This window comes from Candidatus Uabimicrobium helgolandensis (genome assembly GCF_041508025.1).
Taxonomy (GTDB): domain Bacteria; phylum Planctomycetota; class Uabimicrobiia; order Uabimicrobiales; family Uabimicrobiaceae; genus Uabimicrobium; species Uabimicrobium helgolandensis.
Map to the genome: position 1 here is coordinate 4,550,874 of NZ_CP165719.1, position 115,343 is coordinate 4,666,216.

Below are 115,343 nucleotides of genomic sequence, written 5' to 3' on the forward strand. Positions count from 1 at the left end.
TACCGTTTTTGTTACCTGGCTCATAAACAGATGTATGCACAGGTAAATTTGGCAGGCCGGAGGAAATATTTTTCCATGTGTTTCCCGCGTCTTTACTTTCATATATTTTGCAATCACCTTTGTAACCAGAGAAAGTAACGCATATATGTTTCGGATCGTTGTTTTTTATGGCAACAGAAGTAATTTGTGCAAGCGAAGTAGGTAGATCTGCTGAGATGTTAATCCATGAATTTCCGCCGTTACTACTGCGATAGATTTTTGTGGTCTTGCTTACGTAGATGTAATCAGGGTTTTGTTGACAAATAGCTATTGCTCTCGCAGTGCCATTACCAATCTGTCCGCGTGAAATATTTTTCCAACTGTCAGCACCATTTGTTGTTTTCCAGACATCGGTGTAGCCAGTAAAAAGTGTTTGCGCATTTTTAGGGTGTATAACATAAGGAGTTACCCAGGCTCCTGAGCCTGCGCCAGATGGCTTAACGCTACGAAAAGAAGATCCACCATCTACTGATTTATGCATTCCTCCGCTTTGCGTTGCTATGTAAACGCGTTGCGAGTTTGAGTGATCAATCGCGCATGTTCCACCATCTGCTCCAAAAACGTGAGTTCCTTCTGAACCAGTGATGCGGTTGCTTCCATTGTCTTGTGCACCAGCATATAGAAGATAAGGGTCTTGAGGAGTGTCTGCGATTTTGTAGATTTGCATGATTTGTAGCCCTGTAGATAGATCTTGCCAGTTTTCTCCGCGATCTGTAGAGTGATATATACCGCCATCGCTACCACAATATAAATCATTGCCATTATATTCTAGTGCATGGATATCAGCGTGTGTATAACCATAATTGCTATTGGATTCTATCCAGTAGGATGTTATGTTCCAGTTTTTCCCGCCATCATTGGAGCGCCAAGTATTTACTCCGCCAATATGAACAACGTTGGCATCTTGTGGAGAAACAGCTAGGGCTAAATCGTACCAAGATTGCGAGCTACTGTCGTTTCCTACTTCACTGTATCCTAGTAAGTTTGGAGTAGAAGAACGTTTGTTAAAGGTTTTGCCGCTATCAGTGGAGCGGTATAGGCCTAAGAAACCGCGACTACCTGCAAATAGGGCATACACTGTTTTGTTGTTTGCAGGAGATACAGCAATTGCTATACGATTAGAACCATTTGGAAAAGAAGATGTCACTTCCGACCACGTAACGCCAGCATCTTCTGAACGATATATTTTATTTGTTGTGGCAGCATAAACAATTTGTGAGGACCCTGGTTGGAATTCTAAGTCGCGAAAATTTCCTTTAGCAACTTGTTGCCAGTTTTCACCTTTGTCTTCAGTGCGAAATAGGCCAGAGCTAGTAACAGCGATAAGTAGTTTATTGTTTTGAGGATGTTGGCCGAGTTTGTAGCCACGCATATTTTGTTTCGTTCCCCACATAAGACCGGTGTTAGTCCAAGTGTTGCCGCGATCTGCTGATTTCAAAACGCCAATTGAATTTGTATTTCCACCATCGCCGTCGCCTGTAAGAACGAAAATGGAATTGTCTCCTAAAGCTATTCCTGAAATACCTGTGGTGGGAAGCTCATCTGTTAGACAAGACCATTTTCCCTCAGAATTGCGTTTCCACAAGCCAGCACTGGGAGTTCCAATATATAGTATCTGTGGATTTTTACGATCAAAAGCAATACAATTTACACGTCCTAAGCCACCGTTGTATCCAGACATTCCCAACTTATAACTCGAAGGACCAATTGCTGCCCATGATCCCGAAAATAGGTTGGTGCGTGTAGAGCTCGACTTCAAATATGAGTGATATTCATACCAAGATTTTGCGATGGTGTTAAATAAATCTCCATTGGGGTAAACTCGGTCTTCCATGAACCAAGCCCAACGTTGAAATTGCTTGTAGCCAGGTACTTTAGTTCCTGTAGATTTTGTTTTTTTGCCTGGCTCGGTGCTACGTGTTTTTTGTAAATAATTTTCCGATAGATCTTGTATTTCATAGAAATTCTTACCATCGAAATCTAGCATCCACTCAAAATGTTCTTGAGCGCCTACAATAGAAAAGGCTAACAGCAGTAGCATTAATATCATTTTCATAGTATTACTCCATATAATTAGTTCACTTGTTTCATCACTGAAAATTTATCATGGCAAAAAATATTGTTTAAGGCAACAATAAAAATCTAAATGTCGACGTGTCTTAATTGCCAATACGCATAAATTTTTGAGTGAATATAGGGCATGCCATCAATTAGATATTAATAACTATCGTAATCGTAGCTGTGACTATGACCGAATATTTTAAGTATTTATTGAAAAATAAATCGTAGTTGTTCGATTATGAGTACAGCTACGATCACAATTACGGCGAGGGTCACACGAGTCACAGTTACGAATTTTTCAGCATAGTGCTTTTATTGATGACAGTTCCTGGTTACTTTATTTTTTTCCCTGGAATATCGCGTTTATTTTGGTGAAGAACGAGGTGAGTAACTATTCCATCTTTATCTGTATGGAAACTCACCTGAGCATTTACTGCCTTGAGATAGAATTTAGATTGCGACATGGCAAATATTTTGAATTCAGGTTGATCAGTTGCCTGTACTGTAATTTGTTTGTCTTTTAGGCGGACTGTTAGTGTAAAACCTGGTACTATTTGGTATTCTCCGACATACTTATTTAGTGTGTTGAGTGATATGTCTATTTTTTGCGCTACAAAATCATTTTTTCTATCCTTTAAAGCACGGCGAGCATCTTCATTTCCAGGATGAGCTTGCAAGGATTTTACATAGTTCTTGGTAGCGAGTTCGTCGTATGCTTTTCCTAAAAGGTAGTATGCTGTAGATGAGTCTGGGTTCTCTTGCACCATAAGTTGAAATGTTTGGACTGCTTGCAGAAAATATTTATTTTTAAGTAAGTATTCTCCAAGTGTTTCTAACTCTCTTTCTCCCCAACGATAAATTTTCGGAGCTTTTACTTTTAGTTCACTATATTGTTTGGTAATATCTAGTTTTTTTTCCAAAAACTGTTTTAACAAGGTGCGCGCAATAGAAAGCCGAGGATTGTTGTACTTTTTGTTATACAAAATGTCTTCAAATGCACGGCGGATAGAGCGAAAATTTTGATTAGCATTTGTTAAAATAATTATCGTGGTTTTATCTTCTATATCACGGGAAATTCGAGTACTGAAGCCAACCCATCCTCCATTATGGCTGACGCGTTTTTTACCCGTTGGGCTATCGTCAATGCTCCACCCAAAGCCATAATTTTTAGTAGAACCGTTTTGTAGGGTAGTTTTTGTAAATGCTTCTTCTAATATTTCTTTGGAAACAAGTTTTTCGGTGTACAGAGCTTGGTCCCATTTATATAGATTATCTAAAGTAGAGTAAATACCGCCATCACCAGCAATACCATTTAGGAAGTTAAAGTCATTTTCACTGTAACTTCCATCAATATGCCAAGTAAAGCCGTAGACGCGATTTGGCATCATATCTTTACGAATGGGGCTATATACTAATGAATTTTGCATTTTCAAAGGTTTGAATATATGCTTTTGCATAAACTCATGGAATGGCATTTTTGATGCTTTAGTTACTATCGAAGCTAAAAGTGCATATCCGGTGTTGCTGTATTCCCAACGTTCGTTGGGCGTAAATTTTACACTTGGTTTATATGTTGATAGCAAAGAGATAATATCGTCATTTGTTGCTATTTTGCTTTGGTCCCAGTGTATTCTGAATAGATCCATATAGTCAGGTAATCCAGAAGTATGATTTAGAAGATGGCGTATCGTGATTTTTTTGTAAGGAATATTAGGTAGATATTTTACAACATAATTATCATATTCTAATTTTTTTTGCTGTTTTAAAATCATAATCGCCATAGCTGTAAACTGTTTTGAAACGGAGGCTAATCGAAATTGTGAATTAAGATCTAATGACTTTTTTTCTTTAAAATTAGCCATTCCCAATGCTTTACGATAAATTACTTTTCCATTATGTGCAACTAGAACGTTACCATTAAATTCATAATTTTCATAACTTTGTTGTAGCACTTCATCGAATTTTTGCGTTTTAGTTTGAGAAAACAAAGTCGTTATGCTAAGAAACAATATTAGTAAATATTTCAAGTCTTATCCTTTCCAAAAGAATTCTAAAATATACAGTTTCTGTATTTCAGAACAGATATTAATAAAGATTCTAGGAAGTTTAGTAAAAAAGAAAAAGTATGATATTACAAAATTGCTATAAATTCTATTTAATGTCAAGTTCTTTGATTTTGTTATAGAAAGAAGCACGGCCCATTTTTAGAAGTGACGCAGCTTGACTGCGGTTGCCTTTTGTTTTTTTTAATGCGTATAAAATAGCATTTTCAGTGACAATATCTACTAAGTCTTTTAGTGACTTTGCTGAGGATGAAGTATCAATTTGATTTAAAATTTCCTCTACAAAGTTTTTGGGAAGTGTTGGGCGTTCTTTTTTACTCCACAGTAAATTGTGAGTGATTGTCTTTGACGTGGCTAGTGTTACAGAGCGCTCTATGGTATTTTCAAGTTCTCGTATATTACCGATCCAATTATGTTTCTTTAATTGCTCCATGGCTTTGGGGGTGATGTTTTCAATATTTTTGTTATTTTTCTCGTTATATTTTTTAATAAAGTGAGGCACTAGTAGGGGCAAATCTTCAAGACGTTTTCTTAGAGGAGGAACAGGTAGCTCGATAACAGCCAATCTATAATATAAGTCTTCGCGAAATGTTTTTTCGTGCATTGCGCGCCTTAAATCAACGTTCGTGCTTGCTATTATTCTAAGGTTTACTTGTTTGTACTTAGTACTGCCGAGAGGTTTGTATTCTCTTTCTTGTAGAACGCGTAATAATTTTGTTTGTAATGACATAGGCATATCGCCAATTTCATCTAGTAGTAAAGTGCCGTTATTTGCGACTTCGAAAATACCTGGCTTGTAGTCTGTAGCACCGGTGAATGCGCCTTTTACATGGCCAAATAATTCGTTTTCTAATAAATGTTCACTAAAAGCTGCGCAGTTTATAGGAACGAAAGCTTGCGTGTGTCGTAGACTATTGCGATGAATCGCTCGGGCAATAAGCTCTTTGCCAGTTCCACTTTCTCCTTGGATTAAGATAGTTGTAGAAGATGGTGCAGCGCGATTTATTATATCGAACAATTTGTTCATTGCCTTGCTTTGGCCAATAATTTCTTTACAAGCAGGAATTTCAGTCGATAAACTCTTGCGATACTCAGCTTCTTTAATGGTATTTTCAATAGTATCAAGTATATAATTACGGGTAAAAGGCTTAATTATATACTCTACTGCACCAAGTTTAACAGCGCCTACTGCACTTTCTATAGATCCGTATCCTGTAATGACAATAAAAGGTATGTAATTGAGTAAATTATTTAAATATGTTAGGAGTTCGAGGCCATTGCCATCTTGTAAATTTAAATCTGCGACTACAAGGTTAATTAGTTCTTTATCTATGATTTCTACAGATTCTTTGATTGTTGAGCATACGAATACTTCATATTTTTTTTGTAAAATTCTTTGAAATAGCCGTAGCATATTTTGATCATCGTCTATGACTAGAATTTTTTTTGTCATTTGCCTATCTCGAAAATGAGTTTGCAAGTTAAAAGTTGGTTTTGAATTGTATGTGAAAATTCAACACTTTTTTGTTGCAAATATTTGTGTAAATAAGAAAAAATTTCTTTTTGAAAAGCACTATCAACACCAAGAGTTATAATTATTTCTAGTTGAGATATTTTTATTATTTGCAAAGTGGCTTTTTGGTTTTCTTTACATATATCTAGCAAATTTAAAAAAGTACAAAGGAGTATCATGCTGAGTTTGTAAGCTTCATTCTCTAGAAGAAGTACTTCATTTGGCATATCTATATGTAAGCTAATCCTTTTTTTGCGAAGACGCAAATCGATCATTTGTTTTACACTTTCGAGAACAAATGATACATTCCTGTACATTGTTTCTTGCGAACCGTCGTGAAAACTCCTGACGTGTTTAACTATCGAAATACATTTGTGTACTTCTTCTTCAATTATTTTAACATCTTCATAAAACTCTTCTTTTTTCGATATTATTTCGAGTGTACTTTCGACAAAACCTAACATTACTTGTAAGGGATTATTCATTTCATGAATTAAGTCTAAAGAAACGTTTGCAATTGCAGCCTTCTCTTGTAAATAAGTTATATGTTTTGACATGTCTTTGCGAGTTATATGTTCGTATATTCTTTTTTTATAAAGTAGTTTATTTATAATTTTTTCTGCTGTGGATAGTGCAGATAAAAACTCAATATCCTCATCAATAATAAAAGAAGCTATACCAAGGCGGTTTTGGGATTTATCAACGTTTTGGCAAAACTCTTTCTCTATAAATATAAAGATATCAGCATTTTTATTTAGAATTTTTTTCCAGCTTTTCTCTTGTGTCTTTTTTGCATTAGGAAAAATCTGTTTTATTGGTTTTAGTAAATGCTGCGCACCTGTAGAAATTAGTATTTGTATAGGGGGTGTTGACATCTATCTTCCTTATGGATGTGGCGCAAAACGTGGTCAATTATTTTAGCCGCTTCCTTAGAGCATGTGGATACTACGTGAGAGCCTACTACAAAACTATTTTGCACTTTAAAATAATTTTGTAGTAGGCTCTGAGAGCTCAATGTTGACGTGTCCTAATTCCAAAAAAAAACACGTCTAGTGGAAACCAATATTCAAACAAATATTGATTACAGACGTGTTTTGATTGGATGTATTACAATTTCAAATGTTTAAGAAAATTTTGAAATAATAAATGTTGCCGCTGCAGTCAAACAAATTAGAACTAAGCCTAGTAAATACAAAGACACTGGATTATCATCGTCTTGGTCACGAATCAACCTATTGACGTATTCGTTTAAAGGCAACTCTTGAACTACAAGTTCACCATTTTTTACATTTACATATGTCTTTGTTGCAACTTGGTCTGGGCTATTATTCTCTGCGTTTGTATAAAACGTTTCGTCGGAAATATCATAGCCTAAACTTTTTAAATGATCTAAGCGTTCTTTATAGTTTTCGACAGTCTCTTTCAAATTTCGAATAAGTGCCGTTCTATCTTGTTTTTGTTGTACAGCAGTTCCCATTAAGGGATGTTCGTCTAATTCCTCTTTAGATAAATATTTTTCTTCTGCAGTGTCAGCGCTTCGATCCGTGTTGAGAATATCAAACAGAGTGCGCGGTAACATGTGAAAATTCCAATCAGATAGTGACACTCCTTTTTTTGAACTGGCCATGTCATCATAAGTTGGAAGAAACACTTTACCTGCGAAATATTCTGCTAGTTTTTTCTTTGCTGCATCTGCTTTGCCTTGCTTAAGTAGTTTTTTGCATTCTTCGCGAAGCTGTTTGTTATACTTATACTTTTGCGCGGTGACTCCTCGATGGTAGCTATTTTTAGCATAGACATTTGCATCGTTTTGCGCCAGTAGAGGAATTGTCCACATACAAGAAATCAATAATATAGCAATGTATTTCATTGGAAATTACTAGCTAACAGCTAGCCTCCTAAATAATATGTCGGTGGAATATGGTAGAAAATAATATTGTTTGCTATATTTCCCTACTTATTAGTATTCACTATTCTATATAAAAATAATTCTACTAATAACTAAAGTCCTACATCAAATTTGTTCTACCAAATTCCAGGAAGTTTTTGTTGCTATTTTTAGGGCGTGGACACGCCCTACTACAATGAAACCACTTTATCTTCTTCTTTTTGCGCCATCGCGTTTTAATCTACGCCAAACTAACCGTTTTTTTAATTTATTTGGAGCAACTTTTTTATTACCACCATAAACCATGTATGTTGGACGTACATATTCATATGTCATGTCTGTAAACCAACCGGTTAAAGGTGTATCTACTGTTTTTATATTGTTAATCATGAGTACTCCGGTCCATAACATGGCGACTGTGCTAAGGATTAACAATGTTACAGCAAGAGGACTTAAAACTAATATAGGAGCCATAACTACTGGTGCTCCTGAAAGTTGCTCTATAGTACCAGCTTCGCGATGATGATCAACTTGTCCTGTTGGTTGGTCTTCAGCAATAAGACCATATGAATCGTCGTCTACAGGAACGGTGTCATCACCAGTTGCAGAGTCGGCAAAATCTGTTTCGAAATCAGCGCTTTCAATGATGTCAGAATCCATGTCTAAAGGTTCTGTTTGTAGCCCAGTGTCTGATTCTATAAAAGTTTCACCACTGGAATCACTACTGACATCTAAAAGTTCACCTGAAGAGTCAATAAGAACATCATCTGATGACTCAAGAACATAGGAGCCGCTATCTTCTTCAAACGTAAGCTCTTCTGTAATTGTTTCTGACGCAGATGAAGAATCATCAAAATCAGAAGAAGAAAAGTCAACTGTTGGCACTGTAGTAGAGCTAGAATCTCCACCATCTAGATCATCTATATCTAGTAAGGTTTCAGAAGTATCCTCTTCTACTAAAAGTACTTCGCTGTCTTCCGAAGAATCATCGGGCTCTCCAGATGGAAGAATAATTGTTGGTTCGGTCATTCTTCCTTTTTTGAGGCCATCAATGTCAGACTTTTTGAACTTCATTTTGTCTTCATCGCGAAAAGCTCTAATTTCACCTTCCGAAACAAGTCTTTTCAGTTCATCTTCTTCCATCTGTAGTTCTTTTAAGACTTTTTCGAAAGAGTAATATTCCATTGCCACAGGCCAAACCCTTTCTAAATGAGTAATTTGTTCTGCAAAAATGAAAATTCAACGAATTTTTTGCTTTTGCAGAGTATTTATTTTGCAAACTAAATAGTTCAGTATTCTTAAGAATTCTATTGTACCTAAATAAATACTTTTTGCAAATAACAAATTTAGAAGTCAAGTGAGGATGTTGCGGAAGTGTAAAAAAGAATTTTGAGATTTGATGAGAAAAATAGAGACAACGTCTCTATTTTTCGTACTTACGAAGATTCTATTTGTTGCCGTCTCTGTTGATTTTTTTCAATTCTCTTTCCACTTTTGCAGGAGAAAGTTGAGAGCGGTCGTTTAAACGAATGATTTTAAAATCCTGTTTTATACGACGAGCGGCTGTAAACTTTATACGGTTACCTTCTCTTTCAGGCACGTATAGAGCTAGAGATGGCGAATGGTCTGTTTCGTTAGTCTTAATTATCCACAAACCTGAGAATGCATTTGATACAGCACCAGTAACAGCGATGTAACCATTTGCAGATCCACTTGTACCACCACCACTAGCTTGCGCCATTACTGGAGTAGGTTCTGATAATATAAGAATGTTCCAACTTAGAAGACCAACAATGATACCAAAAACAAATGTAAGAACCAGTTGATTTTTTTGCGACATAGTTATGATCCTTTCTTATGAAAGTTTGGATAATTTCTTTATGCTATCGAATATATTTGAATAATATTATTTGTCAAGAATATCTAAAAAATAATTACTTGATGAGCAACGCGTTTATATTTTGCTATAACTTTTCGCAAATGTTAAAATAAAAAGTAAATTGATACATACCAAAGCATTCTGTGTGCCATTATATAACGCCCACATCGATAAAACCCCTTTTACAAAAATCTACTTCAAATTTTTTGGTCTTCTGTTTAGAGTAATTACTTTGCATATTTTGCCGCGCGGAACTATTTTTGTAGTTAATAACAATTTTAAGTTGACGATGAAATTTAATTGGTGGCATATTTTAGAGTAGCAGAAAAAATATTATCTATAGCTATATTATAGCTAATTGAGTTATAACAAAATTCTTGACTTTGGGCCTCAAAGAAAGTATAAAATCGATAATAAAGTGTGTCTGGACTTTGCAAAAAAAGCAAGGTATGCTCACACTAAGTGACCAAGAGTCACTTATCTTTTCAAAGTAAATCACCAAAGGGAATAACGTGAATAAAATACTTATTGAATTAATTGCAGATCCTCGAGATGGGCTTCAAGGATTAAACTATCCTCTTGATAACCAGAAATATGTTGAGCATCTTATACATATTGCCAATGCTGGCTTCAAGCATATTATGATTGGCAGCATGATCAATCCACATTTAGTTCCAGCAATGGCAGATTCTGAGGCTAGAGCTCTTTTGTTTTTAGAGCAAAATCCTGATCCCGAACTTAAAAGGCAGATACTTGTTTTTCGACCGTATGGCAAATATATGGATAAAGCGGTAAATTTGATTGAAAAAAAAGCAGCAAATAGTATTGCTTACACGCACTCACTCTGCGGTGAGTTTTTGTATAACAACAATGGGATAGGTAGAAAAGAATTCCCTACATATTCAGAAGAATATTGCCAAAAAATTATTGAACAATCTCGCGAAATTGTGAAACAATTTTCTGAAAAAAGTAAAGGGCTGGGAGCAAGTTTAGATATACACATATCAAAAGTAACACATCTACTATCTGATTTAGAGAAACAACCAAAACTACTTGCAGATATAAAAACAGAGTTTATTATTCTCGCTGAAATTACCAAAGATATCGACGGGCGTATCGTTTTTTCTGATACAAGTGGCGAAGCAACACCTGAAAATATAAAACCACTAATGCAAATAGCTGTTGATGCAATTATTGAGAACAATATACGCAAACCAATTGGTTTACATCTGCATACTACTCCTAAGGATAACAATGTTCTTAGTGATCTATTGTTGTCGTGTTTAGAGCCGCTAAAACAAATAGACAATAACATAAGTTTTGATATTGGTTTTGGGGGAATTGGTGGGTGTCCGTTTGATTCTAAGAATCCAAAAGCAAATCTTCAAGTAAAGAATATTCTCGAGTTAAAACAAGAACTTGAAGAGTTTGGGGTTGATGTTTCACCTCATTTGGATATGAAAAACTTAGACATGTTGGATGAGGAAATACTGGCTTTTGTAAATAAACAAACAGATAGTAAACAAAAAACTATATTCGAAAGATTCAAGAGTATTTTTGTTAGTTGATAGCCATTTCTGGCTATCAACTTGTGTGGTGGGTTACTTTAGTTACTTTGTCCATATAGCATACTTATTGCCTGATGCAAGTAGTTTCCAGTTGCCTTTTGGCGACCAGTCGCCATCACCTATCTTCATCGCCAATTTACTATCAATAATCGCAGCATAAATATTACTATTTGCTTGCTTAATCTCTACTTTACTCGCAGAGGTAATACCAAATTTCTTGCGAATACTCATAATTGTACTTATTTCTTTTCCCAATTTCCAATCAAAATAATGTACCCAATAAACACATGGTATACCAGGGTGAGTTAGAATATAGCAGTAGCCTTGCATTAATTTTTCACTTGGGAAAGGCCAATGATTTTGTCCACCACTAGGACTTGGACCTGTGTCGTGATTATCAATAAAAGTAACAGCGCGTTCTGGCCACCAACCAATGAGACCAACAGGCTTTGCATTTTTATCTTTTAAGCGCCAATACTCACCGTTGCGAACGGCTAATTGGAGAATTCCCTTTGTTGTAAAATCGAAAGCAGCTGAGGTTGCATTGCCAGCATCAATCCAGTCACAAAGTTGTTGGCGATGAGGATCGGGATTGTTTACATCAAGGTTATCCCACAATTCTCCTACGGAAAAAGATGGACTAACAGCGTCGTTGTATATTTTGTTGTATTTAGCAGAGTATCCTTTAACATAATCGTAACGAACACCATCATAACCGATAGTATTTTTAAGCCATAGCATCCAATCAATGATACTCTTTTGCACATAAACTTGGGTATGATCGACATCGCGCGCAGCGCCGTATTTTTCCCCGGTATCAAAATTTCCTTTTGCCCCTTGCCATTCATCATCGCGACAAACAGCATCTTCTCCCCAATTGGGATTTGTAAAGTCAGCCCAATTTTTTGTTCCAACACGGTGATTAATCACAATGTCAGCTATCGCTTTAATACCGAGACTGTGTAAACTTTTAATAGCACTTTGTAATTGTTCCTGATTACCATACTTTGAATTTTGTAAGTACAACTGATGAGGTAAATAACCTTCGTTGCTTGCAGCGCCGGACGAAGGGGGAAACCATACCATTGTAAAACCCGCTTGCGCAATTTCGGAAGACTTTGTTTCTATAATCTTCCACCAAGGTTTTGTTGTATGAGAAGTCCAATGAAAACCTTGTAGGATGATATCCTGGCTTTCTTTTTCCCAATTGTCCGCGGTCACAGTACTTATTAAACAAACTATGCAAATGAGTGTTAAAACTTTTTTTACCAAAATATCTTTCATGTAAAAGACCTTCCTTGAATATTGAGTGGTCTACTTTATTTACTGCATTATCATAGCATTGTAGCGATTTGTGCTTTTTAGAGCTACCACAAGTTGTTGCGGAACTAAGTCAGCATTTCCAGTAATGTATGCCATTTTTTCATCGTAATCAATAATAACTTTTTTGACCCCTGAAACTTCAGAGAGTATTCGCTTCACGCGAGTTACGCAGCTTGTTGCTCAGGTCATGCCAATGACTTTTAACATAACAACTTGTTCTTCTTGCATTGTTTGTTGTGATTGCTCTTGTGGAGAGCTATCGCTGTTTGTTTGTGTGTTTTGAACTTGTGATTCTTGGTCGCGAACATCGTTAGATGTACACCCTATGAATAATAAGCTCAAAAAGACACCACTGATAAACAATTTACTCACAGTTAGAAACTCCTAGATGAAATTATGTGTTTTACAATCTACTAACACGCCATAAAGTTACTCTGAATTACAGCTATGTGCGCTTGTTACGCATAGCTCAAAAAACAAAAGAGATGATATTAAACAAATCAAAACTAACTTTACAGAGTACTAGTAATGAAATATGTTGTTGGGTAACAACACTTTACTAATTCTAACATTTTGGTGGTCTTGACAAAAAATAAAAAATAAATATAATAGCCGTCCTCAAAACAGTACCCTAAGTTTTTAGGGGATTAGATTTCTTCAAAAGAAAGGAGAAGCGAGAAGTATTCTCCTACTGTTAAATAAGTGGCTTAGATATGTAGAGATAAATGTAGATTATTTGTTTCTACGCGCCTTACTTATTTTAAGGTATATTCTCGCAACAATGCAATGAGAAAAGATACGAGCCATTTCGAAAAAACTGATATTACTTGGATTTTATCAGAAGAAAAAAACAAAGAAATACTGAAAAAACATGGTAAAAAAGCACATGCTCAAGCTCTTAAAGGAAAACAATTATTTCTCGATAGCGATTTCAGTGGTGCTTACACAGAATTTAAGAAATTAGCGAACAGTCATGAAGAAGAAACCGTCTTTACTTTAGCTGCGACATCAAGTGCTGTTGAAAGCCAAAAAGCAAAAGAATTTAAAGATTGGAAAAAGAAATTAGCTCCTCATTACCAGTGGTATTTTGAAGGAGTAATGTCCGATCGTTCGGGAGATAGTAAGCATGCAATTGTTTGTTATGAAAAATCTTCACGAGAAAATGAAAATTTTACACCTACATTATATCGTTTAGCATATTACTGTGACTTATATGGCGATGAGAGCACAGCTATTAAATTATATGAAAAATGTTTACCTCTTCGTCCGCTCCACACAAATATCTTGATGAATTTAGGTATTTTGTATGAAGATCTTGGACAATATGATAAAGCGACTGAGTGCTATGAGAAAATACTTGATCGTTATCCTGAGAATGTACGTGCAAAATTATACCTTAAAGACGCACGTTCTTCTATGACTATGTATGTAGACGAAGAAAAAGAAAAGCTAAAAGACCAACGCAACGAAATTCTTTCTACGCCAATCACCGATTTCGAATTATCAGTACGTAGTCGCAATTGTCTAAATAAAATGAAAATCAAAAGTTTAGGTGATTTGATAAAGAAAAGTGAAGCAGAGCTTCTTTCCTACAAAAACTTTGGTGAAACATCTCTTGCCGAAATAAAAGAAATTTTAGGCAAAAAAGGTTTATCTTTGGGAATGGAATCAGATAAATTCTTAGAGCCAAAGAAAAAAGACATCAAGCCTTTTGCTCTTATCAAAGACAACAAAGATGAATCCTTGTTATCAAAATCAATTGCAACACTTGAATTGTCTGTACGCAGCCGTAAATGCTTGTCAAAAGTAGGTGTCAAGAGTATTAACGATCTCATTGGACACAGTGAACAAGAGCTATTAAGTTGCAAAAACTTCGGTCAAACTTCTATGCAAGAAATCAAGAAAAAGCTAAACGATATGGGGCTAGCCCTTAAATCGTAAAAAAACAATTGTATTATGTTTTAACTGTTAGTATGTAGATTGTAACTTATTTTACAATCTACATTTATGTCATATACAAAGTCTACCTATTTATAGTATCACCAAATTTTGTTTGAATAAAATTTTCTAAATTTGAGTAAGATTTTTCCGATTCTTTTATTATCTTGGTACTAAAAAAAACGCGATATTTTCCAAAAGTAATCCATGATTCTGATATTTGATCTGTACGCTTCATTGACTCTAACCATTCGCTATATTCTTCTGAAAGATCATTTCCTGTATCTTTTTCTAATGCTCTTCGCAATTGTTTTGTTTCTGTTAATATTATGTCGCAATCTTTGAGTATATCTTTTGAATAATAATCTATCTTTTTGGCTTCAGAAGAAGATGTCTCTTGTTTTTTCGATTTTGTTAAGTCGTCGATATATTGTTTATATTTTACAAGCCGTCTTTCTAAAATAATTAAATTGTCGACTGTTAAATCACTTTCAAACTCTTGATATGCACGACGATCAGCGGTACCGAGAGTTGCTCGATATTGTTGGAAAGTTCCCTTTATCACTCGTAGTGTATTCTTGCCAATGATAATTTTACTTTTCATTTTTTTTAATTGTTTCTGAATTTTTTTAATTTTTTTTTCTACTTTTTTTTCATAACTACTACGCTTACTACTATAAGTAGTGAGAGCTTTGTAGAATTTCTTGCCTGACTTAGGACCGGATTTTGTCATAGATTTGTAGGATTTATCTAATTGCTTTAATGCCTTTTTAAGACTTGAAGTACTTTCTATAGTACTTGATAAACTCTCATAAAAGTCTGCCTCTTCAATAAAACCCTGCTTGTCTAGATCATTTGCTCTGTCTTGATAGGCCTCTGTTAATCCTTTTTCAACTAATTTCCAGTGTTTATACCATTTTCCTGATATCACATCTTGTTGAGAAAAGGTGATAGATGTAAGTATAAAAGGAATAGTTATGAGTAGTAATTTTTTCATTTGTTCTTCCTTAAAAAGGTAGATTTATTGTTTTCACGAATGGAATTCCAATGTAAACTTTTGTGGCTTGCTGTCGCTCTAGGGTTTTCGGAGTTGTTTTTTGGCTGTCCCATTTTTCATAATATATTTGCTTCACTATTTTAAATCTGTTGTGGATGGCTGCTTTGCTATTCCAAACACCTCGTTGTAAATCTAATACTTCGCTTTTTTGTAAATTTTCATAAGTTATCCATTCGTTGTCAACTAGCATGTAACGTAGGTTTCCTGCCATTCCTTGGGTATTTGTTAAATATGCTGTAGTGTCGGTTTCTGATAAGTCACTTAACAACTCTTTTGGTTCTCCGTTTTGTAAAACAACAGTGACATTCATTTTTAAAGGCTTAGCATGTTTTAAAGGATTTCCTGTGCGAAAAAGAAAAAAATCTGTGAGGCGGCGTTTTGTAGAGTCCCAGATTAAACTTGGTCCTCCTTTTTGTTTTCTTTGTGGTAATTTTTTGAGATTCCAAGTGAAAGTCGTTGCAGTCCAACACTTTATCTCCATATTTAAAATTCCTGATCCAAGAAGGTGACATTTTTCTCGTATCTTTTGTGGTGAATCTATATTTTTATCGCGAAAAAACGAATTTTTGCCGTCAATCGGAGCCTGAATACCGCGGTATAAACCCATTAATCCATCTTGTTGAGGCACAAAACAGTACATTACTTCTGCCAATCCTCCAGGAGCTAATAATTTTTTGGTTTTGTCCGCTTTTAAGTTATAGTAGTCTAGTTTGCTTGATTTTTCCGTTCCAGCGTAGCGTAAAATAGGATGAGTATTTTCTTGTGATATTTTGCGAATAAAACGCAAACGTTGTTTACCATTGCTATCATAGTCAAGTAGTAATCCTGTTGTGGTTATCGATTTAGATAAAAACATTGCGTTTAAATCTTCGGTGATAATCTCCATGATGTTACGCGAAGCTTCTAGTATTTCTCTTCGCTTTTCCGTTGTTCTCCAAACGCTTACAGATTGCGAAAGAACTTTTACTAGCATTAATGTAAAAACAGATAACAAAGCAACTGCTATCATCAATTCTATGAGAGTAAATCCATGATTTTGTTTATTTCGCATTTGTCCACCATTTATTAGTTGAAATTTATTAGTAGTTCTTCGTAATATAGGGGCGTTAATAATAATTATGTTTGAAAAAGGATCGCCCAAAATGGAAAAGAAATATTTAGTACTTGCATATTATAAGTATGTTCAAGTAGAAAATCCACATCATGAAGTTACAATCCACAAAAATTTTTTTAAAAACAGCGATGCTTTCGGACGTATTTATATTTCAGAAGAAGGAATTAATGGCCAAGTTAGCGCAAGTGAAGAGGTTGCAAAATCTTATATCGATTGGATGGCGGGTCGCGAAATTTTTTGCGATATAGAGTTTAAAATTCACGAACATCGAGAGCATACTCTTCATAAAATGACAATAAAATACCGCAAAGAACTTGTCGCGTTAAAGCACAAAGTTGATTTAAACAGAAATGGCGAACACGTTTCTCCTCAACAGTGGCAAAAAATGCTTGAGAGTGGAGAGTTTGTTGTTTTAGATGTACGCAATGATTATGAGTGGGAAATAGGCCATTTTGAGAATTCGGAAAAACCGGACTGTCGCTACTTTCGAGATTTTCCAGACTATGCCGATGAATTCAAAAAAAAATACCCTGAAGATGCTAAAATAATGATGTGTTGCACAGGAGGTATTCGTTGCGAAACGTTCTCTGCATTACTAAAAGAACATGGTTATAAAAAAGTATATCAGTTGGATGGCGGCATTTTAAAATACGGCCTGGAGGTGGGAACAAAGCATTGGAAAGGAAAGCTTTTTGTTTTTGATCAACGCCTATCAGTGCAGGTTGATAATAAAACAGAACTTCCAGCAATTAGTAATTGTCATGTATGTGAAAAATCTTGCGATATTTACTATAATTGTGTTGATTCTAGGTGCGACCGTCTTTTCTTGTGCTGTGATGATTGCCAACGAGAGTTGAAAGGACTTTGTTCAACGGAGTGTTTGCAGAGAGCCGAAGGTACGATTTTATAAGATTTTTCTTTATCACTATGCAGATCGATTTTTTAGCTAAGTGACCTGCCAAAAGTATTTACCCATTGGCATTTTGTTCTTTAATTTTCTAGCTTTGTTGCTCCTCAGTTACGCAGCTACGGCTGTGCGCCATCGTCGCGCCTAGCTATAAAAATAAAGACCTGCATTCAACGGGTAACTACTTTTGTCAAGTCACTTAAAATGAACTTTTCTGTGAAATCCTCTCCCTTAGGAAAGCTTACTAAGCAAGCGATGTGAAGAGATCACAAAAGATGTTAGTTGATTTTAAGAAAGCGGATGAATTACTACACCCGAGCGCAATTTGGGTTCAAACCAAGTTGATTTTGGTGGCATCACTTCTCCGGCATCGGCAATTGCCATAAGCGAATTAATATCTACAGGATAGAGATAAAAACCAACGCCATCATCATTTTTCTTTACGCCTTCTTCGAGGGCTTTTGCGCCGCGAATACCCCCGACAAAATCAATTCTTTTATCCTTACGTGGATTTCCAATACCTAAGATTGGGCTTAGTACGTATTCCTGTAAGATATACACATCTAAACTTTTTACTGGATCATTTTCTTCAACTATGCTGTTTTTGCATTCTAATTGGTACCATTTTTCTCGTAAATACATACAAAATTTGTGTTTGTGTTGTGGAACAGGATTTTGCGTTTCTGATATATTAAAAATAGTTTCCAATTTGTGCATCAGTTCTTCGCTTGATAGACCGTTGAGGTCTTTGACAATGCGATTGTATGCCAATATTTGCATTTGGTTATCAGGAAAGATAACACTTAAAAAGAAATTGTATGGCTCTGTACCGAAATGAAGAGGATTTGCTTGTTGACGTTTTTCGCGTACACGTGTGGCTGCAGCGGAGCGATGATGTCCATCGGCGACGTAGAGTTTGTCTACTTCTGAAAATTGTTGGCTTATTTTTTGTATTTTAGTATTATCGTTTACTGTCCAAAACGTATGCTTTATTCCATCATCTACGGTAAAGTCGTATGTTGGTGATGTCTGGCAAATGTCGTTTACTATTTTGTCTATAGATTCACGATTATGGTATGTTAAAAAAACAGGACCGGTGTTTGCATTTAGCGAATCAATATGTCGCGTGCGATCGATTTCTTTTTCGTTACGTGTGAATTCATGCTTTTTAATGTTATCATCTACATAATCTTGAACAGATGCTCCTGCAACAATTCCCGTTTGTATGTGTTCTCCCATTTGTTGCCTGTATATGTAAAAGCAAGATTCAGGATCTTTTATTAGTATTTTCTCATTTACTAAGTCGCGTAGGTTTTTCTTCCCAGTTTCATAGACACTGTCATCGTAGATGTCAATGTTAGAATCAAGATCAACTTCTGGTTTGATAACTTTTAAGAAACTATTCTTATTGGCAGTCACAATGTCTCTTGCTTCTTCGGAAGATATTACGTCATAAGGAACACTAGAAACGTTTGCTACCATCTCTGTTTTAGGTCGCACACCTTTGAATGGAACAATATTTACCATAAAAAATTAGCCTTTCTTCTTTAGGTCACAATTTACAGAGTCAGAAAATTTGTTTAGGACTCGCTTAATTTATATGTTGGGCTCATTTTATAAAGGATGGCCTAACAATAGCAAATGAAAATTGACGAATACGCGTTGTTTATTTTTGAAAAATAGGTAAATAACGATTGGGAAGTTGTAAAATAATAACAGATAATGCTGTTGGACAACTGTAGCCTGTGGCGTCTTCCCATGCACCACTTCCTTGTTGCACGCGCACTAATTCGTTTCTTATATTGCGATACCACCTGCTCCAATATGGTTCCCCTGCAATAAACATAGCTTGTGCAGCGTAATAATGACCGTAGTAAAAAAAATAATGGTCGGAAGAAGGATGTGGTTCATATGCTGGCGGATTTCTTAAGTAATTTAGACCTTTTTTCAGTAAGTAATCTTCATAAACTCCTGCGCCATACATCGAAGTAAGTCCTGCTGCTGTTACTGCAAATGTAATACGTGATTGACGGATAGGGAGGTCTTGGTATTTAAAACCTCCTGAAAGGCTATCTGCACTTCTGCGTATGTATCTCAACGCTTTTTGTATAGTTCCTTTGGATACTTTTAATCCGACATTACGCGCGGCTCTTAGAGCTTGAACTTGGCATACTGTAACTGACATATCAGCGTCCATGGCTATAGGCATATATCTCCAACCACCTTCTGCATTCTGGCAATCGGAGATGAGGTCTATTGATTTTTGTAGTTTTGCGCCGACAATAGGATCGTTTGTCATTCCATATACCTGAGCTAAGAATAAGGTAGCAAAAGCGTGACTGTACATGCGAGTTCCGTATTTGCTAATGTACCCTGTGTGCTCGTGTACACATCCAAGAACAAAATCGAGCCCTTTGCGCACGTTTTCTCCATAACGTCCTCTTCCTGGCAAGTTACCAGCAGACATGAATGCTAAGCACGCAAGAGAAGTAACTCCCACGTGCGGTGCATCTTTGTTATCTATTCGATAATCATAGTTGAGTTTGTATCCTACATGGTTTAGCCATGCACCTGTTTTTTCATCTTGTACCTTAGCTAAGTAATTCAAACCTCTTTCTACTGCATTTACCGTTCCAGGAGTAAGCAAATTACTAGTAAAAGTTTCTGAATAACAAAACTGAGTGGCTATGAGAACAAGTACGAAATTTAGTATTTTCATTATGCTTATTTTCCTATTATTGAAATAGTATGATTTTTTAGTAACCAAATCTCATTGTTTACTATTTGTAAACTTGCGCTATTGTGACTACGATCACCTTCATTGAGTTCATATTTTTTCAATAGTTTTCCATTACTTTTATTGAAAACAACAAACCGCGACTTACAACCGTTGAAAAAACGATTGGTTAAACACAGTACATATTTTTGAGTAAGAACAATCTCGGGGATTTCAGTGCTTTCTCCGATGGGAAATTGCCACATAAAGGTATTGGTGTCAGTATTTACACTCGAAAGTGTGTAACCGGTGGTGTTATCTTCTGTAGCAAAATAAAAGTTACTAAAATCAAAAAGAGCCTTTTGTACATAGGATCTACTATTCTTTGGTTTTTTCCATTTTTCTCCACCAGAAATCAAATCTGTTAGTGCTACATGATCTTTTGTTGCCCAAAAAACATATTGGTCATTTCCTTTTACACTCGCATGTTCTATGTTATTTGCTTCAATAGCCCATGCTTTTTTTAGAGACGGAAGTATATAGCATTCTATGGATGTTTGCCGTTTTACAACTGCTAAAAAGCTATTGTTTAGAACAACAGGATAAAAAAATAAATTTTTATGAATGCGTTTATCAGAAAATACTTTTTCTCTTTTCCCTGTTTTTACATTGATAATAAACATTTTTGCTGGGCGGACAAAACTAGCGATAAAATAATCTTTTGTAACAAGTGTTTCGGGCAACCAATCGATTGTTACTGGAGAGTCTATGGTTTGCTCCCAAAGAGTATTTCCTGTACGATAATCGCGAGCAGCAATTACGCACTTCAGGCGGTCACCGCTTACTGTATAAATTGTATCGTTCGCTGTATGCAAATTGGTTAAAGGACCAACATTTGTTTGCCAGATGATTTGTCCATTTTCTGGTTTTATAACAAAAACGGTACTATCATTCCACACAACTATCTTATCTTGAACAAATTCAACACTGCGAATTGGCCAACCTAAACTAGCTTGCCAGATAATTCTATATGTACTCGCATCATAACAATGTAATCTCATGCCTTTGGGAGTGTCTAGAGATACAAAAACTAGATTTTTGTATTTATTATTTCTGTGACCTTTTGTCGGAACAAATTCATGAGATCTGTTTGTGACTTTTAAGTAGATTTCTCTTTTGACAAAGTTTGCAAAGTTGATTTGTACAGATGGCATTGGTGTTTTATTTATACCACTGTACATTGGGTTTTGTAATCGTTTTTTTACAAAGTCTTTCACTGTGGTTGATTTTCCGTCGACCACTAATGTGTTGTTTGCAAAATTTTTGTTCATATTGTGTAAAACAGAAAAAGCAGCAATAAACTGTTGTTTTTCCTCGTAGCACTGTAATAATAGGTAGTACGCTTGGGTTAATGCTTCTTTGTCTTTTCTATATTTTTTTATGTGATTGTTTAGATGGATAATGGCACGGCCAAGAAGATTTTTATTTATGAGCTCTTTGGTGATTTTAATAGAAGCTTTTGGAGCTACGAAACTGTTGGGATACTTCTTGAAAACGCTCCAGTATGTAGCATTGTTTTTTTGGTCATACAAACTACGAGCTTTAGTATCGTAAGCTAAGTATATGTTTCTTCCTTGTGCATTAATCAGTTGTTGGATTTTTGAATAACCATAGTCACTACCAAAACGGCCATCGAAATTTTCGTTAGGGTAAAGGATAATTGTTTTTTGATATTCGTGTATTGCTTGTTCATATTGTCTCAGTTGAATGTTGTACTCTGCTGTTGTTGTGATCACGTATAAGTCAATTAAGGTCTTTTTGAAATTGATAGCAAAATATTCTTTTCCATACTTGTTTTTTAATGCATTTAGTGTTGAAAATGCTTTTTCTTTTTTAGCGTTTTTTTTGTAGTGGGCAAATAATTTTAAGTATAACGGAATTGTTATATATTTATCGTCTGTGAACTGAATGATTTTGTTATAGTATTCAAACACTTGTTTGTCATTGTGTTTTTCAAAATGTTCTGCGATTTTTCTATAAACACTTAGTAGTTTGTCGTTGATTTCTTGCATCCAGTATAATTTTTGCCGTCCTTGCTCATTTCTTGCTATTTCTCGCGCTTTTAGGTAATGCTTCTCTGCTTTTATTAAAAAATCGCGCTTATTTTCGGAGTACTGTGTATATAAATTAGCAAGCTTTATATGTAGCATGGTATCTTTTGGATTTTTCTTTATTTGCTCCTCGTACATGCCAATCATTTTTTTAAAGTCAAAATATACGCAAATGCGTGTGTCTGAAACAGTTGCAACTAAACCATTTGCGGTAACTAGATGTCCAGGAGAGCTTAATCTTGGCCATGATACTTTTTTTATTTCTTGAGATTTTAAATCGACAATGTATAAGTAGAATAAACCTGGGCAATACAATTTATTACTTATAATAGAACCAAATCCTACCACTTTATCGCGTAGTATCGAAAAATATTTTTGGGTTTTTCCAGTCGTGGCATTAATAAGTGTAATATTGTTTTGTCCTCCTATGATTAAAGAGCCATCATATATTCCGAGAACGTATTTATACTGGTAACTTCGTGGTATTCGCCATACTCTTTTTCCATTCCAAGAATTAATACAGTATAGGTAATTAGAATCGATAGGAGCTGCATAAACATATTTTCCCCAGACCATAATTGGCGTTTGATGCCAACCAATATCGCGATATATTGTATGAAAGAGTGCACGAGTTGGTTTACGAACAGGTATGCGATCATAAACTTGTACCCAAGAAATTCGTCCATTTTCTGGATCTAAACACGCGATACCACCTAAATTAGTTAGATAGTATATTTTTCCATTTGAAATAGCAAGCCTTGCTCCCACGGCCTCTCGTACAGGTCTTCCAAATAAATTGAGCTCTTGGTGAGCGGAACCAATGAGTTTACTCCACAGTGTTTTCCCCGTTTCAGGATCAAGGGCCAGAATATAACTATTAAATAGCCCTTCTATTTCTGTTGCAGCAACAATTAATTTGTTTTGCCAAGCAACAGGAGGTCCCATAAAACTTATTCTACTTTCAAATTGGTCTTTTTTTGCACTTTCTTTTACAATCCACATTACACGCCCGGTTCTTGCATCTAGTTTGACAAGCCGTCTCTCTGCAAGTATTTTGCGTATTAAGTATATTTGCCAGTACTGCTTTTCTTGCTTGGTATTGCCTTCTACATTAGCATAGACAGCACCGTCGTGGTAAGATATCGAATGAATGGTTTGTTCATGCCAGTCACTGCGAATTTTTGTGATAAGTCCTTCGTATTTCCACTTTAGTTTTAAAGAAGGAAGCTCATATGCAAAAACCGATTTGCTGTTATTAACAAAAAGCATGTTGTCAGCTATAACAGGGTAGTATTGTACTGGCCCATTTTTTTGTCTGTTTTGCTCGTTAATATAATAAGAAGAGTCTTTTTCACGAGGAGCTACTTGTAACATGACGCTTTTCGGCATTTTCAAGTTTGGGAATGCCATATTTTGCTGTTGGAAATTGCGTTGTAAATTTCCGCCTAACGTTTGCCAATTACTATTTTTTACAGTTTTTGATCCACGTGTTTTTAATTTTTTATACAGTTTCCGGGTATAAGATCCAACTGTTGTTTTATTACCACCAATTACAATAGAATCATCAAAAGCATATTTCTTTACTGTGTCCATAACATTGCGAAGGCCAAGTATGTCATTTGTTGCATAATAACAGAAAGCTAGGCGAGCGAGTATTGTTGTGTTTTGTTGTGATTCTTTGGCAATATAGTGTAGGTACATAAAAATATAACGAATAGCTTCTTGGTACTTCTCTTGTAGTATATAGTTATCGCATACTTGTATAAGAGATTTTGTGCCAATACGCGTAAACAAAAAATTATCGATGATAAATTTTTTGTCTTTTGTGTCGGCAAGTGCTTCTGCTCTAGCCGAGATCATGTTGCGATATATATCTAGAGCCTCTGGAGAAAATTGTTTTATATTCTCGCGTACAATATCTTGTACATTTCGATATAACTTCTTTCCATCTTCTACAAGAATATCTTTGTTGTTTGAAGAAACTTTGTTGTGTGCGGCCATAATTTTTTGGTATAGTTCCGCCGCTTTTTCCCAGTTTTTTTCATTTTCAGAATCTTTGGCCTGATCCAGCATTTTTTGTATTTGCTCAATGTTACCGTTAGCTGGAACAAGAAATTCTTTTTGCGCTTGTAAAAAACAAGCATTTACAACTAAGAAAATAATAATATTTTTAACATTTATTATAGGCATAAAAAATTCCTATAGAAAAGAGAAAGAGTGGTCTTCATTTTCACTGTAGTATGCTGCCTCATAACAAAATTATAGTGCAACAACGCTTATTATTCAATAAATTTCCGAGGATACGTCCTTGCTATTTAAATTACCGTTTTATTTTTTACTTCCTTAGAAAACATTGCATTTTTTTGTTGTACACGTTATTATATCCTAAAATTTTTCTACGTTGACGTAGAGTATGTTCTATATTATCTACAATATTATGAGGTATTAAAAATGCAGCTGACAGCAAGTGATATTTCTATTTCTGGATATGATTTCGCGCGAAAAATGTCGGCCAAGAAATTAGACTTAAATTGCAAAGAAGATATTTCTATTTCTGGTACAGCATCGCGAAGCGGCAGCGATATTTTTGTAAAGGCTAAGTTGCGCTGTGTGCTCATGGAAGAGTGCCACCGTTGCTTAGCCATTTTTGATCTCGAAATAGACTCAAACATAGATTTATTTTTTCAGCCGCTTAAAAAAGGTGAGCAAGTTAATTTTCAAGATTTAGATGCTGATGAGTTGGGGATTTTATATTATCGCGATAATACTATAAATTTAGAAGAAGCTATTCGCGACACAATACTTATCGAAAAACCAATTAAGGTACTATGTACAGAAAATTGTAAAGGACTATGCGTTTCGTGCGGCTTTGACTTAAATGAATCAGAGTGTAGTTGTAGTAAAGACAATAAAAAAGATAATCCATTCATGGAATTTTTAAATGACAGTAAAAAAAATTCTGATCGTAAAACCTAGTGCTCTAGGTGATATTATTCATACAATACCTATCGTAAACGCAATAAAACAAAATTATGATGCAGAAATCTCATGGGTAGTTTCGCGGCCGTTTATGAATTTACTTGAACACACACCTGTTGTAGATAAAGTTTTTGTTTTTGAACGAAAAAAATGGGGAGGAATGAGGTTTTTTCGCTACTTTGGTGAAATATTAAATTTTTTGCTAAAAATCCGCGCTGAAAAGTTTGATATTGTAATTGATTTTCAAGGACTTTTACGTAGCGGAATAATTACATTGCTTTCTGGATGCAAACACCGTGTAGGCTTTAAAAGTGCTCGTGAATTTGCATATTGGGGTTATTCCCAAAAAGTAGAAACTCCTAAAAATGTAGTCCATGCGATAGATCGCTATAAACTGATAGCAAAAACTTTAGGCGTTTGCGAAATAAAAATGTCATTTCCACTAAACAGAGATTTGGCATTAGAACAAAAATGGGACAATGTGCTTCCATCGGATTACATTGTTATTGTTCCTGGAGCACGCTGGTCTTCAAAACGTTGGCCGCCTGAGAAATTTGCTGAGCTTACAAATATTATACATCGTAAGTCAGAGTTACCTGTGGTTATTGTCGGTTCGCCAAGTGAAAAAGAAATTAGTTTACAAGTTATAAACAATGTTCAAAAGACTGATAAATGTATAAACACAACAGGAGAAACCTCTTTAATTGAGCTTGCTTATATTATAAAACGCGCAAATATTGTTGTGACTAATGATTCAGGACCTATGCATTTAGCGGCAGCTTTAAACACAAAAACTATCGCTTTATTTGGTCCAACAGACCCCGAAAGAATTCGTCCATACGGTGATGAGCATGTTGTTCTTCAGGGAGAAAGTTTGTGCCAGTGTTACTATCAAAAAACTTGCTCATTTGATTTAGAGTGCTTACGTACAATATCACCACAAAAAATAATTCCTTTGCTAGGATTATAAAATGTCAACACAAGAAAGAGCTGAAATTGTCCTGAAAACTATTGGAAATAGTAAATTAGTGGGGCATCTAGGTAAAAGTAAACTTGGTTCCGTATATGTTGTTAAACATAAAAACTTAGGTCTTTGCGTATTAAAACTCTTTAAAGATGATATTTTTGTCACAAAGAAGTTTTTAAAATCATTAAAGAGAAACATTGATGTGATAAATGAAATTTCTCACCCAAGTATTGCCAGCATATATCGCCTTTCTGAAGAACCGTTTCCCTATATGTTTAGAGAGTATGCCGATGGCACATCTCTTGAACAAGCTATTAATGAAGGTTTGCCTCCTATTGAGGCTACGTCGTGGATGGAAAAGTTAACATTGGCACTGCAAGCAACATACAATTTTGGTGTATCCCACAAGAATTTAAAACCGAGCAATATTTTTCTCAATGACGATAACTTAACTATTGTTGATTTTTGTTTGCCAGCATCTTCTTCGTATTACTTGTCTCCAGAACACTGTAAGGGAAAACGTTGTGGACACAAAAGTGACATGTATAGTCTAGGAATTATGTTTTATCAAGCTCTTACTGGAAGTGTTCCTTTTCGCGGAAAATTTCGCAAAGTTAAAAAACAACATATAGAAAAAACTTGTCCTCCCATCCCTGGTATTCCCACTGAAATAGACCTTATTTTAAGTCGCACACTTGCAAAAGATAAAAATGAACGTTATGAAACATTGTTGGATCTTTTAAATGATTTGCGCAAAGCGCGAAAAATATTTACCGATAATCACGATTTAGTAAAGAAAAATATTACCTTTGCCATGCAGCAAATGACACCCGACGATGACAAAGATGACAAAGATGACAAGGACGATAATCATATATCTATTACTATTGAGAATGAAGAAGAGCAAGATGATTATCTTGAAGACGTAGAAAATTTTGATATTGGTACAAGTTCTAGAAAGTCTGTTTCTACTCTACAAGATTTTAAAATGATAGAACTTGAAGAACAAGAAGAATTCTTAGCTGGTAAAAAACCTTCTTGTGCTGATAGGGAGTTGCCTGATATTATTTGTAAAGCTCTGGAATGGATTACTGACACACGCCAAATACTTGAAAATGGCAAGTCTCTGGAAAAATTTACTTTACATTTTGATCGAAACTATTGGGATGTTGTTGAAAATTATTTGCAAAAAATTATTCGCAGAGAATGTTGGCTTATTGAAAATACTAACGATCCACAAGTTTTACAATTGGTTGTGGATCTAGAAAAAGCTAAAGTTTTTCGTTACTATAATTATTTTGATGATCAAATCAACAACGCTTTGCAAAAGCTTCCTAAATATTCAACAGTACACAAAACATTTTTTACTCAAATTACCGATTCTGTTGAGAGTAAACATAGTAAATCTCAATCTCGAACATCACTGTTTAGCATACTTGATACGATTATATCTCTCAAAGATGATGAAGAAAATAATGAAGAGGAAAGTGGCGATACTGGTGGTGGCGAAGAAGTAAAACTTGTCGAAGATGATAACTGGTTAGAGGTTGATGAAAAAGCGGGTGAGAATATTCGCAAGTTATCGCAGAAAAAGCCGCAGTTAGATGAAATATCTATCGAAACTTCTATTGAAGTAGTGGTAAATTTCAATAGCCGTTATCAAACGGCCGCTTGGCTTAAGTTGATACGCGAAAACAGTCTTGAACAAGGTAAACATTTTCAACTTAATAAAAAAATAAGTGAAAAACTTAAACGTTGCTTTGTCATTAATCTTTTGGCTTTACAAGAGTACCACAAACACCAGGAAGGAATTTCAAATGTAAAGGATTTTTTTCAGGGTGATTACCACATTGAACGACTTGACCATGGTGGAATGGCAACTGTACTCAAATTGATCACTAAAAATGAAATCACTATTATTTTTCTGAGACCTGAGAATCAATGGGCGCGAGATTACTTCGGAGAACATCTACGTATACGTAAAACTAAAGATGGCAAAGAAGGGGTTTATGCCGAAATGCCAAAAGGGCACGTGGCTGTTGTAAAAGTTGCTTTTGAAGGGCGAGAAGAGGCCCTTATTTATGAATCGAGATTACTATCCAAGTTAGCAGAAGAAAAGAATATTCGTCAATATATTATAGGGATGATTCAAGAAGGTAGTTTCTTAGCGTCTTCGGCGGCAGACTCCAACAGTAATCAAGAACGCGTAGGTTATTACTTAATGATGGAGTATGCTGCTCAAGGAAATATTGAACAATTTAGTAAACGTTTTCCTCATGGCAAATTATCCGCTGCTGTGGCTTTTAATGTTCTCTACGCTATGATACTGACTTTACAATTTTTGAAAAATCGCGGTATTATACATCGCGATATTAAGCCTCAAAATATTTTAATGTCGGAAAAAATGGTACCTAAACTTGGTGATTTTGGTCTAGCAATTACTGTTGATGAAGCTGGGTCAAAGTTAAACGAAGAACGCCGACGATTGCTAAAGCTTGTTGATAAAGAATTTTTACACATAAGTACTGAAAAAGAGCAATGCGAATCTCGTTTACAAAAAATACAAGAGAAGATAAAAAATTTATCGTATCCTGAAGACTTTAAGACTTTTGAAAATTTATCTGAGCAGATCACAGAACTTAAATCAAATTTACGCAAGCTAGTTCAGCAAGAACTGCAAAGAGCTGATAACTTAAAACAACGTTATCGCCCAATGACAGCAGAAGAAATTGCTGTAAAAGGTGAATTTGCTGGCTCAATGATTTACGCGGCCCCAGAACAGTTTTCCCCATCAAAATTACTCACTTGTAATTGTGATGTGTATCAACTTGCTGCTGTTACTTATACTATGTTGACAGGAAAACCACCTGTTCGCGGTAAAAATATTTCAGCTATTATGAGCCAAATTATCTTGTCGCAAAAGCCTAAGGTTGCTGATGAAATAAAAAATATTCCAGTAATTGATGCTGTTAGCGATTTGATTTACGATATGATGAATAACGATTCTGAAAAAAGAATTTCTATTGATGAAGTGCGTAAACAATTAGAAAAAATTATTTTAAAGCACTTTGCCGAATTACAACAACTTCCATACTATGGAACCCCAAAAGATTTATCAAAAGAAGAACAAGAAGAGTGGCAAGAAAAAGTATCTTACGCGCAAAATGCACATAAACAATCGCTCATTTATATCAAAGAATGGCAAGAAAAAATTATTGAAGATATGGTTCTCCTTGAAAAACAAAAGAATGAGACAGAAGAAATCGAAATAATACAAATTTGGTGGGATGATGATGATATCCCTAATCACTTTCGTTTTCGCTGTCCTAAATGTAGCAAAAACTTAAAATTACCAGTTACTGTGGTTGGCAAAAAAATTCGTTGTCCTCATTGCCAGTCTAAACTAATCGCAAAGCGCTTTCGTCGAGAATAGAATATGAAACAACCATCAGGCTCTAGTGCCATGTTTAATATTTTTTACTCTATGATACCTCTACTGGGGTTTTGGCTCATAGAGAAATACTATGGATTGCAAGCTGGTATTATTGCTGCTATTGTCTTGTCTTTTATAGAAGTAGCTTGGGTTTACTATCGCGAAAAACGTTTGGAACCGTTTGCGGTTTGGAGTGCCGTTTTAATTGTTTTGATGGGAGTTATCAGTTGGATTACAGAGAGCGCTACTCTCATTCTATTGAAACCGGCTATTTTTGAAGGAATTTTTGCCGTCATATTTTTATTCTCTTCCTTTATTGGAAAACCGTTTATGGAAATTATGGCGCAAAAACAACTTAAGGGACAAAATATAACTGCTTTTCATAGCATGTATTTTAAGGGATTAAATTTTCGCATAGGTGTATTTTTCCTTATACACACTATTTTGACGGTGTACGCTGCTCTCTACCTTAGTAAAGATGCCTGGTTTTTCGTAAAAGGTATACTCTTTTACATGATGTTCTTCGTATTTTTCGCTTTTGAATTTGTATATTCACGTTTGAAGGCTAAACGTTATCGTGAAAAAATGGAAGGTCAATATGCTTTTTTGCAGTATCAACAAGATATGGTAAAGCAAATACGTGAAGGAAAACATAATGAGTAATTACAGGAAACAATTACACAATACTTTGCGTTTTAGTCGATTGAGGTATATTTTCCAATGTTTTGTGAGTGATATGAGTGATGTGATTATTGCAATGGGAACTGCGACTATCATGATCTCTCTTGGGTTGTATTACGCCGATCATTTTGATATTGTGAAGCTTTCTACTCCACGGACTGCAGTAGTTTTTTTTGGATTGATGGTCGTGATTACTTCTCTAACATACGCGGTATGGCAAACTATATTTCATATGCCAACTATGCAGGAAATTGTAGACAAAATAGATAAGCAAGCGGGTATGGAGGAGCAATTACTGTACAGTTATGACTTTTTGCAAGACGATCAGGACGTAGTACTTAAATATGTGGCGCGTAAGGTTTGTTCTGAAAAAAATAAATGGCAAAAATATCCGCGAGTGGCGACGGGAAAAAATCTAATAAAGTCACTAGTACTCGTTGGAGTATGGGGTATCTTGTTCTTTACTTTATTTTCTCCTGGATTAAATTCTATTTTGTTACCAAAAATAGCGCATCATAAAAAACAGGTTGTTCAAAATGATACTGATAAAAAGAAGCAACAACCAAAGAAAAAACAACAATCAAAGAAGAAGCAGCAGCCAAAGAAGAAGCAACAAAAAAAACAGGAGCAAAAAAAACAGCAACAATCAAATAATAAAAAGCAAAGAAAACAACCATCTCCAACAAAACAACCTAATAACAAACAAGCTAAAAAACAATCTCAGAAAAAACTAAAGAATCCAAAGTCAAAAAATAAAAATAAACAACCTCAAGGAGGTAAAGGTACCGGAAACAAAAAAGACAAGAAGAAAGTAGCAAATCTTCCAAAGGCAAAGCCTAAAAAAGAAAAGGTTTCTTCTTTGTTTTCCGACGGAAAAGATGTTGATTTCCGGGCCAATGTGGGAACAGAAAAAGGTGCATCTGATATTGAAATGTTCCATCGGAATTTTAAACAACTACCTATATATTTTCAAAAACAGTTTCTATCTCCAGAAGATAAAATGGCAATCAAACGTTATTTTAACATGATTAGACCATCAAGAAACTTGAAGAACAACTAAAGGATAACTAATGTCATTTTCCTTCAAACATAAAAACGTATTTCTTAAAAAAGGTAAAGCAAAACCATTTTGGTACCAACACCCTTGGGTTTTTTCTGGAGCAGTTAAAAATGTAAAAGGAAAGCCCGAAAATGGTGATATCGTTGAAGTCTTTGATCATGAACGACGTTTTATAGCAAAAGGTTTTTTTAACGATAAATCGCAAATTATGGTTCGGCTTCTTACTTGGGACTTACACGAAAGATTAGATTATAAATTTTTTGAACGTCAAATAACAAAAGCAATTCACTTACGTGATAATGTATTGGCATTGTCTTCAAAAACAAATGCTTATCGCCTTATACATAGCGAGGCTGATGGTTTACCAGGGTTAACGGTAGATCGCTATGAAAATATTTTATGTGTGCAGCTTACATCTTTCGGTATAGATAGACGGCGCGAAATGATTTTTGAGATACTACAACGAGTTACTAAGGTACCTACCATAATAGAAAGATACAGTGCTGGTGTACGCAGACTCGAAGGTTTACCAGAATTAGATTATAGTGTGACTGGAGAAACTCCGCCTGAAAAAATAACAATTCATGAATATGGAATAAATTTTCAACTTAGTTTGTCACGAGGACAAAAAACAGGTTTTTATATAGACCAAAGAGAAAATCGAATGTTGGCATCTAAGTTTAGTTACAATAAACGCGTGTTAGATGCATGTTGTTATAGCGGAGCTTTTGGGATTTACATGTCCAAAAAAGGAAAAGCAAAAGAAGTTGTTTTTTTGGATACATCTAAATTTGCACTTGAATTAGCACAAACTAATGTTGAATTAAATAATTGTAAGAATAGCACTTTTCTTCATAGAGATGTATTTCGTGATTTAGAAAAGATGCACAAAGATGGTGAACAATTTGATGTTATTGTGCTTGACCCTCCAAAAGTAATTACATCGAAAAATAGTTTGCAAACAGGATTAATGGCTTTAAAGTCTATTAACTCTACTGCGATGAAAATGCTGACAGATCACGGTATTCTTATTACTTGTGATTGTTCAGGAATGATCTCTATGCCAAAATTTATGCAAACTATAAATGCTTCTGCTATGGAAGCTGAGTGCGAAGTAAAGATTATTGATAGTCGTTCTGCGGGAAATGATCACCCTCAAAATCCTGCCTGTCCTGAAAATACCTATTTGAAAACTCTATTTGTTTCTGTTACCAAAAAGCCTGCTAAGGATGTGGTAAAAAAGAGTCTACCTGGTAACACAAACCGCTAATTTTGTATTAGTACTAGTAACAAATATCTAATTTTAGGGCGCGCCCGCATTCAAGAAATATGGATGTGGTCACGCCCTAGTTTTTTGTTGTGATAATTCTTTATTGAGAGATATCTATGAATATAGTGCACAGACCAAGAAGATTACGCAATAACCGTGTTCTTCGGCAAATGACTTGCGAAACTCATTTGCAAGTGAGTAATTTTATTACTCCTATGTTTATCGTTGATGGTGAGAATAAGAAAAACCCAATTTGTTCTATGCCTGGTATTTATCAATTTTCTTTAGATCGTTTAAGTGAAGAAATAGAAGAAATGATGGCGTTAGGATTAGAACAAATTATTTTGTTTGGTATACCACAAGATAAAGATGAAGTAGGTTCAGACTCTATATGCGATTCAGGCATTATCCAAAGGAGTATTCGTTTTCTCAAGAAAAAGTACCCAGAACTTTATATAATAACTGACGTATGCATGTGTGAATATACCGATCACGGGCATTGTGGTATTATTGATAATCAAAGTGTAGATAATGACGCAACGCTTGAGTATTTACAAAAGCAAGTTATTAGTCATGCAAAAGCAGGTGCTGATATGGTTGCACCTTCAGGAATGATGGATTACATGGTTGGGTCTATTAGGCAAGCGCTTGATGATAATAATTTTACTTCGATTCCTATTATGAGTTACAGTGTTAAATATGCTTCTAGTTTTTACGGTCCTTTTCGCGATGCTGCGGAGTCACCACCTCAATTTGGTGACCGCAAGAGTTATCAAATGGACTATGCAAATCGCCGCGAAGCAATCAAGGAAGCGCAACTAGATATCGCTGAGGGTGCGGACATTATTATGGTAAAACCAGCGTTATCATATTTGGATATTATTCGCGAAATTAAGTCAACAACTCATATTCCTGTTGCCTGTTACAATGTGAGTGGTGAGTATAGTATGATCAAAGCTGCACATGAAAAAGGCTGGGTAGATGGTGAAGCGCTAATGATGGAAACTTTAACATCAATGAAAAGAGCAGGGGCTGATATTATATTGACTTATTTTGCCAAAGAAGCGGCAAAAATTTTGCGAGAGAAGGAATAGTTGTGTCAGATTCTATTATCTTGGAGCTTTCTGATATTACTATAGAAATACTTTACGCGGCCGATTTACCTAATGTGATAGAACTAGAACGGCAAACTGTTGGAGCACAAAGTACAGAGCAGTATCATATGCTCACAAGAGAAGAACATTATGAGCTTATAGACCAAGGAGTGTATATAGGGGCAAAATATCAGCAAAAAATAATTGCTTTTAGTAGTATGAGATTTCATGCAGCAGAAGAACTATTTTGTGGTATTCATATAAATGAACCTTTTGTAAGCTTTGTAAATACTCTTGTTCATGCTAAATTCAGGGGAAAAGGATTACAGTTTTTATTGCAAAAGCAGCGTGAGAAATTGGCACAACAAAAGGGTTATCAAATAATAATGGCCACAGTTTCTCCTGAAAATCAACATTCATTGCGAAATGTTGAGAAATTTGGATTTTCTATTGTAGAAACACGCGATTTGTCTAAGGGAAAACGTCATATTGTGTGTAAAAAATTGGAGATAGAGTTAGATGCTACATGAACTAGGTAAAAAACTGTGCACACTTGCTGAAAAATATATGCCAGAGCCTTTTACTTTGGCAACGATAGTTACTTTTTTTACCTACATTTTGGCTACCACGTTTACGCCATCATCTACAATCGATGTTATAGAGTATTGGTACAAAGACTTTTGGAGTTTTTTGCCGTTTTCCATGCAAATGTGCATTATTCTTGTAAGTGGATATGCACTTTCTACGACAAATATTGTAAAACAAATGATTTGTAGAATAGCTTGTTGGCCAAACAATACAGTACAAGCGACATTTCTTATTAGTTTTACCTCTATATTTTTTGCTCTGATAAATTGGGGGTTGGCACTGATTATAGGCGCTTTTTTAGCAAGGCAAGTTGCTATAGAAGGACGTCGCAAGAATATATCTCTTCACTATCCTCTTCTAGGTGCTGCTGGTTATATGGGATTAGCAGCTTGGCATGGTGGTTTGTCGGGTTCTGCGCCTCTTCTTATTGCTACACAGGGACATTTTTTAGAAAAAAGCGTAGGTGTTATTCCTATAAACGAAACTTTGTTTACGCCACTTAATATTGTTAGTTCTATTATTTTACTTTTAGGTGTGCCTCTCGTACTCGCAGCTCTTGCACCACGCGAAGAAAAAGATATTGTTGAGTATAGTGGAGAAATAGAAGAGCAAACAGAAGAGCAAACTGAGAGTAATTATTCTATTTGGGGAATGCTCGTTGGTATTGTCGGATGTATTTATATTACTTATCATTTATGGATACAACAAAAGAGTTTTGATCTTAATTCTTTAAATTTTATTTTTATTTTTGTGGGGATTTTTCTACATCGCAATTTAGATAATTATTTTAATGCTATTCGTAGTGGTGTGAGTGCTTGTGCTGGTATTATACTGTTGTTTCCCTTTTATGCTGGGATTAAAGGAATTATGGTTCACTCTGGACTAGTTGAGCTTATCACAAATGGGGTTGTGAGTGTTGCAAGTGCTACAACTCTTCCTATATATATCTTTATAAGTGCGGGTGTTATTAATTTTTTTGTTCCTTCAGGTGGCGGACAGTGGATTGTACAAGGGGATATAATTGTAAAAAGTTCTCAACAGTTAGGTGCTTCAATAAATAAAACTACGTTAGCTTTTTGTTATGGAGATCAGTGGACAAATCTCCTGCAACCATTTTGGGCATTAGCGTTACTTGAAATTACCGGACTTAGAGCAAAAGACATTATGGGTTACTGTTTGGCGATTATGCTTATTGGCATACCCGTATTTATCATGCTTTTGTATATGTTTCATTAAGGAGAAAAGCTTAGCAATGTCTATCGATGAGTGGCTAATCCAGCAAGTTGTTTCTTGTAATTTGATTAGTTCAGAACAGTTACAAGACGTACAAAAAATAAAAGATGAAACAAATAGTTCTTATGAACAAATTCTTATTAATAGTGGTTTTATGTTGGCGCAGCAATTACAACAAATGAAAAGTCAATATGATGTTCATATGGAAAATACTGCGAATGAACAAGCCCTTAAACAAACAATGGTAAGTAATGTACCAGTTCAAAGTAAATACCGTACGATAAGAAAGTTAGGGGAAGGAAACTTTGGAGAGGTTTTTCTGATTTACGACAACTATTGGAAGCGTAACCTCGCTTTAAAAGTTTTGAAGTCCAATTTAAATGATGAAGTTTCTATCAAGCGATTTCAGCGCGAGGCGCGTTCAATTGCAAAATTGCATTATCCAGGCGTTGTAAAAGTGTATGATATGGGAGAGCAAAATGGTAAATATTATTACACTATGGATTACATAGAGGGACAATCTTTAGATGAATATTTAAAGCAAGAAGGACGTCTTTCTTCTAAACGCGCTGCACGTATTATTCGCGACATTGCAAAAGTCGTTGAACATGCTCATGATAGAGACGTGATACATCGCGATATAAAACCAGAGAATGTAATGATTGGGAAAGATGGGAAAACATACGTTACTGATTTTGGTTTGGCAAAAGGTTTGTATAACGATAGCAAGATTTCTCAGAATGGCAATATTCTCGGAACACCTTCCTATATGTCTCCAGAACAAGCACAGGGAAAAAAAAATCAAATAGACAAACGTTCTGATATTTATGGTATTGGTGCAACTCTTTATGAACTTATGACCGGAAGAGTTCCTTTTGCAGGAAAAAATACGCCGGTTGTGTTATACAATATTGTACATAAGTATCCTCGTTCTCCGCGATCTATTCACGGCAGTATACCTGAAAACATAGAGCGCATTTGTTTGAAGTGTCTTGAAAAAGACAAGAACAAACGTTATGAAAGCATAAAGCTTTTTTTAGAAGACATTGATAAATTTTTGGAAGCCAAGACTCTAAGGATATCGAAAAGTGTAACGTCTCCGAAAAAGATGAATTACAATATACTTGCGACTGTTTGTGGAGTAATTATCGCCTTGATTTTTGCACTTACTTATAGTGACACAAGGACTTCTTCAAAACGAACACACCATTCTTCCGTAGATCAAAAAAAAGTACCTCAAAAAACATTACAACAAGTTATGTGGGAGGACTATAGGCGCGCTAAATCAAACCCTGCTTTCCAGGCAGTGGTTTTAAAAACAATTCAGCAACGTTTTCCTGAAGATTTGCTAAAGACACAAATGCTACTTAAAAAAACGAAACTTAGCAAATTTGTGAGAGAAAAATTAGTAGACGCTACATTTTTTGATGGTTATTACTACGGAGCTTTTCATACTAAAATGTTTTGGACAAAAGCAAATATGGAATGCAAAAGCATGAAGGGGAGTTTAGTTACAATTGAAAATGTAGAAACTCAAAAGTTTATGATGAGTTACATTCAACACCTTAGGCAAAATGTTTGTGATTGCTGGGGACGTTGTTGGTTAGGTTTGTATCGCAATAAAGATAGTTGGCAATGGGTTACAAAAAAGCCTTTGAAATATACACATTGGATGCAAGGTGAGCCAAATAATAGTAATGGCTTTGAGGATTATGTTGAAATATTAGGTGGTAATGTATGGAACGATAGCACTGACCAGAATCCACGCAGTTTTATTTGTCAGTGGTTTGCAATTAGAAAGAAATAACATTATGCTATCTTTGAATAAAAATAGCATCGTTGGATGTCTGTTAGGAACGGCTGTTGGTGATGCATTGGGCTTGCCGTGGGAAGGTCTCTCAGCTAATCGCCAACGCGCTTTTATTTCTAATATAAAAAAGCATCATTTTTTTTGTGGTAAGGGGATGTGCTCTGATGATACCGAGCACACTGTTCTTGTTACCCAAGCTCTTATTACTGCGCAAGATGATGTCGATATTTTTCGCCGAGATCTTGCGCGCCGTTTGCGATGGTGGTTGTTGGGATTACCTGCTGGAATTGGTTTTGCTACATTGCGTGGTATCTTAAAATTATGGATAGGCTTTTCGCCGAAAACCAGTGGTGTCTTTTCAGCAGGTAACGGCCCAGCCATGCGTAGCGCCATTCTTGGATTAGTGTATGGTGAGGATTTGCGTAAACTGCACCAGTTTGTTGCGGCATGTACACAAATGACTCACCAAGACCCTAAAGCAGAACTTGGAGCACTTGCTGTAGCAGTGGCAGCACACTTATCAGCAACAAATCAGGCTAGGCCTCAGAAATTTTTTGAAACCATTTCTTTCATTACAAAAGAACAGTATTCTGAGGAAGATTATGGTCCTTTTCTAGAATTGCTACAAATAACCTTACGTTTTTTAGAAGATAAATCTTTACAAGAATTGTTAGATCACCTTAATTTACAACAAGGGATAAGTGGTTATATCTATCACACTCTACCGATTGTTATTTTTATTTGGCTTAAATACCCTAACAACTATCGAAAAGCAGTTGTTGAAATCATTCGTTGTGGAGGAGATACAGATACAGGTGCAGCTATTGTTGGTGGAATCATTGGTTGTGCTGTTGGTAAAGAAGGTATTCCCGAAGAGTGGTATAGTTCTATTATTGAATGGCCGCGCACTACGAAATGGTTAGAGACTTTAGCACAAAACTTATGTGATTACACCCCTACTAAAGCGAATGTTTTACTATTGCTAATACGAAATATATTTTTTCTATTTATCGCTCTTGTCCACGGTTTTCGACGTATATTCCCTCCATATAAATAACGGAGCTACACATGGTTTTATTAAATGAGCGGTATCAACTCAATAAAGAACTTGGGCGAGGAGGTATGGGGGCTGTATATCAAGGAGTAGATACACATACTAATAGTTTGGTTGCGGTGAAAGAATGTATTGTCAAAGGTAATAATCCCAATATTCTCAAGAGAATTCATCGCGAATATTACTTTATGAAAAATATCAAACATCCAAACGTAATTCGCGGTTTAGATTTTTTTCAGGTCAATGATAAATACTTTATTGTAATGGAATATGTTCCAGGAATTACTTTAGAAGACTTTATTGTCAAATTTCCAAGAGTTATAGATTTTGACAAGCAGTTGCAAATTGCCCAACAGATATGTAGTGCTCTTACCGTTTTACACGATAAAGGAGTTATTCACCGTGATATTAAGCCAGAAAATATTATTTTAACAAGTAAAGATTTTGTTCCTAAACTTATTGATTTAGGAATTGCAAAATCAATGAGTAGTGAACTTTTACAAATAACAAAGACGCAAAGTCTGATCGGTACACCCCAGTACATGAGTCCTGAACAAATAGATCCTGATTTAGAGGTAGGTGAAAATAGTGATGTATTTTCTTTGGGAATTGTACTGTATCAATTTTTCTTATGGTCACCATCTTCACCGTTTGCCACAGGAAGAATGATAGCAACAATGAAAAACGTGCAAAAGCTAGAACTTCCACCGTTATTTGCCGATGTAGATGATCCTAAACTAAAGTATTTTTCGCAAGTAATACAGCTTGCGACGCATAAAGAACAAACAAAACGTTTAGACAAAATGAAAACGTTCTTGGATTTACTCTCTAGTCGTAATTTTGAATTGCGTCCTTCTCTCCCCAAAACCCAAAGGATAAGAGTTTCTACTCAAAAATACCGACGAAGTTTAGCGGAAAGATCTCAAAAAGATGCGCGGCATGTAAAGAAAAAATGGCTACTGATTGCTTGCTCAATCTTGCTGTTTTCAGTGATATTTACATTTGTTTTACGTAAATCTTTTAAGGAAGATGCTAAAGCACAAGCGAATTTCTATTTTGAGCAGGCTAATACTTTATTTGAACAGAGAAAGTTTAGCAAAGCAATAGAAATGTACTCGAAAGCGGTTTCTCTCAACCCTAGTGATGGGCTAACATATATGAATCGTGGCGTTTGCTATCGACAACAAGGTGATTATGATTTAGCACTAAAAGATTATTTACAAGCTATTTCTCTTAATTTCCAAACGAGTGCTATATTTAATAATGTTAGCGCACTCTATAATACACAAAAAAAATATGATCTCGCGTTAAAATACAGTAATTTAGCTGTATCTAAAGATCCTACAAATTTTAAAGCATACAATAATCGCGGTAGCGTATATTATTTTTTAGGAAAATATGACTTGGCTCTTTCTGACTATGACAAAGTAATTTCGTTAAAGCCAAAGCAAGCGCATATATATGTGAACAAAGGTAATATATATAATGATAAAGGAGAATATGATCTTGCATTTGTAGAATATAAAAAAGCAGTCATTATTGATCCTAAATATGCCAAGGCCCATGTTGGTATAGGAAATCTATATTTACGGAAAAGTCAGTATTTTCTCGCATTGCAAAGTTACGAAGAAGCAGAGAAGTCTGCACCATGGGAGGCTTCTATTTACGAATACCGAGGGTTATTATATTCGGAACGAAAAGAATACGGTTTAGCAATAAAAGAATATAATCGATCTCTAGAACTAGATTCCAAGAATTATGATGTCTATCTTGATAGGGCTTTAGCATATAGATACATTAAGAAATACAAACAAGCTTTACAAGATTACAATTACGTATTAAAACTAGATAAAAAAAATCGTCGAGGGTATAAGTATCGTGGGATTGTATATGTTGAGCTAAAAGATTATCGCAAGGCACTTGATGATTTTGAAAAAGCTTTGGCTTTAGGAAGCAAAGATCCCAATCTTAAAAAATGGATTGCGCAAATAAAACAGGTTTTGAAGTAGCTTCTACAAAGATTCGCTAAAAAACCATGGTATTTGTAATGAACGCGGTGCAAAAACTAAGTGAATTACACGGCGGTGTTTATGGGAAGATGATCGATTAGAACTATGAAGTAAAAGCGGTTTCATTAGTAGTATTTCTCCACGCAGCATTGTACAAACGTGTTTGTTCTTTTTTTGTACGATATTTGAAATGCCTTTGTCACTTATAATTCCTTGACTATGGGTTTGCGGAATGACTTGCAGTGGTCCATTGTCAATATTGTTGTCGTCTAAGTGAATTCGCATGACAATTAACTGTTCTAGTATTTCAGGTGGTAGATTTTTATGTGGAACATTTGTTACTATTTTGTCTGCTCCATGATGCGGCATAACAATGTCTTGATGAAAAGGTACGCGAAAATTAGCTTCAGTGATTTTATCGAATAGCAAACTATGGATTATTACACTTCCTCTACAAATATTTTTTATGATTGTATCACTTAAAATATCTTTGATTGGCGAAGAAATTTGAATTAAATTGCGTATAGCGTAGAGTTTATTCTTACGATAGCGTATGCTTTTTGGGTATGAGTGATTTGGTTTTATTTGCTCTATGCACTCCAATAGAGAATCTATTTTTGAGCTGCTAATTTTTTGTTGTGCTTTGAAAAATCCTTGGCTTTTGAGCAATTGTCCAAATCCTAAAATAACGCCCTTACCTGTATTACAGATAAGGACGATTTGTTTAGCAAAATACGTTTATTTTTACCACTCACTTACATTATTGTAGTAAATAGGTTTGTAGCTAGACATTGATGAAAAAGAACGTGTGCGTTTTGAAACTGCCCAATCGATTCCCGAAGCTTCAATTACATTCACTGTTCCACTTGGATTATTTTCAATAACGAGAACAATGTGGCTTCCACGTTTGTTTAATGCATCGCCTTTTTTCAACTTAGAAACAGAGCTTAATTGAGTTGAAACTTGTCCAATAGTGCTTGTTCCGTATTTTTTGCTTGTTCCCCACGCTCGCGAAACAAATCCAGAACAATCCACACCTACACAATAATTATCTCCCCACGAAACTGACTTGGTGTAATTACTACCAGCGTATTTTCCTTGAGAAGCTTTTTGCTTAAATACCGAAACGCTTGTGAATCCACCCCATTTATAAGGAATTTTGTAATGCGATCCTGAAGTAACCCAAGATGGAGTGCGAATTTTAGATCCATCTGGTAAAGTTTTTAGACCTGTTTTATTCTTAGAGCTACAACTCCAGTATACACCAAGAAACGCTTCTGCATTCCATATGATTTGGCTGCGAGAAATACGTCTTGTCGATTCTTCAACAACTTCATTTGAGTTTACTTCTTCTAGCTGTTGTAAGTGATCATTGTAATGGTGGGTGTAGTCGTAAGGCCAGCTATTAACTCCATCTTTTTCAGTGCTAAGTGCAACAATATCGATACCTTTTGGAGTTAGCATCATTTTGTATAATTGGCTGCCGAATTGTTTGCAATCATTGTAACTGAAATTGTTGTGAATGCTTGGTATTGTAGTTGTAGCGATTTCACTACGGTTGGTTATGTCCAAACATAATATTTTCTGAGAAACTTGTATTGGACTGTTAGAAACAAGTATTTCTAAACGAACAAATACTTTATTGTTTTTGATACCAATAGGTACAATGGATCCAAGTTCTTCTTCAGTAGGAACATCAAAAGTTATTTCCATATCGCCTTTATTGACAATAACTTTACCCATGTGGTCAGCGACTTTCTCTGTATACACATAAGTATTTTTGGCAAATTGCCAACCTTTGATTGTTGTTCCGTCTTTTGCAGGGTTGAGCGTTGAGCCATTAGCTAAGTGTAGTACCGGTAAACCATCTACTAAATGAACACCAGAAATGACATCTTTGCCAATTTTGTGAGACGACAGTTTTCGTTCATTGACAATGTGTAATTTATTATCCGTTGTGACAACAAAAACAATTTTTCCTTGAACTGCAATATCTATAGCAAAAGCTGGTATTGCAGTACTATTTAGTAGTTTTTTCTGAGAAATAGAATAGTGAAGAATGCGCTGCTCTAAACTATTTAACAAGTATAGGTTGTCTCCAGAAATATAGAAATTGTCTATGCCTGTTGCTATATCTGATCCATTATTAATCGCGATTTCTCCACGATCATAAGTTGTTGAAAATACTTTTTCTATTGAAAAATCTGCATTTAAAGCTACTAAAAATAGCATACAGAAAAGTAAATTCTTCATTCTAACCTCCGTAAAGTTAGGGACATACCCTAAAAGTGTAGAAATAACAAAACTCTTTTACTCTAAAATAATTATACCATACTGGTATTATTATTACTAGGTCTCTTCGCAGCTAAAGTTTTGTTTCTCTTACTCCACATGTATATACAGCGCTGCATTTGTTTTGTTAAGTCAGTAGTTAGGCGCTGCTCTGAGCGTATGTTCTTTTGGAATTTTCGTGGATATGGCCAGCTTCCTCAATCTCCTTTAATTCGTATTAAAGGATTTGTATACTAATTTAGCTTTTTCAGCTGGAACAAGTCGTAATAAATTCTAAATAAATAGATAATAAATCTTTGTATTCAGGTATTTTTTCAAAAGTATTCTTTTGTACAGCATTACTACAATCAAAATGTATAGTAGATCCCATTTCAAAATTAACCCCAAACATATCAAGAAAAGGCGACAGCGGATTCGTTTCTCCATTTTTGATAACAGTGTATAATTTTTTACGCCAGTTTGGATATGGTAAAAATTCAATTGGATAACTCTTTTGTTGTACGTATTGAAAAATATCTCGAACACTTACTCTGTTCGGATTTATAACGTGGAATATTTGATTGTCAGTAGATGTGTTGTATGACAGATTTGCAATTATACTACTGGCGTAGTTGATAGGAGTTAAGTCTGTTGTAAAATTGATTTGAGGTGCCGCTTTTAACTGTATGCAACCACGAAGGAAACTGTAAAATAAATCATTTTCATTACAAACACCAGTTTGGCTGTGCCCAGTAAGACGACCTGGACGATAGATATTAATGGGAAACCCACGTTTTTTTGCAACTTCGATAAGTTGTTCTGCAACCCATTTACTTTGGGCGTAACCTCTTGTTAGTTGGTGTTCATTAGGCACTGCTATTTCTTTGATTGGCGATAACGCTGCCGTTTTCCATACCGAAACGGTTGAAATATAGTGGATCGTTTTTATTTTATCCTGACATGCCATTTGTAAAATATACTTTGTTCCTTGTACATTTGCAGCTTTGAGTTCTTGGTAATCTCTTATAAAATCAACTTTCGCTCCGTTATGATAAATAACATCAATAATAGAGGATAACCTGTTAAATTCGCGTTGTGTAAGTCCTAACATTGTTTTAGATAAATCACCACAGACAATAGTAATTTTTTCGCGATAATGCGGTTTCCAAATTAGATATTTTTGTAGTGCACTTTCTACTCTACGGTAGCCTTCTTCTTTATTTTTGGCGCGTACTAAACAGTAGATTTTTGCATACCCTTTTTCTATTAAACGTTCCAGAAGAAATGTACCTAAAAATCCAGTGGCACCTGTTAATAAAATATTCTCAATTTTATCTATCTCTTTTATTGTTTTGGGTATTAAAATTTGAGAATCCAATAGGATTTCTTGGGACCAATCAATATTTCTGGATTTTGGCTTTTGGAAGATTTCTACTGTGAGTTTTGCTATAGTTGGCGCTTCATAAAGCGTTTTTAATGGTATATTTAGCGAAAATAATTCATTGATTTGTGCGACAATAATAGCTGAATTGAGAGAATGTCCGCCAATTTTAAAAAAATTGTCGGTTATTCCAACTTGCTCTAGATGTAAAATATCTTGCCATAAAGCGACTAATTTTTTTTCATTTTCATTACGTGGTGCAACATATGAAGTGGTGAACATCTTCGGGGTTGGCAAGGATTTGCGATCTATTTTATCATTTGGCGTTAAAGGAATTTTGTCTAATACGACAAAATGATTAGGAATCATATAGTATGGAAGTTGTTCTTTTAACCATGAGCGCAATTCTTCAATTTGGTTATTTTCATTTACTAAGACTACATATGCAACTAGTTGTTGTTCTTCTACTACATTTTTTACTACCACAGCTACTTCTGCAATTTTTTCATGTTTACTCAAACAATGCTCTATTTCACCTAACTCTATGCGAAATCCGTGTATTTTTACTTGGTTGTCTCTTCTTCCTATAAATTCAATGTTGCCATTCTCTATATAACGTGCCAAATCTCCGGTACGATACAATCTTTCTCCTGGAGTAAAAGGATTGGGAACAAATTTCTCCGCTGTTATTTTGGGTCGAAGGTGATAGTTTCTTGCTAGACCAACACCACCGATATACAACTCTCCAATACATCCACAAGGAATAGCTTGTAAATATTTATTCAGAATATAAATTTGTATATTTTGAATAGGTTTTCCTATTAAAACAGTTTGTGCTTCGCGATTGCATTTCCACGAAGTAACTTCGATCGCTGCTTCTGTTGGGCCATAAAGATTATATAGCTCGATATGTGGCAAGGCGACAAGAAATTGACGCTGTAAATTTAAAGAAAGAGCTTCTCCACTACAAATCACACGCTGCAAATGTTTATACTGTTTTAAAGGGATACTTTGTAAAAAAGTTTGTAACATAGAAGGAACAAAGTGTAACGTTGTGACCATATATTTTTCGATGACTTGTGATAAATATTGTGGATCTTTATGCCCTTGTGGACGCGCCAATACTAATTTTGCACCATTGAGTAAAGGCCAAAAAATTTCCCATACCGAAACATCAAATCCAATCGTTGTTTTCTGCAAAACTACACCAGTTTCATCAATAGCATATTGATTTTGCATCCATGATAGACGATTGATTAAAGCTCTATGAATATTAACAACACCTTTCGGACGCCCTGTAGAACCAGAAGTATAAATCATGTACATTGCATTGTTAGTTTTCATCGGAATGTTTAAATTTTCTTTGTTAAGAGGCTTTATTTGTCTTTCTATATCCTCCCAATATAATACCGATGAATTATTTTCCCACAAATGTTTTAAGTTAGAAGAGCTAATAATAAGGTCCACATTGGCGTCTTGTTGCAAAAATTGCAGTCGTTGTTGCGGTAATTCATTATCAAAAGGAACATAAGCACCACTTGTTTTCAAAATCGCAAAAAGAGCTACAATCATATTAAGTGAGCGCTCCAGGCATACTCCAACGAATGTTTCTGTTTTGACTCCTTTTTTTCTTAGAAGTTTTGCGACTTGATTTGCCTTTGTATTTAACTCTTGGTACGTCATTTTTGTATTTTCGAATATAAGTGCTATGTTATCAGGTGTTCTCTGTACTTGTTCTTCAAATAATTGATGTATTGTCTTGTCTCGTGGATATTCTACTTTAGTATTGTTGAACTTAATTAATAATTGATTTTTTTCCTTAGGAGATAATAAATCGATAGTTCCTATTCGTTGATTTGGATTTTCCAAAATTTCGTGTACGAATATTTGGAAATGTTGTATGAATTGAGTGATGTGTTTTTGTGAAAAAAGAGAATTGTTATATTGGATTTTGCAAGTTAAAGATTCATTGCGAAAGCGAATAGGCTCAAATAAAAATCCTAAATTCTGATTAGGTTGTGCATTTCCAACTTCTATGCTGTATGTTTTTAGATTTTCTAATGCCAAGTTATTTTTAAATAATGCTTGTCCTACTATTATATCAAAATTAATGTAATCAGAAAATCCTTCTTTTTGCATTAAATGTGCAAGGTCAATTTGTGAGATATCCTGATAAGATATATCATTTTTTCTTTGGCGTGTAACTTTTTTTACGACAGTCAAAAAAGTATCACTAGATTTTAAAATGATTCTTAGAGGAAGCATTGACACATAAAACCCATACATATCAGGATATCCTTTAGGTCTATTGTCGATAGGATAACCAATAACTAAATCTTCTATTTGCCAATACAAATTTATGATTGCGGCGAAAGCACTGGTTAAAAATAAAAATGGCGTGGTTGTATGTCTTTTACAAAATCGTTTTATTTCTTTACCGATAGTCTTCTCAAATTCGAACTTTATCTCTTTCATTTCGAATACATTTTTTTTCGCTAAACCAAAGTTATTTTTTAAAGATCTTTTGTTTAGAATTTTTTCCCAATATCGCAGAACTTCATCTTTTCTACTTTGGGGAATTTCATTGATTTTTTGTAGATAGAAGCCAACATTTTCGTTTTTTGGAAATCGTTGATGTAGATTTTGTGCTCCTTCGTTATATGCGGTTGAAATACTCTTTAAACAGAGTAAGGCAGACTTGGCATCATTGACAATGTGGTGAATTAAATGCAGAAAAAAGTATAGATTTGAATCAAATTTAATACAGTAAACTTGATACACTTTCTTGCTCAAATTTAAAGTATGTTTACTTTTTTCCTCTATCAATTTTTTTGCTTTTAATTCTAATTTACTTACCTCTAGCGATTGGTTCTGACTATAGATATCTATGTATTCGAAGTTAACTTTTTCCACCGGAGGTGTGATAACTTGAAAAATTTCTCCTTCGGCATTTTCAATAAATAGTGTTCGCAATGAATCAAAGAAATTTGCTGTACTTTTCATACTATTTTTGTATTTTTCGATATCAAGATTACCTTCTACTTTTTGTACCGAATAGTTATTATACGAATTCGAGTTAAATTTGTATTCGAACCACAGTCCCTTTTGTTGATCTGTCAGAGGAAAAATGAAAGTAGAATCAGGGAATCCCAATTTTTTTCTCAATTCATGCTGTTTTTCTATTTGCAAAATAGAGTTGATAGATTTGGAAAGTGTACCGATGGTTTGGTTTCTGGAACGGGTAATGGCAGCAACACACTCCGTGAAATAGCGAATGATATAACGTATGGTCTTTTCTTTAAATAAAGATGGATCGTAAATTAGTTGAAAATTTATCTTATTTGAAAATTTAACCCCTAAGAGAGTTAAATCAAACCAACTATCTGGTTCATTACTTTCAAATTCAGATAAATCTTCAGTGTTATTCTCTTCAATCATCAACGAAAACAAAACATCAAAAAGCGGGTTTCTATTTTGTGTACGCTCTATTTTTAATTTATTAACTAAACTAGAATAAGGATAATTTTGATGTGCAAAACAACCGAGAACTACCTCTTTGCAATCGTGTAAATATTCCCATAGCATCTTGTCTTCTCGTGGTTTTATCCTTATACATAAAATTTTTACAAATAGTCCCATTATCTGTTGTAGCTCCGTTTTATTTCTACCATTTAGAAAACTTCCTACAACGATATCTTCTTGGTTACTCAATTTGCTTAATGTGAGGGAAAAAGCTCCTAGTAGAACCATGTACATCGTTAAACCTTGTTGCTTGCAAAAATCAGCTAACTCTTTGCTATTTTCTATTTCAAATCTTACATGTTTTCCTTTATATGTTTTTATATTAGGTCTTGGATAATCCGTTGGTAGATTTAATAATTCAGGTATCTTTCGAAATTGATTAAACCAAAAGGTTTCGGAAATTTTCTGTTCTTTACTCTCAAGTAAATTCTTTTGGTAATAAACGTAATCTTTATATTGCCATTTTTGCTCAGGTAATTTACTAGTCTTGTACAAACAATCAAATTCATTTTTAAATTGATTTATAGAGAACCAATCAATGAGTACATGATGTAGATCAACTGTAATTAGGTGTCGCTTGGCAGAAAAAGTAAATAAACGAAACTCAATAGGTGGTTTCTCTAAGTCAAATTTTGGAAAATAGCAATTAAATTCATTTATAAAATCATTATAAGATTTGTTTGAATAATCTTTGTAGATTAATTTGACTTCCCATTGTTCCTCGATTTTTTGGCGTAATTTCCCTTTGTTGTTTAAGAAAAAATTAGTCCTTAATATTTCGTGTCGCTCTACTATTTTTTGTAAAATTGATGCGATATTGTTTATTTCAATTGCATCATTTATTGGAATTATTATTCTAGAATTAGAGAGGGTTCCTTCTGGGAAAATGGAAGTTAACAAATAAAGGTGATTTTGTTCTTCTGAACAAGGATAATGCTCTTTATTTCCTACTTTTTTAATTATATGATCGATGTGTTTTGCATCGTACTGGATACCAAAAACGAGTTCTTTAATTGTTTGCTTTTCAAATAATTCTTTCAGAGGTAATTCGATTTCAAATATTTCTCTTATTTTTGAAATAATTTCAACTGCAGTTAGAGAATGTCCACCAACTTCAAAAAAGTTGTCATTTATTCCAATTTTATCTATATCCAATACATCTTCCCAAATCTTTACCAGCCTTTTTTCTATTTCGTTTCGTGGTGCTATGTATTTCTTTTCAGCAGTTAAAATATCTTGAACTAATAGAGCTTTGCGGTCTATTTTTCCGTTAGGATTGAGTGGGAATTTCTCCATTATGACAAAGTGAGCAGGGATCATGTACTGAGGTAGTTTCTCCTTCATCCATAGACGTAGTGTTGAACTGGCAAAATTTTGATTTTCATCGGAAACAATGTATGCAACTAAAAATTTACTTTTAGTATCTTCTTTGGCTAAAACAACAACTTTCTTAACGATTTCGTGTTCCAATAAAACGGTTTCAATTTCTCCTAGTTCTATACGAAAACCACGAACTTTAACCTGATGATCTAAACGGCCTAAGAATTCAATATTGCCATCAGGTAACCATCTGACTAGGTCACCTGTTTTGTATATCCGTTCACCTGTTTTATAAGGATTGGTAATAAATTTTTTTGTAGTTAACTTTTTTTGATTTAAATAACCACTGACTACTCCTACTCCACCAATGTGTAATTCGCCAGGTACACCAATAGGACAAAGTTTATTTTTTTTATTGAGAACATACAACAAGACATTGTCCATCGGTTTGCCAATAGGTATAGAGTGGATTTTTTCTTCAGAGAAATTTGTAACATCGACAGGATAATAAGTAGACGTCATAGTACATTCAGTTGGTCCATAGATATTAACTAATACATCTTTTTTTGCGAAAACTTTTGCGGCAAGAGCACAAGTTGCGATTTCTAATTTTTCTCCAGACACATATATTTTTTGAATATTACTTTCTAATCCATAACGAAGAGCTGCTTTAAGAATATTGTCTAGTAGTGTCGGAACTATACTTAATATTTTTGAAATTTTATGTTGTGTTATTTTAGTAAGGATGTAGGAGCTATCTTTTGCTCTACTTGTCGGCAACAGTACTATCTTAGCTCCGACAAGAAGAGGAGTGCAAATATCTCTAATTGATGGATCAAAAGATAGAGAAGGAATCTGCAATACAGTATCTTCACTATCAACGAAGCGATGTTTTATCAGAGAGCAGAAGTAATTAACAGAGCTTTTGTGGTTGCCTATAACACCTTTGGGTTTTCCTGTTGAACCTGAAGTATAAATGACATAAGAAAAATTTTCAGGACGTACTCCAGTTGTAACATTGTTGACTTTCTCTCTATAAATTTCCTGACAATTTGTATCTATATATATACATTTTACAATATCTACAGAAAAGTGAATAGGTAAAGATTTTTCGGTTAATAATAAGGAAATATTGGTATCTTTAATCATATATGCTAAACGTTGTTGAGGGTAGTCAGGATCAAGTGGAACATAAGCACCACCAGCTTTAAGAACACCTAGTAAACCAACAATCATATGAATAGAGCGTTCTATACATATTCCCACTAATACATTCGATTCCACTCCTAGTGATATGAGATAATGTGCCAATTGATTGGCGCGCTGGTTGAGTTGGTGGTAGGTGATCTTCTCATCTTCGAAAATTATAGCAATATTGTTTGGTGTTTTTTCTACTTGTTCTTCGAATAATTGATGGATGGTTTTATGCTGTGGATACCTTACTTGGGTATTATTAAATTCCATCAATAGCTGATTACGCTGTTGTGGATTTAGTATATCGATATCATCGAGGAGTATATCTGGAGAAGAAGCGATGGCTTTTAGTATTTGATAAAAATGCGTAATCATTCTTTTTATCGTTTTTTGTTCAAAGAGATCTATATTATACTGCAAAATTCCTTGCATTCCCCCTGCTGTTTCAACCAAATTAATTGAGATATCAAACTTTGCTACTTTGTGGTCAATTTCGAAAGGTTCTACGATTAATCCTTCTATTTGTAACGTTTGCTGCGTAATATTTTCCATTGCAAACATCACTTGAAACAGAGGATTATAGCTCATATCGCGTTGTGGTTGGATTGCATTTACCAATTTTTCGAAAGGTACATCCTGATTATCATAAGCTGCTAAACAGGTTTCTTTGATTTGCAACAGCAATTGGCGAAACGTCATTTCTTGTTCTATCTGGGTACGCAAAACTAACGTATTGACAAAAAAACCTATTAAATTTTCTATTTCTAGATGATTGCGATTGGCAATAGGAGATCCGACACAGATATTTTTTTCATTTGTATAGCGATAAAGCAAAACTTTGAAACCCGCCAACAATGTCATAAAAATAGTTGTGCTACAATTTTTACTTAAATTGCGAAGAGAATCAGTCAATTCTTTATCAATGATAAAATTCTCATGAATTCCTTGATATTTCTGTATTTTAGGGCGAGGGTAATCTGTCGGCAAATTTAAAAGAGGAGGGGCATTCGCCAAGTTATGTTTCCAGTATTCTATCTGTTTATCTGCTATTTCTCCTTGGAGTTTATTTTGTTGCCAATAAGCAAAATCTGTGTATTGAATTTGTAAATCTGCTAGAGGAAAATTTTCGCCTTTACTAAAGGCCTCATAGAAAATTTTAAACTCATCCATAAATATCCCTAACGACCAACCATCAGATACTATGTGATGCATATTTATTAATAAAATATGCTCTTCTTCTCCCAATTTAAATAAATTAATGCGAATGAGTGGCCCTTGTGATAAATCGAATGGGCACAACACGTGTTGTTCGATACTTATTTTGGCTTTTTCCCATTTTTCTTGTTGTGACAATTGACAAAAATCTTCTATATTTATAACGATAGGTTGTCCTGCCGTAATTACCTGTGTTGGTCTACCTTCTATTTTATGAAAAGTGGTGCGTAAACTTTCATGTCTACGGATGATTTCATTAAACGATTTTTGAAGTATCTCTAACCGTAATCTACCGCGAAGTAAAAACGATTGGGGTAAGTTATAAACTGGACTGTTTGGAGTGAGTTGATTGAAAAACCACATGCGTTTCTGAGCAGAAGAGAGGTACAAGCTGTCATTTCTGTTAACAACAGAGATAGCATCAGCACATTTTTTCTTTGAATCCTTGATTAGTATTGCTAATTCGCTTATTCTTGGAGCGGCAAATAGAGAACGTAAAGACATTTCGATTGTAAATGTTTCTTTTACACGAGAAATCAGCTGAGTAGCTAGTAATGAATGTCCTCCTAATTCGAAAAAATTATCCATTATTCCTATTTTTTTTACTCTTAATACTTCTTGCCACATACTTACCAGTTTGATTTCTACTTCATTGCGCGGTGGAATGTATTTTTGTTCCGATATTCTCGAACTATCAGGAATTGGTAAAGCCTTGCGATCTACTTTGCCGTTAATAGTAAGCGGTAATTTATCTAATTTTATAAAATAACTAGGAATCATATACTCAGGAAGTTTTTCTTTTAGTGATAATCTTAGTTTAGAAAGACTCATTTTTTGATTTTCTTGGTATACAATATATGCAACCAATTGCTTATTTTGCGGAATATTTTCTCTAACTACTACAACTACATTACTGATAGCGTTATGTTCTAATAAAGCTGTTTCAATCTCCCCTATTTCTATGCGAAAACCACGAATTTTTACTTGATCGTCTGAGCGTCCCATAAACTCAATATTACCATCAGGTAACCACCGAGCTAAATCACCCGTCTTATACACGCGTTTTCCTGATTTATAGGGATTAGCAATAAATTTGGTTTTGGTTAGCTGCTGCTGATTGAGGTAACCTTTTGCTACGCCCACTCCACCAATATACAATTCACCAGAGATGCCGATAGGTAGCGGTTCAAGATTATCGTTAAGAATATATATTTGAGTATTATCGATTGGTTTACCAATTGGTACTGTCTGTTTTCTCATAAATTTTTGATCACGATTATCATATCCAATCGTTGTTAGATTTTGATTCACTTCATAGTAAGTCGCATCTGCATGTACTTCTGTAGAACCATAGATATTCAAAAGTCGTGCGTTTGGTAGTTTTTTATGAAAAAGTTGTGCAAGTGAAAGAGTCAATATTTCTCCACTGCAATAGACAAATGTAAGTTTGTTGAGTTTTTCTATTTGTTTATTTTGTAATAAAACTCTAAGTAAAGAAGGTACTAACACAATTCTCGTGATATGATATTGAACTAAACATTTAATCAAAAGATCAACGTCTTTTGCTTGTTCAGTTGAAATAATAACTAGTGGTACGCCATTTAAAAGAGGAAGAAATATTTCTGCTACGTGATCAACAAAACTTAGAACTGTTTTTTGACAAGCTATCTCTTCTTTTTTGAATGGATATACTCGTTGCATCCATTCAATGCGATTTATAATTCCTTGAGATAAAGACATCACTCCCTTGGGTTTTCCTGTTGATCCAGATGTATAAATTACATAAACAAGATTTTCTGGGCCGGCAATATTCTCAACATTATTACCCTTTTTCTTAGCAATCTCTGACCAATCTTCATCGAGGCATACACATTTTATGCCATATGATGAAAATTTGGATAATAGATTTTTTTGAGTTAATACAATAGAGCTTTTTGTATCTTCAATTATGTATGCTAAACGCTGTTGTGGATATTCTGGGTCAAAAGGAACATAGGCTCCACCAGCTTTAAGAATGCCAAGTAAACCAACAATCATCTCAATGGAACGTTCGATACATATTCCTACTAGCACTTCAGGCCCGACTCCTAGAGACATAAGGTAGCGTGCCAATTGGTTTATTCGATAATTAAGTTGCCGATAACTTATCGCTTCTTTTCCAAAAATCGCAGCAGTATTTTCCGGCGTTTTTTCTACTTGTTCTTCAAAAAGTTGTTGTATTGTTTTATTTCTCAAATAATTAGTTTTTGTATCATTGAATTCTACCAGTATTCGATGGTATTCGTTATCAATTTTTGGCTCAGATAGAACTGTTGCCTCATCTTGAAACATTCTTTGAAAAAATTCAGATTTCCAAAGTAAAACGGTATTATTTTTTAATTTATGTTTTTTACATATTTCGGATAAACTCATTTCCTCAGATAGTAATTCTCGTACTATCTGCGATTTAAATTCTTTTGAGTAATTTTGTTTTTTTTTGGACATATTGTCATCTTTCACTCAAGGTCGCTATTAAATATTGTTTAGTATGTAATTAATTATAAGCTCTACCAAACGTAGAGGCCTTATCAGTGAATTTAATATGACAAATCTAGTATTCACAAAGGCTGCGTAATGAATAATTCTGTTGACATGTATCAAGAAATTTAAGGTAAATAGTGTACCATTATTGAAGAAATAATGAATATTAATATTAATTAGCAGTTCTGTCGCAGAATGTATTGGAACATATGTAAGAAAAATATTGCCAGGCCCGTTATGCCAGACTCATCCAAACACGGTCTCAAATTCAATAAAGAAGGAATGACCAATACCATGAGCAAATACATGCGCAGCATTGGAAAGAAAGGCTCATGCCACTTGATCCGCCACACCAGCTATACACGCAAATGTCGATCACTAAACTAAAGGAAGTACACGAAAAAACTCACCCAGCAAAACACGATTTCTAAATGATATCTATTTTTTCTTTAGCTGCTTAAACCAATAACCGCTAAAGAAAAAAATCATGTGTTGAACTGCGTAATGAGAGTGCATAATTTAGAAATATAACTGTAAAAATATAAATGAAAGGTATTAAAAATGAGAATAATAAAAGCAAAGATCGTAGACTCCAAGCACTTGGAATTAGAAGAACCTTTACAAGGAAATGTAGGGCAAATTATACAAGTAGTTGTTTCTGATAACGAAGGAAATGCTTGGAAAACAAAAGCGAAACAACATTTTTTCAAGATGTATTCTGATGAGGATAACATCTATGACGAAGTATAGTTTTGGCGACATTGTTTTTATTGAATTTTATCAATTTGCTTCTGAAAACAAAAAGAAAAGACCTGCGATGGTGATTCTAGATATAGGAGATGATGACATTGTTGTCTGTCCTATAATTTTTCAAGAGAGCATTTATATTTTGTTTCATGTTCTTTCTCAGAAAAAACAGCACTTATAGCAATTTTTTCGTTAGTGGTTTGTGGCTACTGCAATTACAATTGGGACGTTTTTTAGTATACAAATTATTAGAAACGGAATTGTTTGAACGTAACCAAGGAAAATGCACTTGGCTAAGGTGCGAAAAATGTGTCTTCTCTTGTTTTGATAATTTACTCTCTCTCTGTGTCTTGTTTGGGTTAATAAACGCTTTAATAAGTTATTTCTCTGAGCTATTTTTAGACTCCACCTTTTGTTACATGCGTCTGATTGTACATCCCACTAAATCCTTGAGTTAAGTTTTGCTTAACGAATTGCACGATATTTTTTCTTTGATACATTTTGGACTCTTTGATAAATTGAAATACAGAGCTTTTGTCAGGTTACTTAGTTAGTTTTCGGAGAAAACTATGCTCAATGAATTTATCCAAACCAACATTGGTAAAATTATTTATGGAATTTTATTTCTTGTTGCTATTAGTGCTGGTTGGTGCTTTTTGTCGGTACTACAAGTAGAAAAATGGCATGACGCTTACCGCGGAGGTCGCGAAGATCTAGAGAAAGCGCTTTGTTACTTTGATGAACAAAGACAACCACATCTTGTTAGTGCAAGTAAAAAATTGGTGGTAGCTTGGAACGCAGCCCACTCATTACCATTTTTTATTCCGTGGTCAATAATAAATGTTAAGTCGTTCTTACCAAAAGAAGATTACTATGGTAAAATTTATAAAGCTGATATGAAAAAGTATACTTCAAAACTTTTAATTCTTGCGTACTGCGCTTTAGGAGATCAACAACAAGCTTCTGAGTATCTTCAAGGTGATAATTCGATAATGGAAACACTAGTAAAAGATGACACTGGTAAAGCATTTGAAGAAGCTCATATAAAATATCTAGCCTTGTCTATTTTTCCAAAATACACACACACATCAGCGAAAACAACACTGAATTCGTTGGAACACATGACGAAAAACAACCCGCAACGAGCTGCTGTAATTCTCAATAAACTTGCTCAATACTGCCTAACTAACTACGATCAGTACCTAACTAAAAGTAGAAATCTTACAAGTGAATACTTTCAAACATATACCACTAGTTATCGCTGCGATTTTGCCATTAAAATTATAAAGTTACTTTATCAGACAAAAAAACAATCTGTAGTTGCCAAATCAGTGCTACTGACTTTCTTAAGCGAAAAACGTAATATTTCGCAGGAAGAGTATTCTTGGTCATCTGACCCTGCAGCAAGTGCCTTAGTGCGTAGCCGCGCTGGGGATAAAGCTTTTAGGCTTTTAAGAGTAGCCAACGCTTTGTCAAGAGTAGCTAGCACATCGAATAAATCATCTGTTATACGTGGTGAAGCCAATGCCGCATTGAAAATTTTACAAAAATTTTCGGCAGATATTTATAGTGATAAAGAAGTGGAAGGCATAGCTGAAATGTTTATGCACAATAAAAAAATCGCAAGGCTTTTAAAGAAGATAGGCAAGCGTTCCTTGCCTTTTTTAGAAAAATTATTACGCGATAAAAAATCATCTTCTTATCACGAACAGATAAAGAACTTAGTTTTAGAAATACGAGGAAAATAATAGTTGGATTTTCTAGAGTTATATCGAATAAATTCTTTGGCGATGTTCTGGAATAATCGACGTTATATGATGATTTGTAGTTTGCAATTTTTTTTAAGATTCTCGATTTCTTGTGTACTAAGGCCTCATCAGATTTCCTTTTGCAACAGAATTGAAAGATTTGATATTCATTTAATGTGAGCTTTCTACATTTTTTATTGTGCGATAGATCGTAAGAAAGACTTGAGCGCTATTATTTGGTCTTTTAAAAATTTTTTGTAAAGTATCTAGGAACATCGTACTATTATGACACCGTTTGGTAAATTTTGGGCTTTGGAAATTTTGTAAAAAAAAGCATTTGTTTTTACTTATTTTTAGAAAGATTGTTATATGCGTAAAGTATTGTTTGTGGTAATAGTGGTTGTTCTTCTTGCACTTGGTTTTTATTCTATTAGTGGATCTACAGATTATGATGATTTTTTACCTGAAAAAGCTTTGATGACATTTACTTTTAATTCGCCAGTTGAATTTCTTCAAAAATTGCCCGTAGATGACTTCCCTGATATGGTAAAGGGAATTTCTCAACAAGGGCAATCTATATTGGGAAAAGATATCTTTACTCGCGAATTTTATATGGGAAATGGTATTGATCCTCGAAAAACTATCGGAGTATCAGTTTGTAGTCAAACATCAGCGGCTGTGTTTTTTGGTATTCACGATTCTGCAAAGTTTATCGCTTTTTTGAAAGAAAAAATGGGAAGAAGCGCTGAATTTACAGAGCAGAATATTGCTGGGTTAGATTGTACTATTATTAAAGAAATTCCTTTTTCTTCGCGGCAAACACTATACACTTCTATTGGTAATTATGGCGTGATTTATGTAAGTTTTGAAAGAGGTATGAAAAGTGATGGTTTTGCAGAAAAATTCACAGAAGAGATTGCTTCTCAGGAATCTCGTCTAGGAGATAGTGATAGTTTTAAGCGTTGTGAAAAAGAGTTGAAGAATAAAGGTGATTTTTTTATGCATTTAAACTATCAACATTTTGCGAAAATGTATGAGAGTATGGCGCCAGCAGAACTTAAACAAATTATGAAAGCTACTGCGGAATATCAAAACGATACTATTGCTTACGCAGGAACTTTTTCGCTTAACGAAAATATCTGCGAAGTTCGAGCTTATAATGATTATGTTGCCGATAGTAATTTATTAGAATCTTTGAAGTCCAATAGTTCTTGTCGAGATCTTGTGGCTGCTATGCCAAAATCTCCTTTGGCGTTTTCTACTGTTAATGTAAATGCCAACATAATGTGGAAAATGTATAAAAAAATGGTGAACGCATTTTTTGCAGCAATGCCAAATATGCAAGGACAAAGTATTGATCAAATCTTACAAGAAGCGAATAAAATAGCTCGGGAAGAATTAGGGGTGACTGTGGATGTAGAGAAAGACTTTATCCATAATATCAAAGGAAATTTAGCTGGAGCTATTTACAGCTTACCTTCTAATATTGAAAACATTGATTTTAATGTTGTTGTAGGAGCCAAGCTTGTTGATCCGGAGAAATTTCGCGGTGTTTTTGATAGTATTGTGAACACTGTTAATGAAAAACAACCGTTTGCAAAACCTCTTACTGTAGAAAATAGTAGTGGTTGGGTTATTGATGTTGAGGCTTTTCAACCACCACAACCAATAGCGATTACTCCAACAATTGTTTTTTTTCAAGACTACATTCTATTCACTAGCAAACAACAAATAGCACAGGATATTGTTAAGAGTGTGAATGCTGGCGACAGCCTCGTTGACAATATTAAAAATGCATCTTTGCGCTCTGAAGTTGAAAATGGCGGAATGTTACAATTTTATGTTGATCTCGATACCTTGTTGACACAAGCATTACAACTAATACCAGAATTGCCAACAGAGCAATTTTTGCCATTAGTAAAGCGTTTTGATGAAATTCGTAGTACTTCCCAAGTTAGAACGCAAGGAGCGTATGGAGATCTTGCAATTCAAACAGATGAAAATTTTGTGAAATCTATAGTTTTGACAGTGATGGATGTACAAAAAATACAAATGTCTAATCCCTTTGAAAAAGCACTAGACCCTAAGAAAGTATCTATGGCTAACCTTCGGCAAATAGGTAAAGGGGCAATGATTTACCAATTAGATTTCGGTAAATCTCTTTATTTTCCTAATTCTCTTGAGGCTTTATATACTAATCGAATTATAGTTGAACCTGAAGCATATATGTGCCCTGGTAATTATGAAGAAATTGTGCCGGGAAAAGAAGATCCTTCTTTTGTTACAAATTACAAGTGGTTGATGTCTCGCGAAATATACAAGCACTTTAAATCAGATGAGATTAACAATTTAATTTTAGCTTATAGCGATTCTTTTTCAGGGGTAACTTTAGTACTTTTTGCTGATGGCCGTGTAGAGGAGCGTAGTAACGACGATTTAAAATTGAATGAGTTATTTACAAAGCAATTGAGCTTGCTAAAAAAAGAAGGGATTGATGTTTCTCGAAAAGATGGTATTCGCTAACACAAAACTTGTATAAAGAAACGCGAGTAATTTTAAAGCTACGGATTTTTGGGAAGTTCGTAGCATTGAGACAATTGACCGCAGCATATTTTTTCCCAAATTAATTTGCTCTTTAGGGTAGTATTCTTTGGTAATTATTATATCTAAAGCGCCAGCACTTTCAAGCGCAGATTCTCTAGCAATATCAAAGTAGCGATCTTTAGGTGTATATTTTCCGTTTCCTTGTGCAATATTTAAAACAATCGAGGTTGATGCTCTATCCAAATGATAGAGCGCAGCCAATTTTCTTGGTAACTTTTTTAGTATTGCACCATTTTATGAATTCTATTGCTTGTTGGTATACTTTCAGTTTCTCGTGGTCAAAATATGCTTCCATTTCAACGCTCCAGATTAAGATTAAGAATTATGATTATGATTAAGATCCTTCTATTCTAAATCACAGAGCGACAAAACTTCCAAAGACTTTATATTCTTTTATAACATTAATTCGTCAGTAGTACCTGGTTTCGAGCCAAATTTCGGACATTTCATTCATATCTCCTTTGTCGCAAAACCGTTGCTGCCCGCTGACTGCTGTTGCCTTCCGAGTACCAAGAGCTAAATTGATGGTAAGTTTACTCCTTTTCTAGATATATTTTTGCCGACGTTTGTTTATGAGGTGGATATATAGCCATTGCCGTTTTATGCTTTTTGAATTCTAGTTTTCGATAAAATCCTTCTTTACCTATTGTTGTTGTGAGTATTATAAATTGTCCATCTAATTGCTTTAGTAAATAATTCATAATTTCTTTACCAATGCCTCTTTCTTGGTAATCAGGTAAAACCGCTATATCGAAAATGCCAGCATAGTAGACTCCATCACTAATTGCACGTCCTGCGCCGATAATTTTCTCTTTATCATAAACAAGTATAGTATATTGACTATTTTGAAAAGCTTGTTCTAATTCTTGAGGCTTGCGCATATTAAGTCCTGTTATTTCGTATATAACACATAATTGCTGCCAATTTACGTTTTGTATTTTATCTGAAAAACGACACATGTTACCTCCGTTTTTGATAGGTTATAACTAAAGAATGTGGTATATTTTTACACTATAATATATCTTAACCGTATTGTATAACGCATTTGTTTTACATTCAATAGTATATATTATACTGCATTTATTTGTTTGGAGTACTTACAGCTAATAAGTAACAATGCTGTATCATCGATAACTGAAGAATATAAGACAATTTGAGGAGTATTATATGAAGATGTTTGTTTTTTTTATCGTTAGTATCATGATTATTGGATGTAATGAAAATGTGACTTCTAATAAAAAGGGAACAAAGGAAAATAAAGAGCACCACCACGGTAAAGGAGAGCATGGCGGAGATATTATTGATTCAGGAAGTGCACTTCACATTGAATTTGTACAAGACAAAGAGCATGGAAAGGTTTCTTTGTATATCTTAGGTGGAGATGGAAAAACTCCACAAGAAATAGCAAAAGCACCTCTTCTAAATTTAAAAACAGCAGAAGGCACTAAGCAAATCATCACTAAAATGGTAAAAGAGAATAAGGCGCACTATGAGGCTATTGATGATGTTTTTAAAGAGAATCTTCATGGACGAATTGCTCTAGAATTTTCTGGTAAGAAGTATAATTTGGATATTCATGTTGATCATGGTGACAACGATGATCATGGACATGACCACGACGATGATCATGGACATGACCACGACGATGATCATGGTGACGATGATCATGGACATGACGATGATCACGGACACGATCACTAATTAAAATGATACTTGTTAAAGTTGCGATTTGTTTTTTGGGTTGCAACTTTAGGATCTATTCTAAAATGGTAGCTTACTTTTGTAAGGAGTACTGCTATTTGCCGAAAATGGCTACTATATAGTATTTTATTCTTTTCAGGTATGAGCGCATTGATGTATGAAGTGTCGTGGAATCGGCAAATTGGTTTGCTATTTGGTTACACTGCACAATCTGCAGGTATTGTCATGACTGTGTACTTCCTTGGAATGGCTTTCGGGTACTATCTAGCAGGAAAAACTATAGACAAAACAACGACACCTCTTTACCACTACGGGTTTGCCGAAATTATTGCTGGAATTTGGGCGCTCCTCATTCCCTTTTTTTTGCAACAAAGTCATGAAAGTTTATCGCCTTGGATAAATGCACCTCAGCAAAAAATTTTATGGCGTACACTTTTTGCTAGTGTTGTTCTATTTCCGAGCACGATTGCTTTAGGTTATTCGTTTCCAGCATTTGCGAAGTTTCTTGCTCTTAGCAAACGATCGAAATCAATTATTCCTATGTATGCGACTAATACCTTGGGAGCTTTACTCGGTACTTTTTTGGCTGGTATTTTGTTTTTATATCGCGTAGGGGTGACAGGAACAAATTATTGTGCTGCAATAATATCTATATGTTGTGGTATCGTTGCTATCGTAATTGCTAAATCGCATCGGCAACAGCAATCGCAAAAAAAATCTAACGAGCGGTTGATACCGTATTATATTTATTTTTTTGCACTTCTTTCTGGCTTTAGTATTTTAGGACTAGAAGTTCTCTATACTCATTTATTTGCATTTATATCGCAAAATAGTACTTATAATTTTAGTGCTACGCTTTGTTCATTTCTTTTTGCTCTTAGTATAGGTAGTTTTTTCGCTACACGTGTGAAAAATGATTTCACCTCTTTTGCATGGATATGTATTACTGTTGCTAGTGCAATACCTCTTTCGTTATGGTGTTTCTCAGTAATTACTTCTGGTAAAATCCTACGTTCTACATCAAATTTTTATGTATATTTATTAAAATACTTTACTCTTAGCGCAGCAATTATTGTTATTCCGATAAGCGTAGCAGGCATAATATTGCCTTTATGCTGGCGTTTTTTTTCAGAAAACCATGGAAGAATTATTGGGCATATAACATTTATTAATATTCTTTTCTCTGCCTTAGGAGCTGCTACTGCAACGTTTATATTTATTCCTCATCTTGGTTTACATGCTTCTTTCCTTTTCTTTGCTTTTATCTACTTGTGTGCAGGAGTTTTTGCCATAGTACAAACAACTAAAACGAAGTATACTTTGTGGCAAATTGCCAGTTGTGTTGCTATTTTGTTGTTGTGTTTTTTTACTCCGTCTGCAACAAAGTACGAGTATCGTGATTATGATATTATTTGGCATGATGAAAGCTTTTATGGGCCAATTACCGTTGTTCGTCATCAATCATCGGACAATTTGAAAATGATACAAAATCATCACTATACATTGGGAAGTAGTCGCGCTGAAAATAGAGAAAAACGTCAGGCACATATTCCTTTACTACTCCATCCGAAGCCAGAGAGTATAGCTTTTTTAGGAATGGGAACAGGGATGACGGTTAAAGGGGCGCTTTCTTATAAAGAGATAAAGAAAATAGATGTTATTGAACTAATACCGGAAGTTGTTGCTGCTGCAAGGTTATTTCACAAAGAAACGAATAATCTTTTTGAAGACAAACGCACTCATATTGTTATAAACGATGCGCGCCATCATTTATATCAACAACAAGATAATTATGACGTTCTCATCTCTGATCTTTTTGTTCCGTGGCATAGCCATACTGGCTATTTGTATACTAAAGAACATTATATTACAGCTAAAAAATCGCTCAAAAAAAATGGACTTTTTTGTCAATGGCTTCCACTATATCAGTTAGGAAAGAGAGAGTTTTTAGCAATTGCCAATACTTTTTCTTCTGTATTTGATAATACAATTCTTTGGCGCGGTGAAAACAATAAAAGCTATCCGCTTATTGCTCTAATTGGCGGGAAAAATGATTGGAAGATAAATGAGAATAATGTAAGAAAACGCTTAAGCACAACAACACAAAAGACTCAAATTCGTATCTTGAAAGGTAGAATGCAGGTTATCTTATCTCCTGATCGTTTTCTAAATGCTACTGAGTTTTTTACACTATATGTTGGTAAATGGTTATATGACAAAAACAAAGAAATCAATAGTGATGAATACCCACTTGTTGAATTTTCTACACCGATTACTTTAGCAGAAGGACGTTTATTGCGAGGAAAGCAATTAGAGCATTTTTATAGTGAAGTATTAAATGTATTGGTTAAATAAAGGGCATATCGACATTTGAAAGAATAACGTTCATAATTGTTATTTTTTATTTTAAATGTCGACATGCCTAAGAGTCGCTTATTTATCTCTTTATTTCTCCTGTTCTTGTATCCACTTCATGAGCGTAAATTTTCAACAAAGCGGTTATGCTTTTTAATCCTTTTTTCGCTTCATCCCATACGTCATTTTTAGATAATTTTTTATCTGTGAGTTCCTTTAGGCTCTTTTCATCTTTTTTGCTAATTTTTTTTATTCCATCTTTTTTAAGTTCTTTTTTATCTTTATCATCGATTTTTTTTACTTCTTTGTCGGCTTCTTGTTTCTTTTTTAATTTGTTATTAAGTATTTTTTTAATTTTTTTTAATTTTCCTAATACTTTGTTGCGAGCAGTATTCAAATCTTCTTGAGCTTGTTGTAATTCACTGTCAAAACGGTAACGGCTTTTTGTGAAGTTATCTGGTATGTAAACTGTTAACATGTGAGTTAATATAGCGAGGAGGGTTTTACTTTGGAGGTTTTTTTTGTTAAGAGATTCATCCGGTTCAGCTCTCCATAAATCAGCGACTTTTTGGTAAATATCTATAGTGTCAAGTGCTTTGTTGTCAGCAAGAAGTTGATTGCGCATTTCGTCAAAAGAACCTGGCGAATAAACCATATCAAAAAAAGTTTGTAATTCGTCTTCTTTTAGAATTTCTTCAAACACTGCCTTGGTTGCTTCATTTGCTTTCGCGATTTTTTTTATGGATGTGTGGACTGGTAATTCGGCTAAACGTTCTTGAACTTTATCGTTGGCTTTATCTAGTTTATCTAACAACTTTACAAAATCTTTCATCACTGGAAAGTCCATGATGTTTTTAAGTTTACTATCGAGTTGAAATTTTTCTAGAAGAACATTTTCTAATCGTTTATCTTCGATAATATTAGTAATAAATGTTCGTGCTTTGTCGTATTCTTTTTCGGCTTTCAAAAGAGATTTTGTCCACGTTTCTACAGCACCTTCTTGAGCTCGTAACGATATAACTGAAAGCATTATGCTTAATAAAACAAAACACAAATACTGTTTTTTCATTTTTTATTCCTTTTCAAAAAAAAATGACTATATTGCGAATTTTTATATAGGCATATCGGCTTTTATATTTTTTTCTTTTAAAGAATAGCGAGGTCTTTTGAAAATTTTTCAAAAGAAGGATAAGAGAGTTATGACGCGTCTCTTGAGCTAGTAGAGATAAAATAACTACGCTCTAATTCTGGAAAAGATCAAATATAAGATGTTTTTAAACCGATTACCTCGACTATTATATCAATAAGTAAATATAAATATAGGCACAAAAAAATGTAGTTTCGGTTCGAAACTACATTTTAAAAATAACGCAAAACAATTTGTGGAGAAGTTCTTTTTCTACAAATTATGTTATATTGCTAAAGCCTTATTGCATAAATTATAGTAATAACCTTTTTGAGCAAGCAGTTGCTGATGATTGCCATCTTCAGCTATCTTTCCATTTGAAATTGCTAAAATACGATCAGCAGAACGTATAGTCGATAAACGATGCGCAATAATAAAACATGTACGTTGTGATAAAATACGCGAAATAGCTTTTTGAATATAAAATTCTGTTTCTGTATCTATATTTGCTGTGGCTTCGTCCATTATAATAATACTTGGATTAGTGATTATTGCTCTTGCAAAAGAAATGAGTTGTTTTTGTCCGCAAGATAAAAAATTTCCTTCTTCTCCAACTTCAGTGTTATATCCTTTTGGAAAATCTACTATAAAGTTGTGTGCGTAAACTAGCTTTGCGGCTTGTTCAATTTCTTGTTGAGAAGCATCTAACTTACCATAACGAATATTCTCAGCAATAGTTCCACTAAATAAATGAGGTGTTTGTAGAACAATACCTAGTTGCGAACGATACCAATCTATAGGATATAACTCATAATTTTCTCCATCAATAAATACTTGTCCTGAATTAGGTTGGTAAAAACGGCTGACCAGGCTTACGATAGTACTTTTACCGCTGCCTGTTTCTCCTACAAGTGCGACTACTTGCCCAGCTTGAACATGAAGATCGAATTTGCTTAGAACTGTTTCACCTTCTTTGTAGTGAAAATGTACTTTACGTAACTCTACTTCTCCACGAAGTTTTAAATCGTTTGTGTTTTTTGTTACATTGTCGGTAATTTCAACAGGAGTATTTAGTAAAGTAAATATTTTTTCTGCTGCAGCTCTTGCATTTTGTAATTCAGCAAAAGCTTTTGCAATATGATTGACGGGTTCAAAAAATAGCTTTACATATGAAAAAAAAGCTACAAGCGTACCATAAGTAATTGCTCCAGCAATAACACCGTTTCCACCGAAATAAATGGCAAGAGCACAACCAAACATCGCGATAATCTGCACAATAGGAAAAAACATAGCAGAATAAATAGAAGCTCTAAACGAAGATGTATACATTTTGTCAGTAAGTTTCTGAAATTCTTCGAAGTTTTTTTCTTCGCGCACAAGTGTCTTTGTTGTATTAATACCTACTATTTCTTCGTTAAATGCCCCAGTAATTTGTGCATTGTTTTCACGAACACCTCGATAGTTTTTTAAAATAATTTTTTGAAAAAACATACTTACAAATAATAGCATTGGAACGACGGTTAGTATAATCAAAGCAAGTTTCCAGTTAAGAATAAACATTGCAATTACTACAAAAAGAAGAGTAAATGCTCCCCAAGCTATATCGACAATTCCCCAGGCGATGATGGCGCCTAGGCGCTCGCAATCAGAAGTTACGCGTGCCATTAACCAGCCTACGGAGTTGCGATCGTAAAAAGAACAAGATAAATTTTGTAGATGCTGAAAGGCACTTTGCCTAACATCATGAGCAACAAAAGTTTCAATTTTTCCAGCAAGAGAAATAAATAACCAGACGTTTATTGTTTGTATAACGACAATTGAAAAGTACAAAAATGCAAAGACATGTATAGTGTCAAAGTGGTTAGGGACAATAAATTCATCAATAACATATTTCGTGAGAAATGGAAAAATCGCGTCAATTGCTCCTGCTAATACGGTAACTATAGTTAAAAGAATAAATTGTTTCTTGTATGGTCGCAAAAAAGGTAAAATTTGCTGCCGTAAAGATATATTTTGCATAACTTGGTTCCAAAAAAACATAAGTTATCAATAATGACGAAGCGCCGCCACTACACAAACGTTGTGCAGTGGAGATTTATATACAAGGAGGAGCATGTACTCTTTGTGCTATGTCAATGTTATTGTCATACTGCATTTTCCAAATACGTTGGTATGCACCAGGTTGATTTACTAAATCGTGATGTGTTCCTTGTTGTACAACTTTTCCGTTTTCTAAAAATAGTATCCAATCAGCATTCATTACTGTACTCAAACGGTGAGCAATAATTAAGGTTGTTTTGTTGAGTACTTTTTGACGAAGCGATTGCAAAATCGAATTTTCAGTTTCGGTATCTACGGCACTAAACGAATCATCAAATATAAGTATCGGGGTTTCTCGCAACAATGTTCGGGCAATTGCTGTTCTTTGTTTTTGCCCTCCGGAAAGAGTAACACCTCTTTCACCAAGCTTGGTTTGATAACCCATTTCAAAGTTTTGTATTGTTTTATGCATAGATGCTACTTCTGCTGCTTGATATATTTTATCCTCATTAGCTTCGAGATTTCCCCATAATAAATTGTCGTAAATTGTTTTAGAATAAAGAAATGGATTTTGCAAAACAATACCAATTTGTTCTCTTAGAGTCTTGCGTTCAATTGTTTTTATATCAATGTTGTCAATGGTTATTTTTCCGCTGTTTTGCTCATACAGCCGAAGTAATAATTTTACTATAGTACTTTTTCCTGATCCTGTGGCACCTAAAATTGCGACAGTTTGTCCTTTCTTGATACGAAAAGATAAATTTTGTAATACAGGTTTTTGTTTTTCGTAAGAAAAGGAAACATTTTCAAAATAAATTGCACCTCGAAGTTTTTCTTTTTCATTTTTGAAAATACTTTTCTGCTCTTCTATTTCATTAAGTATGTGTGCTATTCGTTTAGCAGCAACTGTTGTTTTTCCAAAGTCGGCAAGAATTCTTCCCATATGACGAATAGGCCACAACAGCATGGCTTCATAAGTAATAAATACGACTAGTGTTCCTAGACTAATGTAACCATAAATTGTCCATAAACTTCCGAAAATTAGTATTGCTGCTATTTGTAGCAAACAAATAAGGTCGGAAATGCTCCAATACCAAGCGATAAGGCGAATTACGCGGTAGTGTTTGTCGCGATATTCGACATTTTTAACTGAAAACTTTTTTATCTCATGATCTTTACGGCCAAAAGCACGAACTACTTTACTCGCTGTTAAGTTTTCTTGTACGGCCGTAGTCATTCTTGCTTCCGCCTCATCTGTGATCTTAAATGTGTGTTGCATTTTTCGGAAAAACACTATTGCAAAAATAAAAATAAATGGTATAGCAATTACTGCAACTAAAGTCATTACTAGATTTAAATACAGCATTATTGGCACAACTAAAACGACCATAATACACGAGCGGCTTATTTCTGAAACGTGCATAGCTAAAAAGCGTCGAATAGTTTCAACATCAGATGTGCAACGTTGAATCATGTCACCAGTGTCATTTTTGTTGTGAAAGGCACAACTCAAATGTTGAATGTGGTTGTATAGCTTTTCACGAATATCGCGTGCAATACCTTCTGCCGCATATTGTGCGTAATAGCTACGCATATAATTGAAAAAACCTTCTACTATAGCAAAACAAATTAAGCTAACTGCAATAAGCCATAAACCGTGATGTAAAAAAAATTGTTGTGATTGAACCCATTCTGTTGGCTTATTAGCAATAATATGGTCTATTGTAAAACGTATCAATAGCGGAGATATATATGCAAAAATTGTTGCAATGATCACCATTAAAAAGGCTTTTATATAAAATTTGCGATAACCGCGGGTGAAAAACCATAAATTGTTTTTTTTCATAAAATACTCATCCAAAAAAAAAGCCACGTCAATATTGACGTGGCTAAATTATTACTCTATCTTTAAAATAAAAAAGCCACGAAATCTTTTCGTGGCTTTTTGTTAGCCACAGAGTCTAACTCTGTGACTTTTTATAAATGAATTATTTTTTGATCACAGACAGACTTTCTTTCCAAAATATGGTTTATTTTGATTAGGTGTCATATATGTGTCTCCAAAAATAAGTTATTTATTATTAGAAATAATAGATTGACTTAGTCAACCAAAGTGCTTTCTTCTGGCTATTTATTTCTATAGCGTGACAAATGTAACATATTATTTTTATATTGCAACATGTTTTTAAAAAATTAACTAAATTATGTTATAAGGCTTAAAAGAATTAAGGTAACTGTGATGTTAATAACTCTAAGTCCTGTAAAGCTTCTTTATAATTTTTGTATGTAGAATAGCGTGTATTTTTTTTATTATTTGATTCGTAAATATAGTATTCTGGCATCCATATACGTATGCGTAGTGACATTGTGGATTCGATATTATTTTTTCGATAGATGTCTTTTGCTTTTTCAAAATAGTTTCTCGCTTCTTTTCGCCAGCTTTTTTTCCATGATTGAGGAAAAATATTTTCTTTATCAAGATGTATTTTGTACCAAAATAGTCTTGCTGCTAAATTATGAGCATCTGCACTTTGGGCATTTTCTTTAAGTGCAAAATATAACTTTTTCAGTAGCGAGTTGAGCAAAGTTTGGGATGGAGCTTTTGCCAAATACATTTTTTGAGACACTATTCTTATAAGAGCACTATGCGGATCTTTTTCTAGTTTTTTTGTTACAACAGGAACCGGATCCTTAGTTATTCGATTTTTTTTCTTTTCTGCTAAGTATATTTCGATTTCTTCGTCAGACATCGAATCATAATTTTTAATAACGAGAGATTTTCCACCTCCAGAGCTTCTGCCTGAAAAACTAACTGAAACAAATAAAATAAATGCTATAAGCATTACTGTAACGCCAACAGCTGAATACATGCGAATTTTTTTGCGGCGTTTGTCCACTTCACCTTTTGGCATTTGTCTTTTACGAATAACTTTAACGCGAGCTGATTCTTCAAGAGTTTTTGGACGGTGGGTTTTTCCTGTGTTTTGTAATTCATCATCGTCCATACCACCGTATTTTTGGTTGTATGCTTTTAATGCTTCTTCGTAAGTTTTTTGGAGTTTTATGCTACGTTCTTCGGCTTCTTTTGTTTTTACGTTTTCTACTTTTTCTAAAATGGCGTTTTCTTGTAAATTATCGAGTTCTGATTGTAGATTTTCAAAACCTAGCATACCATCTTGTTCTTGTGCTTCAGGTTTCCTTACAAGAGTGACTTGGCGTCCATTATCGCCCACTTTTACTATATCAGCTCCGTCATTGAACATTTTCTGTGAGCGTTCGCCTATGTTATTTGGAGCTGTACTGTCGCACATAAGAACAGCAGCCCACCTAGGCTCTTGGATTTGAAAATCAAAACTAAGTGATTGATTTTGCGATCCATTGGCTAGTACTTGTGTCATGGCTTCAAAACAAGCGAATCTCCAAGTGTTTTCTGTTGGATCATTTTTTCCAGAATTAAAGTACAAACTAATCATTTTGAGTAGACGTTTTTGACCCTGTGGATGGTGAACAGTATTACCACTAAAGCGTAAGTTACGTTTACCATCGACGATACTTCCCTTTAGTATTGCTTTATTTTGTTTACTTTGGAATACTTCTAACTGAAAACTACCATCATTTTCTGATATTAAACTAATTGTGAAACCTTGTGTTCTGTACATGGATGCTTGATAACTTTCCCACAACAATGAAACTAGCTCTATAAAAAGTTCTTTGTCTGGTAAGGAATCAAATATGTCACTACCATTGAGAAGAGTAAACAATGTTTTAAAACGTTTTTCCAAACCGTCGTGAGGTTTTGCTTTGAATGTCAGCATGTTACGATTGTCTTGTATACGTACATCAATATCTATGTCGTCTTCTTTAACAGAAAATTCATTAAAGCTTTCAGCTAAATGTAATTTGGTATGTATAGGTTGTTTCATTTGCGCAGCACGTAAGTATAGACGTATAGAAGTCGTAAGGCTGTCACTATGTTTTGGAAAAAGAGTTGTGTATTGCGAAAGAAGCTGCCCAAATCCCGAAGTAGTAAAATGAAGATTAACTTCGAATTTTAAGAATTGTTTTTCAAGTAGGGCAATTGTAAAACTACCTTGAGCATCTGATTGCGTTTCGCATTTTGGAAGGTGTTCAATAATTTGTTGTAGGTCATCGTTAAGAACATGTGAAAGCTCACCGCCTAAAAACATTGAAACTTTACGCATGTGATCAGGGTCTGTGTTGAGGTAGTAAATATAAGTTTCGTTTGGCTTTCCTCTATTATGTAAATAACGAGACATTACGTATTCTGCAAATAATTCGTAATCATAACCCTTTGTTATCATTTGCGGAGAAAGTATGCGTAAGCCAGGATCCGCAGCAGGTATGATGTGATTTATTTTTTCTCCACGACTTTTTAATACGTTTTGTTTGATAGCAGTAGCTTCACTTATTTCATCAACAATAACTAAGTCGGGTGAAAAGTAATCAATGGTTTTTAACGCGTGTTCATGACCTTGTACTTTATGTATAAAAAGCGGTTTTGGGGGGGCGTTCTTTTGCGAAGCTGAAGTTATCGCTGTTATTTCTGCTTGTATTTTGCTCTCATGGTTCGTTTCTCGACTTGAAACAACACGAATAATGTTACCTATTTCGTTGATTGTTTGGCCTTTAAGTATGTGTTTTAATTGCCAAGACTGAAATAACCCAGAAGTTACAAAATAAATTCCTTTTGAAGAGACGCTAAGGTTATATTCTTCAAGCGCTTCAGTTATTGCGCTCATGAATCTTTGGTTTAGAATAAATACATCGGCAATATCTAAAACAAGAGCACTTGATATTGGGACCCAAGAATTTGATATTCCAGTATCAAAAAGATTTGCTGTTTCTAATATACGACCTGAAGGTTTTATTTCTTCTAGTGTGTTTACTATTTTTTTGGCAGCGTGTTTCGAGGCATTAGCGACATGACCACTAAACTTGATATATGCTACGTTGCCTAACTCGCGACGAACAATTCTCGGTGTTAAAAAAGATTCATCAGCTAACCATGCAAGAGCTTTGTCCATGTCAGTAGTTGATAAGTCTTCATCAATAATATTGTTCCAGATTCTTCCCCACTTAAGTGCTTCTTGTGGAATGAACAGGCATTCTTTATATTGTTGAAAAAATTTCGAAAACTCATCTGTACTTCTTTTTGATAAAGTTGAATTACCTGGTAAAGTGATGAATATTTTCTTGTTCTTCTCTTGTGCTCTTACAGTTCTCTTTTTCAAATATTCGAATATATCAGGTGTTATTTTTGTATTTTTGGGAATTTCAATGCAATCATATTTTTCATAACTTTGATGAGATAGACGAATCTTAGCCATGTTTGTGGACCTCATAATTAGGTATTAAAGAAGTGATTGGAGGGAAGTGCTATGAGTTGTTACTCATAGCACTTTGTTTGTAGAAATTACGCTTCAATTACATTATTGAATTATTGTATCCCTCATAACTGGATACTTTTTAATTGTAAGCAAGGTTACAGAATCCAAAGTTGCACAACGAGCACCTTGCAGAGTATCTGTGCCAGATACTGTATTTAGTTGTTTTGGAAGAGGTGATAAGAATTGAAATCTATAATTTACTTGTTGTTGATTGTTTAAAATAGTTTCATTATCATTGGTAAACATTTTCTCAGCAACTATAAATTCACGACGGTCAGTAGCACTACCTTCTTCTTCAAATGGAATGTTTGTTCTTTCACTATCACCATTTATTGCAAGAGAATCTAAACGAACGTGTGGCCTATCTCCTCCATCGTCGCCTTCGGCTCTATAAGGAGGATAAGATACCCAGTGTAGACCAACAATGATGTCGTCATCATCGTTAAGCTCTATAGAGTTACTGTAATTTGTTTCTTCGTTAAAGCGTCTTGGAGCAGAAGCCTTAAATCCAAAATCAGTATCACCCGAAGAGATAAATTGATCAATGGTTGCATTTCCAGGCATATGAACATCGGTATCAAAATGAAAGTATCCACCTACTTGAGCTTGAGGACGTGGAAAACCTCCTATATACATAGCATCAATAGGTTCTCTTTCATTTAATAAACAATATTCGTTACCAACAGGAAGTTCATCAACTACTTCTACAACTCCACCTTCATTTTTGACCGATTGATTATTAACTTTCAAATCGATTGATGCTTTACCATTAAGACTATCGTCCCACTCCACGCGAACATGGTACCATTCATGTGCTTTAAAAGGTGTTGTTTTTAAGATAACATCGCGACGTGGTACTTTACGATTATTACCATCTACCTCTGTATCAAAGAATGCGCCATATGGACGTTCACTTCCTATTGGAAAGCAAAGAGCATAGTATAGTCTTGTTACACGTAGTTCACCAAGTGCATTTAGATAGACATAAGTTTGAGTTCCTTCGCGAAACAGAGGATCAAGTCTCCCAAATACATCTACACCATCTCTAATAATTAGTGCTCTACCTGGACGAAAGCCACTTGCTGTTGTTGCTCCAAATAAACCAGAGGCAACTGTTTGGCCATTTACACCATCAGTATCATCGGCATCAAATTTTACCCAGAATTGAATTGAGCCTCGAACATTTCCCATTTTTGATGTTCCAGAAGGAGATACATTGATTGCGGTGTTTACGTCACTGCGTAGTTTAGGCTCTGTGTTAGATCTACCTGATGTGTAGCTATCAAAATTTTCTCCAGTGTCTAAAGAAATAGAGAAGTCTTCAAAGCACGTTTCTATTAGATAGCGTTCTAAACTATTTTGTGGACGAAGTCCAATGTTAGCAAAAGCAGGGCTAGTTTCTCTTACGAAATCAGGGGTGTAGAACATTCTACGTGAGATTAATCCATCATAAGCTAGATTGTTTCCTTGACTTCGAACACTTGTTCTCGCTCTCATTAGTTTTGGCAAACCTACGGTTGCGGGATTAGGATCAGGAGTACTAGCTTGAGAATAATTGATTGTTTTTGAACCGAGTACATTGCGATCAGACCATTGTACTGGAACTTTATATTTATTATCGGTATTTGCGATATCATCATCAGGATGGAATCTGTTATCATCTGCATCAATATCGCCATCTCCATCGCGATCACTTTCGTTGACGAAAGTACTACCACTAAAATAAAGAGCGCTATTAACATCGCTACCATTGAGATCAAGGTCATCTTTTGGACTTGGTTCTACTGCACCAGCAAACTCATCTTCAAAAGTAGAAATTACTCTATTTCTTTGTTGACGTATATTATTTGGCGATGTAATCGTATCAGCAAGCGGAGTATCACCTTCAAAGTCCTCTTGAGTGGTATGAGTTATTTGACGACCAAAATCTGCAGTTGTCGAAATAACAGATACACCTGTTACTAAGTTTCCTTGATTTGCGGTAGTACGGCCAACTGATGTAATTTCGACACTTCCCACAGAAAAAGAAACTAACTCTATTGTGTGAGAAGGTTTCATTACAAAACTTGTTCCGTCGTCTTCAACTCGTATCAAATCGGATGTACTTACACGGCGATATACATCACTATTAGGGTTCCAAAAGTTTTCAATTACATTGGGATTGAAGTTACTGCGCAGCATATCACGTATAGCTTGGTCCCATACTTCTTGAGTTATTACAACATTACCCGCGAAACTTGGATTGGCCTTTACAATTGTTGCCGCATTAACAGCTCCATCATCTATTCCATCTACGGTTGGTAGACTAATAGCTATGTTTTGCTCGTTTAAAAACTCGTCTATCTCGCCTTGATCTAAAAATGAACTGTCATTGCGACGATCAATAATTTCATCAGCAAGTTTTTCAGCTTCAGCTTGAGGAATTTCTATTTCATATTGGATAATTTCGTTGAGTAAACTTGTTTCTACTTCTAGTGCAGCGTTATTAAATGTTGGGTCATCGTTTTTTGTAACAGCATTAGCAAAAAAATTAGCACGGCCGCGGATATTTACAATAAGTGCTACAAGAACATCTTTAGATGCAGTATTAATATTGACAGGAGCGCGCTGTTCTCGATAGTAATCAGGTGCGTCTCGCAAGTCAATTACATTTTCGATGTTTACACCTACTGTTTTTGTGTCCATAAACGATGATGTAGTTAGGTTACTTATAAATCTATCAGCAGCATCACCGTCAAATCCCGCTACGCTTCTCAATTGATTTTCTAACTCTTCCATATTGGTAAAACGTTGTCCATTTGGATTGATAGGACTTCCAATAATTGCACCTGCGAGAGCAGTGCGAAACTCAGGAGATGAGTTTGGAAATGCTGACAACGCAAGAGACTGCAATATTCTTTCAAATACTTCGACACTACGTAGTTGTACAGTTTGTTCTACAACAGGAGTACCATTATTTTGAATAGCTATAAAACTATTTACGTTGATTTTTCCAGAAGTATCTTCCAATTTGAGTGAGTAAAAGTTCCCATTTGGTTCGCTAGTACCAAAGATGCCTCCTCCTCGAATAGCGCGGCCTACAAGTCCTGAAACAGCAAAGTTATCATCTGAAGTACTATCATCATGTAGTTCGATGTTTGCTTGCAAAGATATTGCTTGTCCTTGTTGACTGGCTTGAAAGAGATCTCTGTCTGAATTTAGTGGATATTGCAATTCGACGCTATTAACTTCTTCGTTTAATGCAATACGTCCTTTTGTTCTTATATTATTGTAAATCAGTGCTAAAGCGTGATCTACTCCTGCATATGCTGTTAACTTCGCATCTATGGTTGAGGCGTAGTTGCTAGCCGCTGTACGTTCGTAACCTGTTAATCGTACAAATGTAACAGCTGTTGTTGATAATACCAACATTATACTTGTGACCACGATTAGGGTGATACCTTTTCGTTTTTTATTTTTTAACTTTTTCATATTTTTTTTAGAACATCTAAACCAATGCTACTGAATGATTATTGTCTTTTATCACTTAACTTTACAATTGGAAAATGATTAAATAATAATAATTTCTTTCGCACTCTAAGTAGTAGATGTATAACCTCCTTTGAATGAATTGTATTTAAGGAGTTAACTGTGAAATAAAACCATAAAATCTAATTTATTCTACACTAAAATAAATTTACTGTAAAGATTTAAATGTGTTACTTCATTGTTGTTTTGAGTAGGCATGTATGTTGACATTTAAAAGAATACAATTGAGGTACTTTGATGAATTATTAATTCAAGCGCACACTTTTAAGGTGCTTCAGTAATTAATTTTTGATTATGGTTAGTAGCAGTGAGTTTTTATGCCTTGGCAGGATTGTATCGAACTTATGTGTTTAAGGTATTTTGATAATGAATGCTGGGCACAATTCCATAATTGTACCCAATGAACTTTACTCGCAGAAAAACTAGGTGAATAAAATGTTACTTTGGTGGAGGTATATAGCCTAGCTTTTGTCTTAGCGATATATTCATCTCTCTTGCACTGCTTCTATGAATGCTTTCTATTATTTTGTTTAGACTTTTTCTTGATTTTATAGAAAAAGGATCAATACCTCTTGTACTTGCGTTGTCCGGGCGAAGACGATGACGTTTATATAGAACTTGGGTTGATGTTTTACCTATTCTTACTAGCAAATCACAATAATATTTCATTCCGTTCATTGTGTATTTGTATCTTGGACGATAAACTCTTTTTTGGCGAATATCCAGTAATTTTTTTTCGTTGTTTATTTTTTGTAAATACTCATTATATAACCACTGTAGCCATTTTTTGCGCTTAAAATTTTTGTTTCGATATGCAACTACTTCTCTTTTTTTTAACTTTGAGTATAGTGCATTGAGATTTTTCATTCGTTCTATGTAAAATTCTTTTGTCTCTTCTTGCTGTTTTTGTGTTTGACTTTCATTTCCAATAGAGAATGCTTTTGTTATTATGGTAATTCTCGAAGCAGAAGAAAATTTCTGCCAGCGCTTTATGAAATCAGGATTTTGATTTTTTACAATCATTTCTATTTTGACACTGTATTTTCCAAGCAAAGCTTCTTGGGCAGGTTGGTTTAAAGGTTCCCATGTCTTTTTAGCTTGGTAATAGCGATCTGTTTTTTTTACAACGGCGCTATAACTAGCGACATTTTTGTCAATATATTTAATCGCAATTTGTAATTTAGCATCAACTAATATCTTTTTGGTGATTATATCTACAGATAAGCTAAATTCGTTTGCCCATGGATAACGAATAACTTTTAGATCAAGAGTTTTTACTTTAAAAAATTGTTGCTGGGCGTTTATTGGTATAAGTATTGAAATTACAATCAATGTCCACAAAGTTTTTTTTATCATAGCAAGCTCGCTAATAATGATTGATGACTAAGAGTTACTCTCACTAAAGTGAGAGCAATCTGATAAAAAAGAGTAAAATTTACTTTTCGTTTCTTAACAATGTACCAATCTTCATGCCGTCAACACTCATAAATAAATAGTATTTTGCATCTTCTGATATTTTCATTGCACCTAAAGTTTCATTTTTTAGAAAACGCATAAGTAAATATCTTTCTTTTTCTATACCAACATAAGCATTGAATGTTTTTTGCTTTATGTTCGTTTTCAGAACAACAAGACGATCCTTTACCATAAAAGGATAAGTAAATCGATCACCATCAGCACCAATCTTGTACTTTTCTCCGGTTACGAAATTTTTTAAGTAGTGGCTATATTGATTTTTTTTGTTTTTTGTGATATAGAAAATACGTTGATCGTTTGCAGCGAATGTAGAAAGAATATGAGCGCTGTCAATTGTGGTTACTTTTTTGTTTCGAAATTCCATTAAATGGGTTTTTTTGTCGATTTGATCGATAAGCGAAAAATAAAACAAATTACCAGATACATAATAGTTGGTGTGCACTGTCCCGCGACTTGTATAAGCATATCTAAAAAGATAATCTAAGCTTGCGATTCTTTTGAAGCGAACACCTTTTTTTGTAAATCGTATTCTCGCTATGTAGTCACCCAACCAGTTTTGATCTTTATCATAAAACCAACCAGTTGCATAAAGTTTGCTGTCATGACAAATAACGAAAGGACCCATTTTAAAACCAGGATTACCTTTTTGGTATTGGAATATAGTTTTCTGGGCACCGCTTAAAGCATCGATTTTAATTATTTTATTTCCGCGATTACCAACAACATAAATTCGATGTTTTATATTGTCATATGCGACGTTTACTAATTGATACAACTTTAAATGTATGCGATCAACTTTTACCAATTTTTTGTTGTTAAAACGAAAAATTAGCATATCGTAGGCATTACCTTTTGCTACTTTTTTTACATCATAAACCCGTTCGGTGGCCATAAAGTAGCTTGCTCCATTAGATAGAGCACATGGATTTATTGTCTTGTAGTTTACATTGTGTGCTGAAATGTCATCGACAGCGATTGAATAACTGTCTGCATAGATTGCTACTGATATGATTGACAGAATAATGAAAAATTTTTTCATATGTTCCCCTGTATTTGTTAAAAATTTTGCTATTGATTTGACAGCAGATTTTTTTACTTATACTGTACTGTGATATTGAAAATATATAACATATTTTTTGTTAACTAGGAAAATTATGCTATATGCAGTAAATAATTACAAGTATGCTATCGATAGATTATGTGCTGTTACGATTTTAACTTGATAATTCTGCTATTTTCCAATCAGTAATTTACTGCTGTATAAAGTAGCTAAAAAAAAAGAGAGCATTATGTGTGACCATAATACTCTCTTTTTTATACTTAATTTCTACTTATTATTTTCTTTTTTTTACGCGGAACATACTTGGATACCAATCCCACATAGTAACGTCTTTGCCGTCCATTACACAACTAGAAACAAAGTTATCATGTTCAACAGACAACTCTGTAATCTTTAGTTCTGTTAGAGATTTGATTTCGCCGGCATCTACTTTAGCGTTTAGATTTTTATCTTGCCAAACACTTAGGGTCGCTATTTCAGAACCATTTAGTAGACCATTTTCGTCAGCATCTAAAGATTTCAATTTTTCGTAACCGTTGATAAATCCATCACAGTCACCGAATAATTGAGCGCCATTTACAGGCTTAGAAGGATCATACTGAATTAGAAGACCATCGTTTTTACCAACCCACTCTGTTAGGTCAACAAAACCGTCACCATTGATATCAAATTCAACAATTCTACCATCTTTGTATACGTGTGGTAGGTGTACACCACTAGAAGCTTCTAGTTTGCCATCGCCATCGATATCGATAACTATAGGACTTGTAAATACTGTGTCTACAATATCATATTGTTTATCGTTGATGAAGATACTTACACTTTTGTGTTGGCCAGGGCTACCACCAAATGATCTGCTGTTGAAACCGCGACTGTCACCACTGATACTACTTACATCACTAACAATTGTTGTAACGCTTGTTGGATCTGCTTGGTTGTCTCTGTTATCAACACCAACTAGACGACCATCTAGACCAATATCAAACTGAGTAGCAGTGAAAGTATTTTCTGTATCAAAATCAGCTAGTTGATTTTTATTGTTTTTATTGAACTCTAAACCATCAATGTTGTTTAGAGTTGTATTTCCATCGGCAAAAAGATCAGTTTTTGGTTCTAGTGAATCTTGAACTGCAACTTCTGCTGATGATGGAAAAATATCTAAGAAAAATTGTAAATCACTTGCCAATTGAGTGTTAGGAAAACGATCTTTCAATTGTGTAATTATTGATACGATTGAAGATGTTCCACGATCGAAATTAGCACCAGGTAAGCTTAAAGGACTTAGTATGTCAAAGCTAATGCTGTTTACACCTGCTTGTGTTGGTGATTTGAAACTTGTGTCAAGCGCACCATCAAAATCAGGAGTTGTGTTTATACTAGTACTTTGATCGTTTTGAGCATCCGTCAAACCTTCTATTTCGCTAATAGTAGATTCTCTTACTAGTTTGAAATCGTTTAGGAATTGTTCTTTGGTAAAATTTAGTCTATCAATAATGTTTTGGCCAGTAGGAATGTTTGTAGATGTTACTACTGCGTTTTCATTATTTGTTTCAAGTTGGACAGAATTATCAGGAAGAACATTTTCTTCAAGATTGTTTGTGTTGATGTTTGCTGTACCTAGTTCTTTTTTAGCAGCACCTTCTAGGTCTCTGAAAAATTCGCCGTGAAGAACACTTACTTGATCGTAGTAAGCATCGATTAGACTGCCTGGAGCATCTTCTAGTGCTGTACTGTTCTCAGTTACGAACTTACTGACATCTGCGTTTATATCATTAATAAATGAAGTAACTTCTGCTAGTACTTGTGGTACTAGTTTTTCAGCAATTGCAATTTGCTTTTCATTTCTCAGGATACGAGATTCATCTGTATCTTTACTAGAAACAGGTAAGTCAAATGCCGCTGCAAATTCATCTATTCTGGTTAATGTTTGTTCAGAAAGTCTTTCGTTTGCATTATCGTCAAACGCAACTTCTTGATCGTTAGAACCAAACTTGTCATAATCAGCTGCAACATCTTTGATAAGCTCAGCCAAAGTTTCAGGCTGTGGTACTGGTGCCGGAGCAGGTTGTGATATCGGAATGTTTGGTTGTGGTTGTTGCTGTTTTACTTGGTTTTGTGCTTGAGCTGAACTAATAGCTCTAACACCACAGCACCAAGCCGAAGCAGTCATTGTAAAAACCATTAACATTATTATGCAATTTTTAATCATATAAAGTTCCTTTCAGGAAAGAACAATTTACAAATGCAAAAATCTAATATCTTTGCATATTTTTATATACTTTAACAAAAGTAAAGCATTTCTATAGTAGAATATTAAAACAAAGATTCTCCAGAGAATGCAAGAAAAAAAAATAAAACTTAAAATTATTACGTTAAGTTTTACGAAAACGAGTATTTAGTTAAAATTATAGCGATATTAAAATACTACCACAAGTGTTTAGGCGTCCCGTAGTGATGTTTAGAGCATTATCCATTAACTATTAGTAACATCGCAATCGCCACCTTCATCGTAACTCTGACCGAATATTCTAGGCGTTTGGTATAAGATTTGTGGTTATTTATTTCGATTACGGCTGTGGCTAGGTCGCGTGTTTTCAAACTAAAAAATTTTAACTGATGACATTTTCTAAAGTGAAAAATAAAAAATTATTCTGGTAGTAACATCTTAAGTGTTCTTACGTATTATGTCGCGTAACTAGTCGCTTGGAATATAGATATAGCAAATAAGGATAAAACAATACTGAAAATATGCAATTGACAAGAGGAAAGGTAGTCATTATACTAAAATATAATACTCGGAGCGTGATGACCTTTTATTTTAAGGTTGACATACCTAAAAATAAACTCACTTTGTACAACAATATTCTTTATATGGTGAAGGTAAAAAAAAATAAAAGCGAGCGAGTCAAAATATAGAGTAGAAAATCAATATCCTGAATAATTTTAATAACAGGATAAAGGGCGTAGTAGTGTTCCCAAAGAGGTTATCCTCTTAAAGCAATTATTTATGAAATACAAAATTTTTGTGAACTACAATGCTCTGGTACAAAATATTATGATATATAATAAACATTTACATGTAAAAAAAATTGTTTTTAGGGGTGTTTTGTTTTGCTATTAAATAAAAAACATTTCAAAGCGTTTACTCTAATTGAACTACTGGTAGTTATTTCTATTATTGTGATGATAGCAGCGGCTGTTTTACCTACGACACTTGATTTTATGAAAAAAAGTCGATTAAAAGGTGCTGCTTCTATGATCAAGATGGCATGTTTACAAGCTAGATCACAGGCTATATCACAACGTGAGCGTCAATTTGTTGTTGTTTATACTCAGGCAAATGCAGAAGTGAATACGAGAATTACGGTTACTGCTGACGCTTTTGACGGAGTTCCTGGGGCAGAAAACCAACAGGCACGCGTAAACACAATTCAGATTTTTGATTCGAATGAAAATAACCCTAATCGTGAATTTGAAAGTAGGACGCAAGCAGAAGAATTTCCAGAATTTATTTCGATACAGAGTTTAGGTGGCGATGAGAACTTTGGTGATTCGTTGGTTTTGGAATTTTCTCCTACAGGTAGTATTAGAGTACGCTCTGGTTTTGCAGGTGATCTTCCAACACCAGGTACTCAGGCTTTTACAAATAACGAAGCTGACATTGTTATACAACAAGACAATGGAGAACATATAGCTTTAGTTGATATTATAAGAAATACTGGACAAGTTCGTTCTACAATCCGTACTCCATAATAAGAGGTATATTATGCGTAGAAGACAACAAAAAGGTTTTACATTAATAGAATTACTCGTTGCTGTATCTTTGATGATTATTCTTATGGGTGCAATTGTCCTTATTTTTAGCCGCTCAACACAACTTTTCAATCTCTCTGAAGCTAATATGAATATTTTTCAAAATGCGCGCGTTGCTTTTGATCTAATGTCAAAAGAACTGGCAAGTTCTCGTGGTAATTTGCAAATTAATCCAGTAACAAGTCTAGCGCAAGAACAAGAGTTACTCTCTTTTCGTTCGATCGTTACTTTTGAAGGTGACAGTGGCCCTGAAACAGGTGTTGCAAATGTAAGCTATCGTGTCATTCCTTTGGAAGGTAGTGAAAATAGACGTTGGATTTTATTACGCAATTTCGTAGTGCCAGCTGTTGGTGATCCAAACTTACTCGATCCTAGCGTTGAGCCTGATCTTGCCAATGCACGTGCGAATGAAAGTGATGTATTATGCCAATTTATTGGAGCTCCAAGAGATGGGGCTGCCCCAGGCATAAGTTTTGCTTTTGCAAGTTATTTTGACGATACCAGTGCTGCTAACGAGGATCGTTGGGAAATACTAACAGCTAATAATGGAAATGTAGATGCAGTTAGAATAAGTATGGACGTTACTGATGAACAAAGTCGAATTACACGAACAGTAGGACGTGTTTTTTGGGTCGCAAACGCAAATAATTAGGAGGACTACAATGAGGCAAAAATCAACATCGGGATTTACCCTTATCGAAATATTGATTTCTTTAGGTATTTTGGTGTTTGGAGTTGTAGGAATTTTGACGTTATTCCCTGCTGGAATAAAATCGACTAAAAAAGCGGCAGAGGAAACATATGCGGCTTTTATCGCTGACTCGGTATATGCTGCACTACGCGCTTCTGCTTCTCAAATGGCACCTGGTGATAATTTGATATATTTTCACGATGGTATTAATGATACAAGTAGGTTAAATGAATTTGTATTACCACTAGTAAACAAATCTATTGGTATACCTTCTATTGATGATGTACCTACAACAGGTCCCGTCGTGGTTGATATAGATACAAGAACAGGTGGTGATCAAGATAACTATGCTCCGCTTTTACAAGGAGGCGCAACAGGAAATTTTGCTTTTCTTGGTCAAAACGATAACGGTTTTAATGTTAGTATTAGCGATGAAGATGAAGCTGGAACATTGGGACAATTTTCTTATAACATTCAGATTTCGTATCCCGATGATAACGGGCAACCGCAGCAAAATCCAAAAGGGCTTTTTGACGTGATGATCCGCATTCGGCGTGGTGAACGTTTGATTAAGCGATTTCCATCGAAGATTTTTCTACCGACAAATAACGATAATTAACTAATGCTAGTGAATTGTATACACAATTCACTAGCACACTTCAGTTGTTCATCATTGTTTGCGCAGGTATTTTCCATAATGGAAGTGCTTGTTGCTCTGCTTGCATGTGTTTTTCTATGTAATTGAAGTACCAAATTGGTAGGCTAACAGTTGTGACGATCAAAAAAATCATCCACGCCACGCGCAGCGGTGTATGAGTTAGTCTATAAAAAGTATATTCTACAACGAAAGTTAGTTTTTCAACAAACGAAGTATTGTCATTGTGTAAAATTTTTTGTAGATTTTTTGCAAAATTCTTACTAGGATTAATACGTGTCATTTGTACGATGGATGTAATTTCTTGGTACTTTTTGTACTCTATCTTACAGTTAGAACACTCTTCGATGTGTATCCTAAAACTATTTGTGCTGTTTTTCTCACAAATAAAATCAACCATCTTTTCTCTAAACTCTCTACATTTCATGGCAATTCTCCTCTCAAAATCCTATACTATATTATAGGATATGTGTGTGCTTTTTTCAATACAAAGGACAATAAAAATGTCTAATATGAATTTACCTGTACTACCAGATGGTTATGAGTATGTACAAGAACTTGGACGTGGAGCGCAAGGTTGTGTATGGTTAATTCGCAATAATAATACTGGCGGCCGTCACGAAGCGTGTAAAGTAGTCACTTCTATTTCCCCCAAGGAGTTATCCCGGTTTAAACGCGAAATCCAATTACTTGCTACTTTAAATCATCCTAATATTATTACTATTTTTTACGCAAATCAAAAAGAGAAGTTTTTTATTATGGAATATGTTTCTGGAGGCAATCTTTACAATTATTGTCGTCAAAAAGTTCTCAATTTGAAGCAACGTATTCAGTTATTTTCATCTATAACTGAAGGACTTTCTTTTGCTCACAACAAAGGACTTATACACAGAGATTTAAAGCCAGAAAATATTGTAATGTCAGATGACGGAATTGCTAAGATTACTGATTTTGGAATTGCGCGGTTATCCGATAGTAGCTCTCAGACGATGAATATCACATCGGGAACTCCTTCTTATATGGCTCCAGAATTATGGTCGCAAAGTCCACCAGATCAACGTTCAGATATCTGGTCTTTGGGAATTATTTTGTACGAAATGTTAACTGGTAAATGTCCATTCAAAGGAACAGTTCAAGAAATCTGTTACATGGTAACTCAGGGCAATTTAAAAGCGCCTCATGTTGTTAGCTCTTTGCCACCACTAGGTCAAAAAATGTCCGTGATTTGTATGAAGGCTTTAAAGCAAGATCCTATCAAGCGCTATCAAAATTGCGAAGAGTTACTGGCTGATATCAAAAATGCTACGGAAAAAGGCGAAGATGAGTTACAAACATCCATTGGATTGTCGACAGATTTAGCCTTTAAAGATGATGATGACGATGATGATGCAATGTTAGAAGATCCCGATTTTTCATCACTAACCGATGATATTGAGGAAGATATTCCTGTTTTGTCTGAGCCTCTGAAAAAAGATGTTTCTGTTACAAAATCAGCACTTGTACCAAAAGTAAAACCAATGTCAATTGCTCCTGTAAAAAATACTGGTTCTCTTGATTTTGAAGACGATGAAGATGAATTACTTGATGAAAATTCAAACTCTCCTCAAGATTCACCAGAGAACAAGCCTATTTCAAAGCCAAGTATTTTTGATCAGTATAAATACCCAATAGTTGGAGCGGCTGTTTTTTTTGTTATGGTATTAGCTCTATTTTTAATAATGCCTGCAAGTCTTTCAACACTTCAAGAACAGTTACTTTCTAACGATATTGAGGAACAGAAAGTAGCTTTTGTGGAGTTAAAGACTCGGGGAGAAGAAGCTGTAGAGTCTTTGGTTTATGGTCTTAACAGCTCACAAGTAAAAATGCGTAAAGATATTATTGAGCATATTAGTCAATATCCAGAAAGTGCTTCTTACTACCTTAGTGAGGTTATTGAAGATTTTTCTAAAATTTTTAATCACCAAGCCAAAATATATGCTGTAAGAGCGCTAGGGAATCTTAAGGTTGATTCTGAGATTTCTTTACAGAATCTCGTTATTAGTGCGTCAACGCCTGAAGATTTACGCCAAGAAGCGATTAAAAGCCTTGTTAAATTAAAGCCTAATATCTATAAAAGAAAATATCATTTCATGGGAGGACTGTGGTTAAGTACACGTGATTTGAGGAAGCAAGGTTATATTCGAACAGAGCAAGGTTGGGTTTTAGTCAGTAAAATGTTTGGTGATTTGCAGTCAAACATATCTAAAGCTTCTTTAAAGTACAAAGGCTTAATGCAAACCGAACAAAAAGTCTTTGATGATCTTGCAAAAGGAAAACATCTTTATCTTGAAGATTTTATCTCAGAGTGGGACAAATTATTTTCTGATTATAAAAACATTGTTATTGAATTTGATGTTCTTACTGAATCTGTTGAGGATAGCCTTGATATTGAGAAAGAATACGGTAAGATTATCAAGGATGCACTCATGACTTTACATTTGGGTATGGTAGAGTGTGCAGATAACTTTATTTCGGTAAACGCTACAGGTTTGGCAATTAAAATATTGAAGAAAGAACTAGAGAATATTTCGTTAGTTATGTCTTGGAAAAGAATTTCTTTTCCGATTGAAAAAGCTCGAGCGCTTAAAACTAAACATGGCGATTTGGTAAAAGAAAATACATTGTTTGTTTACACAAAGTTTAATTTTTTTGGAGATTACGACACTAGTTCATTTCAAGACCGAATTATTGAGATAATGGACAGAGCTATTCTAAAAGAAGATCTGTACCCTAGATTTTCTTCTAAATCTCCGAAAATAGATAAACCAAAACATTGGATTATTTGTGAATATCGCGAAACAAATATAGGTAGTTATCATGGAAACCGCGATAAAAAACGTAAGGATATTCGTCGTTTGCGTGCTTCATGTAATTTTAGTTATTGGGTTGATTCAAACAAAGTCAAGAACTGGCAACAGGTTATTTCGTCAAATATTTATTTAGAACTAGCAAATAAAGTTGACGATGAGCAAAAAGAAATATGTAATATGGTAAGAAATGACTTCAAAGAGAAATTGACAAGTTGGAAGCCTAAAGAATTTAATCAACAAGTAATAAAATCAGATAGCAATACGGTTGAAAAAGTAAAAGGCTCTACCATTTATTCGCAGACGGCTCTTGACATTATATACACAAAAGACAAACGCAAAATCAAGGGACTTATTAAAAAAGAAAATTCGAAGGAAATTTTGTTTACGGTAGTAAAAATTTCTAAAGGCTCAACGTCATTTGTTGAGGTGAAAATTCGGAAAAGTAAAATTGCTAAGATTAAGCGCATACCAGACGAAGTACGAGAAACTAGACTACAGGATATAAAAAATCTAAGTCAGCAAAAACTTATTGATCGCAAAAAAATAGATCTTGTTCCCTTAGAAAAAGTACCTTGGGAATTTGGAAAAGGCACAGGTCTTGTTTACACAGGTAAATTTTTTACATTGTATTGTAATACTCCTGAGAACTTTACTCGCGAAATTGCATTTCGTACAGAGAGTATATTTGAAGCTTACCAGCGATTTTTTCCCGTTACTCGTAATAGTGATAAAAAAATAAAAATATATATATTCAATTCTACAGCAGAGTACCAGAAGGCTATTGGTCGTGCTTTTGCTAATCCAGCTTTTTACTCACCTACTAAAAATCATATCATGGCTAGTTGTGATTTAGCTGCTTACGAGAGTTCTCTAGCAAAAACCAAAAAACACAATGATAAAATTTTCGCGCTTCTTGCTAAAAATGAAAGAATTATCGCTAAACATCGAAATCGAATTACGCGTCAAAAACGTACGCTTCATAATCAACTAGATAAAAAATTGGCACGCGGGCAAATCAAACAGCGCGATTATGATGTTGCATATCGTAATATTGGAAATCAGATTGATAAAATTAATCGGCAAATAAATGCTCTTCTAAAAGAACAAAGAAAACATAGAGCAGAAGGACGATATATTGCATCCAAAAATAGAAAATTAATACCAAAATATATTGATCAAATGATTGAAATGATGTATCACGAAGCGTTTCACGCTTTTATGAAAAACTTCCTTTTCACTGAAGAACAAACTATGTATGTGCCTCGCTGGTTAAATGAAGGGCTTGCCCAGTATTTTGAATCGTCTTTTTTCTCTGGAAACAGACTTATTATAGGAGAAATGGATAAAGGTCGTTTGAGTTTTTTGAAAAAATTTACGAAACGTAAAAACGCTGTTCCTGTGAAAGATTTGCTTGTCGCTGGTTATAAGGATTTTATTGTAACCTCCAGTGATAATTTAGAAAATTCAAACTTGCATTATATTCAGTCGTGGGCAACGGTACACTTTGTTACTACATTGTTTGATTTACGAAAAGGCGATGTGTTTGGTAGTTATATAAGAAATATTTGGAGTGGTAAAGATCAAATAGAAGCATTTGAAGAATTGGTAGGAATGCCTGTTGATGAATTTGAAAAGAAATGGCTGGCATTTTTTCAAGAATAAATGATTTAGCTAGAAACAATCTCAAATAGCTCAATCGGAGAAGATACACTAAAAAACTACGCGTGGTGGTGGAAGCGGTTTTGTACCGTCCCACTACTACGCGTAGTTTTACAACTGCTTTGAGTATCTAAAGTTGGCGATGAGCTTCATCAATCGCGTCATACATAATGTAACTTTGTGCTACAAAATATACCGTTTCAACGAAAGTTTCACCATCTAAGTGTTTTTTTACTTCTGCCATAATAAGTTCTGCGGCTCTCTTTACCGGAATATTTAAGCTAGAACTTCCAATAAGTGGTAGAGCTATAGATTTGAATTTTTTTTCTTTAATGAGAATGAAAGCTTCGCGAATCGCCTTCATTAAAAATTCTTCTTCTCCATCATTGTGGTCTTCTCCAAGATTATGGACAATGGCGTGAATGATGCTTTGTGCGGGCAATTGTCCAGCTGTAGTAAGAACAGCTTGTCCTTTCATGAGTTGTTCGAAACTGTTGCACTCATTTTGGATATCATCTCCCCCATATTCCAATAACAAAGATGAAATTGCTTCGCACATTTCCAACTCGGTATTTGCATGACAAATGATAGCATCTACTTCCATTTTCCATATATCGTTTTGTAGAATAACTATTTTTTCTTTCACCTCTTAATCCCTTTTTAAACATTCCATGTCGGACATTTCGTTTACATTTGATGCTCCACTAGTGAATAGAGCAACTATAAATTCTTTTTTCCACTGTTGAATTGTTCTAGCAACAGCCTCGCTAGATTTTAGAGCAGGATCCAAAAATGGTTTTGCTGCTGTAGCGTATGAAGCGCCCATCGTTAATGATTTTGCTACATCCAAGCCACTGCGAATTCCTCCTCCTGCAATAAGAGTTATATCCTGAAGTTTTGAGCATATTTTTAGAGCATGATCAGTAGGAATTCCTTCTGCTCTAAAAGTGTGGCCTAAATTGCGTGAATCTGGCAGACGGTAACCTTCTATCCAAGCCCATGAACATCCTCCCATTCCAGAGACGTCAATATATTTTACACCGATGTCTCTAAGTCTTTTTGCAGTATTGTAATCAATGCCGTGACCTACTTCTTTTGCAAAAACAGGGACATTGAGTTGCGAAATTACTTTTTCTAGTTTGGGAATAAGATTTTCAAAATTAGTGTCACCCTCTGGTTGAATAGCTTCTTGAAGATGATTGATGTGGACAAAAAGGGCATCGGCCTGAACCCCATCAATTATTTTTTTGAGTTCCTGCGCAGTAAAGCCATAGTTTAGTTGCACAATGCCAATATTGGCAAATAGCGGAACATCTGGGCAGTGTTCTCTAACTTGAAATGTTTTTAACATTTCTGGGTAGCGAATAATTACGCGCATAGAACCTAGTCCTAGGGCCACTTTTTCTTGTTGTGCAGCGATGGCTAAGTTTTTGTTGATTTGTTCGCCTTTTTCCAAACCACCTGTCATTGAAGATATTATAAAAGGAAAAGACAATGTTTTGTTGAGTAGTGTTGTGGAAGGATCGATTTTTCCCATGTCGATTTCAGGTAATGCGCAGTAAGGTAAGTAATATTTATCAAATGAGCTACTTATAGGTTCTGTGTTTTCGTTTAATACGATATCTATGTGATCTTGTTTTCTGTTACTTAAATTACTCATAATATTTTGAATCTCAAACGAGAAAAGTGGCAAAGTAGTTACTTTGCCACTTAAAGGAATGTCAAATAAAATAGGCGACAGACTAAAAATTTCGTAAAGCTAGGCTTAAAAAATAGAGTTGATCTCTAAGAATTTTTTCAAACTTGCTTGGGTTAAACTGAATCCTTTGTCTTGGAGACTTTCTTCTAGTTGTAAACCAAGATCCTCAAAATCTTTCCAACGGCTAGCAGGATTTGCCCCTAAACATCTAAGTACTAATCCATCGACTATATCTGTAGCCTTAGAGTTTATGCGACTTGGAAAAACAATTTCATTTGATTGGTTATTGATTTGTTCTGCCGTGTACGGCTTTTGATTTGTGAGTAATTCATAAAACAAGACACCTAGAGAGAATATGTCTCCTGATTTTGATGGAATTCCAGATTGTTTTACTTCTGGAGCCATGTGTGTGAATCCATGTGAAAATGCAGGATTCTCTTGGTGGCGAACTAAGTTACTTGCTTTTGATACGCCAAGGCCAACAAGTTTTATGTCTAAATCTTTACTAATAATAACGTTCTCAGGTGTTATTTCTCCGTGGATAATTTCTATTTCTCCACCATTGCTATCTAGTTTTCTATTTGCGTATGCTAGGGCTCTACAAATGTTGTAAACAATAAGTGACGCAAGGTGCGGTGGAAGTAAACGAGTGTTTTGTCTTAACTTATCTAGCATTGTCGCTAAATTAACCCCATCAACATGCTCCATTACTACAAAATAGTAATTATTTAGGGCGACAAGTTTGTGAACTTGTGCAATATTTTGATGAGTAATGAGTGATGCTTTTCGTATTTCGTTAGTAAGAATTTCTAAATAGGATTGCTTTGAAAAATGAGTTTTTAAATATTTTAGTGCCACAGGTTTGTGGAAGCCACATGCACTGATTTCTTCGCCGCGGTATAATTTTCCCATATGACCTTCAGCAATTTTATCAGCAATTTTATAAGTAATTTCGTACTTGAATACTTTTGTGTCTTGTTGTGTGCCTGTTTGGGTAAAGTGAGAGTCAGCTGTTACGGTCGGTTCTATTGCTATAGGTGCAGGTGTACTCATTGCAGGCACTTGTGGTGGAGCTGCTGGTTCATCACCAGATAGAAAACTAAGGTCCTGTTCCTCTCCTGAATCAATAGTGAAACTTGCATTTGTTAAGTCTTCAACGCTATGTTCTATTTTTGGTTGCGGAGAAGATAAACCTTGGATTGGAGATTCATCAAGGGATATTGTCGCACCATACATTTCACTTGGCTGTTCTTCTTGTTTACGATTTTGTAAAGGAGAACCTGTCATTTGAATTGTGGCACCATAAGGGTCTTCTGCACTTTGGTTACTCTTTTGTTTATTGCGGTTTTGCAGAGGAGAACCCGTCATTTGAATTGTGGCACCGTAAGGATCTTCAGTATTTTGATTATCACTTGGTTTATTGCGGTTTTGTAGAGGAGAACCAGTCATCTGGATTGTAGCACCGTAAAGGTCTTCAGTATTTTTGTTTTGTAAAGGAGATTGGTTACCGTGTATTGTTGGAGCATATATGTTGTTAGAAGGCTGCGTAAAGTCTGTGTTTGATGTTTGTATTGTTGCTCCAAAAGGATCTTCTTCATTATTAGCAAATCTTTGATCTGATAGTTGTTCTAATTGTTGAGCTGCGACTTGTACGTTGTTGCAAAACACTTTGTCATCATTGAAACCTGCATAACGAAAAATACCTTGCAAAGAAGCTTGTACGTTTAACAATTTTAAATCACCGCCGCGATTTCGGGCGCTGTGAACATTCTCTAGGAAATTTTTTAATACGGGAGCACTAATATGTTCGACACCTTGCATGTTGCAGATTATCTTACTTTGGTTTAAGTTAAAAACACTGTTGAAGGTGTCTTGCACGAGGCTAATAGTATTTTCGTCTATATGCCCTTCTAATGTGATTAATTTGATGTTATTTGGGATATCTTGTGTATTGATTTTCATGGTAGATTAGATAGTAGTACTATCTATCTCCTTTCTCAAGAACAACAACATGATTTAAAAGAATTTATTTTAGTATATATTTTTTGTGTTTCATAAGCAAGTGCAAAGTATAATCGTTTTAAGCATTTGCACTGAATTATTCAAGATTTTATAATACAAGCATTGATTATGAAAATGAACAATAAACGGCTTGATAAGTATTCAATTTATTTTGATTTCATTATTTCATTTTTTTTGCTGCTTATTGTATAGCATTTGATGTAAAGTGCGTATGGAGATTTCTTGAGAGTTTTTGTTTTCCTTGAGTATGTGGTGGCTGTAACTTGTAACAAGAGGTACCATTCGCCAATTTTGTTGTAAAGACCAAGCTGTGACTTGAAAGAGAATATCTTTAAGGATTTCTTGTTCGTGTCCTTTTGGGGATTTTTCATGTTTCTTTTTGGCGCCGTAGTGAATGGAATTTTTTAAGGTATCAACTATTTTTTTTATAGGAGCTATCGTTCCAGTTGCATAAAATTCAAGCCATAACATACTAACCTGTACAGGGTTTGAAATGTCAGTATACGGATCAAAAAGAGGTATTTTGGTTTTAGAAATGATTTGGCGTTCGGATTCATCGCAAAGAGCTAGCACTTTATCGGTTTTATTGATTGCATTGTACAGCGTGGCAATTTTTATTTTTTCTGCTGTTGTGTAAGAAGAAAAATTGCGTAAGGCTAAGTCAATTAAATGTTCGTTTTTGGTAAAAACGGTGCTAAAAAAATGTAAAATATGATAGCTGAATTGTTTGTTTTTGTCGACAGGAACAAAGTGGGTTAAAAAAGCTTGAATAGCTTGATTAGGTGCTGGATTTTTATAGTAGTTATGCATCCACTGAGAATATTCTTGTAGAGATCCAGGATAATTACCACGTTGCCACTTCATTAGTTCAATTTCAAAAGTTCTTTTTAGTTTTTTCTTATTGATGTAATCAATGCATAGAACCTGAAATTTATACTTGCCAGTAGGGTCGTTTTCGTTAAAAGATATTGATTCTATGCTTTCCGAAATTTGCTTTTTTCCTGTACCACTGTTACTTAAGCCTGTCAGTTTATTCTTGCTAAAGCGCTCTGTCCCATCTGGTTTAGTACACTTTATCCAGAATTTTACATCAGCATTATTGTCTTTAGTGCCGTAGTTAGAAAATAGTACACATAATCTAAATTTTTGTCCCGGAACCACTTTTTTTACTGCTGGTATGGCAAAAGCATCTTTATTGACAGACTTGTGCCAACAATCAAAAGAAGGATCGATAACTGTTGGAATGACTTTCGCATTAAATTTTTGTTGTGCAAAGAGAACGCTTAAAGAAATAAGCACACTAAAAAAGATAAATTTGTTCATTATTTAAATCCTCAAAAAAATTTATAAAGTTACTTGTAAGGGGTGTCCCAAAAAATAATTTACCATTTTACATGATCTTTTATTTATCAGCTTCGTTATTTATCACTTACAGAACTAGACTATGCGCGTTCAAAATGCCTAGCTGATGAATAAAATCTCTATGTAAAATTTGGTATATTATTTTTTGGGACACCCCTAATGCTTTTTTATTGCAAGGTTATGTTATGATTATTCGAGTGTTATTGATGAGAAGCAAACATTATTATTTTATTCTGTTTGATATATTTGCGGTAACTGTTCGTAACTAACCTCTATAGATTTAATGAGAGGTGTGTCTTTCCACACTTCGCGGCTGAAAGCACCATTTTTGTAAATAAAATAGACGCGCATTTCAAATAAATCCCCAGTAACATCGATAGTGTTCGCTTTTTTAGTATCATTAAATTCATAGATTTGTCCCGGAACATTTTGTGGTTCTTTTGTCCAGTTTGGTTTTCCGTCTATACGGACAAGAAACTTGACCGCTGTAAAATTTTTTGATGGTAGCTCTACTTCCCACTTTATGTTTTTCCACAGAGCATTGTGTGCTGTTTTAGCAGCCTCGAAAAAAGCTGTATCGTTATCGTTGTTACTTATAGTACTTCGATCCCAGTAGCGAGAAGGCATCCAGTGAACTAATTTATCCGCAGAATGACTTTCCTGAGTAGATCCAAAAGCTCCACGTCCATTGTTACCTCTTATTGTTTCAGGCAATAGAAAACTGTTACCTTGTTTATTGCTGTAACTTATAATTTCATTTCCACTACGAATGTAGCCACTACTAGGAAAATCACTTGCGTTACCAACTTCGATGGTATTTGCTGAGTTAAAGCCATTTGTAAGAGAAGATATTGGTAGGAAAAAAACTGGATAAATGAAGGTGTTTGCATCGTTGTTTGTAGCTTTGGAGTTAAGAAAACCACGCTCTACGTTTTGCAATTCGTTGTTGATAATAGAAGAATAAGCTATGTACTCGTTTCCTACTTTTAATATTCCTCCATCATCTGCTAAAGCCGTTTGATTATCTATGGCGATATTTTGTTCTGTATTATCGGTAGGCTGAGAGAATGACAGAGCAAATTTTTGACGTGCTTGAATAACTTGTAGTTCATCAATAATAATACCGGACTGCCCAATGGTAAATTCGCTATTTTCGCTAGGGAGTTCTCCAGAGGGAAATTTTAATATACGTGTTTTTTGCCCTTGCGGTTCATAAATACGTGATACATCCTCGGTAAATGCTATAAAATCTCCTTGGCTCCAGTTTACTTCGAGTTGGTCTTGTTGTGAAAAATCATTGTTGTCAACAAGAGTGACTGTATCGAATCTTCCCAATTGTCCATTTCGCAATCGAAATACAGGTAAAACTTTTGTATTTCGAAAATGAGATGCACTTGCTGTTTGTGCAACTTTTCGGTAATTGGGGTCATATTGTTGTGTTGAAATTAATTGATTTATAGCAGCTCCTGGAGGATTAAAAATAAAAATATCTTGGTCCACTTTAGCTGAATATTGTAACCACTCGTTGTCTATTTGAATAGCACCAACGTCAGGATATTCGCTATTGTCAGCCACAGATATTGATATGGGTACTACAAAAGCTCCTGTTTCAAATTCAGCGCTACTAGTACCAAGTTGTGCTCTGACGCAATTTTTTAGGCTTTTACGATCACTACGTAAATAACGTATTTTTTCTTGGACTCTTGTTACTGGATCTACAAGTAGTGCAAAGCCTGCTGGTGGAAAATCCTTCGTGGTTTCTAACTTGATTGTTCCTTCGGAAAGACTTACTTGAGCAGTTGTTATTGTAAAAAGATCTGCTTTTCCTATTGCTGAAGTTAGAGTGGTTGCTGGAAAAACTCTATCGCGCAAAGCGACACTATAACCAAGAGGAACTACTGCTACTCCTTGAATGTGTTCACTTGCAATTGAACCTCGTGCACCACGAGCAAGTTGATTTCTTTCAAAACCAGAATATGATTTTCGAACAATTAAATTTCTACCTGAGATTCTTTCGTATTCAATAATTTCGTTACCGATTTTTACTGCACCTGCGTTTGTAAGGCCGCGTGTCGAAGAGACGGGGATAACAGTAGCAAGACTATCTATTTTTTTCGTTGTTCGTATATCTAGTTTTGTGCCATCGAAATCATAACTAAATTCTCCTACAGGACGACCATCTATCCACAAAGCAAGACCGCCATGTTCTGTGCTGTACCAAGTGGCCATTAAATGTGTCCACGTTCCACTCTGTGGAATAGGGGCGGTAATTTCACAGCAACTATTTTCCTCTGCGCCATCAAAGACTTGTAGGATGAGATTACCACCTTCAATAAAACAAGAGATGCGGTTTTGTGTTTGTTGACGATCTCCCATATTGAATATTTCTGTGCGTCGCGCAGCTTGTTGGATTTTAAACCACAGAGAAATACATCCAGGGCGTACTTCTAGTCCCGATGTGCGCAAGTTGGCTTTTTGTACGCCTGTTACTCCTTCGTAAGTATTGTCAAATGTATTTTTTTGTACAAGTTGTGATCCTTGAGGAGCTCGATAATCGCTTGTGAAAGTGTCCAGTGAAATTCCTGTCGTTTTCCCTAGTGTCTTTTGCGGGAATTTAGTAAACATATCTACAAAAACAGGATGGCTTGTAACGCGCGTAGCGGTACGGTTGTTTAAGTAGTCTTGGAAATCTTTTTGGGTGTTTAATTTCCAATAGATGGTTTCTGAAGGAATCGTTGACACAAGTGTTTTTTGCATATGCTGTGCAAGTGGAATACCTGAAGAGTTGTTTATTACAGCTGTAGATGTAAGAGTATAGGTATCATTACTTTTGAAAATAATAGGTGCCAAAACAGGAAAGGGCTGGCGATAATTTGTTGAGCTTGGTCGTATATTAATACCGTGAAAACGATTGCGTAAACCGTTGGTACTGATTGCTGCAGATAGAATTCTGCGGATTTTTTTCTTAGAAAAGAATGGTTGCTGATTTATATCTAGTTGTTGGGCGAATTTTTCGCGAAGATCATTTAGGAGATTTTGAAAACCTTCTAAAGAGCTAAAAGAACCACCACTTGCGCGAATTTTGAGAATTTCATTAACAAGTGTTGAGGCTTCTGCGGCACCAATCCAACCGCCACCTACCCGTAACCCTTTGAATATAGCAAATAGAACTCTTGGAGCAGCAGAATTTATATTGATGGCCGCTGGAGGTTTGACGGATAATCGAAATGTGCCACCCCGTTCTTTTAATTTGCGATCTATTTGAATGCGCGTAGAACTACTACTTAAAATCATCGCTAGTTGTTTATTGTTATTGCTTTCTATCTTTACAATCATCCCAGGAATATAGAACAAGGCATTGTCAACGGTAAAAATATCTGGGCTGCTAGGGTCAGTGTTTGCAACTAGCTCAGCTGGTTGTTCGTTGATCCAGTTACTGTTACTTACTGTTGTTGAATGAACAGTAAGTGTTGAATACAGTGCATCAAATATTTGCGGAGAAATAGCGAAGTCACCTCCAACGTTGGCAATGGTTTTAACTTCTTCAATGGTATGAAAAAATCCAAAAGTCATTTGGTGACTGATAATGCGATAGGCGTGAGCATCAATGATAAGTGTTCCACGTCTAATACCGCGTGGAGCTATGAAATTTGGCTTTTCTTGAAATATACCGCGTTCACAACCAAAAAAGTGCGTTTTATCTTTATGGCTATAACTTATCAGTTCACCGTTCACCCACAGAAACCCATTTTTTTGTGGAAATCGCGAAGTTGAGTCGACAGAGATTGTTGTATGACTGTCAGTTGCTTGCTCTTGTGTGATTGCAGAAGCTATAAGGTTTCCAAGTAGCCACGGTGTTGCAGAGTGTAAATTGACCTTACCTTGTTCGTCTTGTACATCGACGGACCAAATTTCTCCATATGGGTTGTTGGTGTCTATTCTTGGAAGATCTATTTTTATTTCTTGTTCTTGAGGAGCATCAGAGAAAGGAGTTGCATTTTCGTCGCGTTCTTTCATGTCGTGGCTTTTGGATAGTTGTGCTATAGCATAGTTGATCGCTCCTTTCGTGGCCATTTTGGCTTGGACCTTAGCTAAGGTATTTTGCGAAGCTCTTTTTTCTACGGCCATAGAAGAGGCAAATGGAATTGCAATAATAACTAACATGCTCAAAGCCACAACTGCGAGTATCAGTGCAGCACCTTTTTGGCGAATTTTATTCGTTGGCATATTTTAACCACAACCTTTCTAGTGTTGAGAAGTTCGGAATACTATATGTTTCTTTTAGGGCTATTTTTATATCTGATTTTGCTTTTTTGGTGAATTGTAGCAATTTGGCGTTACCGCCACGTTTTAATAAAAATTCAACTATGGATAAACTCTGTGAGTAAAATATCGAGGCTTTTTCTTGGGAAGAAGGATACTCATTCATATTTAGTAACTGTGCTACAGGAAATACACTTCCTCTTTTTAGCGCGCGTTTTAAAGTAAATCTACGACTATTAGTGCGAAAACTTGCTTCGTTTGTCATGGCAACACCTTCGTTTAACCATAGAGGCAATTGAACCCGGTATTTCAAAAACCACGGCAACATTACATGAGTTAACTCATGAGGTATTATGTTTGAAAGTAGCAGTGGAGCACTTGCGTAGAGATGAATTTTATGTTGGAACAGGCGTCCTTGTTGGTATGCCATTTGCGAGACTCCGTCCGACCATTGTGGTAGACCTGTATTTTTCATGTACTCTTTACGCGAAGGAAATATGTATACGTCGCAGCGCATAGGCCAATTATTATTTGTATCTTTTGGTGCTAGTTTTTTGAAAATAACGCTCCAGTGAAATTCTAAAGTAGACGCTATTTTCTGAGCTAGTTCTTTGTTTTGATAATAAATATTAAAGTGCGCAGTGGTTGATTTTATCCAGTCTTTTGTGGGAATAGAATCTTGTGGTACAAAAAAGGGCTGTAATGTTTGGCGATTAACCACTTGTTGAGCTCGTAAGCGCTCTTGCTCAAGAGATGTAAATTTTCCATCCCACTCTCTATTTTGGCGATTTTTGGTGGCGCTGTTGTAGTATTCAAAGGCAGTTTTGTAGTCTTTTAGCTTTTCTAGACAAGTTGCTGTTAGAAAAAGGGCTGGAGAATAGTCAGGGCGATGTTTGAGAATTTCTCTGAGTTCTACAATCGCACTGTTCCAGTTGCTTTTGAGAATATATTCTTTTCCAATAAACTGCGTTTTACTATACAACCATGGCTGTTCAATATAAGGATATATTTTTGGGTATTGTTGCAGAGCTAGTTCGTAGTATTTTAGCGCTTCTGTAAATTTTTGGGTTTTGAACAAGTCGTTTGCTATCTGTGAAGCACAGTGTGATACCATTTGTGCTGATGTAGTTTGTAAATCTGGGTTTAGCTCAATTGCTTTTTCGTACTCTTTAAGTGCCTCTTTGTAGTTTTTTGATTGTAAAAATTTCTCGGCTCTCTTTTGAATTTCCAAAGCTTTGTGTTGTATTTGTGATATTTTTCCTTTGTAAGAAGAAATATCAATTTGCGGATTTATTTTTTGGGCCTTGGTAAATAACTGAAGTGCTTTTTTGGGATTGCGCTGCGTATATTTGCGACCTAACTGGAAATATAGGTCAGCTAGAGCGTCTTTTAGCTTTTGTTTTTTGGGGTATTTACGAATAGCTCTTTTTAAATGTGATATGGCTTGATAGTCCGCGCCTAAAAAAATCAAGCGATTACTTTGAGCGATGACTGTTCGTTCAAAGCTTTCGCGGGCTATTTTGCGAATATCTTTGCGAGCAATAAAAATTTTGCCGAAAGCCATTTTAACAGTGACCCCGCTTTTATCTTTCTGTATAACTTGTCCTGTTACCTGATTGCCATTTTTCAAGTAAACTGTGTCAGCATAAGTGTTATGCAGCAAAATACTCACGATTGTGAGAATAAAAAAATAGCGCATAAAGTATTCCTCAAAGAGAGCCAAGAAATAGGAGCTAGTCTAGGCTAAAGTGACTAGCTCGTTGTGTTGGTTTTAAGTGAATCTACTTAGTTAACGTTTTACAGAACTTTGCAACGACGCTTTTTCAATTTTGCGATATATAATTTCGTTGTGTTTAAAAAAGTATACAATGCGTTGGTGTAATCCATTTGTGGTGTCTTCGCCAAAATATATTTCAGGTATTTTTTGTTTTTTTTGGGTATCTTTTACAATTTGGCAAAATTCAGCAAAGGGAATTTCTTTGCCCATAAACATAATTTTATTCGCTGTTGTTTGAAAATAAATGGTTTTAGGCTTTAGTTTCTTGAAATGTTCATCGTCCGTTTGCTCTTTATTTTGTCCTGTTCCCAAGCCACCATCCCCTGTGAAATCAAGAGAAGACAGATATAATAAAGCGCCATTAAATAAACAAAATATAGCTGCAAGAGCAGCTACAGGTTTATGAGGTCTAATTGGTTCATCAGACATAAAGTTTCCTTTAGCAAAACTAATGTAACACTGACTAAGGCGTATTGAAACGCCCGATATTTTTTACGGTAATTTGTCGCCCACCCATACTTGCCGAACAAAAGAATAGTGCTTGTTTTTTTGATCAATTAAAATGCCTTTTATTGTCCACATTCCTTGTGTCGGGAAATATATAGTGCTTTTTTGTTGTCCTGACTTCCAGCTTGTCCAGAAAGCTGTTTTTCTTAGGTGTTTATCATTGTATTTGTTTGTTTGTGGAGGATCTTTAGGTAGTTTTTCCATTTGTGGATCAATCTCTTTGTCAAGTTGTTCAAGTAGGTCGAGCAATATATTTTGGGACTGTAGAGTGATAAACAATACGCCATGTTCTATTTTATAAGTTAGGGAACGTGTGATAAAGAAATAGCTTAACAAGGAAAAAGCGTTTTCGCCACTAGGAAGCCCTGCAATTGTAAAAGTTTTTTCTGGATATTTTTGGTACACCTGAGGATCTACTTCTATATAAACATTAGCTTGCTCTTCTATTTTCTCTACAAGTTCTTGAAATGTCATTGTTGATGCTAAACCTCCTATATATGTATATTTTAATCGCTCTTTAGGAGATAAGTATTCTTTGTTGGTGTTTGTCGTCATTGTGCTAATAGATTTGAGTAGTAAATTTTTTGCTAGTTGATTTTGTGGGTCCCATTTTAGAATTTGTTGACATAAGTATACAGCAGATGCGTATTGTTTTTTTGAAGTAGCAACGACTGCCAGTGCATAGTCTGCTTTTATTTTACTACGTACCCATTTCTTATATAAAAATGGCAAATTACGAGCATCACTTAGATTCTGGGTTGTTTTGACATTAGGTAATTGTTCATTTGTGTTGCTGCCGCTTGTTGCCCATAACAAATATTTATAATTTGAGTTTTCAAAATTTACGCCTACTTGTATTTTTTGTTGTGCGTGTATTTCTGAAGGCAAAGAGATATTTATTGAGTTATTTACATAAAACTCAAAAGTATTTTCTAGTTTTCCTGGAGAAAATACTTGTGCTTGCCATCGGCCATTTCCTTTGATAGCAAAGTCTTTCCACATACCCGTTTCTTGAGGTGGTTGTACATGATATAGGCTATTACTGCCTTGTAAAATATACAAAGAACTGTTGTTGTTTTTTGGCACGAGTATTTTTGCTGAATTATTTTTGAATGTCGTTTGCTGGGGAAAAGCTTCTTCGGCAACCATTGTCTCATTATCAATATATATTGTTTTTGTTACTCCACAGCTTTTAATATTATAGCTTCCCTGTTTTTCAAGTTGTAGATAGCAAGTAGCAACGCCGTTGTTGCTGATTTGTATTTGACGATCAATTATCTCATTTTGTTTGTAAATATCTATTTTAACTTCGGACTCGTTAGTACCATAAACGTTTACAGTAATGATATCGCCAGATTTGTATGCGTGTTTATCAGTGGTTATTTGTGGATGATATTTTTCTGTTGAAGTTTGATCTGCGACTATTATTTCTTCTTCTATATTTTCAATTTGAACTATGAATTTTCCTGAAGAGATGTTGTTTGGTAGAGTTAATGTTGTGCTTGGTTGAGGAGAAATTTCGCGGCGGATAATTTCGTTACCATGAACAGAGATCACTCTTGCAATTGTTTTTGGTGACAGTGGATGTTTCCAAGCAATGTGAATTGTTTCGCCTGGCGCATATACTTTTTTATCTAGCCATAGGTGAATACCATGGTTACGTTTTTGAGGATTGTCAATTATAGCTACTTGCGATTTTTGCCATGCGACAATCCATGGTGAATAGCTTGTAAGAATAGCTACACCAGAAGTGTTTGTTCTTTTTTGTAAAGAGTTACCATTTTCATCTTCATAAAAAAGAGGAACGTTACCAACTCCTATACCTTGTGGGTTAGTAATCCAAACTAACGTGCGATTATCATATTTACGAACAGTAGTTGTAAAGGTGTTAGCTGTTACGACTAAATAAGCAGCTTGAGGACCAATACGCGTTTCCAGTAAATACATCCCTGGTTTTGCCAACGATCCTAATGTAATTTGCCTATTTATCCATCCGGGAGAAGTATCTATCTCGTATGTTTCGTGTATATCTACCACATCAAAACTAGCGGTTGTTTGTATTTGATTTTTTTTCTGATAAGAAATAAGATCTTGGCGATTTTTTTTTATAAGCGCATCGCTGAGGCTTGCTAAAATTGTATCGGAAATAATTGGGTTTTTTGCACTTGTCACCTCGTCAATAAAAACAATAGGTGTTTGTACATAGTATACTATTGTCTGCACTGTATCTTTTGTTCGTGTATGAAGATCAAAAGTATATTTTTCACCTGGTGAGATATGAGTGCTTCCCGATATATAAAACTGTGATGGTAGACGCTCTTCTAAAATGCTTTTATTAGGTTTTGTTTGTAATACGGATCTTTTTTTTAGTGGTGTTTTCTCGTTATTGTTTGAAGTAGCGATATTTGTAGAAAGGGTATTTTTAGGTTGCTTTGTTGTATCGCATCCACAAAAAACAATAAATATTATCAATACGAATAGTCGTTTCATAAAATCTCCTTATTTACCTGCTTTTTGAAGTTCCGACATTAGTTTGCTGACTTCATGATTTAGTTGTGGGTGCAACTTACTCAATTTTTTTAATTTTCGAAAAATAATAGGGTTTTTGTTGTTTCTTTTTAAACTACTTTCCATAAATTTTAACTGAGTGCGGAGGAGTTGTCCTTTAAAGCGACCAACGTTGCTAGCCATTTTATGCGCACGTTTAAAAAAAACGTCGATAATTTTTTGACGATCTTTGCTAGTTGGACGTTCATTATTTTTAAAAGATGTGCGTTTTTTTTCTACTGTTTTTTCTATATTGGTTTGAAAATCATGTACTATATTTTTAATTTTTTCTTTGAATCGTTCTCTTTGTTGTGACGGACCTTTAAGGCTATCAATTTTTTGGACTATTTCTAAAAATATCTTATTTACATTTTCACGGCCTTCTTGGGCAATTTTTGTGAGTTGTTTTCTCGATTTTGCGCGAGTCACATTTCGCTCTACGCTTTCTAAAATTTTTAGGAGTTGAATTTCAAATTCTTTGAATATTATATTGATCGTATTTTCTATACTTTTAAAATTTGCTGAGTACTCATCTGCTCGTTGACGAAGTATTTGTAAGTGCTTATCAAGAGCGTCTTGTATTTCGATTTCTAAAGACAAAAATAGTGGTAATTTAGCTAGCTGATTTTTGGCATTTTTTGCATAAAAACGCAACTTATATTCGTTATCTTTGATTGCTCTTTTAAACAGAGGAGGAGGAATCAGTTTTATTTGCATCGGAGTTATTACTGTAGACTCTAGTTGTTTATTTACTTCGAGAAGAAAAGCCTTTTTACTAAGAATGATATTTTGCAGATTTTTTATAACCTCAGCATAAGGAGTATATCCGTATTGGCTTAAAAATATTTCTATTTTATTTAAAGCAACATCGGTTTTTTGATCAACAACTGTGCTGACTGTATCATGGTACTTTTGTACGGCATCTCCGTATAGCAAAGAGTGTGGGTGTCCAAAACTTTGATCATAAATATGAGAATATAGGAAGGTCTGTTTTTTCCATACACCATGTACTACAACAAAAGCGACTAAAATTGCAAAAATTATTTCACAACAAGGTAATATAAATCCACTTGTTTTCTTTTTTCGTGAAGTTGCTATTTGATGTGAAGTTTCGGGTTTTATTGCGTGCATAGTTTGAACAGAATTATTTGCTAATGGTGTAGGCGTAATAGCACTGATCTGTGAATTTGTATCGGTAATAGTTTTAGCACTAGTTATTACTTGTTCGTTTGGTAAAATGCTTGTTGACGAGCTACTATTGACAACAATGTCTGATATTGTTCCTGTAGAACTAAAGCTCTTGGTAGGAGGAAAATTAGTTGCTTTTGATACATTGATTTCGAGCTTTGTTGCTTTGTATTTGTAGTCTTGAGCAAATTGATTAATTAAGTTGTTTATTTGTTCTAACAGTGTTTCTGCGTTTTGTTGTCTATCTTCTGGTTTGCGCTGCATCATGGTCAATACAAACTTGTTAATTTCAGCTGGTATGTCTTTGCGATACTCAGACATTAGTGGCGGATCTTTTTGTAAACGTGATATAACAATAACAAGAGAGCTTTCTCCTTCAAAAGGAAGATGTCCTGTAAGCATATAGTACATCACAATCCCAAGGGAGTAGATATCGCTTCTGCAATCGACAGCTTTGCCCTCGCATTGTTCAGGAGAAATATAGTAAGGCGTGCCTAATACTTGTCCTGTTGCAGTGAGGTTGTTGTCGCTCTCTGTTACTTTCACTAGACCAAAATCTGCTATTTTTAAAGTACCTTTTTTATTAATAAGTACATTGTCCGGTTTTATATCGCGATGGACGATATTTTCTAAGTGGGCATCATGAAGCCCACTAGCAATTTGTTTTAAAAAATGCAGCGCTAATGGAATTTCCAGAGGAATATTTCTTTTTAGGTATTTCGCTAGACTTTCTCCTTCTATGTACTCCATTTGGATATAGTAAAAGCCTTTTTCCTCTCCTACTTGCATTACGCGTACAATATTGTTGCTATCTAATTTTGCTGCTGCGCGTGCTTCTAATATAAATCTTTCTACTAGTTCTGGCGAAGATGTCATTGTCGAGTTTAATAGTTTCAAAGCAATTGGTATGTCGAGATTTAAGTGGTGCGCTAAAAATACATAACCCATACCACCTTTACCTAGAAGAGTATTAATACGGCACCCACCTAGTACTTGACCGATTAAATCTACTTGCTGCATTTTTTAGTTCCTATCTTAAGGCAGGAAAAACTTTATAACATAGTTTCTCGCTTCTTCCCATGAAGAAGCTGCTTGAGCAAAATCAACATCCATTTCCTTTATTTGCATTGGAGTCTTTACGCGTGCACGCACTTTTGTTTGGCTATTAAGTGGAATTTGCGACGAGGGGCCTTTTGCCAGTAATTCTTCCACTTGTGGCGAGAGAAGAAAATCAATAAGTTTTTTTGCATTTTGTGGATGTGGAGCATTACGAATTAAAGCAAGGGTATTAGGAATAAATAAAGTTCCGATTCCTTCTGTGTCCAGGTAGATGATTTTTACTGGTTTTTTATCGTTGATTTCAATCATTGCATCGTCAGTATCTGTAAAAGCAGCAAATAATTCCCCTTCTGCTACCTTGCGCGCACATTGTTTATTTCCACTTTCTATGGATACGTTGTTATTTTTAAGACTTTGTAGTAGTTTTTGGGCTTTTTCTGCACCGAGAAATGAAAACCAACAAGCAACATGAGTTGCTGTGGTTCCTGCGACTGGTTTAGCGATGCCAAATTTTCCGCGCCAGTTTTTTTGGGCAAAATCCCAAATTGATTTTGGATAGTCTTGTGGTGCAACTTTGTTGGTATTTATGATAACAACGCGTGCTCGTGCAGCAAAACCTGTCCAGTAATACTCATCGTCTTTGTAATTTTCTGGAATGTTGTTTGCTTGGGGTGGAGAAAATGACGCAAGTAAACCACGTTTTTTTAAACGAAGAGTGTTTAGTATTTCGTTGTTCCAAAATACATCACAACGCGGGCGTAGTTTTTCTTCGATAATACATGCTGTAAGTCCTACCGATTTTGTACTTTCGTTATCATATTTTGCACGTACTTCTATGCCCGTTTTTTTTTCGAACATTTTTAATATTGGTTCTGAAAACATACGGTCTAGAGCTGTATACACGACTACTTGGGGTTTTTCTTTTTCAGTGCATGAGCACATAAGTATAAACAAGAATATAATGCATATTTTATACAACGTATTTCACTTTCATAACAGAATTATGTTAATTGTGTAAGTTCTATTATTTTATCCCAGTTGTCATCAGGGGCGGTGCGATTTTTTTTCATTTGTCGACATTTTGTGCAACGATGGCAAATCATATAGCCTTTAGAGGAAGATTCTATTTTATAAGGCTCCATTAAACCTTGGCATTCGCAACTTCGATCTCCAGGAACATTACCATCAACATGTAAGCTCCATAAACAATAACAACAGTGGTTTCGGCACGAACGTTGTGAAATAGGGACTTGTTGCTGACAATTTCCACAAGGGAAAGTCTCGTTGCGTTTAATTGTTTTTGCACACATATTATGTTAAAAGTCCCAAAGCACCTACAACGATGAGGAATACAGCCAATAATAACATTGCAATGTCAGGACGAATCAAAATCATAACTCCAACAACAATATATAAAACGGAGGTAACTTGTTGAGATTGACGCATTCTTATTCTTTTTGGCATAGTTTATCCTTTATTGAATATTAATATCAAGGTGTTTGCTTCCCGCTTCTCTGTATAATTAAACTTGTATAATAAGTATAGCACCTTTAAGTATTTAACTCAAGTCAAACCAAAGAACAGGAGAAAAAAACGATGTGTATTATTGGGTACTCTAAATGGAAATAATAGTTCAAAATGAACTTGCGAATTTTTAGGCTTTTTTGGCAAACAATGTACTAAGCGACCGCTATTTTGCGATATCGTGGTATATTTTTTCCATAATACAAATGCCTTGGTGAATTTGTTGCGGAGTATAGCCAGCATAACCAAGAACGAAACCGCTGTAGGGCTTTTGTAAATAGTAACTGGATAAAGTTCGCAGTTGGAGACCATATTGTAGTGCTTGTTGTGCGAATACTTTGTCATCGTTTTCACAAAATGCTACTAAGTGCATTCCTGTAGAACTTGGTTCAATTGTGCAGAAGCCTTTCAATTTGTGCGAAAAAATTTGCAAGAAATACTCTTGACGTTTTTTATATAATATTCTTGTACGTCGCAAATGATTATTGAAGTGTCCTTGTTCAATAAAATCGTTGAGCGCTGCTTGTAATAAAGTATTTGTGTTGTGATCAGTGATTGATTTTGCTAAAGAAAATACAGGTATGAGAACTTTGGGAACAACTAAATAACCTATACGTAAACCTGGAAATAAGACTTTACTAAAAGTCCCTAAATATATTACGCGCTCCGATTTACCTATTCCTTGCATTGCGGCAATAGGCTGTCCAGAATAGCGATATTCACTGTCGTAATCATCTTCTATTATCCACGCATTTTGTTGTTGTGCCCATTCTAGTATTTGAATACGTCGTTCTAGGGATAGGGTGACTCCAAGGGGATACTGGTGTGATGGAGTCAAGTACACGAGGCGAATATTTTTGTGTTGTTGCAAAGTCTTTGTTTGTAGACCTTGCTTGTCTACATCAATAGGTATTAGTTTGGCTTGGGCAGCAAGAAATGCATTACGTGCTCCTATGTATCCGGGGTTTTCTATAGCAACGCAGTTGCCTGCGTCTATTAAAAAACGTGCGATAAGATCTAGTCCTTGTTGTGCACCTGAAGTTATGATTATTTGTTCTGAGTCGCATTTAACTCCGCGGCAGGAGCGTAGATAGTGGCAAATTGCTGTTTGCAAGGGTTTGTAGCCTGTTGGATTGTCGTAGGCGAAAAAATCTTGCATGTTATGGCGACATTGTCTTGAGAGTATACGCGCCCACACATCCTTACGAAAAGAACCAAAGTCGGGTATTCCGGGAGAAAATGGAATGGACTTAGAGATGTAGTCTTTTTTTGCTAGGTTGAATATCTGTTCTCCACGCTTTGATAGAAATGGATGCGACGAAGTCTTTATTTGTGGAATACTTGTCGATTTTAGAGGAGTGAAGTCGATGTGGGCAACATAGGTCCCCGCGCCAACTTGTCCTTCGACGAATCCTTCTGCCCAAAGCTGTTCATAAGCAGTTGTTACTGTATTACGAGAAACAGATAAACGTTTGGCAAGGTCTCGCGAAGCAGGTAATCTTATTCCTGGTGCTAGCTGTTGTGAAAGTATAGCTTGTTTTATTTGGTTGTATATCTGGCGATACAATGGTTTTTTTTCTCGTACAATCGCAAGCGAAAAAACTTGGCTGAAAGGAATGTTTGATTTAGGCTGTGTTGACATTTATCGTCCTTATAATTTAGCTACGACTAGAGAATAGCTTTGTTACTTTTAACAAGTAGAGCACAGACTTCCAAATTACTCACCATTCTCTAAATAATCGACATTATGTGAAACCTAAACATCGACACGCCCTAGTGTTTTTAAATGTTCTATGATTTATAAAGCTTGATTTACGTATGTAGCATACTATGCCATAACATTTCTAATGTTTCTTGTAATTCCTGCTGGTAATTCTTCGGAAAATCAGTCCACTGTTCTTCTCTAAAAACTTCCTTAACGATGGTTGGCATATGAATGACATCCCACATACCAAAAACCAGCGCATAAGTGCGTAAAAAAAGATTTATTCCTTTGTTAGGTGGTATTTCAAAACGTTTATACAGAAGTTGGCTAGATTCTTCTAAGTTTTTTGATAAGATTTTTTGATAAGAACGAATTACTTCCTTATCTTTGGATCGACCTAACATGCCACTACAAGCGATCATTAGAGGTAAAAAAAATGTATTTGTCACGACATATTCCGCTATGGTAGCTGTGATTTCTTTTATAGGTAAATCTGGAGTAGAAATCGCTTTGTTTATTTGTAAAAAAAGCGGATCCCACTGTTTTTGAAACAGTGTAAGATAAATCTCTTCTTTAGAGGTAAAATATAGGTATATAGTTCCTTTGGCGATTTTAGAAGCCGCCGCAATTTGTGCTGCAGAAGCGACCACACCGTTTTTTAGTAACAAATCTAAAGCAGAAGATAAAATTTCTTCCTTGCGTTGCTGTTTTTCGTCTTTTGATCTTGCACGTTGATTTTTCATATCAAAAATAAATTGACAAATGACCATCGGTCATTTACACTAAATCCCTTTCAGTATTCAAATTATAGTTAGTTAATTATTTTGCTATGTATTTTAGAGTATACCTAATTCGACTAGGTAATTAATTGACGTAGCAAAATATTCCTTTAGGAGTTCTAGGATGCATAAGAGTATCACAATTTTGGTGCTTTGTCTATTTTTCTGTCTGGTACTTAGCGCTGAAAATCCCTATAAAGGTTTTGAAGACATTATCGCCGCTCTTGATAAAGATGGGTATAATATTGTAAAAGTAGCAAAATATAAAAAGAGTAGAGGAGCACTTGCTTACCATCGAACAGCTGTAAACTACGAGACCAAAAAACCAAAACAATTGTTCTATCTTGAAGGTAATGCTTTTGAAATGGGTTACCTTACTGGTGTACTTGCACATGAAGATGTAGAAATTACATGTAGTAAGTTTATTGATGGTGTTTTAACCGATTTTCTTAACGGTGATGTGGGGACAGGTCGGCGTAATTTCATTTTGGAAATTGTAAAAACATGGCTAAAAGAAGGTGTTAAAAGCGTACGCCCCGATGTTCCGCAAGAGTATATTGATGAAATGAAGGGGATGGTTGCTGGCTGTAAAAAAATGAATTTGAAGACAGAAGTTTCTGTAAGCAAACTTCTTATGGTTAATGTTGGCTTCGATTGCATTTTATCGCGCTATTATACTTTAGATTTTTCAAATATTTACGGTATTAAGCCAGAAGAGTTAAATGCTCCTGTAATGTGTAACGACTTTTCTGTCTTTGGGAATGCTACTGTTGACAAGAAACATTATTTTGGTCGCGATTTTATGTTTCCAACAGGTGGCATTATGGAATATCGTTTAGGAATGACTGTTTACAATCCTACTGATGGGCGTTTACCGATGGTTGCTGTTAATTGTCCTGGGATGGTTGGAAGTGTAACAACGATGAACAGTCGCGGAGTTGGTATGGCAGTAGATAATTTGCCGGGAAACAACTGTAATCCTAAACGCGTTGGTATTAATTCTATTATGATGTTACGCCATGTAACTCACCGTGCAACGAGCGCAAGACATGCTGTTGATATTATGGTTGATGTTCCACGAGGAGTGAGTTGGCTATATTTTATTGCTGATGGAACTAATGATGAGGCTGTTGTTGTAGAAGGTGGAGCAACAATGGATAAAATGGATTTTCCCGCTTTTGCAAACCAAGATTTTATGTGGTTGCAGATGCTACCAAATAGTACCTTTTTAAACAATCATGAAAATCAACAACATCGCAAAGGACTTACTTTTCGCTGGAATGATTACAAGTATCCTCAAGAATTTTTGAAATTCAATGCTGATATGTTTAATTATTTTGAAAAACGCGAGCACAAAAATATGTGGTCTACTCGCGGTTATGTCAACAAAAATTACGAAGAGAAAAATTGCCCTTTGTATTACTTTTTTCCACCGCAACGCGAAAATAAAGACGATGTTCTTATCATGACGAACTTTAGCATTGTACCAAGTATGCGTCTTTGTGGAATGAATCCGTGGACTGTTAATGTTTATGCAAAACGCTATGATGACATGCAGTGGCGTTATGATGAACTCAATGTTCAAATTTTAGATTCTTATGGAAAAATCGACGAGAAAAAAGCGATAGAAATTATTGATTACTTAGCCCCATACAAAAAATTTCCTCACTATTATGACAAAATCAAAAGCAGTCCTGACGGTAAGACAAAAATTATCAAAGGTGCAGTATCACTTTGTAATATGACTGATCGAGTGATTCATAGTCATGTTGGTTATTATGCTGATGGTTGGATAAAAGCAACTTTAGATAACTATTTGTCAAAAAAATAGCCTTCTCTTATTTGATGTATACTCCTTTATTTATTAGGGCCTGTCATCATTCAATACAGATAAAAATATAACGGATTCATTTAATGATACGCCAGTAGTATTGAGCCCGAGCCCGTTTGCGAGCCCGCGCCCGAAAACTTTTTGAGAGCGACAGAAAGTGATTTATTGGTTCAATACTAGTTTTTTGCGATGGAAAAAGAAACTTTGCTTCTTTAATAAATTGTTAGTGAAAGTTTCGGAAACGGGCTCGGGTTCGAAAAAACACACAATATTTTGAATGATGACACGCCCTAATTGCAATTATAATAAATAAAGGAGCGGTGTCTATTTTAGTAGTTTGCTTTTAAAATTAAAAAACGCCTAGAGTTTCAGCTAGCTCAAACATTTGGTACCAAATTTGGAAAGATATGATAGATGTTTTTGTCAGGATTTTAAGGTCTTACCAATAAGAAATATGAAAAGACTTTTTAGGAGAGACAAATGAAGAAATGTAATATAGTTTTAAACTTTATTAGTGAAGTGTTGATGTTTGTAGCAAGAGTAATTTTTAATAAACAAGAAACTTTATTGTTATGAAACGTCGAGAAAAACTACAAAATGGCATTATTTCTTTATTGATACACACTGCTATTATTTATCTTTGGGCGTTTTGCAGTCAAACTAAAAAACATCAAGAGCGGCAAGTAACGTATCAAGTTACTATAGAGAATATCACTACTCCACGGGAAATTCAAAAAGTTGGAGGAACTAACGCTTCGGAAAGTAAACAGAAAAAAGTACGTCAAACGGTAACTCATAATGAAAATTGGTTTCCAATCGATTCGTCGCAGCAGGAGTTTCTTGCACCTGTTGTAAAAAATAAAGTCATAAAAAAACAATCACCATTTGTGGTGACAGGAGAACGATTATTACCAGTTCAAGGTAATGTTGCACGAATATTGCAAAAAGTCAGATCACAGAAAGCAGGAAACGGAGTTGGTGCAGGAAATGGTGACGGTGTAGGCGATGGAACTGTTTTCTTTAATATTAATAAGCAGCACAAAAACATTATCTATTTGATTGATATTTCTCAAAGTATGAATATAAATCGAGTCAAACAGCAACTTTATAAAAGTTATCGCAAGTTAACAAAACAATATACTTTTAATATTATCGCTTTTTGTGGAGAAACAAAAGCGTGGCAAAAAGAATTACAGCCTGCAACAGCACAAAATAAAAAAAATGCTGATATTTGGGTTGAGAATCTTTCACAGGGATATTCAACTAATTTATACAAGGCATTAGGAGTCACATATAAAATGATTAAGCAGAGCGCTACTATTTTTCTTGTATCTGATGGATATACTATTGATCCTTATTTACTATTGCGGGATATAAAAAAGTGGAGAAAAGGTTTGGATGTTCACCTCAATATTATTGCTGTTGGGAAGAGACTTAATTCTATCTTGTTGGAAAAACTAGCGTTTTCTAATAATGGTTCTTATATTGAAAAATAAATGGTTAAAGTAACTCAAATTGCGATCTAGACGCAACAGAAGCTTCAACAATATTAGGTTGTGTTATCTCACTACATATACAGAAATCTTTTTTTTACTTTAAAGGAAGAAAGTCTTTATAACAGTGAAAATAACGATGTGCGCTACTGGATTTTTGAGATTGATGGTCGCGGGCCGATATTTGATGTGCGAAAGCTAAGTAAAAATAGATTACGGTTGGTATTAGGACTGTCGTCTATATTTTTGTTAGTTAGCTAAATTGTATGAGGCAATCATTTTGCCAATTTTTTTAGTAGCTTTATGTATTCAGGTGTTTTGCTAATATTTTTGAGCTCTTGTTGTTTTTTTATCAAATCGAGATCTTTCATACCTAAATTTATAGATTCTTCTAATAAACTAAGTGCTTCTATTTTTTTACCTTGTAATGCATAGATACAGGCTAAGTAAAAATAAGATAACTTACGATACTCAGGGAGATAAAATATACTAGAGAAGTCGCGATGCGCTTTTGCGATATTTGGTAAATTTAAATAGGCAATTCCTCTTTGAAATATTGCATCTCGGTAACTTTTGTCTATCTTTAATGCCTTATCTAGCTGTTTTACTGCATCTTGCCATTTGTTCATTTGGATATATACAAGCCCTTGGAAGTAATAGGCCTCTTTGTACTGTGGATCTAGCTGCACTACTTGACGAAAATTCTCTAATGCTTTTTCTAAATCTGTTTGTTTCCATAATACTATGGCTTTTTGATAATAAGCTTTGGTGTTGGTCTTATCGTTTTGAATAAGGACATCAAAATCGCGAATAGCTTTTACAAATTGTTTGTATTTTATGTAAGTAACTCCTCTTGTGTAGAGTGCAAGATCATGATTGGGATTTAATATTAACAATTGATCTAAGCTTTCAATTGCCCTCACAAAATCGTTGCGTAAAGCGTATATTTTTGCCTGTTCTATGTATACTGGTGCGTAGTTAGGACTTATTTTTAAAGCTATTTTAAAATCTAAAAGAGCAAGAGCATATTTGTTTTTCTGAGCGTAGATCGTTCCACGCTGGTAGTGTGCTAATGCATGCGAAGGTCCATTATTTATAATGTTGCTGAAATCAGAGAAAGCGTGTTCTATATTTTGTTGTTTTAGATAACATATAGCACGTAGATAGATACTTTCCCAATCATTACGATTTTTTTGCAAGACTACATTTAGATTTACAATGACTTGTTCAAAATTTTGACTTTGCAAATACAAATGAGCGCGCTTTTGGTAAAAGTTGGATTGTTGAGGTTGTAGTTTTATAGCAGAAGAAATATCCGTAATTGCTAGATCATATTTCTTTTTGGCTGCGTATATTTCTGATCTTTTCAAATAACTTTGTTCGTTTAGAGGATTTTTTTCAATAGCTAAATTTAAATCCTTAATTGCTTTAGAATAAAGGTTTTGCGCAAGATGAATGTCTGATCTTCTAATGTAACCTTCGCTATTATTTGGCTCAAGTAGAATGACGGTATTAAAATCAGAAATAGCAGCGCTATAGTTTTTTTGGTAAAAATGTGCTAAGCCTCTTTGTAGATAGAATGAAGGCTGATCGCTTATTCTTAGAGCCCAAGAGAAATCTTTTATTGCTAGATTTATATTATTAAGGAAAAGATGCGTGTTTCCTCTTCGAAAATACCCTTTGGCGTTGGGGTTTATTTTTATTGCAGAATTATAGTTATTAAAAGCTTTTGAGTACATACGGTGATAAAAATAAATATCACCCTTTAACAAGTAAAGGTGGTCGTTATTCTTCTGTTGTATACGAAGCAGGTATTGATTGGCTTTTTCTTTGTCTTCAAAGCAAGATAAAGACATGAGTAGGTAAGGAAAATATTGTTGTGGATTTAGAGCAATACAAGAAACACTTGCTAATCGGCTTTGATCATATTTTTTTTCGCAGAATAGTTGTACTGCTCTAACCATGTGTCCCCAAGCAAACGATGGAAATTTTTCAGTGAATTTTTTTACTGCTTGAACATTACGCGTAACAAAATAAATACTTAGTTGAAGGTTGGGATTTGTTAAATAGGAAATTTCTTGTCCGAGGTCTTCCATTATAATTTTTATTTTTGCTTGCGAAACGTATTTTCCCAAAAACATAGTCATTTTTTTTATAAAGTGAATTTCTGCTTTTTGCGCAGGAAAGTTTTGACGGTAAAAAAAATAATTGATATTTTCATCACATTGAATAGCTTGAGTTTCTACTATCTCTGCTAATTGAAATATCTCTTGGGCTAATTTCAGAATACGAGAGGCTTGCATCATTGGTTGATCACTGTATAAAGGCATTCTATCGTAAAAAGGTTTTATCATGTAGGAACTATAAAATGCAAAACGTATGTCTTTCATTGCGTTTTTAAATTTTAGATAGTCACTTAACCACTGTAACTCTTTTTTGTAAAGAAAGGAGTATTTTTGATAATGAGAAATGGTTGTTTCTATATTGTTTGCTTTAAGAGTTGTACGGAATTTTTTTTGATTTTGTAAATAATTGTTGCTAAATGAAATAAATGTAAAAATAGAGAACGATAGTAAAAGAAAAATAGTAGTGACACTTTTTGGGTAGCGGCGTAAAACCTTGTCTATTTTGACGGACATGGTTTGACGAAAAGCAACTCCGTCTTCGAAATTTAATAAACTGTCAATATCTTTTTGTAAATTCTCGATGGAAGAATAGACCGCAGTACTTTTTTCTAAAACGCCATTTTTGTTTACACCAACAGCATGTTGGTAGATTCTGCTTATTCCATGGATACTAATGTTCTTGCTTAAAGGTTTACTGCATTTAGGAAGCATTATCTGTAATGTTTCAATTGCCTTTAAATATTCTCGCAAGGAGAGATCTAAATCTACATTTTTGTTGTAAGGAAAAAATTGCCAACTATTATTGATGAATTGATAACTTGTCGCTGTTGTCATACTAAGCAAAATCATTCCCAAGGCATATATGTCGACTCTTTTTGATTTTTGAGACTCGAATAAATATCGGGGGTCGACATAATTTTTAGTTCCGCAAAGATCTTTTGCTTCCTCTGTAATAGTTGTAAGTCCAAAATCAATTAAGTAAACTTTGTAATCACTATCAATAAGAATGTTTTGTGGTTTTAAATCGCGATGCACATAATTTCTTTCGTGTAGATAGCGTACGACATCACAAATACCGCGAAAGATATGCATAAGGTCTCGCAATGTTAAGTCTTTGACCATCATTCTTAGTCGTAGGTTTTTATTTGGTAGTTCGTGTAACATATAAAGAAAATCAGAGAGTTTAACACCGTCAATTTTGTGCATGGTAAAGTAAGGAATTTCACCGTCGTGTATTTCAAAAATAGGAGGAATTGATGAATGGTGAAAGCTCGTTTGTAAAGTGACTTCTTGTAAAAAAATATGTTTCTTTTGAGTCAGGTTTGATTGTTTTAATGCCACTTCTCGTTGTGTAATAGAGTCGTAAACTTCCCAAACTATGCCTTGTCCTCCTTGCCCTAAAACACTTAATATTTGATAGCGCTCATTTATATTTTGTTTAGCCTCTTCCCATTCAATTTTTGGCTTTTTGATTGCAATATCTTGTAACGAGGACAACGGCGAATATTTAGATTTTTTTTCTTCCATAATTTTCTCACAATTTCAGATAGGTCAGCACCACTTGAGCCAAAAGTATTTATCTATTAAAATTTTATTTTGTATACCTTTCAACTAAAAAGCATTGTAATATTTTGTTTTTTGTTGCTTTTTATTTTGAGACTTGCTATAAAACATACCATACCGTATGGTATGTTTTGGAGGCGTTATGAAAAAAACAAAAAAACATTGGCTTGATGCTGGACTTGATATATTAGAGCAATGGGGAGAAAAAAAACTGAAAATTGATTTTCTCTGCCAACAATTAAACATGACAAAAGGTTCTTTTTATCATCATTTTGCTAATAGAAAAGAATATATATACGAACTACTAGAATATTGGAGTAAGAAGTACACTACTGAGATTATTGAAACTATCGCTAAAATAGATGAACCTACTGAAAAAACGTACCAGTTGATTAAAAAAGTACTTGTTATTCCTCAAAATACAGAAATTACTATTCGTATATGGGCTTTACAAAATGAAACTGTGCGCCAATTTCAGCAGCAGGTAGATGACGTAAGAATTAGATTTTTTGAGACTTATTTGCAAAATACCAATGATGATATTTTACTGAACGAAAAAAATGCTCAGCTTATTTATACCTATTATGTTGGTTGTCAATATTTATTACCACGCATTTCACAAGAAGATTACATTGAGATGCTAAATCATTTATTGACAAT

At 34.8% G+C, this 115,343-nt stretch carries 71 protein-coding genes and 1 pseudogene (2 of these 72 cut by a window edge); 28 read left to right on the forward strand and 44 right to left on the reverse strand.

The annotated features are described in order from the left end of the window. The 7 genes from UABHE_RS16675 to UABHE_RS16705 form a co-directional block, all read right to left on the reverse strand. A protein-coding gene (locus UABHE_RS16675) for a WD40/YVTN/BNR-like repeat-containing protein (RefSeq protein ID WP_372371460.1) crosses the window boundary here: on the reverse strand, positions 1 to 2,095 show its 5' portion. The gene continues 251 nt to the left of window position 1, outside the view; 2,095 of the gene's 2,346 nt are visible here — the first part of the coding sequence; its start codon is at positions 2,093 to 2,095; its stop codon lies beyond the left edge, outside the window. Positions 2,096 to 2,432: 337 nt separating this feature from the next. Continuing rightward, complete coding sequence (locus tag UABHE_RS16680) at positions 2,433 to 4,127, reverse strand: serine hydrolase (RefSeq protein WP_372371461.1); 1,695 nt, start codon at positions 4,125 to 4,127, stop codon at positions 2,433 to 2,435. A 124-nt stretch (positions 4,128 to 4,251) separates the two neighbouring features. Then, positions 4,252 to 5,616: a sigma-54-dependent transcriptional regulator gene (locus UABHE_RS16685; protein ID WP_372371462.1), complete on the reverse strand. Its 1,365-nt coding sequence runs from the start codon at positions 5,614 to 5,616 to the stop codon at positions 4,252 to 4,254. Then, the gene (locus UABHE_RS16690) at positions 5,613 to 6,551 is read right to left on the reverse strand and encodes a histidine kinase dimerization/phospho-acceptor domain-containing protein (protein ID WP_372371463.1); all 939 of its coding nucleotides are present in this window, start codon (positions 6,549 to 6,551) and stop codon (positions 5,613 to 5,615) included. The genes UABHE_RS16685 and UABHE_RS16690 overlap by 4 nt, the downstream gene beginning before the upstream one ends. Positions 6,552 to 6,799: 248 nt before the next feature. Then, positions 6,800 to 7,546 carry a hypothetical protein gene (locus UABHE_RS16695; protein ID WP_372371464.1) on the reverse strand — a complete coding sequence of 249 codons (747 nt, stop codon included), beginning with the start codon at positions 7,544 to 7,546 and terminating at the stop codon, positions 6,800 to 6,802. Positions 7,547 to 7,771: 225 nt separating this feature from the next. Further along, positions 7,772 to 8,749: a hypothetical protein gene (locus tag UABHE_RS16700; protein ID WP_372371465.1), complete on the reverse strand. Its 978-nt coding sequence runs from the start codon at positions 8,747 to 8,749 to the stop codon at positions 7,772 to 7,774. Between the two features lie 262 nt (positions 8,750 to 9,011). Continuing rightward, entirely contained in the window at positions 9,012 to 9,404 is a 393-nt protein-coding gene (locus tag UABHE_RS16705; protein WP_372371466.1) for a hypothetical protein, read from the reverse strand. A gap of 551 nt (positions 9,405 to 9,955) precedes the next feature. Between UABHE_RS16705 and UABHE_RS16710 the strand changes: the two genes are divergently transcribed. Beyond that, positions 9,956 to 11,011 carry a hypothetical protein gene (locus tag UABHE_RS16710; RefSeq protein ID WP_372371467.1) on the forward strand — a complete coding sequence of 352 codons (1,056 nt, stop codon included), beginning with the start codon at positions 9,956 to 9,958 and terminating at the stop codon, positions 11,009 to 11,011. Positions 11,012 to 11,053: 42 nt separating this feature from the next. On the opposite strand, the gene UABHE_RS16715 is transcribed toward UABHE_RS16710, so the two are convergent. The 3 genes and pseudogenes from UABHE_RS16715 to UABHE_RS16725 form a co-directional block, all read right to left on the reverse strand. After that, complete coding sequence (locus tag UABHE_RS16715; RefSeq protein WP_372371468.1) at positions 11,054 to 12,295, reverse strand: alpha-amylase C-terminal beta-sheet domain-containing protein; 1,242 nt, start codon at positions 12,293 to 12,295, stop codon at positions 11,054 to 11,056. A gap of 39 nt (positions 12,296 to 12,334) precedes the next feature. After that, a pseudogene (locus UABHE_RS16720) lies at positions 12,335 to 12,496 on the reverse strand (heavy metal-associated domain-containing protein); the annotation flags it as partial. Positions 12,497 to 12,514: 18 nt separating this feature from the next. Next, positions 12,515 to 12,706 carry a hypothetical protein gene (locus UABHE_RS16725; RefSeq protein ID WP_372371469.1) on the reverse strand — a complete coding sequence of 64 codons (192 nt, stop codon included), beginning with the start codon at positions 12,704 to 12,706 and terminating at the stop codon, positions 12,515 to 12,517. A gap of 414 nt (positions 12,707 to 13,120) precedes the next feature. Here UABHE_RS16725 and UABHE_RS16730 point away from each other — a divergent pair, with 414 nt between their 5' ends. Beyond that, a complete protein-coding gene (locus UABHE_RS16730) occupies positions 13,121 to 14,275 on the forward strand; it encodes a DNA-directed RNA polymerase subunit alpha C-terminal domain-containing protein (protein ID WP_372371470.1) in 1,155 nt (384 codons plus the stop codon). An 82-nt stretch (positions 14,276 to 14,357) separates the two neighbouring features. On the opposite strand, the gene UABHE_RS16735 is transcribed toward UABHE_RS16730, so the two are convergent. Together UABHE_RS16735 and UABHE_RS16740 are read right to left on the reverse strand one after the other, a co-directional pair. Further along, the gene (locus UABHE_RS16735; protein ID WP_372371471.1) at positions 14,358 to 15,269 is read right to left on the reverse strand and encodes a hypothetical protein; all 912 of its coding nucleotides are present in this window, start codon (positions 15,267 to 15,269) and stop codon (positions 14,358 to 14,360) included. A 10-nt stretch (positions 15,270 to 15,279) separates the two neighbouring features. Continuing rightward, on the reverse strand, positions 15,280 to 16,380 hold the full coding sequence (locus UABHE_RS16740; protein ID WP_372371472.1) for a PilW family protein: 1,101 nt from the start codon (positions 16,378 to 16,380) through the stop codon (positions 15,280 to 15,282). Positions 16,381 to 16,471: 91 nt separating this feature from the next. On the opposite strand from UABHE_RS16740, the gene UABHE_RS16745 reads away from it, so the two are divergent. Next, complete coding sequence (locus tag UABHE_RS16745) at positions 16,472 to 17,353, forward strand: rhodanese-related sulfurtransferase (protein ID WP_372371473.1); 882 nt, start codon at positions 16,472 to 16,474, stop codon at positions 17,351 to 17,353. Between the two features lie 285 nt (positions 17,354 to 17,638). Here the strand turns inward: UABHE_RS16745 and UABHE_RS16750 are convergent, their stop codons facing one another. From UABHE_RS16750 to UABHE_RS16760, 3 genes are all read right to left on the reverse strand, one after another. Beyond that, positions 17,639 to 18,877, reverse strand: coding sequence for a DUF1015 domain-containing protein (locus UABHE_RS16750; RefSeq protein ID WP_372371474.1), 1,239 nt, complete (start codon positions 18,875 to 18,877; stop codon positions 17,639 to 17,641). Between the two features lie 139 nt (positions 18,878 to 19,016). Next, the gene (locus UABHE_RS16755) at positions 19,017 to 20,069 is read right to left on the reverse strand and encodes a prenyltransferase/squalene oxidase repeat-containing protein (RefSeq protein ID WP_372371475.1); all 1,053 of its coding nucleotides are present in this window, start codon (positions 20,067 to 20,069) and stop codon (positions 19,017 to 19,019) included. Between the two features lie 5 nt (positions 20,070 to 20,074). Further along, complete coding sequence (locus UABHE_RS16760) at positions 20,075 to 24,367, reverse strand: PQQ-binding-like beta-propeller repeat protein (protein WP_372371476.1); 4,293 nt, start codon at positions 24,365 to 24,367, stop codon at positions 20,075 to 20,077. 261 nt (positions 24,368 to 24,628) lie between these two features. On the opposite strand from UABHE_RS16760, the gene UABHE_RS16765 reads away from it, so the two are divergent. The 12 genes from UABHE_RS16765 (at position 24,629) to UABHE_RS16820 (ending at position 40,355) form a co-directional block, all read left to right on the forward strand. Further along, on the forward strand, positions 24,629 to 25,153 hold the full coding sequence (locus UABHE_RS16765) for a DUF177 domain-containing protein (RefSeq protein WP_372371477.1): 525 nt from the start codon (positions 24,629 to 24,631) through the stop codon (positions 25,151 to 25,153). Beyond that, entirely contained in the window at positions 25,119 to 26,126 is a 1,008-nt protein-coding gene (waaC, locus tag UABHE_RS16770) for a lipopolysaccharide heptosyltransferase I (RefSeq protein WP_372371478.1), read from the forward strand. Before UABHE_RS16765 ends, waaC begins: the two co-directional genes overlap by 35 nt. Position 26,127: 1 nt before the next feature. After that, positions 26,128 to 29,556: a protein kinase gene (locus UABHE_RS16775; RefSeq protein ID WP_372371479.1), complete on the forward strand. Its 3,429-nt coding sequence runs from the start codon at positions 26,128 to 26,130 to the stop codon at positions 29,554 to 29,556. A 3-nt stretch (positions 29,557 to 29,559) separates the two neighbouring features. Next, positions 29,560 to 30,219: an inner membrane-spanning protein YciB gene (locus UABHE_RS16780; RefSeq protein ID WP_372371480.1), complete on the forward strand. Its 660-nt coding sequence runs from the start codon at positions 29,560 to 29,562 to the stop codon at positions 30,217 to 30,219. Next, positions 30,212 to 31,297: a hypothetical protein gene (locus UABHE_RS16785; protein WP_372371481.1), complete on the forward strand. Its 1,086-nt coding sequence runs from the start codon at positions 30,212 to 30,214 to the stop codon at positions 31,295 to 31,297. The genes UABHE_RS16780 and UABHE_RS16785 overlap by 8 nt, the downstream gene beginning before the upstream one ends. A gap of 10 nt (positions 31,298 to 31,307) precedes the next feature. Then, positions 31,308 to 32,567 carry a class I SAM-dependent rRNA methyltransferase gene (locus UABHE_RS16790; protein ID WP_372371482.1) on the forward strand — a complete coding sequence of 420 codons (1,260 nt, stop codon included), beginning with the start codon at positions 31,308 to 31,310 and terminating at the stop codon, positions 32,565 to 32,567. A 116-nt stretch (positions 32,568 to 32,683) separates the two neighbouring features. Further along, entirely contained in the window at positions 32,684 to 33,661 is a 978-nt protein-coding gene (hemB, locus tag UABHE_RS16795) for a porphobilinogen synthase (protein WP_372371483.1), read from the forward strand. A 2-nt stretch (positions 33,662 to 33,663) separates the two neighbouring features. After that, entirely contained in the window at positions 33,664 to 34,191 is a 528-nt protein-coding gene (locus UABHE_RS16800) for a GNAT family N-acetyltransferase (protein WP_372371484.1), read from the forward strand. Continuing rightward, positions 34,181 to 35,485: a short-chain fatty acid transporter gene (locus UABHE_RS16805; RefSeq protein WP_372371485.1), complete on the forward strand. Its 1,305-nt coding sequence runs from the start codon at positions 34,181 to 34,183 to the stop codon at positions 35,483 to 35,485. Before UABHE_RS16800 ends, UABHE_RS16805 begins: the two co-directional genes overlap by 11 nt. A 16-nt stretch (positions 35,486 to 35,501) precedes the next feature. After that, positions 35,502 to 37,289, forward strand: coding sequence for a protein kinase (locus UABHE_RS16810; RefSeq protein ID WP_372371486.1), 1,788 nt, complete (start codon positions 35,502 to 35,504; stop codon positions 37,287 to 37,289). A 4-nt stretch (positions 37,290 to 37,293) separates the two neighbouring features. Continuing rightward, positions 37,294 to 38,349 (forward strand): ADP-ribosylglycohydrolase family protein, encoded by a 1,056-nt coding sequence (locus UABHE_RS16815; RefSeq protein ID WP_372371487.1) that lies wholly within the window; start codon positions 37,294 to 37,296, stop codon positions 38,347 to 38,349. Between the two features lie 11 nt (positions 38,350 to 38,360). Continuing rightward, on the forward strand, positions 38,361 to 40,355 hold the full coding sequence (locus tag UABHE_RS16820) for a tetratricopeptide repeat protein (protein ID WP_372371488.1): 1,995 nt from the start codon (positions 38,361 to 38,363) through the stop codon (positions 40,353 to 40,355). 3 nt (positions 40,356 to 40,358) lie between these two features. On the opposite strand, the gene UABHE_RS16825 is transcribed toward UABHE_RS16820, so the two are convergent. From UABHE_RS16825 to UABHE_RS16835, 3 genes are all read right to left on the reverse strand, one after another. Further along, entirely contained in the window at positions 40,359 to 41,024 is a 666-nt protein-coding gene (locus UABHE_RS16825) for a phytanoyl-CoA dioxygenase family protein (protein ID WP_372371489.1), read from the reverse strand. A gap of 75 nt (positions 41,025 to 41,099) precedes the next feature. Further along, positions 41,100 to 42,608 carry a hypothetical protein gene (locus tag UABHE_RS16830; protein WP_372371490.1) on the reverse strand — a complete coding sequence of 503 codons (1,509 nt, stop codon included), beginning with the start codon at positions 42,606 to 42,608 and terminating at the stop codon, positions 41,100 to 41,102. Positions 42,609 to 42,894: 286 nt separating this feature from the next. Further along, positions 42,895 to 53,742 carry an amino acid adenylation domain-containing protein gene (locus UABHE_RS16835; RefSeq protein WP_372371491.1) on the reverse strand — a complete coding sequence of 3,616 codons (10,848 nt, stop codon included), beginning with the start codon at positions 53,740 to 53,742 and terminating at the stop codon, positions 42,895 to 42,897. Positions 53,743 to 54,339: 597 nt separating this feature from the next. Between UABHE_RS16835 and UABHE_RS16840 the strand changes: the two genes are divergently transcribed. The 4 genes from UABHE_RS16840 (at position 54,340) to UABHE_RS16855 (ending at position 58,796) form a co-directional block, all read left to right on the forward strand. After that, positions 54,340 to 54,528 carry a hypothetical protein gene (locus UABHE_RS16840; protein ID WP_372371492.1) on the forward strand — a complete coding sequence of 63 codons (189 nt, stop codon included), beginning with the start codon at positions 54,340 to 54,342 and terminating at the stop codon, positions 54,526 to 54,528. Beyond that, on the forward strand, positions 54,515 to 54,706 hold the full coding sequence (locus tag UABHE_RS16845; RefSeq protein ID WP_372371493.1) for a type II toxin-antitoxin system PemK/MazF family toxin: 192 nt from the start codon (positions 54,515 to 54,517) through the stop codon (positions 54,704 to 54,706). The genes UABHE_RS16840 and UABHE_RS16845 overlap by 14 nt, the downstream gene beginning before the upstream one ends. Positions 54,707 to 55,094: 388 nt before the next feature. After that, a complete protein-coding gene (locus UABHE_RS16850; protein WP_372371494.1) occupies positions 55,095 to 56,273 on the forward strand; it encodes a hypothetical protein in 1,179 nt (392 codons plus the stop codon). 369 nt (positions 56,274 to 56,642) lie between these two features. Then, a complete protein-coding gene (locus tag UABHE_RS16855) occupies positions 56,643 to 58,796 on the forward strand; it encodes a hypothetical protein (RefSeq protein ID WP_372371495.1) in 2,154 nt (717 codons plus the stop codon). Here UABHE_RS16855 and UABHE_RS16860 read toward each other — a convergent pair. Both UABHE_RS16860 and UABHE_RS16865 read right to left on the reverse strand, forming a co-directional pair. Then, positions 58,749 to 59,078 carry a four helix bundle protein gene (locus UABHE_RS16860; RefSeq protein WP_372371496.1) on the reverse strand — a complete coding sequence of 110 codons (330 nt, stop codon included), beginning with the start codon at positions 59,076 to 59,078 and terminating at the stop codon, positions 58,749 to 58,751. The genes UABHE_RS16855 and UABHE_RS16860 overlap by 48 nt on opposite strands. A gap of 332 nt (positions 59,079 to 59,410) precedes the next feature. Continuing rightward, complete coding sequence (locus tag UABHE_RS16865) at positions 59,411 to 59,836, reverse strand: GNAT family N-acetyltransferase (protein WP_372371497.1); 426 nt, start codon at positions 59,834 to 59,836, stop codon at positions 59,411 to 59,413. Between the two features lie 208 nt (positions 59,837 to 60,044). Between UABHE_RS16865 and UABHE_RS16870 the strand changes: the two genes are divergently transcribed. Further along, positions 60,045 to 60,578 (forward strand): hypothetical protein, encoded by a 534-nt coding sequence (locus tag UABHE_RS16870; RefSeq protein ID WP_372371498.1) that lies wholly within the window; start codon positions 60,045 to 60,047, stop codon positions 60,576 to 60,578. Between the two features lie 153 nt (positions 60,579 to 60,731). Next, a complete protein-coding gene (locus UABHE_RS16875; protein ID WP_372371500.1) occupies positions 60,732 to 62,933 on the forward strand; it encodes a fused MFS/spermidine synthase in 2,202 nt (733 codons plus the stop codon). Between the two features lie 82 nt (positions 62,934 to 63,015). Here UABHE_RS16875 and UABHE_RS16880 read toward each other — a convergent pair whose 3' ends face one another. From UABHE_RS16880 to UABHE_RS16915, 8 genes are all read right to left on the reverse strand, one after another. Next, on the reverse strand, positions 63,016 to 64,002 hold the full coding sequence (locus UABHE_RS16880; protein WP_372371502.1) for a hypothetical protein: 987 nt from the start codon (positions 64,000 to 64,002) through the stop codon (positions 63,016 to 63,018). A gap of 342 nt (positions 64,003 to 64,344) precedes the next feature. Continuing rightward, positions 64,345 to 66,078, reverse strand: coding sequence for an ABC transporter ATP-binding protein (locus tag UABHE_RS16885; RefSeq protein WP_372371504.1), 1,734 nt, complete (start codon positions 66,076 to 66,078; stop codon positions 64,345 to 64,347). A 76-nt stretch (positions 66,079 to 66,154) separates the two neighbouring features. Further along, on the reverse strand, positions 66,155 to 67,945 hold the full coding sequence (locus UABHE_RS16890; RefSeq protein ID WP_372371506.1) for an ABC transporter ATP-binding protein: 1,791 nt from the start codon (positions 67,943 to 67,945) through the stop codon (positions 66,155 to 66,157). 379 nt (positions 67,946 to 68,324) lie between these two features. Further along, positions 68,325 to 71,447, reverse strand: coding sequence for a hypothetical protein (locus tag UABHE_RS16895; RefSeq protein WP_372371507.1), 3,123 nt, complete (start codon positions 71,445 to 71,447; stop codon positions 68,325 to 68,327). Positions 71,448 to 71,549: 102 nt separating this feature from the next. Next, positions 71,550 to 74,978: a hypothetical protein gene (locus UABHE_RS16900; RefSeq protein WP_372371509.1), complete on the reverse strand. Its 3,429-nt coding sequence runs from the start codon at positions 74,976 to 74,978 to the stop codon at positions 71,550 to 71,552. A 495-nt stretch (positions 74,979 to 75,473) separates the two neighbouring features. Further along, positions 75,474 to 76,391, reverse strand: a complete 918-nt coding sequence (locus UABHE_RS16905; protein WP_372371511.1) for a hypothetical protein — start codon at positions 76,389 to 76,391, stop codon at positions 75,474 to 75,476. 79 nt (positions 76,392 to 76,470) lie between these two features. Continuing rightward, the gene (locus tag UABHE_RS16910) at positions 76,471 to 77,550 is read right to left on the reverse strand and encodes a hypothetical protein (protein ID WP_372371513.1); all 1,080 of its coding nucleotides are present in this window, start codon (positions 77,548 to 77,550) and stop codon (positions 76,471 to 76,473) included. Between the two features lie 295 nt (positions 77,551 to 77,845). Then, positions 77,846 to 79,780, reverse strand: coding sequence for a hypothetical protein (locus UABHE_RS16915; RefSeq protein ID WP_372371514.1), 1,935 nt, complete (start codon positions 79,778 to 79,780; stop codon positions 77,846 to 77,848). A 902-nt stretch (positions 79,781 to 80,682) separates the two neighbouring features. Here UABHE_RS16915 and UABHE_RS16920 point away from each other — a divergent pair. From UABHE_RS16920 to UABHE_RS16930, 3 genes are read left to right on the forward strand one after another with little or no spacing between them, the layout of a single operon-like run. Further along, positions 80,683 to 81,324, forward strand: a complete 642-nt coding sequence (locus UABHE_RS16920; protein ID WP_372371515.1) for a Tfp pilus assembly protein FimT/FimU — start codon at positions 80,683 to 80,685, stop codon at positions 81,322 to 81,324. 13 nt (positions 81,325 to 81,337) lie between these two features. Next, a complete protein-coding gene (locus tag UABHE_RS16925) occupies positions 81,338 to 82,036 on the forward strand; it encodes a PilW family protein (RefSeq protein WP_372371517.1) in 699 nt (232 codons plus the stop codon). Between the two features lie 10 nt (positions 82,037 to 82,046). Further along, positions 82,047 to 82,694 carry a prepilin-type N-terminal cleavage/methylation domain-containing protein gene (locus UABHE_RS16930; protein WP_372371519.1) on the forward strand — a complete coding sequence of 216 codons (648 nt, stop codon included), beginning with the start codon at positions 82,047 to 82,049 and terminating at the stop codon, positions 82,692 to 82,694. A gap of 40 nt (positions 82,695 to 82,734) precedes the next feature. Here UABHE_RS16930 and UABHE_RS16935 read toward each other — a convergent pair whose 3' ends face one another. After that, positions 82,735 to 83,157 (reverse strand): hypothetical protein, encoded by a 423-nt coding sequence (locus tag UABHE_RS16935; RefSeq protein ID WP_372371521.1) that lies wholly within the window; start codon positions 83,155 to 83,157, stop codon positions 82,735 to 82,737. 76 nt (positions 83,158 to 83,233) lie between these two features. Between UABHE_RS16935 and UABHE_RS16940 the strand changes: the two genes are divergently transcribed. Continuing rightward, entirely contained in the window at positions 83,234 to 87,241 is a 4,008-nt protein-coding gene (locus UABHE_RS16940; RefSeq protein ID WP_372371522.1) for a protein kinase, read from the forward strand. A 127-nt stretch (positions 87,242 to 87,368) separates the two neighbouring features. On the opposite strand, the gene UABHE_RS16945 is transcribed toward UABHE_RS16940, so the two are convergent. The 14 genes from UABHE_RS16945 to UABHE_RS17010 all read right to left on the reverse strand — a co-directional run bounded on the left by UABHE_RS16945 (position 87,369) and on the right by UABHE_RS17010 (position 107,661). Beyond that, the gene (locus UABHE_RS16945; RefSeq protein WP_372371523.1) at positions 87,369 to 87,884 is read right to left on the reverse strand and encodes a macro domain-containing protein; all 516 of its coding nucleotides are present in this window, start codon (positions 87,882 to 87,884) and stop codon (positions 87,369 to 87,371) included. Positions 87,885 to 87,887: 3 nt separating this feature from the next. Then, on the reverse strand, positions 87,888 to 88,898 hold the full coding sequence (gene fni / locus UABHE_RS16950; protein WP_372371524.1) for a type 2 isopentenyl-diphosphate Delta-isomerase: 1,011 nt from the start codon (positions 88,896 to 88,898) through the stop codon (positions 87,888 to 87,890). 105 nt (positions 88,899 to 89,003) lie between these two features. Beyond that, complete coding sequence (locus tag UABHE_RS16955; RefSeq protein WP_372371526.1) at positions 89,004 to 90,899, reverse strand: protein kinase; 1,896 nt, start codon at positions 90,897 to 90,899, stop codon at positions 89,004 to 89,006. A gap of 225 nt (positions 90,900 to 91,124) precedes the next feature. Further along, on the reverse strand, positions 91,125 to 92,282 hold the full coding sequence (locus UABHE_RS16960; protein ID WP_372371528.1) for a hypothetical protein: 1,158 nt from the start codon (positions 92,280 to 92,282) through the stop codon (positions 91,125 to 91,127). A gap of 267 nt (positions 92,283 to 92,549) precedes the next feature. Further along, the gene (locus UABHE_RS16965) at positions 92,550 to 96,548 is read right to left on the reverse strand and encodes a LamG-like jellyroll fold domain-containing protein (RefSeq protein ID WP_372371529.1); all 3,999 of its coding nucleotides are present in this window, start codon (positions 96,546 to 96,548) and stop codon (positions 92,550 to 92,552) included. Beyond that, entirely contained in the window at positions 96,535 to 98,283 is a 1,749-nt protein-coding gene (locus UABHE_RS16970; protein WP_372371531.1) for a tetratricopeptide repeat protein, read from the reverse strand. The genes UABHE_RS16965 and UABHE_RS16970 overlap by 14 nt, the downstream gene beginning before the upstream one ends. A gap of 90 nt (positions 98,284 to 98,373) precedes the next feature. Continuing rightward, on the reverse strand, positions 98,374 to 98,790 hold the full coding sequence (locus UABHE_RS16975) for a hypothetical protein (protein ID WP_372371532.1): 417 nt from the start codon (positions 98,788 to 98,790) through the stop codon (positions 98,374 to 98,376). A gap of 63 nt (positions 98,791 to 98,853) precedes the next feature. Continuing rightward, entirely contained in the window at positions 98,854 to 101,358 is a 2,505-nt protein-coding gene (locus UABHE_RS16980) for a hypothetical protein (protein WP_372371533.1), read from the reverse strand. A 9-nt stretch (positions 101,359 to 101,367) separates the two neighbouring features. Continuing rightward, on the reverse strand, positions 101,368 to 103,623 hold the full coding sequence (locus tag UABHE_RS16985) for a protein kinase (protein WP_372371535.1): 2,256 nt from the start codon (positions 103,621 to 103,623) through the stop codon (positions 101,368 to 101,370). Positions 103,624 to 103,638: 15 nt separating this feature from the next. Continuing rightward, positions 103,639 to 104,640: an extracellular solute-binding protein gene (locus tag UABHE_RS16990; protein WP_372371537.1), complete on the reverse strand. Its 1,002-nt coding sequence runs from the start codon at positions 104,638 to 104,640 to the stop codon at positions 103,639 to 103,641. A gap of 23 nt (positions 104,641 to 104,663) precedes the next feature. Then, the gene (locus UABHE_RS16995; RefSeq protein WP_372371538.1) at positions 104,664 to 104,972 is read right to left on the reverse strand and encodes an RNHCP domain-containing protein; all 309 of its coding nucleotides are present in this window, start codon (positions 104,970 to 104,972) and stop codon (positions 104,664 to 104,666) included. Position 104,973: 1 nt separating this feature from the next. After that, positions 104,974 to 105,126 (reverse strand): DUF3096 domain-containing protein, encoded by a 153-nt coding sequence (locus tag UABHE_RS17000; protein ID WP_372371540.1) that lies wholly within the window; start codon positions 105,124 to 105,126, stop codon positions 104,974 to 104,976. A 226-nt stretch (positions 105,127 to 105,352) separates the two neighbouring features. After that, positions 105,353 to 106,828 carry a PLP-dependent aminotransferase family protein gene (locus UABHE_RS17005; RefSeq protein ID WP_372371542.1) on the reverse strand — a complete coding sequence of 492 codons (1,476 nt, stop codon included), beginning with the start codon at positions 106,826 to 106,828 and terminating at the stop codon, positions 105,353 to 105,355. A gap of 170 nt (positions 106,829 to 106,998) precedes the next feature. Continuing rightward, positions 106,999 to 107,661 carry a TetR family transcriptional regulator gene (locus UABHE_RS17010; RefSeq protein ID WP_372371543.1) on the reverse strand — a complete coding sequence of 221 codons (663 nt, stop codon included), beginning with the start codon at positions 107,659 to 107,661 and terminating at the stop codon, positions 106,999 to 107,001. A gap of 133 nt (positions 107,662 to 107,794) precedes the next feature. On the opposite strand from UABHE_RS17010, the gene UABHE_RS17015 reads away from it, so the two are divergent. Together UABHE_RS17015 and UABHE_RS17020 are read left to right on the forward strand one after the other, a co-directional pair. Next, a complete protein-coding gene (locus UABHE_RS17015) occupies positions 107,795 to 109,501 on the forward strand; it encodes a carcinine hydrolase/isopenicillin-N N-acyltransferase family protein (RefSeq protein WP_372371545.1) in 1,707 nt (568 codons plus the stop codon). Between the two features lie 572 nt (positions 109,502 to 110,073). Continuing rightward, complete coding sequence (locus UABHE_RS17020) at positions 110,074 to 110,997, forward strand: VWA domain-containing protein (RefSeq protein WP_372371546.1); 924 nt, start codon at positions 110,074 to 110,076, stop codon at positions 110,995 to 110,997. A 272-nt stretch (positions 110,998 to 111,269) separates the two neighbouring features. Here the strand turns inward: UABHE_RS17020 and UABHE_RS17025 are convergent, their stop codons facing one another. After that, the gene (locus tag UABHE_RS17025) at positions 111,270 to 114,647 is read right to left on the reverse strand and encodes a tetratricopeptide repeat protein (RefSeq protein WP_372364429.1); all 3,378 of its coding nucleotides are present in this window, start codon (positions 114,645 to 114,647) and stop codon (positions 111,270 to 111,272) included. 178 nt (positions 114,648 to 114,825) lie between these two features. Between UABHE_RS17025 and UABHE_RS17030 the strand changes: the two genes are divergently transcribed. Beyond that, positions 114,826 to 115,343 carry the 5' portion of a TetR/AcrR family transcriptional regulator gene (locus tag UABHE_RS17030; protein WP_372364430.1) on the forward strand. 40 nt of this gene lie beyond the right edge of the window, so only the first 518 of its 558 coding nucleotides appear in the window; its start codon is at positions 114,826 to 114,828; its stop codon lies beyond the right edge, outside the window.

What these genes read in the sequence shown, in the direction of transcription:
- UABHE_RS16685 (WP_372371462.1), bottom strand. Translation starts at nt 5,616, where the DNA reads ATGACAAAAAAAATTCTAGTCATAGACGATGATCAAAATATGCTACGG.
- UABHE_RS16690 (WP_372371463.1), bottom strand. Translation starts at nt 6,551, where the DNA reads ATGTCAACACCCCCTATACAAATACTAATTTCTACAGGTGCGCAGCAT.
- UABHE_RS16695 (WP_372371464.1), bottom strand. Translation starts at nt 7,546, where the DNA reads ATGAAATACATTGCTATATTATTGATTTCTTGTATGTGGACAATTCCT.
- UABHE_RS16700 (WP_372371465.1), bottom strand. Translation starts at nt 8,749, where the DNA reads ATGGAATATTACTCTTTCGAAAAAGTCTTAAAAGAACTACAGATGGAA.
- UABHE_RS16705 (WP_372371466.1), bottom strand. Translation starts at nt 9,404, where the DNA reads ATGTCGCAAAAAAATCAACTGGTTCTTACATTTGTTTTTGGTATCATT.
- UABHE_RS16715 (WP_372371468.1), bottom strand. Translation starts at nt 12,295, where the DNA reads ATGAAAGATATTTTGGTAAAAAAAGTTTTAACACTCATTTGCATAGTT.
- UABHE_RS16730 (WP_372371470.1), top strand. Translation starts at nt 13,121, where the DNA reads ATGAGAAAAGATACGAGCCATTTCGAAAAAACTGATATTACTTGGATT.
- UABHE_RS16735 (WP_372371471.1), bottom strand. Translation starts at nt 15,269, where the DNA reads ATGAAAAAATTACTACTCATAACTATTCCTTTTATACTTACATCTATC.
- UABHE_RS16740 (WP_372371472.1), bottom strand. Translation starts at nt 16,380, where the DNA reads ATGCGAAATAAACAAAATCATGGATTTACTCTCATAGAATTGATGATA.
- UABHE_RS16745 (WP_372371473.1), top strand. Translation starts at nt 16,472, where the DNA reads ATGGAAAAGAAATATTTAGTACTTGCATATTATAAGTATGTTCAAGTA.
- UABHE_RS16750 (WP_372371474.1), bottom strand. Translation starts at nt 18,877, where the DNA reads ATGGTAAATATTGTTCCATTCAAAGGTGTGCGACCTAAAACAGAGATG.
- UABHE_RS16755 (WP_372371475.1), bottom strand. Translation starts at nt 20,069, where the DNA reads ATGAAAATACTAAATTTCGTACTTGTTCTCATAGCCACTCAGTTTTGT.
- UABHE_RS16760 (WP_372371476.1), bottom strand. Translation starts at nt 24,367, where the DNA reads ATGCCTATAATAAATGTTAAAAATATTATTATTTTCTTAGTTGTAAAT.
- UABHE_RS16765 (WP_372371477.1), top strand. Translation starts at nt 24,629, where the DNA reads ATGCAGCTGACAGCAAGTGATATTTCTATTTCTGGATATGATTTCGCG.
- waaC (WP_372371478.1), top strand. Translation starts at nt 25,119, where the DNA reads ATGACAGTAAAAAAAATTCTGATCGTAAAACCTAGTGCTCTAGGTGAT.
- UABHE_RS16775 (WP_372371479.1), top strand. Translation starts at nt 26,128, where the DNA reads ATGTCAACACAAGAAAGAGCTGAAATTGTCCTGAAAACTATTGGAAAT.
- UABHE_RS16780 (WP_372371480.1), top strand. Translation starts at nt 29,560, where the DNA reads ATGAAACAACCATCAGGCTCTAGTGCCATGTTTAATATTTTTTACTCT.
- UABHE_RS16785 (WP_372371481.1), top strand. Translation starts at nt 30,212, where the DNA reads ATGAGTAATTACAGGAAACAATTACACAATACTTTGCGTTTTAGTCGA.
- UABHE_RS16790 (WP_372371482.1), top strand. Translation starts at nt 31,308, where the DNA reads ATGTCATTTTCCTTCAAACATAAAAACGTATTTCTTAAAAAAGGTAAA.
- hemB (WP_372371483.1), top strand. Translation starts at nt 32,684, where the DNA reads ATGAATATAGTGCACAGACCAAGAAGATTACGCAATAACCGTGTTCTT.
- UABHE_RS16805 (WP_372371485.1), top strand. Translation starts at nt 34,181, where the DNA reads ATGCTACATGAACTAGGTAAAAAACTGTGCACACTTGCTGAAAAATAT.
- UABHE_RS16810 (WP_372371486.1), top strand. Translation starts at nt 35,502, where the DNA reads ATGTCTATCGATGAGTGGCTAATCCAGCAAGTTGTTTCTTGTAATTTG.
- UABHE_RS16815 (WP_372371487.1), top strand. Translation starts at nt 37,294, where the DNA reads ATGCTATCTTTGAATAAAAATAGCATCGTTGGATGTCTGTTAGGAACG.
- UABHE_RS16820 (WP_372371488.1), top strand. Translation starts at nt 38,361, where the DNA reads ATGGTTTTATTAAATGAGCGGTATCAACTCAATAAAGAACTTGGGCGA.
- UABHE_RS16830 (WP_372371490.1), bottom strand. Translation starts at nt 42,608, where the DNA reads ATGAAGAATTTACTTTTCTGTATGCTATTTTTAGTAGCTTTAAATGCA.
- UABHE_RS16835 (WP_372371491.1), bottom strand. Translation starts at nt 53,742, where the DNA reads ATGTCCAAAAAAAAACAAAATTACTCAAAAGAATTTAAATCGCAGATA.
- UABHE_RS16840 (WP_372371492.1), top strand. Translation starts at nt 54,340, where the DNA reads ATGAGAATAATAAAAGCAAAGATCGTAGACTCCAAGCACTTGGAATTA.
- UABHE_RS16845 (WP_372371493.1), top strand. Translation starts at nt 54,515, where the DNA reads ATGACGAAGTATAGTTTTGGCGACATTGTTTTTATTGAATTTTATCAA.
- UABHE_RS16850 (WP_372371494.1), top strand. Translation starts at nt 55,095, where the DNA reads ATGCTCAATGAATTTATCCAAACCAACATTGGTAAAATTATTTATGGA.
- UABHE_RS16855 (WP_372371495.1), top strand. Translation starts at nt 56,643, where the DNA reads ATGCGTAAAGTATTGTTTGTGGTAATAGTGGTTGTTCTTCTTGCACTT.
- UABHE_RS16865 (WP_372371497.1), bottom strand. Translation starts at nt 59,836, where the DNA reads ATGTGTCGTTTTTCAGATAAAATACAAAACGTAAATTGGCAGCAATTA.
- UABHE_RS16870 (WP_372371498.1), top strand. Translation starts at nt 60,045, where the DNA reads ATGAAGATGTTTGTTTTTTTTATCGTTAGTATCATGATTATTGGATGT.
- UABHE_RS16875 (WP_372371500.1), top strand. Translation starts at nt 60,732, where the DNA reads ATGTATGAAGTGTCGTGGAATCGGCAAATTGGTTTGCTATTTGGTTAC.
- UABHE_RS16880 (WP_372371502.1), bottom strand. Translation starts at nt 64,002, where the DNA reads ATGAAAAAACAGTATTTGTGTTTTGTTTTATTAAGCATAATGCTTTCA.
- UABHE_RS16885 (WP_372371504.1), bottom strand. Translation starts at nt 66,078, where the DNA reads ATGCAAAATATATCTTTACGGCAGCAAATTTTACCTTTTTTGCGACCA.
- UABHE_RS16890 (WP_372371506.1), bottom strand. Translation starts at nt 67,945, where the DNA reads ATGAAAAAAAACAATTTATGGTTTTTCACCCGCGGTTATCGCAAATTT.
- UABHE_RS16895 (WP_372371507.1), bottom strand. Translation starts at nt 71,447, where the DNA reads ATGGCTAAGATTCGTCTATCTCATCAAAGTTATGAAAAATATGATTGC.
- UABHE_RS16900 (WP_372371509.1), bottom strand. Translation starts at nt 74,978, where the DNA reads ATGAAAAAGTTAAAAAATAAAAAACGAAAAGGTATCACCCTAATCGTG.
- UABHE_RS16905 (WP_372371511.1), bottom strand. Translation starts at nt 76,391, where the DNA reads ATGATAAAAAAAACTTTGTGGACATTGATTGTAATTTCAATACTTATA.
- UABHE_RS16910 (WP_372371513.1), bottom strand. Translation starts at nt 77,550, where the DNA reads ATGAAAAAATTTTTCATTATTCTGTCAATCATATCAGTAGCAATCTAT.
- UABHE_RS16915 (WP_372371514.1), bottom strand. Translation starts at nt 79,780, where the DNA reads ATGATTAAAAATTGCATAATAATGTTAATGGTTTTTACAATGACTGCT.
- UABHE_RS16925 (WP_372371517.1), top strand. Translation starts at nt 81,338, where the DNA reads ATGCGTAGAAGACAACAAAAAGGTTTTACATTAATAGAATTACTCGTT.
- UABHE_RS16930 (WP_372371519.1), top strand. Translation starts at nt 82,047, where the DNA reads ATGAGGCAAAAATCAACATCGGGATTTACCCTTATCGAAATATTGATT.
- UABHE_RS16935 (WP_372371521.1), bottom strand. Translation starts at nt 83,157, where the DNA reads ATGAAATGTAGAGAGTTTAGAGAAAAGATGGTTGATTTTATTTGTGAG.
- UABHE_RS16940 (WP_372371522.1), top strand. Translation starts at nt 83,234, where the DNA reads ATGTCTAATATGAATTTACCTGTACTACCAGATGGTTATGAGTATGTA.
- fni (WP_372371524.1), bottom strand. Translation starts at nt 88,898, where the DNA reads ATGAGTAATTTAAGTAACAGAAAACAAGATCACATAGATATCGTATTA.
- UABHE_RS16955 (WP_372371526.1), bottom strand. Translation starts at nt 90,899, where the DNA reads ATGAAAATCAATACACAAGATATCCCAAATAACATCAAATTAATCACA.
- UABHE_RS16960 (WP_372371528.1), bottom strand. Translation starts at nt 92,282, where the DNA reads ATGAACAAATTTATCTTTTTTAGTGTGCTTATTTCTTTAAGCGTTCTC.
- UABHE_RS16965 (WP_372371529.1), bottom strand. Translation starts at nt 96,548, where the DNA reads ATGCCAACGAATAAAATTCGCCAAAAAGGTGCTGCACTGATACTCGCA.
- UABHE_RS16970 (WP_372371531.1), bottom strand. Translation starts at nt 98,283, where the DNA reads ATGCGCTATTTTTTTATTCTCACAATCGTGAGTATTTTGCTGCATAAC.
- UABHE_RS16975 (WP_372371532.1), bottom strand. Translation starts at nt 98,790, where the DNA reads ATGTCTGATGAACCAATTAGACCTCATAAACCTGTAGCTGCTCTTGCA.
- UABHE_RS16980 (WP_372371533.1), bottom strand. Translation starts at nt 101,358, where the DNA reads ATGAAACGACTATTCGTATTGATAATATTTATTGTTTTTTGTGGATGC.
- UABHE_RS16985 (WP_372371535.1), bottom strand. Translation starts at nt 103,623, where the DNA reads ATGCAGCAAGTAGATTTAATCGGTCAAGTACTAGGTGGGTGCCGTATT.
- UABHE_RS16995 (WP_372371538.1), bottom strand. Translation starts at nt 104,972, where the DNA reads ATGTGTGCAAAAACAATTAAACGCAACGAGACTTTCCCTTGTGGAAAT.
- UABHE_RS17000 (WP_372371540.1), bottom strand. Translation starts at nt 105,126, where the DNA reads ATGCCAAAAAGAATAAGAATGCGTCAATCTCAACAAGTTACCTCCGTT.
- UABHE_RS17005 (WP_372371542.1), bottom strand. Translation starts at nt 106,828, where the DNA reads ATGTCAACACAGCCTAAATCAAACATTCCTTTCAGCCAAGTTTTTTCG.
- UABHE_RS17010 (WP_372371543.1), bottom strand. Translation starts at nt 107,661, where the DNA reads ATGGTCATTTGTCAATTTATTTTTGATATGAAAAATCAACGTGCAAGA.
- UABHE_RS17015 (WP_372371545.1), top strand. Translation starts at nt 107,795, where the DNA reads ATGCATAAGAGTATCACAATTTTGGTGCTTTGTCTATTTTTCTGTCTG.
- UABHE_RS17020 (WP_372371546.1), top strand. Translation starts at nt 110,074, where the DNA reads ATGAAACGTCGAGAAAAACTACAAAATGGCATTATTTCTTTATTGATA.
- UABHE_RS17025 (WP_372364429.1), bottom strand. Translation starts at nt 114,647, where the DNA reads ATGGAAGAAAAAAAATCTAAATATTCGCCGTTGTCCTCGTTACAAGAT.